Source organism: Paenibacillus sp. J5C2022, assembly GCF_025567625.1.
GTDB lineage: Bacteria > Bacillota > Bacilli > Paenibacillales > Paenibacillaceae > Pristimantibacillus.
On record NZ_JAOQJC010000017.1, the window covers coordinates 1 to 115,343 of the forward strand.

The following is a 115,343-nucleotide window of genomic DNA, read 5'->3' on the forward strand; positions in this document are numbered from 1 at the left end:
TCGCTCATTTTGCTCACATAGCTCCATTAAGCGTGCCTCGTACCGCCGAAAAGTAGGAGCTACCGCTCAAAATGGTCACATAGAAGCGGAAAAGTAGTGGGAATTGTGCGCTATCGCTCATTTTGCTCACATAGCCCCGCCAAGCTTGCCTCGTACCGAATGGACCTAAGTAGTAACAAAAAAACGCTCAAACTTGTTCAGGTTTGAGCGTTCCTTAATGTTTATGCTTTATTGGGATACGAGGTCCTTAAGAGATTTTCCGGGTTTGAACGCCGGCATCTTGCTGGCAGCAATATCAATCTCCTCACCTGTCTGAGGATTGCGGCCTTTGCGAGCTTGACGCTCGCGCACTTCGAAATTGCCGAAGCCGACAAGCTGCACTTTATCGCCGTTCTGTAGCGCTTCGGAGATCGCTTCGAATACAGCGTCAACTGCTTTCGTCGCATCTTTCTTCGGAAGCTCGGTAAGCTCTGTTACTTTTGCGATCAGATCTGCTTTGTTCATGATTTCACCTCCTTATAGTTTTGCGGAGCAAAACTGACTTCGTAAGCATCAGCTTAGTTTTGCGGAGCAAAACTGACTTCGTAAGCATCATACTCTTCATATTTCCTCTTATTCACCGAAAACTTGAAATATATACCTCATGATCGAACAAACATATATTAATACAGCCAAAAAGCAATTTCAAGAGAAAACCGAGCAAACCGGAATAAAAAAAGCGGCAATCGCCACGCTCCCCAAATCCGTTAGGCAAAATATCCTATTCCAACTTAAAACAGCCATCCGTCTATAGTTCGTTCGTCTCACCTCTTGTCATTTGCCTGTCTCCCCGGCGATGAAAAGCAGTCAGGCCGCTTCGCCAATAGCGAAACGGCCTGATTATTTTAATCTTAGTGCACGGCATCCTACAAAATGATAGCGATCAAGCCGCCGGAGCCTTCATTGATGATCCGTCCCAACGTTTCTTGCAGCTTGTAGCGCGCATTGTCAGGCATCATCGCGATTTTGCCCTGAATGCCTTCCCGGACGATAGAATGCAAGGAGCGGCCAAAAATGTCGGACTCCCATATTTTGATCGGATCGTTCTCGAAGTCCTGCATCAAGTATCTGACCAGTTCTTCGCTTTGCTTCTCCGTACCGATGATCGGAGCAAATTCCGACTCCACATCGACGCGAATCATATGGATGGATGGCGCAGTCGCCTTTAGCCGGACACCGAAGCGCGAGCCTTGGCGTATAAGCTCCGGCTCATCCAGCGCCATCTCGGCGAGCGATGGTGCCGCAATGCCGTAACCAGTCGTCTTCACCATCTCCAGCGCCTCTGCGAACCGGTCATATTCCCGCTTCGCATGGGAGAATTCCTGCATCAGCTGAAGCAAGTGATCCTTGCCCCGAATCTCGACGCCGACTACCTCCATCAAGATGCGATCATACAATTCGTCTGGAGCGTACAGATCGATCTCCGCAACGCCTTGCCCCATATCCATCCCGCTTAATCCTGCACGAGCGATGAAGTCGTATTCCATGAACTGGTTGACTACCCTGTCTACGTCTCTTAACCGGCGGATATCCTTCACAGTGTCGCGAACAGAATTTTCATAGTTGCTGCGCAGCCAGTGCTTGTCGTTCAGCACCATAACCCAGCTCGGCAGATTCACATTCACCTCGTGAACCGGGAATTCATAGAGCACTTCGCGCAGGACGGACATGACTTCCTCTTCTCCCATCGTGGCGGCACTCATCGCCATGACGGGGATGTCATATTTAGCTTGAAGCTCGCTGCGCAGCTGCTGTGTTTCATCGCTGCGCGGCCGAGTTGAGTTAATGATCAGGACGAACGGCTTGCCCACTTCCTTCAGTTCTTCGATGACCCGTTCCTCGGCCACGACGTAAGAGCTTCTCGGAATTTCGGCAATTGTGCCGTCTGTCGTTACGACGACCCCCAAAGTGGAATGCTCTTGAATCACTTTGCGCGTGCCGATCTCGGCAGCCTCCTGGAACGGAATCGGCTCATCGTACCAAGGCGTCGTAATCATGCGCGGACCGTTTTCGTCCTCGTAGCCCTTGGCTCCTTCAACCGCATATCCGACGCAATCCACCATTCTTACGTTCACTTCAAGCCCTTCGGCCACGCGCAGCTGAACAGCCTGGTTTGGCACGAATTTCGGCTCGGTTGTCATGATTGTTTTACCCGCGGCGCTTTGAGGGAGCTCATCAACGGCTCTTACGCGATCCGATTCATTGGCAATGTTGGGAAGTACGACCGTCTCCATAAATCGTTTAATAAATGTTGATTTCCCCGTCCGGACCGCCCCGACCACGCCGAGGTAAATATCCCCGCCGGTACGTTCGGCAATGTCCTTGAAAATGTCTACTTTCTCCACTGAATATCCCCTCCCAATTGATTTTCCGGTTCGCCGCCTTCCACCGGACAAGAGGGCAGGCCAGCGACGCAACTCGTACATACTTTTTGGACTAGTAACATCTTATTGTTCAGACTGTCCAATTATGCCGATCCCGTCTACGAAATCTTTTTTCCTCCCTATAAGACTGCCTTCCCTTCCAAGATTGAAATATATGAGCCTGCTGCCGCAAACATGACAAAAACCCTCTTGCAGGCAAAAAGATTGCAAGAGGGTTCTTCTGTCTGGGGCCAATCTGTTATGGCTGGACAGCTACCGGCTCGCCGTCGCGTAAGCGATATGCCGGAGCTTTCACCGGTACGAAAGGGGAGGCAGCGACCAGCAGATCGCGCAAGTCGTCTTCTTCTCCAATCAAAGTGGCGTCGCCGTTTTTTTGCAGCTGTTGCGTAATGTCAATCGCGTAATCCAAATATACCGCCCCGGACTCGTCCACGACAGCTCTTAATGTTTGTCCGGAGTAAACGCTCTTCAATACGGGAGCTGTTTTGCCCATAGTCTTATAATCAATTTCATAGAATCCAGGGTATACCGCTTCCAGCTTGGGCAGCTCGCCCGTATTCTGTATGTGTTGATACATCCAGATTTGAATATCGTTCACCTTCTGCATGGAGACGATGTCCATCAGCTTCACCTTGGGGTCCTTCTCCTCGTCAATGACGATAAAATAATAATTGCCGCCCTTCTCGAAAGCAACGGACGGTATCTCCCCGATCATTTCCTTCGCCTGCAGCTTGGCAAAATTGAGTTTAAATTTCTCGAACTTCGGAACATCGGGCGTACTGTTCTGAATCGGCAGCAGCCCTGTCACTTCCAAATATTGATCCACTGCAGCTTGTACATTGCGGACGGCTTCATTCGCCGCTCCTCTGTTCTGCTGCATATTCTCCTTCGGATACAGGCACCCTGCCAGCAAAACCGCCATGCCAGCCACACACGCTACAACAGCGGCATGTCTCAATCGGCCCATGCTATTTCTTTCCCTCATCTCTCCGCCCTCCACATGGCTACCAAAGCTCATCATCCTTGTTCTTATTGCGGGCCAGCTCAAGCTGCTTCTGCACAGCTGCGCGAAGCGGGTCCAATGGCACGTGCACTTCCACCTTCCCGGCCGCCCTCGCCTGACAGGCCAATCGGAATGCCTGGTCCTGCATGCCGGCCAGCTTGCGCCGCTCCGCTTCTCCTATCGGCAGAAGCTCGCTATCGCCGGTTACCTTGACTTTGCACATAAAGCATGCCGCTTTCCCGCCGCATCTGGTCGGTATGTGCACGCCTGCCCTTCTTGCTGCATCCAACAAGCTGGTCCCTCTGCGAACTTGAACGGTACGCCCAGAAGGAAGAAAGGTTACTTCTGCTTCCATAGCGGCACCTCCGCTTTCATGCCAAACATCATCTCGCGAATGTGGATTCTCATTGCATCGGGTATCGCATTATCCTTCTCCAGCGCTTCCAATGCGGGCAGGTGACGCTTAAGATCCCGTTCCATCATGGCCGCGATCGGGGTTACGCGATCCTGTCGCTCCCGCAGTACATTGAACAGCAGCTCATGGGCCAGCGGGACGACGTGTACGTACTCCGTTGCTTCCGGCAATTGCACAAGGTGCGCATACGGAATCAAAAGCTCCTTCACCTTGATGGAATAGGTGCAGCCCAATGCTGAGACTCGAAATCCGCCCACCAGTTCAATGAACACGCCATCTATCCGGTAATGAGCAAGCCGGGATCGATAGATTGCCGTTGTGCTGTGCTCCGGCTGGTCGACGGCATATTCCCTTAACGCGTGATGAAGAGATGCTACATCCTCATCGTCGCAATAAATGTCCACATCGTTCGGCGACAACGGCAATCCTCGCAACAATAAGCCTGCACTTCCGCCGACTACCCATTTCGAGCGCCCCGCCGCTTCGGCAATGGCAGCCAATGCCCGTTGCACCCGATTGACGTCGTTCATCCCGACATCCCTTTCCATGACCTAGAAATAGGTCTTATTAGCAGCTACGATTCGTCCAGCGCCTTCCCGCACGATAGCTTGGCAACCGAGTCTATAGCCTTCATCTAATTCTTCGGGCTCCAGCCGATCCCACTCTGCGTCCGTTACCTCTTCCAAAAATGCCATGCCTTCGGTCACGAGGCAGCGACAACGCGCGCATGTGCCACGCGTACAAGAGAAGCTCCAGTCGACTTCGTGTTTCATGGCAAGATCAAGCAAGCTCAGACCCGCTTCCGCTTCCACCTCGGCCGTTTTCGTTTTGCCTGTTAGAACAATCATCTTCTCATGCTCCTTTTCTGATCTCGTATGCTGTCGATTTATGTATGCCAATAAACTTTATATAATGGAGAAGAATCCATAAATAAAACCTAGCAGCAAACAAAAAAAGGCGACAATCGACAAAATGATTCGAACGAATCCTTTTGTCTTCAACCTTGCGAACGTAATGACGACAGCTGCAATCGCCATCAGGCCTATGCCCAAAAAAGAAACCCACATTTTTGTCATCGGATCCATAAGTCATTCTCCCACCTGTCACACTGAAAAGGACAAACGCCGGCAGACGAAGCGGATATCCCCTTCATCAAGTTGCCGGCATTTGTCGAAAGCATGATCACTTTTTTATCATCATTTTGATCAGGGATTCCATACTAGACGGACTCATGCCGCTTGCTTTTACCGCTTTGACAATATCGTTCATCGTGGAATCCGGTACTTTTATTTTCGCCATATCCGCAACCCGCTTAATTAGCTTGCGCAGCTCCGCTTCGTCGGAGAATGTGTTGGCATCTACTGTACCTGCCAATTTTTTGACGGCGTTTTCGGATATATTTTTGCCAGCTTTCTTATTGATAGCGCTCAATACGTCCTTAGGAATACCTTTCGACAAATTATCCACCCTCCTTAAGCCATATGAGTACTTAGCATCATATGAAGAGGGCAGTACATTGGTGTAGGCGGTTAGCCTATCACTTCCATTTCATGCGTCTTCAATCTTCCCATGAGGTGGGATACCGCCTCGCGGGGCTGCTTGCCCTGGAAGAGCACCTCGTGCAGTTGAGACGTGATCGGCATATCTACTTCGTACTGCTGCGCAAGCAGGTAAGCCGCCTTCGTCGTTCTCACGCCTTCGACGACCATGCCCATCTTATCCAACACCTCGCTGAGCGGCGTTCCGTCGGCCAGCATATAACCTGCGCGCCAATTGCGGCTATGCTTGCTCGTACAGGTGACGACAAGATCACCAACGCCAGCCAAGCCTGCGAACGTTAACGGATTGGCGCCCATAGCCGCTCCCAGCCTGCCGATCTCCGCCAACCCGCGAGTAATGAGCGCTGCCTTGGCATTGTCGCCGAACTGCAACCCGTCGGTGAGCCCCGCCCCCAACGCGATAATATTCTTAATGGCGCCTGCTACTTCCACTCCGACCAGATCCTTGTTCGTATAGACCCGGAAATCGCTATTCATGAACGCATCCTGCGCTTTCTCCGCCATGGCAATATCCTCGGATGCCACGACGACCGTTGTAGGCTGCCTGCGGATGACTTCCTCCGCATGACTCGGTCCTGACAATACGACGATGCTTGATCGGCTCCGGCCCAGTTCCTCGGAGAGCACCAGCGACATCGGCTTCAGACTCTCGCTCTCGAATCCCTTCGTCGCATGTATGCACAGCATATCCGGTTGAAGATGCGGCGCCGCCTGCCTGGCTACTTCCCTCATCGCCCCGGATGGCGCGACGAACAAGCACAGCTCCGCCCCGTCAAGCGCTGTCCGCATATCCGTTGTGGCCAGAATTCCGCCGGGAAGCTCGCATCCCGGCAAATACTTGTCGTTGCGGCGCCGCGAATTGATCTCTTCAGCTTGTACGGCGTTGCGCGTCCATAATGAGACCCGATAACCGTTCGCCGCAAGGACGGAGGCCAAAGCCGTACCCCAACTGCCTGCGACGAGCACAGCCGCCCGCTTAGCTTGTTGATGCTGTTCCACGCTGCGTCACGCTCCCTTCTTCACGCCCAGCTTATTCTCAGTCCCTTGCAGCAGCTTGCCGATATTGCTGCGATGACGAACGAATGCGAACAGGGTAATGATTAATGCACCTGCGAACAACGGCAGTGAGTACTGAAATAGGATAATAAAGATCGGTGTGAGCAAGGCGAACAACAGCGAACCGAGAGAGACATACCGGGTAATGGCGATCGAGATGATCGCCACGATGCCCGCGCACAGCGCCGGCCAGAAAGCAAGCGTCGCGATGACGCCTACCGTCGTTGCGATGCCCTTGCCGCCCTTAAAGCGGAAATAGATGGGCCAGTTGTGGCCGATGATTGCCGCGAGGCCGCACAATACAGGAACCCAGCCGTTGTTGCTGGCAGCGTGGCCGATCAAGACCGCTCCGATGCCCTTTACGATATCGAGGGCGAATACCATCAGGCCCGGTCCTTTCCCCAGTACGCGCAGCGTATTCGTGGCGCCCGCGTTGCCGCTTCCGTGCTGGCGGATGTCGATGCCCTTGACCCACTTGGCAATTACAATGCTGAATGATACCGAACCTATCAAGTAACTAAGCACTACGGCCAAAATTTCTAGCACCAAGCTTCTTCTCCCCTAGTCTTCGTCTGATTTCCGTCTCGTATAAATGCGCACCGGAGTTCCATCGAACTGGAATGCGGCGCGAATCTTGTTCTCCAGGTAACGTTCATAAGAGAAATGCATCAGCTCTGGATCATTGACGAAACATACAATGGTTGGCGGCTTCGTCGATACCTGCGTGACATAATTGATGCGCAGACGTTTCCCTTTGTCAGATGGCGGAGGATTGATTGCGACTGCATCCGATACGACATCGTTGAGCAGATGGGTCTGAATGCGCAACGCATGCTGCTCCGATACATAGTTGACGACGGGCAGCAGCTTATGCAGTCTGGACTTGGTAAGTGCAGACAGAAAGACGATCGGCGCATATTGCATGAACAGGAAATGGTCTCTCACCTTCGCCATGAATTGCTGCATGGTCTTGTCGTCCTTATCCACAACATCCCACTTATTGACGACGAATATGGACGCTTTGCCCGCTTCATGCGCGTAGCCGGCAATATGCTTGTCCTGCTCGATAATGCCTTCCTCGCCGTTAATAAGCACCAGCACGACATCTGCGCGTTCAATCGCTTTCATGGCGCGCATGACGCTGTACTTCTCCGTCGTCTCATACACTTTGCCCCGCTTGCGCATGCCTGCAGTATCGATCAGCACATACTTCTGGCCGTCGCGCTCGAACGGCGTATCGATCGCATCCCGAGTCGTTCCCGCCACATTGCTGACGATAACACGATCTTCGCCCAACAGCGCGTTCACAAGCGATGACTTTCCAACATTCGGCCTTCCGATCAAGGCGACGCGTATGACGTCGTCGTCATAGCCGTCGTCCTCCAGCTCAGGAATCAGGTCGGTTGCCGCATCCAGGAGGTCGCCAAGACCAAGCCCGTGCGAGCCGGATACGGGGACCGGCTGGCCGAAGCCCAGTCCGTAGAATTCGTACACTTCATCCATCCGGTGCTCGTTGTCCACTTTATTCACGGCTACGACAACCGGCTTGCGCGAACGGAACAATAGCTGTGCGACCTCGTCATCGGCATGCGTCAGCCCCGTTTTGGCATCCACCATGAATATGATGACATCCGCCTCTTCAATAGCCAACTCCGCTTGCATGCGGACAGACTTCAATATTTCATCCTCGCCGTCGATCTCAATGCCTCCGGTATCGATTATGCTGAATGGCTTTCCGTTCCATTCTCCTGTGCCGTATAGACGGTCACGCGTTACACCTGGCTTATCTTCTACAATTGCCAGCCGATCACCGATTACCCGATTGAATATGGTAGACTTGCCCACATTCGGTCGTCCGACGATGGCGATAACGGGTCTTGCCATAATTGGTTTTTCACTCCTTCAACAATTCTCACGTAAATCATCATAGCAAAAAAGTGCGAGCTTGGCTAACCTTTCGTCGCACAAGAGGGAATAATTTATTGATGGTCCACAATAATAATCGTGCCGTTCTTTAAATCGTGAGCGCTTGCGTCCATAATTTTCTCAAGGAGAAAAGCCACCTCCTGAAGCCCCTTCTCACTCTGCATGATGAATACGGGGGCTCCCCCTCCAGCTACGAAATCCCTGTTCATTGTAACAACGGCAACAATGTCAGCCATGCTCACCCGCTCCTTTCTGATTGACCGGTGATTCTGTCGGCATTCTTACTGCAGACTCCAGAATCGGCACGCGAAGGATAACTTCCGTCCCCTTCCAGGAGCTATGGTCTTGAGGGATGAAAAATACGGCCAGGCGGCCATCGTTCATATCCAGCTTCGCCATCGGGATAAGAGCCGGTTCCCCATCGTCGCGATATACTCCCATGATCGTTGCGAGATCGTAGAGTATCGCCTGGCGCTGCCCCAGATTGCTGAGGGTCGCTCTCGCGTTCGGATTGACAGGCGTCAGTACGTACCCCGCTCCGCGTTCGGTTATAATATCCTGATTCGTCTTCAATCCGACATTCATAATGTAGATATCATCGACGAACAAGTCCGGACCGTCGACCTTCACGATTCCTTGATGGACCTTGGCAATATGCGAGATGTTATGCCCGGACTTCAGCTTCATGACAATGAGCAGAGTAATGAGACCGGCGGCGAGCCCATACCATACCTGGAACATGATCGCGAACAAGCTGGTGACGAGCGCCGACATGATCACCAGATAATTGCGGCCTTCGAATACCATCGCAATTCCTTCAATATAAGTTGCCCCTCGGCTTACAAGCTCCAGACTGTCGATCTTCGTCAACGTTTCCCGCTCCATCTTCCTGACATCACGGAATTGCTGGGCAGCCAGCGTCAGGAACGTAATCGCCGTGTAATCCTTCTTGAACAAGGCAGGCACAGCGACCGCTCCAAGCGCGGCTGCAATGACGCCGAGAGAAATATGAATGATTCGTCCATGCGGATATGTCGGATATTGCCGATAATCCGTCTTGAGCAGCAGGATGCGAGCAATGACGCCAATAACAATCCCGCTCAGCACGCCCAGCAAGTATTTGTTCTCCTCCAAAAACAGCATCATCGCTATGACGACCCCCTATTCTTATAGAACAATGCCCCGTTAAGCCAAGAGAGAATTCGCTGCCATGCCTTGATGCCGGCTGTGCATACTATTCCTGCCGCGATCGCTGTGCATAACTCATCCCACCATTGCGCGGAGCCGATCAGCGCGCCGCTATACTGCTGCAGAGCGAGCAACAAGGAAGCAAGTGCGCATCCCCAGCTGAGCTGAGCGAATTGCTGCCTGTAAGAGGAGGCGAACACACTGCTCAGAAATCCGCATAGCAGCGGTGCATCCGCCTCGGGTGAAACCCAATGAAACATAGGATCATGCGCATAAAGCGAACGCAAGCTAGCCCATACGAGTGCCAGCATCAATACACATAACGCTTCGTAGCCAATCGCCGTCTCTCGCCTCCCCTTATACAAGCCGACCGAGCTTGCGACCAGCAGCATGACTACCGCTGCATGAATGATAGGTCCCTCATTAGCCGGGAACGGGTCAATCCATAGAGGAAGCTTGATTACAATTATGAATACTAGCAGCATCAGCCAAAATATATGCCTCCCGATACCCGGAAAGAAGTGGCTGCGCCAGCCCGTAGCGAGAAGAATGATGCCAATCATAAGAAAAAGAGTGCTTGCGTAACCTGCCACCATGGCAATCGGAACCACCTTTCGTTCCCCTATTATGCGCCAATACAAAAAGGCTATTCCCTAAAGCGGGAATAGCCTTGATTAGTATAAACGATTACTTCAACTTGCTAAGCTTGTCGCCAAAGCGCTCGCCGAGCGAGTAGCTCATGCTGGAGCTGTTCAAGCTGACATTAGGGTTGTTGATGTCCTCCACCTTAGGAGCACGTGGAGCACGCGGACCTCGCTCTGGTCTAGCGCTTGGAGCCAGATCTTCCGGAGCTTCTTCCGTTTCCTTGATGCTTAGGCTAACGCGCTTCTCAGCTGCGTTGAAATCAAGGACTTTAGCGGATACTTCTTGCCCTTCCTTCAACACTTCATAAGGAGTCGCAATGTGTTGATGTGCGATTTGAGAGATGTGAACAAGTCCCTCCACGCCCGGTGCAATCTCAACAAATGCGCCAAAGGAAACGATGCGGCGTACAGTACCTGTTACGATATCGCCTGTTTTGAATTGGTCAGCAGCCGTTTCCCAAGGTCCTGGCTGTGCCGCTTTCACGCTGAGGCTGATTTTGCCCGCTGCAGGGTCTACCTTCAATACCTTCACCTTAACGGACTGGCCTTCGGCTACGACATCCTTAGGATGCGCCACATGCTGCCAGGACAGCTCGGATACGTGAACAAGTCCGTCAACTCCGCCGATATCGACGAATGCTCCGAATGGCGTCAAGCGTTGTACAGTTCCTTCCAGCTCTTGACCTACTTCCAGCGAAGACATCACTTCTTGCTTCTTCTGCTCGAATTCCGCTTCCAGCACTTCCTTCGCGGACAAGATCACTTTATTGTTCTCGCGGTCAATTTCTTTCACTTTGACGCGAAGGGTACGGCCCTTGTAATCGCTGAAGTCTTCAACGAAATGGCGCTCAACCATGGAAGCAGGAATGAATCCGCGAACGCCAACGTCAACGACAAGACCGCCCTTGACAACGTCGGCTACGATTACTTCGAACACTTCACCGCTTTCGAAGCGTTGCTCCAGTTCATCCCAAGCTTTCTCGCCGTCGACAAGCTTCTTGGAAAGAATGAGGCTCTCTTTATTGTCGTCGATGCTGACAACCTTCACTTCAACCTCTTGGCCGATTTCCACTGCGTCCGTTGCATTCTCCAGTTGGACAGCGGACAGATCGCGAAGCTGAATGATACCGTCATATTTATATCCAAGGCTTACGTAAGCTTGGTTGTCTTCAATTTTGACGATTGTACCCTTCACTGTGTCGCCCTTCTTCAGCGTCACCATGTTGTCCATTGCGTCTTGCGTAACTTCCTCTGCAACGGATTCTTGCACATTGATTTCTTCTGACATTTGAAATAACCTCCTCAGTTCATACCCCAACTTTATTTAAATCCGCATAACATGATTTAGTATACGGCATTTAAAACGATTCGTTAACTGTTTGATGAAAGCTTTTTTATTGCGGCCATAATGACCTCTGTCGCTTGCTCGAGCTTATCGGTGGATGAAGCGTCAATGATAGCAGATAATGTAATCGGCTCGCCATAGCAAACGTACATCTTGCGGAAGGGCTTATATCCGCCCTTGATAGCTACGGGCACGACCTTCGCGTCGCTCCGCAATGCGATCATAGCGGCTCCCTTCTTGGCGGCGCCTGAAGCGCCCCTTGTTCCCTCCGGGAATATGCCCATCACCTTGCCGGAATCCAGCAGGGTAATAGCCGACTTGATGGCATCCTTGCTGACTCCTCCCCGCTTTACAGGGAATGCGCCGAAGGCTGTAATCAGCGGCCCGAATACGGGAACCTTGAACAATTCTTCCTTCGCCATGAAATGGACCTTGCGCTTCACATAGATGCCCACCGTTGGCGGATCGAAATTGCTGATGTGATTGGAAGCCAGAATAACGGCTCCCTCGTCGGGAATGTTCTCAAGCCCTTGCGCCTCCAGACGAAAAATGAGCTTATAAATGATGGCAAGCAGCCCGCGAAAAAAGACGTATAGCATAGTTTACTTCGCCTCCGCCAATTTGGTTCGGCATATGCGGATAATGTCGTCAACCACTTCGTCGATTGTCATCCCGCTGCTGTCCAGCACATAAGCGTCATCCGCTTGAATAAGCGGCGCAATCTCCCGCTTCGCATCCAGGGAATCCCGCTTCGCGATCTCCGCTTCCAGCTCTTCCAGGCTTATATCAGCATGGTCAAGCTCCTTGAAGCGCCGCTGTGCTCTCTCCTTCGCGGAAGCGGTCAAGAACACCTTCACTTCTGCATCCGGCAGCACATGCGTGCCGATATCCCTGCCGTCCATGACGACTCCCTTGCGGGCGGCCATCTCTCTCTGCAGTCCGGCCAGCACTTGTCTAACGGATGGTGACGCAGCGTAATAGGACACCTCACGGGTAACTTCCAAGGAACGGATATCTGTCGTGACATCCTCGGAGTTGACAAGGACGGATTGTCCCTCTGCGCCCCGTATTAACGCAATATCCAGCTTCTCCAGAAGCAAGGTCAGGGCTTCTTCCTGATCGGCGGCAATAGCCAAGCGCTGCGCGCTTAACGTAACGGCTCTATACATCGCGCCTGTGTCGATATATATATAACCCAGTTGCCCGGCGACAAGTCTTGCAACCGTGCTCTTGCCCGCGCCTGCCGGCCCGTCAATTGCGATATTGATGCGGTTGCAGTCACCAGTCTGTTGCGTCACTTACAGCCAACCCCCTTTAAGTTCAAGACGGCCTTCCCCATCAATCCGCTTAGTCAAACAAAAAGCAGGCATTGCCTGCGACGTGAAAATTATACCACAGATTGGATTGGGATGCAAAAGACGATCTCCCCCGTCAGCGTTCCTTTCTTACCTTGGCAACCGGATGCCTTCCCATTTCTCAACATTCGTTATCCAGTAACGGACAACGTCTATTTGCGTCACAGCCTGTGCGACAAGAAGCAGAATAAAGAAAATGAGAATGCCGTTCCCTATTAATCTGCAAATTCTGTCGATCAGCAGCACGGCGGAATCGCGTCTCCGATCCTCGCCCCTGCGGAATCTTGTCCACATGAAAAATGCCTCCCAAACCCGACTGTTGGTCGTTAGGATGCTTGTTTTTCTTGCAGACTATTCATCTATTCCGATACTCCAGCTGCTTTTCGAAGCAGAATCGAATAATTTTCTGACGTTCCGTATCGCTAATGGCGATAAACTTGATCATTACCTGCTTGCGTCCGGATTGAAGCAAATTAATGCGAACGACCTCGGCTTTGAACGGGACATGCTCCACCGAACCATTCTTGAACGGTACGAGCAGCCAGCATTCGATCTGCTGTTCTTGCTGGAACGACCACTTGTTATCGCATAGGAATGAGATGCCTCCGCCTCCTATATCGTCTGTATGGCACAAGAAGCGAATGTGATCGGAGAATTTCACGGCAAGCTCGAGTTCGGCAGGGACGCGCAAGAAGCTTCGCCTTTGTACTTTGGTCATACGTTCCGGGTCCGGCTTCATCAGCTTGACCAGCTTCAAACCTTCTTCTTCCTTGAACCCGATCACGTGGGAATCGAAAAAGTGCTTCACGCCATCTCCGGTCATGAAATAAACGGATAGCTCATCCCCCAGAAAAAGCCGTTTCATGCGCCCGCTGGATTCGCTGATAGGATATTCAATATGTAGTGCCTGATCTTCTTCGTCGGCAATACGGGACTTGTATACGACCGCAGCTTCCGCTTCATCGGATGAAGCGATCTGGAAATACAGCATCTGATTGACTTTAGGCAACAACTAGCTCCCCTCCCATACTACAGCATTATAGCATGTCATTGGGAAGGGAGCTATCATTGATTTATTGGGGCTGATTCCCGGCTTTTACGAAGCTGCCTGCACATCCTCGGCGGATATAATCTCCACGGATTCCTCTAATCCCGTTTCCGCATTAATATATACACGATACAAGGAGCCGTTGATGCCGCCTACAAATTCATAACAGAGAACCTCATCTCCGCTATCGCCTTTGATGAGCGCCAGACGCTCATCTTTCACTTTCAGCTCCGGATTAATTGACTTACGAGCTTCCGCCTTGGTCAGTACAGGTCCCGGCATATCCCTCTTCCGATGCTGGAACACATAATCGCTGGCTTGCAGTCCGACCGCTTCTCCGTTGTCCAGAGCAATCTTAACCGTTACTTTGTCGGGATAGACCAGCACGTCGTTCTGGGATTCGACGTAGGTGAATACGCCGTTTTGATGGTACTCGTCGTAGGTGACGGCTTGCATATTTTTGAATCCGTGCTTTTGCAGGAATTGATCTGCGGCTGCCTTCGCTTTTGGGAAATCAATGGACTTCTTATCGACAGCTCGCGTTCTCATATACGAGATTAACGCTCCGCCCCTTTGGGCAAAGTCCATCTGCACATTGCCGTTGCCATTGTCATCGCCTTTCACGACTGCAGAGAAAGAAGCATACTCTGTCCCTTTGCCATTCTCGCTGACCTCCACCATGGAGGGGTCCACCTGAACAAACGATGATGCACGCTTCCTGATTTCCTCGTTGTTCATCATATCGCCGCTCAGCATTTTCATGGAACGCTTCTCGTACATGCTCATGACGGACGGGCCCCAGTCCAGCTCAGGATATTCGCCCACCTTTTCATCGACGCCTCTCAGCCCTTGTACAACCATATTGTTTCCGTTTGCTTCCTCGGCGGCGATCGCAAGCTCCACGTCCATCCACCGCAAATTGTCCGAGAGGACGTCCTGCTGCATATGATGCAAATCTTTTGCGATTTCGTCCGATTTCTCGTACAGCGTTTTTAACGTTTTGAACTCCGCCTCCGACAGCGGCTTCTTCGTCAAGTCCCTCACAGCGGTCTTATAGGCGAAGTTGGAAATATGCGACAGGAAGTTTTCCGTCTCTGTAAAGGGCAAATAGCTTAGCGGCAGCTGGCTTATTTCATTTTGCGCTTCGCTTGTCAGCCGCCAGACGTTGACAAGCCCTTTCTGATGAAACCCTTTCGATGTGGAATTGACCGCCAGTGTATTGCCTAGCTGCTCATGAAGCTTCTCCACATGAGACGTCAAGTTATGAAATGCCCGCTGATACTGATTTTCCGCTTTTATTAACAGTTGACTTTTATCCTGCTGCATCTGATAGCCCCAATAGACAGATCCAATCAGCATTACAGTGACAATGGGGAACAGAACCGCGCTTATTTTTCTGTACATACGCAAAAACTCCTTTCTATTGCCAAACCTGGTGTTAGTTTGGTTTGCAGAAAGGAGCTTTATGCATGCGAGCTTCCACTATTCGGCCGTTAAGCATTACAATTACAGCGCATTGTATTCTTCAATATGCAGGTCTTCGCTGTTGCTGCAAATGCATTGCTTGAAGCCCGTATCGAATGAGCCTCTTTCCTTGCGGCCGCGAAGAACGAATTTCTCGCCGCATACATTGCAGCGTATTATTACCTTCACTCTATCCGTCTCCATCCATACCTCCAACTTTTTTATAGATTGGCGCCAAGCCCTGTCAGTTATTAGCAGTATGGACGAAGACGTTACAATTTAATCTCCTCTTCCCTGTGAATGAGCCGAAAGGGCGATCTGGAATTGGCGCGATTCATGCCGTACAATCCCCATATCCAGAGAATGATCATGAATGGAGCAATGAACCATAGCCAGCCCTCCTTGAATATGAGCAAGATCCAATCGTACAATCCGTGCAGCGCGAAAGGCAGCAGGAGCGATATTGCCAGAAACCACTTGCTGCTTCGGCCGCTTGCGAACTTGGCCTTCCCTACGTAATAGCCCATTAAGACGCCGAATAGCGCATGACCCGACACAGGCAGCAAAGCTCGCATAAGCAAGGAGCTGAACGATACCGGAGTAATTATCGCATACAGCACGTTCTCCATCGTAGCGAAACCAATCGAGATGGAGGCAGCATACAATATGCCGTCGTAATGCTCGTCAAATTCCGTATGGTTATAAATAAAATGATAGAGTACAAACCACTTCAAAAATTCCTCGACGCCGGCCGAGTGAACGAAGGCGGACAGAAATGGCGTCTCGCCCAGCCACAGCTGCAGCCCGCGTTGAATAACCATAACGGGAATAACGATAAGCACGCCGAGCAGAAACATTCTTAATACCATATGAATCGGCTCGGCGTTATATCTATCGCGCAAATATAAATAAATAAGAAGCGAAATGCCAGGAGCAATAGCCGCGGCAATAACTGAAACCAACAAATGACTTCCCTGCCTTCTTACACCCACCCGCGAAACCGGACCGCTTCGGCCATCTTGCGCACACCTGCCATATATGCGGCTAGCCGCATATCCACCTTGCGGGTTCGGTGTATCTCGTATACATTCTGAAATCCGCGTATCATCATAAATTGAAGCTTGTCGTCCACTTCCTGCTCGCTCCAGTAATAGCCTCCGTTGTTCTGCACCCACTCGAAATAGGAGACGATGACGCCGCCAGCGCTTGCCAGCACATCCGGTATAAGGAGTATTCCCCGATCCGTCAGCATGCGGGTCGCTTCCAGCGTCGTAGGTCCGTTGGCCGCCTCCACGATAATAGAGGCTTTAATGGCGTGAGCGTTATGTTCTGTAATCTGATTCTCAATCGCAGCCGGTACCAGCACATCGCATTCCAGCTCCAGCAGCTCCTTATTGGTCATGGAGCTGGAGAACAGATTGGTCACATTGCCGAAGGAATCCCTGCGGTCAAGCAGATAGGGAATATCAAGCCCATCTTTATTATACAATGCTCCGTGCACATCGGAAATAGCAATTACCCTGCAGCCCGCCTCATGCATGAATTTGGCTAAATAGCTGCCGGCATTGCCAAAGCCTTGTATAACGATCCGCGCATCCTTGAGCGGAATATTGCGAAGCCGCAAAGCCTCGTGAATCATAATGACAACGCCTCGGGCTGTCGCAGTCTCGCGTCCTTTCGAACCGCCCAGCACAATTGGCTTGCCCGTAATGAAGCCAGGCGAATCGAATTCGCGTATTCGACTGTACTCGTCCATCATCCAAGCCATGATCTGAGAGTTGGTCATCACATCCGGAGCGGGAATATCCTTGGTCGGCCCCACGATCTGACTCACTGCCCGCACGTACCCCCTGCTTAACCGCTCCAGCTCGCGGAACGACATATTGCGCGGATCGCAGATGACGCCTCCCTTCCCGCCTCCATAAGGAAGATCGGCGATGCCGCACTTCAAGCTCATCCAGATCGAGAGCGCCTTAACTTCCCGCTCCGTCACTGCGGGATGGAAGCGGACTCCGCCCTTCGTCGGCCCTACAGCGTCATTATGCTGCGACCTGAAGCCGGTGAACACTTTCGTCGACCCGTCGTCCATGCGTACGGGTATTCTGACCGTCAACATGCGAAGCGGTTCCTTCAACAGTTCAATCATATCCTTGCCGTATCCCAATCGTTCCAAAGCCTGCTCAATTACAAGCTGAGTCGCTTTCAGCACATCGTTCATTTCGTTATCCACCCTATCCACCGCCTTCATATATCTAATATGAGCCCTCGGTGCACTTCATATTCCAGTGAATAGCCGACCGAAGCGCGCGAAATAAAAAACATCCGCAGTGCAAGCGACTGCAGATGTTCGTTAGTGGAATCCGATAGGCTAGAAATTAAAATGATCGCAAATGGCCTTGACTGCATCCTCCGCCATAATCACCTTCCCGTACTCCTCCAGCATGGCATATGTGACGGATGTCGCTTCGCCATATTCGGCCAGCAGCGCAATAGCTGCGTTGTGGCGGGCGGAATCGATCTGGGATGGCTCCAGAGCCATAATCCACTTGTCATTGTAGGAATAGAGCTGACCGCCCTCCGTAATGCCTGCCGCCATCAATCCTGTCGATACAGAGATTACATCTTCGAAGTCACGGAAAGCGTACATGATGATATCGCTCAGTTCCATCGTCACTTCCATATCATATATGTCATCGTCAAGCTCGTCTTCGTCACGCAGCCCGTCTTCGACGCTTCCCTGCTTGCCTCTGGTTACGATTACTACCATGCCTTGCGCAGGCATAGCATATACTTCTACTGCAAGAGGACGCCCGCTTGCTTCAAAGCCGAGTTCGTTGTAAGCTTGCTCCATCATCTCCAGGAACAATTCATGAAGCTTCGGAGGCTCGCGCCACATATCTTCCTTCTGGATCCCACGTTCCAACAAATCGTCGAACGTTAGGAAAATCCTTATTCTGTCCCCACTAATCCGTTCGATTTTCATGACAGGATCCTCCTCTGCAGCAGCTGTCGTAATAGCGTATGATAATTTCAACCCAATGTGCCAAAAATATGTGCACACCCATACTTACAATTACTTTACCACTTCTGGTTCAGGAATGCACTATTATTGCTCAAAAAAAAGAACCGTTATAACGGAGTTTGCCCTTTACAAGCGACTCCCGCAAACGATTCTTGTTCAACAGCTGGTCAATGATCAATGGGTCATGCCGGACGATGCCGCCTTTATTTTATCTACTTCTTTCTTAACGGCCGGGTCGCTGCTAATGATGGCTTCAATTTGCTCCCAAGCGACGCCGGATCGTTCTGCGGTATCGTCTGCAGGCTTTGGGGCTTCGGCAGCCGCCTTCTTCATATCCGCATTCAGCCACATGGACATCGCCTTACCTGCAATTGCCGCTCCCGCATCCGTCATGGCCGTGCAGGCGCGGGCCATCAGCTCGGGACGCCTGCGCGCCGCAAACATCGCAGCCATTGCGCCAACCATGCCTCCAAGCACGAAGCTGCTCATTCTCAAGTGGGATCACCTCTTCCTTGTCTGCTCGTTACAGCATTATTGTTGCCCTGGCCAATTCGACTCATGCTTCTTACACTAAGGAAATGATTGACGTTGAAGACGTACCCCCATATGATACTTAAGTGAACAACCCATTCAGGCGCATTGCCCGAAATAAGACGGAGGGAATTTACGATGAGAAAACGTAACTGGTATTTAGTCCCGCTTCTGGCCTTCCTGCTTGCCGGATGCAGCGGCGGCGCAGGAGAGCAGGCGGCCGAACCGGCTGTGCAGCCGGATTCCGTCACCGCTGCGCCAGAGGCGTCAGCTTCTGGCAGCGCAGACGTCGACTTGACGCCGGAGTCCAGCCTCAAACCGGCCGAGACAGCCGCCGCTATTGAAGCTGTGCCCGACGTGGCGCCGGAACCATCGGCTGAGCCGGTCAAAGCAATGTACAGCATGAATAAAGTCTTCCGCTTCGTGCCCATCGAAGAGGACGCGCCCGAACGAGCCGTACTGCTCACCTTCGACGACGGACCGAAGGACGAGACGGTTCTGACCAGCATGCTGGATACACTTGATAAGCATGGAGCCAAGGCGATATTCTTCGTCAACGGATATCGGGTGAAGCAGAATCCGGATCTGCTGAAGTTAATTCATGAACGAGGACAGACGATAGGAAATCATTCCTATGACCATATCAATCTGAAGAATGAAGACGCGGACAATGTGGAGAGCCAGCTTGGAAAGGTGCAGGAGGATGTGGAAGCGCTGATTGGGGAAAGACCAAAGTTCTTCAGGCCACCGTTCGGAGCCGGCAGCGATATCGTCAGAGATACCGCCAAAAATCACGGAATGCTGTATATGACATGGTCCAACGGCTCTCTGGACTGGGATAAGACGGCCAAGGGAAAACCCGAAGTGGTCGTAGCCAATGTCATGGAGCAGCTCCACCCCGGAGCCAACATCCTGATGCACGAGCTGGAATGGACGGCCGAGGCGCTGGATGAGCTGCTGACCAAAATTGCCGGGGAAAGCTACGTGTTTATCGATCCCGCATCGATTGACGTCAGTCTTGATGACTGAACGTCGTCCCGTACCAGAACAAGAAGGCCACCAGACCAACAAATAGCACAAATAAAAGATTATAGTACCATTTGGACCATTTATTAGCGCTTGAAGGGAACTTTTTCCGTCTTGGCGGCAGGGCCTCATCCTCGGGAGATTGCAATCCCTCTCGAACGATGGCGCCCTGCTCTTTGGCATGACCGTTCAACTGTCCCTTCTGGCTTCGGCTGAACTTCTCTCTCCTGCTCATGACTCCCTCCTGAATCGGATAATTAGACCCATCACAAAGTCGATCACAAAATGTGCTATAATGGGAGCCCAAATGCTGCCGCTCTGTATATAAATCCAGCCCAAACCGTAGCTGATGCAGAATACCAATCCTGTAGGAATCCAGTGGCGCAAGTAGCGGACATGAATCGCTGCGAAGATGATGCTCGTCCAATAAGGACCTATTGCATGCTGTATCGCTCCTCTGAACAACATCTCTTCGCAAATCGCGACAACGAGCGAAAGGAGAGCGATATGCCAAATTGGCCGGTAGCCGAATATGCGCTGATTCACGCCGCCATCGTCTGCCGCCTCCTCTGGAACCCAGCGGGAAATGAGCAGATCGACGAGAATGACTACCCCTGCGAACAGCAGTCCCCAGGCGGCAAAATGAAACGTTGCGGGAAACGCAAACAGTTCCAACAAATTTTGATGCTGAAATAATACCCATATGAAACCGATAATAAAAGTAAGCGCCTGCGTGACATACAAATTGATCAGCAGCATCCGATCATTAATTTCATCAACATTCACCTTGCGGATGCGTATTTTCCGAATATCGAATTTCTTCATAAACAATTGTTTCCTCCTAATTGCTGAATGTGATGTCAACCTATATTTCATACATAGAAGGAGATTAACCATGGAAAAAAGATTTACAGCAACAGCATTGTTTTTTAGCGTAGGATTTCTATTCATGCTCATACTGGCTGTCGGCGCATTCTTCTACGGGGTTCAGATCGGCTCTGACCGCATCGAAGCGAAATATGCCGCTTTAATGGAAACCGACGAGCAGAAGGATGAGCCGGCTGTGCCATACCAGCAGCAAGATCTTGTATCTTTCTATCATACTGTATTTTCGCCCTATCGTGAATTTCAAAACGAATGGCTGAATACGATGAGCAAATTGTCGCGCAGCGAGCCTATCGAAGCCGAGGCCGCATTCAAAAATCTGGGCAAGCTGTCCAAACGGAAAGCCGAAGAGGCCAGCGCTTACGATATGGGAAAATCCTTGCTGCTGGAAGAAGCGCAAATCCAGTACATCCGCAGCATGCAGCTGTTCCAGGAAGCCGCGGAGAATGCAGAAAAAGCCGCAAAAACAAAAGACCAGGACGAGCTCTACGATTATATCATGAACGAAGAAACATACCTTAAAGCAGTCAAGCAATCGCTGGAGGCTCAGAACAGTTATTACCTCGCGATGCAAAAATGGGCCGCATCCGTCGATCCCGAAATTCCGGGTGAGTATAAAGCGCCGGATCTGCTTGCGCTTGACAAGTGGCAGGACAAGCCGCTAGTTGTGAAAAACAGCGTCGTATCGGGTTACCTGGCGGACGGCTCCAAACTGTATCCCTTCTATCCTCACGACTTGACGAGCAGAGTGGATCTGTTCATCGAGTCCGGCGGCGCGGCGAAGCTGAAGCTGCAGAGCTTCAATGCGGTGATGGATTTGCTTCTCAGTACGGACGCTGTACCGAGCGGCCACTTCATATCGTTCAAAAACAAGCTCTACAACAACGAGCTTCTGCCCCAACTTCCCTTCTTCCTGCCCGACATGAATTAAGGTCTGCAGGGGTCTGAATCTTTGTCGAATACGATCGAGGATGACAGAATCATAACGAAAAATTCATAAATGAGCAAGTTTGAGCATTGCAATAAGCCTTAATCATGCTATAAAATAGAGAAAGTCCGAACGATCGTTGATGGAACTCTCCACCCGCTTGACCAACATCGCGGGTAGAGGGTTTTTCTGTTCATAATACGGCGAAGCCAGCTATGGCTTCGTACAGTCTAGGAGGCCTGCAGTACATGTTCAAAGTGTTAGTATCCGATCCCATTAGCGATATGGGTATCCAACAGCTTGTTGATGCTTCAGATGTTTCAGTAGACAAGAAGACAGGGTTAAGCGAAGAAGAGATTATTGCTATTATCGGCGATTATGACGCCATGCTCGTGCGAAGCCAGACACGCGTTACCGCAAACATTATGAAAGCAGGTAAGAAACTGAAGGTCGTCGGACGAGCAGGTGTCGGCGTCGACAACATCGACCTGGAAGCCGCCACGCAGAACGGCATTATCGTCATCAACGCGCCGGACGGCAACACCATTACCACTTGCGAGCACACCTTCGCCATGATGATGGCGCTGGCCCGTCACATTCCGCAAGCCTACAAGAAGACGGTATCAGGCACTTGGGACCGCAAATCGTTCCTCGGTGTAGAGCTGCGCAACAAGACGCTGGGCGTCCTTGGTATGGGCCGCATCGGCAGCGAGGTAGCCAAGCGTGCCAAAGCGTTCGGAATGAACATTCTGGGCTACGATCCGTTCATGACGGAAGAGCGCGCGGAGAAGCTGGGCGTGAAGCTGGGCAGCGTCGACGACATTGTCAGAAATGCAGACTTCATCACCGTCCATACGCCGCTTACGCCCGAGACTCGCCACATGATCGGCAAGCCGCAATTCGAAGTCATGAAGCGCGGCATGAGAATCGTGAACTGTGCGCGGGGCGGCATTATCGATGAGCTGGCACTCGTCGAAGCCATCGATGAAGGCATCGTGGCAGGCGCTGCATTCGACGTATTCGAGAAGGAGCCACCGGCTGCGGACCATCCCTTCCTGGGCCATCCAAGCATTATCGTCACTCCGCATCTTGGCGCGTCGACAGTGGAAGCGCAGGAGAATGTCGCGATCGACGTATCGGAACAAGTGCTGCATATTCTGCGCAACGAACCGTTCATGAACGCCGTCAACATGCCGCCGATACCGGCCAATCTGCAGAGCAAGCTGCAGCCGTACTTCGAGCTAGGTGAGAAGCTGGGCAGCTTCATCGCTCAGTCATCCGAGGGAGCTGTTCAAGAAATTACCGTCCAGTATGCCGGCGAACTGGCAGAAGTGGATACGCAGCCGATTACGCGTTATATTATGCGCGGTGTCCTCTCCCACCATCTGGGATCGGAGCAGGTGAACATTGTGAATTCCATGCACCTGGCCAAGCAGCGTGACATTAACATTATCGTTCAGAAATCGCACAAATCGAAAGACTTCACCAATCTGGTTACCGTAAGCCTTCGCACAAAGAAGGAAGAGCGTTCCGTTGCGGGCACTCTATTGACAGGCTATGGCCCTCGCGTGGTGCAGATCGACAAGTACCCGGTTGATGTCACGCCGGAAGGCAATCTGATTCTGATCGCCCATAATGACAAGCCTGGCATCATCGGCAGCGTCGGTACGCTGCTGGGCAACAATAACGTCAACATTGCCACCATGCAGGTGGGACGCCAGCTGGAAGGCGGCTCAGCTATTATGGTGTTGCGCGTCGACAAGGGTACGCCGAAGGAAGTGCTGCTGCAGTTGACCGACATGTCCGGATTGAATACGGCGAAAGAAATTATTTTGCCTTAATAACCGCAATCGCAAGCCCTCCCGCATCGCAAGGTACGCGGGAGGGCTTTTTTGTTTCACGTACAACAAGATTAATCGGCTTGCTTCAACAAAAAGAGCGTCCCCGGCTGGGTACGCTCTCGCTTGTTTCCGCTTATTCAGACAGGAAGCGCATCATTATGAGCGCTTATTCATGCGCCTCGACAGGCAGCAGCAGTGTAAAGGTCGTACCTGCACCCGCTACGCTATCCACAACAATGCGTCCATAATGCAGATCGATCAAATTCTTCACGATGGCCAGGCCAAGGCCCGTGCCCCCGGATGTCCCCCGCTTCCTGGCCTTGTCCGCTTTATAGAACCGTTCGAAGATATAAGGAACGTCCTCTTGCGGTATGCCTTGCCCTTCATCCTTCACTTGAAGCTGAATGTACGGAGTGCCGTTCACTTGCAGATGCTCGCCTGTTATCGTAATGGAATTGCCCGCCGGCGTATGACGAAGTGCATTGTCCATCAAATTCGTCAGCACCTGCTCCAGTCGATCCTCGTCCGCCTGGCGCATCACAAGCGGTTCCTGCGGCATTTGCACTTGCAGCTCCACTTCTCGCTCCTTGGCATAAACGCCGAATTTGCGATGAACCCTTCTCAGTACATTCCTCAGATCGATCTCCTGGAAGTGCATATCGACATGCCCCGCTTCCATCCGCGCAATGTCCAGGAAGTCGTTCACCAGCCTGCCCATTCGAAGCGATTCATCATGAATAACCTGAACTAATTCCTTCCGGTCCTCCGGCGAAGCGACGATATCGTCCAGCAACGCTTCGCTATAGCCTTGCAGCATGGAGAGAGGCGTCCTGATCTCATGCGAGATATTGGCTACGAAGTCTCTGCGCAGCTTGTCAAGCTTATGCTCTTCCGTCACGTCCCGGATAACGGCTACCGCGCCGCGAACGACTCCACCAGATTGCAGGGGAGCCATCACCACCGACCAGACGCCGCTGTGCACATGTATCTTCTCCGTCAGATCTCTTCCCTGCTCCTTCACACTGCAGAATATTTCTCTAAGCGGAACAGGGACGCTCGTAGTGAGAGATGCTCCCACCTTCGGATCATCCCATGCCGACTCTAGCCCCGACCATTGATTGAGCAGCAGATGCCCGCTCGGATTCGTCAGCGTGACTTGCCCTTCCGCATCGAATGTAATGACGGAGTCGCCCATGCTTCTCAATATGCTGGCCAGATGATTGCGCCCGTCGTTAAGATCGTGAATCAGCTTGTCCAACTGCTCAGTCATATGATTGAACGTATTGGCCAGCTGGCCGATCTCGTCCGATGAGCGTATATTGACTCGCGTGCCATAATCGCCTTGCGAGACAGAATCGGCCGCATTTTTCAATTGGAGCAAAGGCTGCTGGATTTTGGCCGACAGGAAGAACGCGAAGAATGTCGATAGTAAAAAACCAATGATCGCCGTAATGACGAACAACACTTTAATGTCATGCGAATCCTTCTGGTCGAACCAGATATCGATGTATTGCAGCAGGAATACCCCTAGTATGAGCAGCACGACCGCAACGAGAAGCATAATCGTCGCCCACAGCTTGCCGACGACACTGTGCCATAGCAGCCGGGCGAGACGGTCCCACAGCTTCATGTTACTTCGGAACCTCCAGCTTGTAGCCGACGCCCCATACGGTCGTAATCATGCCCGCAGCTTCAGGCGACACCTTGTTCAGCTTCTCCCGCAGCCGCTTCACATGCGTATCCACCGTGCGCAAGTCGCCGAAGAACTCGTAATTCCATACATCCTTCAGCAGTTCTTCCCTGGAGAACACTTTGTCCGGGGACACGGCGAGATAATGCAGAAGCTCGTATTCCTTCGGCGTCAGGCTTACCTCCTGCCCGCCTGCCGTCACTCTATGCGCGTCATGCTCGATGACGAGATGCGGGAAGACGATATTGTTGCTCGTGTTCTTCTCCTTCGTCAGGAATGCTGTTGCCGAGGAACGGCGCAGAATCGCCTTGACGCGATAGATTACCTCGCGCGGGCTGAACGGCTTCACCACATAATCGTCCGCACCTACCTCGAAGCCCTGCACGCGGTTCATCTCTTCCCCCTTGGCCGTGAGCATAATGACGGGAGTAGCCTTCACCTGGCGGAGACGTGAACACACCTCCACCCCGTCTATGCCCGGAAGCATGACGTCCAGCAGAATAAGCGCATAGTCGCCACTCACCGCCATACGCAGCGCGGACTCCCCATCTTCCGCTTCATCGATTGCATAGCCTTCCTTCTCCAAGTACATCTTCAGCAGTCGTCTAATTCTCTCTTCATCGTCAACGACCAATATGCGATTGCCGTAATCTGGCATCATTGCAGCTCCTTCCCGCTACTTTCTTCTCCTCTATTATACACCTGCATACGAATGCAGTCCCGCGATGATCAGATTGACTCCGATCAGCGTGAATAATACGATGACGAAGCCGATAACCGCCAGCCATGCGGACGGACGGCCCTGCCAGCCGCGAGACAGCCGGAAGTGAAGATAAGCGCTGTAGAACAGCCATGTAATGAGGGCCCATACTTCCTTCGGGTCCCACCCCCAGAATCTGCCCCAGGCAATCTCTGCCCAGATCATCGCGAAGATCAGGCCGCCCAACGTAAAGATCGGGAAGCCGATCGCGATGGCGCGATAACTGATCTCGTCCAGATCGTCAGGATCAATGCCGTCCATGAAGGGATGAATAACCGCTCCGAGACGCTTCCTGAACGCCAAGCGCAGCAGTCCGTACAGAATCGTCCCTGCAATGATGGACCAAATGACCGTATTCAGCTTGCGTCCGGCGCTTACGCCGTTCATCCAGTCCGGCGCTTGGAATAGTGGCTGCTCCATACCGAGGAACGGCTGCATCGCGACAACTTCGCTATTGTATGGCTTCACGATCGGCGGCAGCGTATAATGCTCATCTTCCACAATCGTCTGGACAACTCCCTTGTCGTCCACCAGCGCCTTCTCTCTCGTAAAATCCGCTTCGTAGCCTGCTGCGCGGAACGCGAACACGACAATAATGAAGCCGATAATGACCGTAATGGCATAAAGCGTGAATTCTACCCAGAATTGCGCCTTCCTGGCACGCTTGCCCTTGTCGTTAAAGTCTGTAACGCGAAGCAAATACATCAAGCCCGCGGCAAATCCTACGGCGAAGAAGGCTTCACCGAGCGCTGCCGTCGTTACATGCACCTTCAGCCAGATAGAGCTCAGAGCCGGGATAAGCGGCTGAACCTCCTGCGGAAAGACGGATGCATACGCAATGATGATCACTGTAAGCGGAAGGGCGAACATGCCCAGAATCGGCTTGCGGTAAATCAGAAATACGATGGTATACGCGATCATAATCGCCATTCCGAGAAACGTCATGAACTCGTACATGTTGCTCGTCGGTATCTGCCCGCTGCCGATCCAGCGGGTGAAGAAGAAAGTGAGATGCGCCGCCAAGCCGAGGCTTGACACGAAAAAGGCGATTTTCCCCCACTTTTTCTCATGCTTCTGAGGATCGCGGTTGCTCCACTTTTTGCCTGCAATTGCGATCATATAAAACAGAAATGCGAAGCAATACAGAAAAAATGCCGCCAAAAATACGTCACTGCTGAAATCGAGTAAACTCACGCGTTTTTCCCTCCGTTATCCAGAGACTTGGGGTCGATATCGATCCCTGTCTTCTTCAATGCTGCCGCGACATCCTTACGCATGCCGAACCAGTTTTTATTCGTATGTGCGCCCAGCGCAAGCTCGCTGTCATCCACTCGCAGCCATATGCGGCGGTGCTGCCAGTATGAGCCCATTAACAAGCCGATCATGGAAAATGCCGCGCCAATCCAGATATAAGGGAGCGCACGATCCACACGGACATTCAAATACGTCGACGCTTCAGAGAACTCTACATTCTCCATGCCGTCCACCCTGATCTCAATCTTCTCCGACAGTTCCCGGTTGATCGTATCTTGCGAGAATCTGACCTTATCCTTCTGCATTGGAAAGTACATATACGGCTCTCCTTCCGGAAGCAGCCCCGGACCTTTCACTGTGAAGATGAAGGCAGGCGCGTTCGGCTCCCTGGAAAGTGTCGTTGGATCTCCATTGCTGTCCAGACCGAACTCCATAAAGTTCGCATACAATTCCAAAGTGAACGGACCAAGCTGATGCGTCGTCTCGGCGTCCTTCATGGGCAGATAGAATGGGCCGTATATGTCGCCCGTACGCTTGTCCTCCAACACCGGATGAACGGCATTGAGCCGGGGATTCAGATCGAAATCGAATTGATACAGCTTCAAGCCTTTGTATTTAAGCGGGTCATTCACAATGATGGAGTGCCGCTTCACTTCCTTCAGGACGGGCTCGTTCAGCGAATCCAAGCCGCAGTTTTCCACACATTCGTACAAGACGGCTTTCGTCTCGAAGTTTTTGGCGCGCATCGTGCCCTTCAGCTCTTCGGGAAGATCCTCCTCGGCATAATATTCCACGATGAACTTCTCGCTCTTGATATAGTACTGATCGTTCGTGCCGGGGACGGGCACCGTATCGCCATCCGTAATTTTCACATACTCGTCCATCTCCCAGCCAGGGATGCTTCTGGCCAGTGCCGCGAGCAGGAACAGGATAAGGCCGATATGATTAATATAAGGCCCCCATCGGCTGAAGCGGTTTTTCTCAGCGAGCAAAGCGGTGCCGTCCCGATGGACCTTGTAACCTTTGCGCTTCAGCGCATCGGCGAACTGTTCCGTCCATTCGTTGGCATCGCTTTCTAATTTCTCCTTGTAGACTGTCTTCTGCCTGAGAATGAATTGATGATGCTTGCGGATCTGCTGCTTCTTGAGTGCACGATACAGCGGAAGCACCCGGTCCAGGCTGCATATGATCAGAGATGCGCCGATCATGACGAGCAGCGTAATGAACCACCAGCTTTCATAGGTATGGGACAATCCAAGCAAGTAATAGATTTTCCCCGTCAGGCCGTATGTCTCCTCGTAGTGGGAAGCCGCGTCGAACGTTTTGCTTATGAATGTGCTCTCTTGGGGATAGACCGTGCCGAGCATCGCTCCAAGGAACGTAATAACAATTAAGTAGATGGCTATCTTCACCGAGGACAAGAAGTTCCATATCCGGTCTATCGGATTGGGGTTGCTCTTCTGCGACCTTCTGGCAACGCCGTCGTACCGCATCTCAAGCGGTGTTTCCGCTTGCAGCAGCTCTTGGTCCAGCGGCTTGCCGCAGGATTCGCACAGTACGGTTCCGACGGCGTTCTGGTGACCGCACTCGCATTTCGTATTTTCCGGTAGTAACAAGTGATGACCTCCTATGACTGCAGCAGACGTTCAACTCTGACGTCAATCTGTTCTTCGCTCATCCCCCCGACGACGACCTCCATCAGCTTGCCGTCCGGCTTCACGAAGAATGTCGTCGGATATTGGCGCAAGCCGTACTTACGCTCGGTCTTGCGGTTGACATCGCGCAGGATGGGATAGCTTAAGTTGAACCGCTTTACGAAGTTGTTGACCGAGAGCGTGTCCTCGCTCAGATTGATCGCAAGAATGACCAGCCCATCGTCCTTCCACTTCTCGTATTGCCGTTCGAATTCGGGCATCTCCTTCACACACGGCTCGCAGAACGTTCCCCAGAAGTTAATGATGACGGGCTGTCCCTCGTAATCGGACAGAGATTGCGGATTACCGCCAAGATCAGCCAGCGTGAATGCAGGCGGCTCCATTCCCACCTCGATCTGCCCCGTATCCTCTTTGCCGAACAACGTACTCCCGATGGCATATCCGCCGATGAGGAAGACGGCGATCAGAATAATAATTTGCACTTTCTTTCGGTTTTTTCCCATTATGTGTTCTCACCACCAATATGTCATGCACATTGACTTCATTATAACGAAAAGTCGACGGCAAATACTGCCGCCGCCGTTCACTATTTATGAACTTTATGTGTCTTGCGCGCTAGGTCCAGCAGCTCCTTCACCTCTTGTGGCGTCAAGTGTCTGAACTTGCCCCGACGCAGCGATTCGAGACCCAGCTCACCGAATCGGATGCGGCGAAGCCGTGTTACTTTGTGTCCGATCGCTTCGAACATCCGCCTGACTTGACGGTTGCGTCCTTCATGGATCGTAATGGACACAGTGGCCTTATTCCCATCCATATCCACATCCACATATTCCACTTCGGCGGGAGAAGTCATGCCGTCCTCCAGCTTAATGCCCTTCTGCAGCTGCTCCAGCGCAGTTCCGTGCGGGATGCCATTGACGCTCGCATGATACGTCTTCGGCACATGATGCTTGGGATGGGTAAGCAGGTTCGCGAACTCTCCGTCGTTCGTCAGCAGCAGAAGTCCTTCCGTATCGTAATCCAGTCGTCCAACTGGATAGACGCGTTCCTTAATGCCGGTCAGGAAATCCGTGACGACCTTCCGGCCCTTGGGATCGGTCGCGCTCGTAATGACGCCCTTGGGCTTGTTCAACATCAAGTAAAGCTTGTTCTCTCCGCGTATCGGCTTGCCGTTCACGGTAATGACGTCGGCTGCGGCATCTGCTTTGGCGCCGAGCGTAGTCACCTTCTCTCCGTTAACCTCTACGACACCGGATTGAATAAGCTCTTCGCATTTGCGGCGGGAAGCTACGCCCGCTTGCGCTAATATTTTCTGTAAACGTTCCAATTGTTTCACCTCACTCTCCATCATAACGATATCGAGTGCAAATCACAAGCGAGATTATCTGAATATGTACATGCAGATCATAATGGCCGCGACGAATCCGACCATGTCGGAGAACAAGCCTACCTTCAATGCATAGCGCGTACGTCTCACGGCGACAGCTCCGAAGTATACGGTCAACACATACAAAGTCGTATCCGTACTTCCTTGTATCGTAGAAGCGATTCGGCCGATCATGGAATCCGGTCCGTAAGTGCCGATCAGATCTGCGGTAAAAGCAAGCGAACCCGCGCCGGTCAGCGGCCGCAGCAAGCCAAGCGGAAGCACTTCGCTCGGTATGCCGAGCCAGTCGAACAGCGGACGTACAGCAGACAGCATCAGCTCCATCGCCCCGGATGCACGGAACATGCTGATGGCCACCATCATGCCGACCAGATGGGGAATGATGCTAATGGCCGTTCCGAAGCCGTCCTTCGCTCCCTCCACGAATGTCTCGTATACGGGCAGCTTCCTTCTCATAGCTGCATATAAGGGAATGAATACGATAATGGCCGGGATCATCCAGGAGGATATCGTGGAGAACCAATTATACAACCTCGCCACCTCCCGAGGCAGGAACATGGCTGCTTGTCTTGTTGTGGTTGCCTGCAGCAGGGGTTCTAGGCGGGGATTGCGCTCTGCTGCGGTACCACCGATCTGCGGCAATCGCGGCAAAGGTGGCGATGAATGTCGCTGCCAGCGTTGTACCGATAATTTCCGCAGGATTGGCGGAGCCGTAATTCATCCGAATGGCGATCAAGGTGGTAGGTACGAGGGTTATGCTGGACGTATTGAGAGCCAGTAAAGTGCACATCGCCGGCGTCGCCGTCTCTTTGTCCGGATTCAGCTTCTGCAGCTCCTGCATCGCCCGGATGCCCATCGGAGTTGCCGCGTTGCCTAGACCGAACAGATTCGCACTAAGATTGCTCATAATATAGCCTATCGCAGGATGGTCCTTCGGAACATCGGGGAACAGCCAGCGAACGATCGGTCCCAGCATGACCGCCAGCTTCTTCAGCAATCCAGCGTCTTCGGCTATTCGCATCATGCCGAGCCAGAACACCATAATGCTGATCAGCCCAAAGCTGACCGTCACTCCCGATTTTGCCCCATCGAAGGCGGCTGCCGTCACCGTGTCCATCTTGCCGGTGAATGCGGCTACTACTACGCTGGCGGCAATAAAGAACAGCCATATCCAATTCACCATAGTTACGCCTCCCCTCCCATTCTCCCTATCGGCTTGCGCCAATCGCTCTCTTCCATTTATCCTTAATGGAGTCCCCATATTTGCTCGCTTTGCGGAATTGCTTCAACGACTGTTCCGAACGCTTCACATGTGCACGCGTCTTCAGCTTGGCGCTGCCCGACTCGTACAACGGTACGGCGCCGATCCGCTCTCCGTTCAACCGCCAGCTCATTATGCCTCTGTCGCCGAGAGCGTAGGCTTCACTAGCCTGATCCGTCCAACTGATCTGTCTCGTGAGGACGGATTGCTCGTCGTCTTCCAGCGGGTAACGGAAGCTCTGTCCCAGCACAATCGTCGTTCCATCAACGCTCTCCCCTTTGGATGCGATCTGTTGCAAAGGGTAATGCTGAAAGCCCCAATCCAGCAAGTCTCGATGATCCGCCCAGTCATCGCCATCGTTAATGGTTACTGCTGCAAGCTGCTGTCCGTTCCGGGTAGCCGAGCTGACGAGACAGCGGAACGATTTTTTCGTGTAACCGGTTTTCACGCCATCCGCCCCATCGTACATCGTCAGCATTTTATTTTTGTTCCTCCAGCTGTAATCCCACGAATCGTTGGGATTAGGCGCTTTCTTCTGCTTTGTTGCCACGATTTCCGCGAATACATCGTTATGCAGAGCATAGGCGGTAAGCTTGGCCAGATCGTTGGCAGAGGAATAGTGTCCATCCGCATCCAGTCCGTGCGGATTGCGGAACTGAGTATGTGCGAGTCCGAGGAACGCCGCTTTCTCATTCATCAGATGAACGAAGCCTTCTTCTGTTCCCCCCACATGTTCGGCGATAGCGGTAGCCGCATCATTGCCGGATCGAAGCATCAGTCCGAATAGCATGTTCGACAGACTCATCTCCTCGTCGAGCTGCAAGTAGATGGACGATCCTTCTTTGCCGACCGCTCGCTTGGATACTTTCACGGTATCGCGGACATCGCCATGCTCGATCGCAACGATCGCCGTCATAATTTTGGTCAAGCTCGCAATGCGAAGCTCTTCATCTCCATTGTAGCTGTATAGCAATCTGCCTGAGGCTACGTCAATTAATGCGGCTGCTTTGGCATTCGTTTCAATTTCATCAGGTACGGCAGAGACGACTGGCGTCATCCATAATCCGGCTATAAGCACAGCCGTTAAAGCGATCATGACGGATCGATTGCTTTTGGATTTGGTGTTGTAGCTCATGATGTTCGTTGACTCCTCTCGTTGACTTTGCAATGTAGAGTTCTGCTTTAGCGTTCCATCGTTAAGGATAGTATATGCTTGTACATGATGGTGTAGACGAATAGTGGGGTGTAAAAAATGAAAAACTGCCCTTGCGGGCAGTTCAGGGCGCGATGATTGCTCATCTTGCTTATTGTAGCGAATCGTCATCAATAATGGCTGCAGTTTCAACGTAGTCCGTACCGCTGCCGTTAGCCGTTTTTTTGAACATGGTCTGAAGCTTATCCACAACGCCAGGGGCGGATTCGATAATACGCTCATACAGATGCGTTTGATTGTCCAGCGGTACGATTTTCACACCATGCGCTCCTACTACGAGGAATGCGATTGGCGTAATGGATACGCCGCCTCCGCTGCCGCCACCGAACGGCATATGCACGGATGCTTTATGAGCATCGGACCCGCCTCCGCTCCCGCCGTTGCCGTGATGCCTCTCCGCCTCGCCCATCTTGAATTCGCTGCCGCCTGCCACGAAGCCGAAGCCAACTTTGGATATCGGCATAATGACGCTGCCATCCGGCGTTTGGACGGGATCGCCGACGATCGTATTGACATCGACCATTTCCTTGATATTTTCCATTGCGGTTTGCATTAGGCCTTGAATAGGATGTTCTGCCATGCTTTGACGCCTCCTTTCCATTTCTTCATGCGAACCAATAGCTGTAGCCCGGCAAGGATAGCATAACCGAAGGGTATTTTCGCTATGCACGACCATTCCGTTGAAAATGCAGGGCGCGCAAAATCGGGATTGACGCTCATGACCGGTTGGGCTTTCAATTGCACCAGTTGGGACAGCAAGCCGATAATCGACGACTTCACCGACCAGACCAAGCCTGTTGCCATCGCCGTCCACATGGCATCGCCTGTTCCGACCGAGGTTGACCATCTCCACTCCACCAATTTCACTCTGGCAAGCGTTCTCTTTGCCCACACCTTCAAGTTCCGGGTCAGATGGAGCACATCCTTGAATCTCTCTATCCCGCTCGCTACCTTCTCCGCGTCGATATCCTCTTCATCGTGCTTCCAGGAGCCGATGCCGGCTCCGGCCTTCCCTCTTTCTTCTACTACCTTCAGCGCATCGCCCTGCCATTTCATTACCGGCACTTTCATCTTATAGGCGAGAAGACCGAACAGCCCCCTCACCCTAAGCTCTATCTCATCATTTTTCCCTTGCTTGGCAAATTGCGCCGTTATTACGATTGGCGACAACATCGCGATGAAAAGCAGCATAAAAAAACCGCAGGCTACTATCCAACCGTACAGGGTAGCGAGCATCGTTATCCTCCCCGATTCCCCAATTATGGTTAAATATAGTATGGCCATGCGGTCAATTCTCATTCTTTAATTTCATCAATTGTGATTTGACGGCCTTCCAGCCGTTCGAACAGCATCTGCGTGCCGTCATCCAGCTCATCCAGATCGATATCGCGCGGTTCGGGCAATTCCTTCAAAGAAGGAAGCCCGAAGTAGTCCAGGAAAGCTTTCGTCGTGCCGTACAGAATCGGTCTGCCAATCGCTTCTGCACGTCCAACCTCTTCGATCAAATCCTTGGAGACGAGCGTATGTATGGCCCGGTCCGACTTCACGCCGCGAATTTCTTCAATATCGATTCGTGTAATCGGTTGTCTATACGCCACAATCGACAGCGTCTCCAGAGCCGCCTGAGACAGCTGTGCACGGGTCGGCGTATAAGCCATTCGTTCAAAGTAGGGAGCATGCTCCGCATTGGTCGTCAAGCGGAATGCGGCAGCTACCTCCGCAATCTGGACGCCTCTTCGTTCACGCTCCAGATCGCGCTGCAGATCGTAGACCAGGTCCACTGCGAATTCCGGATCGATCTCCATAATATCGGCTAGCTGCCGCTTCGTCAGCCCTTCGTCTCCGGCCATAAACAGCAAGCCCTCAATAATCGATTTCAAGTTCTGATAATCCATCCGGACTGACTTCCCCCCTCCACTGGATGACGATATCGTCGAACAATCCATGCTGGTAGCAGCTAATATTCTTCATCTTCATCAGCTCCAGAATGGCAAGGAATGTAACGACGATCTCATGCCTGTCCAAATTCTCGCGAATCAGCTTGGAGAACCGGACGGTTTCATGCTGCCTCAATATATCGACGATATCGACAATCCGGTCCTTGACGGAGATCTCATCCCGTTGAACCGTCGCAATTATGTTGCGTCTCGCCGCTCTGCGCAGCGCCTTCTGAAATGCAGCAATGAGATCGCTCACATGCAGACCTTCCACGGGATTGACGAAGCGCTCCTTCAGAAACGGCGTCATATCTTCCGGTTCTCGCGAATATACGAGACTGCGTTGCAGCTCCTTCTCTTGCAACTGCTCCGCGATCACCTTGAACTTCCGATATTCCACCAGTTTATGAATGAGCTCGTCCCGAAGATCCAGTCCGTCGTCTTGCCAGTCCTCATAGATTTCATCCTCGAATACAGGAGGCTTCGGCAGCAGCTGCTTGCTCTTGATCGCCAGCAGCGTAGCCGCCATGACCAGGAATTCGCTTGTCACTTCAAGCTCCAATTCCTTCATGGCGTCCAAGTATTCCATATATTGAATGGTGATTTCGCTTATCGATATTTCGTGAATATCTATCTCGGCCTTATCAATAAGATGTAGCAGGAGATCAAGCGGGCCTTCGAATGATTCCAGCTTATACAGCACAGACAAGTTGCTTTCCTCCCGAAATTACCTTCTTTCCTACTATTATATAATAGTAGATTTCGCTTCGGGAAGCTACTCTTATGCTTAGCCCTGGAGCTGCTTGGTCAAATTAGCCATCTCAATCGCGGTAACTGCCGCCTCGTAGCCTTTGTTGCCGGCCTTCGTACCTGCACGCTCTATCGCTTGCTCGATGGAATCGACGGTCAGCACGCCGAAGATCGTAGGCACGCCGGTTTTCAGATTGACGGCGGCCACGCCTTTGGCCGCTTCGTTGCACACATAATCAAAGTGAGGCGTGGAACCTCTAATGACCGCTCCAAGCGTAATGACTGCATCGTACTTGCCGCTCTCCGCCATCTTCTGTGCGATAAGCGGAATTTCGAAGGCGCCGGGCACCCATGCTACGTCAACTTCATTATCTACGGCGCCATGGCGCTTGAACGCATCCAATGCTCCACCCAGCAGCTTGCTGGAAATAAATTCATTGAACCTGCCAACCACTACCCCATATTTCAATCCGCTGGAAATTAGATTTCCTTCAAATACGTTTGCCATCTTATTCGCTTCCCTTCATCTCTAATTGATCTAACTGGAGCAGGTGACCCAGCTTGGATTGCTTCGTCCTCAAGTAGTTCCGATTGTTGTCATTGGCTTCCATCTGTATGGGCACACGTTCCGACACTTCCAGTCCATAGCCCTCCAGCCCTTTAATTTTCCGCGGATTGTTCGTCATCAGGCTCATCTTCCTAACGCCCAGATCCCGCAATATTTGCGCGCCGATGCCGTATTCGCGAAGATCGGCGCCGAAGCCGAGCTTTACATTGGCTTCCACTGTATCCAGCCCTTGCTCTTGCAGCGCGTATGCCTTCAGCTTGTTGATTAACCCGATGCCGCGTCCTTCTTGTCTCATATATAGCAGCACGCCGCTTCCCGCTTCGTCGATCTGACGGAGCGCAGCAGCTAGCTGAGGCCCGCAATCGCAACGATGCGAATGGAATACATCGCCGGTCAGGCACTCCGAATGGACGCGTACGAGCACCGGCTTGTCGGGGCTGATCTCTCCCTTGACGAGTGCAACATGCTCCTTGTTGTCCACATGATTGCTGTAAGCTACAGCCCGGAATTCACCGAAGTCCGTCGGCATCTTCACTTCGACGACCCGCTCCACCAGCTTCTCCTTCGCATTGCGGTAGCGGATAAGGTCCTCAATCGTAATGAGCTTCAAGCCGTGCTTCTCGCGGAATTGCGCCAGATCGGGCAATCGGGCCATCGATCCGTCATCCTTAATAATCTCGCAGATTACTCCTGCAGGCTCGGCGCCGCTAAGATAAGCCAGATCGATGGCCGCTTCCGTATGGCCGGCTCGGCGCAATACGCCACCGGGCTTCGCAATAAGCGGGAAGATATGGCCGGGACGTCTCAGATCGTCCGGCGATGTGGCAGGGTCAATCATCGCTTGCACGCTTCGCGCCCGCTCGTGGGCAGATATGCCCGTCGTCGTTGACACATGATCCACGGATACGGTGAAAGCCGTGCCATGATAGTCTGTATTCTGCTTCACCATCGGAGGCAGGTTCAGTTGCTCGGCCCGCTCCTCTGTTATAGGGGCGCATACAAGACCTCTGGCCTCTGTAATCATGAAGTTAATAACCTCCGGCGTCGCTTTCTCCGCCAATGCGATCAGATCGCCTTCATTCTCGCGATCCTCGTCATCCACCACGATGACGGGGCGCCCTTGCTTCAAATCCTCGACAGCCGCTTCAATCGTATCGAATACAATCTCTTGCTGATGCTCCATGATGTCTCTTTCCTCCTCCAACTATTATATAAAACCGTGCTCGGCCAAATATTGCTCTGTAAGCGCGGACTTCGGCGCCGATGCGGCAGCTTCGTCGTTCCTTCCTTTAAAATGGAGAAGATGATCTACATACTTGCCGATAATATCGCATTCGATATTGACGCTGTCGCCGGTCTGCCGACGCTGCAGCGCCGTCTCGGCCAGCGTATGCGGAATGATCGATACGGAAAATCCCGTATCCGTCGTCCCGACTACCGTCAAGCTGATGCCGTCCACCGTGATGGAGCCTTTCGGTAAAATATGGCGAAGCTGCTCACGGTCGTCCAGCTCGATCGTGAATACGACAGCGTTGGCATCCCTCGATCGTCCAGCGATACGTCCCGTTCCGTCGACATGCCCTTGCACGATATGTCCGCCGAATCTCCCGCCGGCTTGCATCGCCCTCTCCAAGTTGACGGTGTCGCCTTGATTCAAGGCATGCAGAGTTGAAAGGCGATACGTCTCCGGCATGACGTCGACGCTGAACGAGCGGCTGTCGAAGGAGATGACCGTCAGGCATACCCCGTTAACGGAAATGCTGTCGCCAAGCTGCACCCCTTCCAGCACCTTGGCTGCGTGAATGGTCAGCACCATCGCTTCGCCTTGCCGTCTGATACTGCGCAGCTCGCCTACTTCTTCCACGAGTCCTGTGAACATGACCTTCCTCCTCTCATCGGGAGGGATAGACGGGATAGCCGATTACGCGAATATCTTCTCCCGCCATCTCCACTTCCACATCTCTCAATCTGACTGCATCCGACATCCGGTCCATACCTGGAAACGTAAATGCGCCAATTGGTCCTCCGACAATTTTGGCTGCGTAATACAAGATGACCTTATCGATTAGACCATCTTGCAGCATAGCGCCGTTCAGCGTACCGCCACCCTCCAGCAGAATGGAGCCGATCTCCAGCCGTCCCAGCTGCTTCAAAGCCACCGTCAAGTCGATATGAGGACCGCTGCCGCACGCCAGCACCTCTACTTCCGCTTCTTCCAGCTGGGCTCGCTTGGCGGCATTCCCGTTGTCGGTCGTCAATATAACTGTTCTGGCCGTCCGGTCCGACACGACCTTCGCCGTCAAGGGCACTCGCAGCTTGGAATCCGCTACGATCCGGACAGGTTGAAGCCCCGGCGCTGCCGTCCGGGTCGTTAAGGAAGGATCGTCGGCTATGACGGTCTCGATGCCGACCATAATGCCCTGATGCTGGTGGCGCAGCGTGTGCACCTGTTCCCTGGCCACCGGACCTGTCACCCACTTGCTGTCGCCGGTTCTGGCCGCAATCTTGCCGTCCAGCGTGCTCGCCGTCTTTAATGTCACATATGGCATTCCCGTCGTAATGTATTTATTGAATTTCTCGTTCAACCGCTCGGCTTGCTCCTGCAACACGCCGGACACGACCACGATGCCGTTGTCGAACAAGCGCTGCAAGCCTCTTCCCGACACTTGCGGATTGGGATCGGTAGCCGCTACGACCACCTTCGCCACCCCGGCTTCGATAAGCCGGTTCGCACATGGCGGAGTTTTGCCATGGTGGCTGCACGGTTCCAGCGTAACATACGCGGTGGCGCCTCGCGCTTTCTCGCCCGCCATGGCGAGCGCATGGACCTCCGCATGACCTTCGCCCCGCTTCAGGTGTGCCCCCATGCCGACGATGCTGCCGTCCTTAACAATAACGCAACCGACGACCGGATTAATGCCGGTCTGCCCCTCGGCACAAGCAGCCAGCTCAAGCGCCAGCTGCATGTAATACTTATCGTTCAGCACTTTCATAGATGCGCAAAAACCCCCTAACGGCTAGCTTGCCGACGGGGGGAGTCATTCAGGATAATTCGACAATAGGAAACAAGCCTGCTCATTACAGATACAAAGTGTAAAATGAGCCAGCCAAATACAACATGCTCACGATGCATGCATACCTCAAATAGAGCCACCCATATCGGGCGACCAATCAGGGATAGGTGGTGAAAAAATGCACAATGTAGCAGTTGCAATGCAGAACCTTATCGCCGAAGTTCCTTCTTCTCCCATCCAGACTATACTGTCGGTCCCGGAGTTGCACCAGGTCCACCGCCCGGCGACACTCTGCAACATGCAGCGAGACGCTGGGACGGGTCACGGACTGACGGGCTGGAACAGCTGATGGCTTGCGCCGACAAGCTCTTACGCCCGATCACCGCCGGTTGGGAATTTCACCCTACCCCGAAGAAGCAAACTTTCATTTTTATAGTATGCATCGTACCATTATTCTGCAAAAACATCAACTGCATTATTTCGTATTAATTCGCGTTCCGTCCATTCCCCTGCCTGTGCAAAAATTCGCGAAGACTATCGTTGCCGGCCACTTGGAAGGCTGTTGCCCAACGATCCTCTCCTCTCACCCTCCACTCCAAACGATAATGAATCCGATGACCGTACGGTATAATAGCATGGCATCTGACGATCACATCGCCCCCATACCCATGTCCTCTCAATATATCGCCGATCTGTATAAGCGGCGTCTCCATCTCTTTTACTGAACACCTCTTTGCATCGCTTTCCCGCAAATATACAGCCTTGCAAAGCGGACATCCATACAATCATGCCACCTCACCTTATTTTAGAAAATAGAACTCTTGTTCTCTTTTTATTCTATTAGATTTTTCCATGGAAGTCAATGAAATCGATAATATAAGAACATGTGTTTGCTTAATTGCGGGGTCTATGATACGATATTTTTACTCACGATCCCAAGCTTTACCATTAGAAAGGAGTCGATTCGATGCAAATGACCATAAAATTAAAGGAGAAGAATGCCTATGAAAGCATGCAAACAAACTGCGTCGATCCGAACTTGGCAAGACAAGTATTATGACGGCGATATCGACATCGACGAGCTATATGACGAGGATACCGGAGAAGTGATCCCCCTCTATGCTGTGCTAGGTTTAACTGCCATGACCGTGCCAGGAGAAGATGACCGATGAGCTTGAACCGGCAAGTCCAAATCTACTCGATTGATACGAGCGCTTTTTATAACGACATAGAACAACGCATACATCGCTTGATGAGAAAAGGTTACACATACAGGGCCAAGCTGACTCATTCAAGCAATTACGGATGCAGCTTGGAGAAGAAGAAGGCTCGGCTTGCATCCATAAACAAACGCTTGAAGCAATTAAAAGAGCATCTTCGGCAAACGTTCTCGCTGCATCAGGGCGTACGCCAATTAAGAGAGGAATCGTTGACAGCAAGCCGCGTTGTTTCTTTATTCGAATCGGCGCTTACCCGAACGCTCGACATAGCAGAAGATCAGTTGTCCGAGGATATTATTATTGTTCAAACGTATTTCTTCAATATACTGGAAGACCTTATTTCCTTCGGCTTCTACCATCGGGGAGAAAAATACATATGCTTTACAGCGAGTGCCGGACAAATCCGAACCAAAAAAACGATGTTCATGAAGGAAACAGTGTTTCAACGGCACGAGCGCTCGCTTATGTGCGGATTGACCTTGGATGGCATTAACCGGAACGGAGGAGTCAACATCAATAAGTTCCTTGCTTATCTTGCCTTGTGCAATACGGCAACTGAGCAATGGAAGGACTTCGACATTGAGCGTGTCGTTGTCGTAGACGATATGGAGACGCCGTTGCGAACGAAGGTAGATTATATTGACGATCAATCCTATGATATCAAGCGGATGGAGATGGACTTATCCATCACTCATACCGACGGCTGCGGCATGATCCTGCCTAAGCTGAGCAAGAAGAGCTTTATGCTGCGAATGCCCTGGGTGAAAGGCTTGCTCGTCCCTTTTCCCTTCGACAAATATATTCGCGAGCTCAATCTGAGAACCGGCATGCAATGGGGGACGGTTCGCGACATATATGGCAGAGAAGTAGATCTGCTCAAAGACAAGATTGCCATCATCTTGACCAGAAGCCAATTCAAAATGTGGAGCTTCTATTCATCATGGGAAGCGTACAAGCAAGCCTTCACCTCCAATGCGTGCCAAGCGGGCATATGCAATGAAGAAGACGACAACGTAGATGACGCCAAACTAAATTATCAAATGCTGCAAACGTTGACCGATATGACAGATGACGAACTGTTGGAGCTTAGCCGAAGATCCCGGGAAACCATTGCCAATATCGGGTCCGACAGGGATACGATGCTGAGAATATTGGGCGTGAGCAGCAAACGACGACATAAAAATTACTATCAGCAGGCACTCGCCCTTTACCCTGAGTTGCTAAACGATACGTACAGCAAGCAAATTTTGAAGCAAGTAAAGAAAAAGCTTGTAAAGGAAGCTCGCTCGGGGAAAGTACTGATTGACGGGAAGTATACTTATATATGTCCCGATCTGTACGCATTCTGTGAGTATCTGATTGCGGGGAAGAAGCGGCCGACGGGCTTGCTTGCAGACGGTGAAGTGTCCTGCAGCTTGTATTCGCATAACAATCGGCTGGATTGCCTGCGAAGTCCCCATCTCTATAGAGAGCACGCTGTTCGAAGCAATGTCGTAACGAAGGAAACGAAAAGATGGTTTATTACAAACGGTCTGTATACAAGCTGTCACGACCCCATCAGCAAACTGCTCATGTTCGACCATGATGGCGATAAAAGCCTGGTCTGCGCCGATCCGACACTTGTTCATGCCGCTGAGCAGCATATGGCGGATATCGTTCCGCTCTATTACGATATGGCCAAGGCCGAAGCCCGAAAGCTCTCCTCGGACACCATCTACGGCGGATTGAAGGCAGCCTATACAGGCGGCAATATCGGAACGATCAGCAATGACATTACAAAGATCTGGAACAGTGCCAGCATTAATCTGGACGTGATCAAATGGTTATGCATGGAGAACAACTTCACAATCGATTACGCCAAAACGTTATACAAGTTAAGCAGACCGCAAGACAAGCATTCCGTCATCTCCGGATATACAACGACGAAGCCGCCCAGCTTCTTTCAGTATGCGAAGGATGTTCCGAAGGAAAAAGTAGCTCCGCAAAATGACAGTGTCATGAATCGGTTGGCAGGTCTCATTCAAAATCCTCGTCTCAACTTTAGAGCGGCCAATCTCGGCCAGTTCGACTACCGCATGCTCATGAAGGATTGGCGGGTAGAATTAAATCAAGCCATTATAGAAAAATATAATGAGGTTGATATCGGAAAGCGCTACATGGAGATTGTGACGCCAGAAGATGGATATACAGGCGATGACGTCCTGGTCTATCGGCATATTAGAGAGCAATTCCAGGAATTGTTCGAAAATTGCGACTATGTTGCCGATGTGCTTGTAGAATACTTATATCGTTATAAGGCAAGCAGCTACAAAACAACGTTATGGTCCAGCTTTGGCGATCTGCTTCTGGGAAATCTGGAACAAAACTTATCCGACCGCAGCATGACTCATCAGCGATTGTGCGAAGCATGCGGCTGTAGAATGGAGATGGCCTCAAACCGCCAGAAGTACTGCAACGTGTGTCGACAAGAAAAGGACAAAATTAAAAAAAGAGAATGGAAACAAACGCAGCGCTCCTTGGTAGACCGTTAGAATCATTTCATAATACTTGAAAAATGAATCAAATAGACGAACAGAATACAAGAATCGTTCGACTCAAACCATTTACGGCATGCGATTTTCTTTGAAATATCAACTTTTTTATCTCTCGCATGCCGATTTTCATAATCGCATTTAAGGGAACACACGTTCTTGTTTTATGGCAACAATATTGGGGGATGAGAAATGAACAAAACGCTATTGGTCCATAAAGTAGCTGAACAGAACAGGATGCAGAAGACGGAGGCGGAAAAAATTATCGCATCCCTCTTCCATATCATTAGCGACACCTTGGCTTCCGGAGAAGCCGTACACATTGTCGGCTTCGGAAAGCTGGAGACGAAGCCCACGAAAGCAAAGCTCGCAAGAAACCTGCATACGGGACAACCCCTGCAGCTTCCGCCATCAAAGAAAATCTCCTTCAAACCGGCAAAAATGTTAAAAGACCGTATCAAGCATTCGGAATGAAAACAAAAGCAGGCAGCCCGTCGCGAACCGGGCTGTCTGCTTTTGTTTTCATGATTAGTAAGCAATTCCTGCCGGAGTTGTTACCGGGCGGCCCTCCCTCCGCTCAACTAATCTGAAAGCAGCATTAACTACATGCCTGGATGCGTAAAGGATGGTGATGCGTCATGAACACAAAGTAAACAAATGAATAAAAGGATCGTGAGTGAAAGTCTATGAACAATCAGCCAGCAACATTTGATCGACTCTCTGCATTTTTGGGACAGCCTGTTCGGTTCCAAGACTTCCTTCTCTACTCCCCGCAGTTGAATGAAATCGCCGAAATAGGAGAGATGCAATATTATGTGCATTATCTGCTCTCCACCTTCGATAAAGAAAAAATACTGCTGGACTTGTTCGGTATGGACGAGCAAGCTTTCAGCACTCTATCCTCCGCTGACGATTACGAAGTATTGACGGAAAGTCCCCGAATCGCTTCCTTATTGTCGGAAGGCATTTCATTCTTCACGAAACAAGAGGTCCGTTACCAACCTTCGCAGCGCAGCTTCTATATCGGGGACAGCTTGTTCATATCGTGCAACAACTATACAGCCTTCGCGCAGTTGATCAAGCAGCTTAACGGCGCTCCGGAGTTGCAGGAGAAGCGGCCGGCAGCGTTCAAAAACGAAAAAGCAAAGCAGCTGTTTCAGAAGCTGAGAAAGATGCGAAAAGCCGCTTCGGAAAAAAATGAGGCACTGGAGCTCAAGGACATCTCGTCCATTCTATGCAGCTCGGAAGGCAATGGCATTCACATTCATAACGTTGGTTGTTTGACAGTTTATCAAATATACGAACAGTTCGAGAGAATGAGTCTGAAGCATAAACGAGATACAATACTTCCAGTATGGGCTAATGGGTATTTAAAAGAGGGAGAAAGCTTGCCTGACATCATGTCAAAAACCAATTTGTAATATAACATAACTTAATTTATTGGAGGAACTTACATATGACACTAGATCTAGGACGTTACGGAACCCGCGAAATTCTAAACTTGCAAGTATTCGATTATGTCAGCAAAAATCCGCTCATGTACTTCGATTATGCCAATACCGCTACATTCGAGACCGGCTCCACCCGTGTCCACGCTTGGGGCGCAGGCTCGCGCCGCCTCTCGTGGGATGGCGAGAAGCAGCTGACGCTGACGGTTGAGACACAGATCTTCTCCATGGAGCATCTGGCGATGCTGTCCGGTGAAGAAATCATCAGCGGCGCGAAGGACATCTATAAGGTGGAGACGGTGGCTGTAGGTGCCGGCGGAGCCATTGCTCTGAAGAACTCCCCGATCGGCGGCGTTGACGGAGTGGCGGTCTTCCCATTCATCCGCGGCGTGATCGACAAGCAAGCGCCACAGCCGATCGAATCGGTTACAAGCAATACCGTGACGCTGGCAACCGGCGCCGCTGTCGCAGAAGGCGATGAAGTGCAAGTGTTCTATCAATTCTCATCCGCAAGCGCGCATACCATCTCGTTCACGGCCAAGGGCTTCCCGCAATACGTCAAGCTGGTCGGTGATACGCTCTATATGGACGAGGTTGCCGGCACGGCTGTCGATGCGCAGATGGTGTTCTACAAAGCGAAAGTGCAGCCAAACGTCACAATCGGCATGAGTTCGCAAGGCGACCCGACTTCCATCTCGCTTGTGTTCGACTTGTATCCGGTACAGGTGAACGGAACAGATACGATCGCGGATATTACCGTATTCGAATAAAGCTTGCCCAGGGGAGAGATCACGGCGGCGCAGTCGCCCCCTCCCCCCTTTCATTTCTCTTTCATGAAGAGGACCTCCACCGTCTTCTTCGTGAAAGAGCAGTTGAAATCTTTGTGTATAAAAGGAGAAATGAACGATGAACGATACGATGATTAACAGGCCGATCACACTGAACGATCTGAAAAAGGACGCTCAACTGTATGACAGCAGGCACAAAGTAACGTTGCGCAATGGCATGTTCACCTATGTAACCCGGCAATTCTCCAATGCCAGCATCGACGAGATGCTGAACGAATTCGGCCATTTCGCCGCTGCATATTACGACACCACAGGTCACCTTGAAGACGACAAGTCTCTCGGATATTTGAACCTGCATATTCTGCTTCACTTCACGACGATTGCGGAACAGAAGAACATGGCCTTCGCGGACAAAGTTGAATTGTTCGACACCTTGCTCAAGCTCGACTATGTGGAAGAACTGTTCGATGCCTTCTTGCCCGAGGACCTCGCTAAAGTCTACACGCGGCTCGGACAGTTGATGGACCGCTACAAGCAGCTGCTAGATAGCGATGAACATCTGGCCAATGACCTGAAGGCGCGAATCGTGCAAGCCCCCCTGCAAAATAAAGAAGAGATTATGAATGTGATGTTCGGCGATGAAACAAAAACACGGAAGGAGACAGTATTGTAATGAAAATATATATCCATGAACTTGAATATGCGATTTCTTTCTTATATCGGCTCAATCTGAAAGACTACAGCTCCAGAATGCGCACAAGAGTGCTTAAGCTCTTGTCTGAGCGGTATCAGCAATATAAGGATGAATACGTTCAATTAGTGAAGGAACATGCGAGGCTGGATGAACAAGGCGAGCCTGTGATCATTGCAGGTGAAACTGGACAACGCTATGCGATTGACGATCCGGAGGAATTTTCCAGAACACTCGAACCTTTGCTTTATGAACAATTCGTCATCGAAGCGAACGAGAATAACAAGGCAATGATGCAGAGCGTTGCACAATCTGTCCTGCATTGCGATTTGTCATTCGAAGGCGATGAACAATTTCAATATGATCGGTTGGCTGAAATCTTCGAAGCTATCCCCGATCACTAAGAGGTGAGACTGCCATGTCTGAAGAGATAAAGCTTGACTTCAGCTTCAATGCTTCCAAATCTACGATTCGAAAATTGAATCAGATTATAACCAGAATTGAAGAAAATCCCGCTTTAAAAAACATTAATGTTGGAACAAGTCTCGACTCCGACAGTCAACAATTGTTCAACCTGTTCAACAAGGAAATTGAGAAATCCGGCACTGAGATGCAGAAAGCTGGCGCAAAGACAGCCTTCCTGGATACAAAATTCGGGAAGCTGCTTAACACTGTATCTACTGTATTTGGTTCAAAAATATTGGCACTTCCCCAGCTCTTGTTCAGTGCCACGACGGCTACGATTCTCGAAGTTGACAAGCAATTCAATCAATTGAAACAAACGATGAGTGCAGACACCGACTTCAAACGAATGCTGGAAGGAAGTATTGAACTCTCAAAGGAACTTGGGCGTTCCTTGGCCGATGTGAATAAATCAATCATCGAGGTCGCAAAAAAAGGTTATAACGGCGAGCAAACGCTGGAGCTGGCCCGAACGATGACGGTTACCCAAAATGTAACCGATATCGGCTCCGACCAATCGTATGCGACTATAACCACTGCCATGAACGCTTTCAATATACAAGCGTATCAGTCCATGAGCATCATTGACCAGTTGAATAGCCTGAATAACGCATTCGGTGTGTCGAACAACGAATTGGCCGCCTCACTTCAGCAAACGGCGAATGCTGCCGCCTCAATTGGCGTCAGTATGGCTGAACTGTTGGGAGACAGCACTGCGCTAATGCAAGTTACGCGAGAGTCTGGAGCTGTAACTTCGAATGCCCTGCAAACCATCTATGCCAATCTGACTTCATCGCAGCCCGCAATCGAAGCTTTGTCGGGAATCGGCATTTCTATTGAAGGCGCCAACGGACAGTTAAAGTCGGCGACACAGCTATTGGATGAAGCAGCGCTGTCTTGGAGGTCGCTTACGAAGCAAGAGCAGCTTCACAACGCCCAGTCCATTGCTGGCGAGAAGCATGCCGCCCGCTTCATGGCGCTTATGGACAACCGCCATTCTGCGCATGAAGCTACTACTGTTGCACTGCATTCCGAAGGATCGGCCATGCAGGACAACGCTGCCTATATGGAATCTTATGAAGCAAGAGTCAACCGACTTCGGGCGGCTTGGCAGCAATTCAGCCTTTCCGTGGGGAATGCAGTAGTTAACGATGCACTTACTGGTCTCCTTCAAATCGGCACTTCGTTAATCACCGTATTGAATAGTGTGATTAACAAAGTAGGCTTCCTCCCTGTTCTGTTCGGGGCAACCGGTATTGCGGTCTACGCCCTTAACGGTAAGGTGAAGGAGTTGGCCAACAACTTTGCCAATAAGACAATTGCGTTAATTAAAATGCCTGCTATATTAAAGTCGGTAAACACGAGCTCAAAAGCTCTGGCTTTCACCTTCAGAGTACTAGGCACTTCAATTCGAACGCTTCTGGCTGCATCCGGGGTAGGTCTTATATTGACGGCGGTCGGATTCGCAGCCGAATTTCTGTTCAACAAGATCTCCAAGACGAAAGAAGCGATCGATGATACCTCGGATTCACTGGAGGCATTGAAGACGAAATCAACGGAAGCCGGTCGCTTAGAGGAACTATCTACGCAGTATAATGATCTGGCCAATAAGCCGTCATTATCTGCAGAAGACAAAATGAGCCTGTCCAATATCGAGCAGGAGCTTGAACAAAACTATCAGCTGTCGCTTAGCCCATTGGACGAAGAAAGAACGGCACTAGCACTCAATAATGATCTTATTGAGCAAAAACTCGGCTTGCTGCGAGAAGAAATTGCCTTGAAGCGCGAAGAAGCCTCCCTTGCCTTCCGTAGCAACGAATCGCAAATTAGAGAAGATATCTCTTCGCAAAAACAGGCAGCCGAAGAAGCAAGAGAAAAGCTGCAGAATAGAAAGAATGTCTACGATGAGTTCAGACGTCGCCGGGATGCCGGCGAGACCATTACGAATTCCGATGAGTTTTTCTTCCATAAAGAATTGAACTTCATGGAGCTGAATTCTCAGAACGACTATCACGCCAATGATATTGAGGACCTCGGCGAGATATTGGCGAAAGAAATTGCCGATGCCGAGAGGAAAGTTAGCGAGGCCAATGAAAGCTATAGCCAGTCCATTCAAAAAGCGACGAGCGGCTTGCAAGGCGAATTCAGAAATTACCTGGATATGCTGGAAATTAGCGGTGAGGAGCTTAAGCCTGCAACTAGGGTCGTATTCGACGCCCTGGCCGGGCTTGATGCCGAATTCGGACTCAATCTGGACACGAACGATCTGGACAGCTTCTTTCAACAGCTGAATGCAATCGACGTCACCTCCATTGAACAAATCGAAGAATTATTCAAAGAGAGGTTCCCTGAATCCTCTCAGCAATTCAGCAAGGCTTTAAAGCAAATCGAAACCGATCTTGCCAGAATGAACTTTTCCAAAAGCAACCGCGCTATTGAGAATGGTGCGGATCAAGTATCGGACTCTCTCACCGCTCAACAGGAGAAATTCAGATCCACATCCAATGAAGTGAAGCAATTCAATCAGCTGCTTCATGATATGAATAATGAGCAATATCTAAATTCGGAAGCGGCGCTCGACCTGATCTTAAAGTACCCCGAGCTGGCTTCAAACATTGAGCAGACGAGTAAAGGCTGGAAGCTGTCCACTACGGCATTGGAGAACTTAAGAAAAACAAAAGTACTGGAAGCGCAAAGCGCGGTAACTGCTCAAATCCAGTCCACAAAAGCTACGCTGAATAATACGCTTAGCCGAGTTAATGCATACGGGCTCGAACTGGATGCGATCAAAAACTTGAAGTCAGCTCACGAAGAAGTCGGGAAGCTTGGTTTTATTAGGCAATATGGCGAAGATGCTTTTGAGACAATCACATTCGACGACGAGAACAATCGGATTTACACTGGAACAGGAAAAAAAGGTTTTACCGAATGGAAAGATGAACAACAATACAATCGGATTAAACAAGACTTCATGGAACAAAAAAGTTCTCGTGATTCCATTATCAAATTAGGTGAACTTCAAGAACAACAAGAAGTATACGAGAAATTGCTCAACGATCCAAACTATGGAGTACCAACGCGAGATGGCGGTTCATCTTCTGGCCCTAAAGATGAGCCCAGAAAAAAGGATTCGTTGGACGCCTATATTAATGGCATCAACACCGAAGCCGAGAAAGTACGAAAAGCTAATGAAGAGCTTGAAAGCAGCATGTCGGAGGACGATCCCTATTCGGTTCGAATTGACAATACGAGCAAGCTGCTGGAAGGCAAGCATAAGGAAATCGATGAGCTGAAGAAAGCGAATAGCATATTTCTTGACGAGATGGCCAATCTTCAAGCTGGACAGAAATCCGAAAACCTCTCCGATTGGTTCGACAGCAATGGTGAAGCGACAGAATACTATATCAATCTATTCAATTCCTTATCGACAGGCAAGGCACAGGATCAACTAGAAAAACTATTCAACAAATATAAGGCCTATCGTGAGGTCCTTGAAGACAATGAATCGCGAATAGCTTCGCTGACATCCAATAACAAGTCTCTGCTCCAATCGCTAGACGATCTGAAGCTTGCCTATACGGAAAATTACTTGGAGCAACGTACGAAAGCACTCGAAGAATACGACAACAAGATGAAGAAGTCCCAGCAAATTCAATCCACTTATGAAGAGCATACGACATTATGGAATAAAGAAGCAAAAAAACAGCTAAATATCCTGTATGAAAAAAAACATGCCCTTAATCGTGAGAACGATTCGATACGTAAAAAACTGAAGCAAAACGAGAAGGCGCAACAATCGGAGAGACTGACAGCTGAGCAAATCGCCGCTTTGAACGCGCAATTGAAAGCCAATTCCGATGCTTGGTACGATACTGTCAACGCTATTCAGTCCACGATGGAAGCTTTAGAAGATTACCGAAAGAGCCAGGTCGATCAGATTATCGGCAAATATAAGGACATGCTCAAGCAGCAAAAAGATCTGGAGCTTAAGGCCATCGACGAACGAATTAAAAATGAAGATGAGCTGCATGAAAAAATTATGGACAACTATGGTGAGCAGCTTGATCAAATCAAAAAAACGATCGATGCTCAGAAGCATGCTCTGGATCGAAAATACGCCGAAGAAGATCATGAACGGGATATGGACAAGCTGCTTCAGGAGGAATCTGTCATCCAGCAAAAGCTCCATACGATCCGATTGGACGATTCCTATGAAGGCAAAGCGCGGAGGAATGAACTGGATCAAGAGCTGGCTGACATTAGGAAGCAAATACAAGAAAAACAGCTGGAGCGCGGACGTGAGCTGGAAAAAGAGGCGCTTGACGACCGTATGCAGGATGCCGAGAAGCACTACGGCGAATTAGAGGATATCGAAAATAAACGACATGAGAAGGAACGACAGAATCTCGCATTAGACAAAGAACTGAGACAGCAGCATTGGGACTCTATTCTTGAGAATGAACAGTACTTCAGTGAGCTTAAATCGCAGCTTCTAAGCAATGATGTCGCAATCGTACAGACTGCTCTTGGACAGATGAAAGAGGAGTATCAAACCTTCTTCTCTTACCTGCGAACAAACGCTGAATCCTTGGGAAGCATGTTCGATACGTTATTTACGAATCTTAAACCGGACTATAGCCAATTGGAGGAATTTCCGATAACTTCTCTGGCAGACGAATTCAACGCCATGCTGCAGAAGGACTGGGAAGAGTACTTACACAATAAATTCAAGGCAGAATCCATTAAAGACCCAAAAAATGAGCAATTTCAACAATTGCATGCAAGGAATACGGAATTGAGGGACAAGTGGGGGTTCAAGGACGGAAGCTATAATGAACTAAAAAACATTCAAATCGTTTACAATCCTTCATTAAAACAAACGAAGGAGACTGTAAATTGGAAGTCAGAAATGCAATCGTTTGTCCCCTCAGTCATGCAATCTGCCAAAAATGACTTGTTAGAGAATACACCTTCTAAAGGAATCAGCAATCTGGCAATCCAGACATTTAATGGAATCACCCAACTCTTTGAGAAAACGCCCCCTCCCTCAAGCTCGACCGGTACGCTCATAGAGAACATTGCAGTATCTCTTCAAGGTAATGTACTGGACGGTGCCGACTTTGCAGAGAAATTCATGGGCGGATTAACACGAAAAGGGATACGAATCGGCCGCTAGCAGTGGAGTTTATAACCACTCTAACAATTATTTGGAGGTGATAACAGTGCCTATTCACGATTCGTTGTATTTTACATACAACCATAAACGATCCAAAGATTTGCGTATGCTTCAAATTTCACTGGATGGGGGTATGCAGGAAGAGTACTTTGCAGCTTCTCAATCGATTGTGGAAGATAGAGCGCGCGGCCGACAGAAGCCCTACTTTCAAAGACTGGAGAAATCTCCGCTTGAACTTGCAGTCCAAATCGCGTTCCAGGAGGAATGGACGGACGGTGATCTGAGAGCTTTGCGCAGATGGCTCACGGAACCGCATTATTATGCGCCTCTCATCTTCTCTAGCGATCCTGAGAAAATCTACTATGCACTCTACGTCGATGAACCGCGATTGATTCACAATGCACGGAACGAGGGATACATCACACTTCGGTTTCGGTGTAATGACGGCTATGCCTATTCCCCGCTCATGATGTCTGAGCAATACGATTGGGAAGACAATCCGACCCACATTGGACTCATGCAATTTACGGCCGGAATCCATATCGGGACAGTAACGAATGAATGGCAACAACTGACTCTCGCTGCCGAACGCCGCAGATGGTCTGATCTCCCCCCTGATTCTAGTTGGGAAAATCTATGAAAGGAGCATGTACCATGACTCTAACAACACTTGTATTGAACTTGAAAAAACCTGAAATTACTGATCATATTCATCAAACAGTCATCGATCTTCATGACAACTTCCAAAAGCTCGATGACGCAGCAGAAGTTTATATTGATGCCACTCCCACATCCGGCAGCTGGACCAAAAATAAAAAGCTGTATTATACACAGCCGCAAAATGGAGGTTACGTTGGCATTATTAATCTCCGTGAAGGCAAAGCGGCTCCCCGATGGGGTTCCATAACTCCGTATGCTATTGGCGATGAGGTTATTCCTGCTGAAGATAATGGTCATTATTATTCATGCATCCAATCGGGCTACAGTTCACCATTCGAGCCGGTATGGTCAACTTCCGATTCGTCCGTAACTGAAGATACGTTCAACAAGGAAGTTTGGCAGCCCTCGAAATCATATAGTTTGCATGACATTGTCTTATCCTCCATTACCAATGACCGCTTCTATGTATGCATAACACCAGGAACCTCGGGGGTCAATGAACCTCAATGGGCCACCTCCAATGGTGTATCCACGACTGACAATGAAGTCGTATGGATGACCTATCGCATTGTGAAATGGCAGGAAGTGGGAAGCGCTGCACACTTCAGACCATTCGGCAAGATAGAGTAGGTGTTCTTATGACGACATGGCTGCAATTATCCGGTTTGCAAGGCTATTATGAATCTGAAGCTGTTACCTTGTCCAATCAGGGCGATGGCGTGTGGTCAGTTCTGGAATGGGACGCCGATCTCCCCCTACCCGAATCCCTCGTCATTGCCACATCACTGTCCTTCAACAACGGTTTCGATTGGACGGACTGGCGGGAAGCCGTTAATGGCGGAAGCATTCCCGATCTGGAACCTACAAAGCTATTCGACCAGGTCATGTTCAAGTTCAGAGCTTATCTCACGGCGTCGGGGCCGGAGAATGTCCCCGTTATGACACAGTTGAGCCTGAGCGTTGAGCCTGTTGTCATCCTGGACAACAAAGGCGATGCCGAGTGCCGACCCGAGATATGGTTAACAAAAAAAGGAACCGGTGATTTTGAGCTGCGAAATACAAGCAATGGGGATGAATCGTTCCGCTTCACGGAAATATTGGATGGCGAGAAGCTCTATGTCCATAATGAACGGGAATATATCGAATCGGATTTGCCCGCAGTCTACCGTTACAACAACTTTAATGACAATTACCTTCGTCTACCTGTCGGAAACAATATTTTTCGAGTAACGGGAAGTGCGTCATTCCAGTTCCGTTACAGCTTCAAATTGATATAGAAAGGAGGATTGCTATGTGTGGAGACGTTGACCTTCATGCCAAGCCTATTACACCGAAGCTATACTTGGCCAGACCCAATCGCGAAATTATTGCCAAGCTGTCGGAAGCGTATCAGATCCAGCGCCAAATCTCTCTCAGTGAGCTATACTCCCTCTCCTTCACCATTCCGTTCAAGCTGGAAGAAAATCATGAACTAGTCCGGAATCGGAACGCATCACTATTAAAGGAAAGATATCAAATAAAGGTGGAAATCGGCTCCAATACAGAATGGTACATCATTACCAAGGTTCGGGATGCCATGAGCGACCGTGGCGATACGAAATTCGTCGAATGCGTATATTTGTCACAAGAGTTGAATGATAAGCTGATTGGCGGCTACACTGCAGAGTCCAAGAATGCGCGACAAGTATTAGAAGATGTGCTTGGGCTGACCGCTTCATGGTCGATTGGTTATATGGACCCCGACTTCGAATTGTCCTATCGTTCATGGGAGTTCTCCAACAATACGTTGCTTGATGCTGTCTACCAGATCATGACACGTTACAATGCCATCGCAGAATGGGATTCGGTCAATAGGCAATTGAACATGATCAAACCCGAACTGCATGGTGTGAACCGACTCGGAACGCTCTCACACCATCGGTACATGAAATCCATTGACAAGGAATCGAACGCTGAGATAGTCGTGACAAGACTCAGACCGGTTGGCAAAGACGGGATGGGCATTCAGAGGCACAATGTAAACGGAAGCCCTTATCTTGAAGACTTCTCATACTGGTTGTACCCATTCCAGCGTGACGACCAAGGCCATACACTCGTTCATAGCCAGTTCATGAGCGAAGCATTATGCCATGCCCTGCTGGATTACCAAGCGCTTCAGCACGAGCATGAAGGACAATTCAAGCAATACGTAGAGCAATTGGATCAGTTATCGACCACATTGTCCGAACAGAAAACGGATGTCGAAGCCCTTAGAAATGAGTTGGCTGCTATTACACAGCTACAGCTTGCTCAACAATATGACGAGGTCATGTTCTTTCATCGTTCCACCTACAATGGCGGCGGAGAATCGTTCGCATTCGATATAAATGACGCCCTTTATTATGCCGTTCTGGTGAAAATGGACGACCCTTCCGGAAAGACCTTGACGATTAATGGTCTCCCCTCTCCCCTCTCTGAAGAACAGTGGGTCATGGCAGGCAAGTTAAGCACAGGAACCAATCGTATTCAAATGTCATTATCCGGAGCCGGAGCTACTTCAGTTTTTATTCAAATTGCCAACATTAGTGATGAAGAGTTCCATTCTATGAATAACAGCGAAGCTATCATTAACCGTTATAACTATGAACATAAAGAAATGGAAATTGCTTCTGGAGAACTGCTCATACAGCAAACGGAAGCACAAATTGAGGCCATCAATACGAACATAGCGGCTATCCACGAGTTGCTTTCCGTATCGAATAACTTCACGCCCGAACAGCTCCGAGAGCTGGATCAGTTCATATTCGAACAGAAATTCGAAGACGACACCCTTATTGACGAGATGGATTTGCTGGAAGAGGCCAAGAAACGATTAAAGGAGTATCAGGTCCCCCAGCTTGCACTAAAGGTAGATATCGTCAACTTCCTGGAATGCCTGGAAGAGCAGGCCGTATGGGATAAATTACATTTGGGAGATCGTGTCACGATTCATTATGACGTCTTTCAATTAAAGGTCGAAGCTAAAATCGTTGCGATCGGCTTCGACTATGAGAGCTCTTCCATTGAGCTTACGATTGCGAGCTTCAAAGATCTGACTACGGCATACCGACAATTAGAAAACTATATCTATCAATCCAATAAAACGTCCGGGATCGTGAACGACGGCAAGAGCAAGTGGAATCAGGCCATTGTCGATACAAGTGAAATCAGCAAGCTGTTCGAGCGCTTCTGGGACAAGGTGACGAATCAAATTCATATGGCTGTCAATCAGACGGTCACGATTAATGACAAAGGCATAACAATAACCGACCATCACGATCCAGACCGCTTCCTGCGATTAACCAATGGCGCGATTGGCTTGACCCGTTCCGGCGGTCTTCGCTTCGAGACGGCAATATCAGCAGACGGAGTTATTGCGGAAATGGTGCTTGGCAAGCTTATACTGGGTCAGCGGGTGACGATTGGGGATGAAGACGGCATCTGGCTCACCGAAGGACCTAGAACGACCATTACCGACCGTTGTGGACGGGTTGCCATGCAATTAGGTCTCTATGATGAGTCTCCGGATCTATACGGCCTCGTCATTCATCGTTACGATCACACGACCAATTGCTCGACCGATCTCATCAATAAAATCGTAGCCAACTCGGAAGAAGGATTCAAAATTCAGCAATGGAATGGCGCTCAATTCGTCGACAAATTCTATGCGGATAGCAATGGACTGCTTTATGCGGAAGATATGACGACAAAACGATTGAAGATTATGAGCCATACGAACGAACTACTGCTGGACAGCTTCACCAAGTTTATGGATATCGGGAAATTCGAAGCGATCATCACGGATGGCAAGCTAACCTCTATTGAAAAGCTTCAGATTATGGGAGAACGATCCAGAATTCAGGCGGAATATGCCAAGTTGCTCCAACAAGCCAATACGTATAAAACAACAACTCGCGATACGTCCATACGTATTGACATAACCCCCTTCACAGCAGCCTATGAGCAACTGCTGGCCTATCTCGAACCGTTGCTTGCCGATATGGAAACGACATCGATAATCGATCGAAACGAATTCGTCGCGAAATTCGACCAGTATTATGACGAGACCGTCGGGATGGTCAACGCCATTAACAATTCCATCAAATATTCATCAGTTCAGTTCGGAGCATATTTCAACAACGTAATTATTGATTATGTCAATGGCATTGTTGCTACTAGGGACGATCATGCCTTCCGCTCCACCATGTCTGCTACAAAGGGCTTTTCAATCGAGAAGAATATGGGATCAGAGCAGAATCCGGATTGGAAGAATGTATTCTGGGCCGATACAGATGGCATTGTTCGGGCGAAAGGTATTGAAATCAAAGACTCCTTCGTGCTGGACTCCAAGATCGTGCTTGGCACTCATCCTAATATGATTACATTAGACCCCTATGGAGGAGGCTTCTATGCGGGTAGTCAGAATGGACAAGCGGCACCTGCTCATATCGCCATGGACGGTACGGCTTCCTTCCGGAAGCTGCTTGTAACGGACGGCAATGATGGCGTCATGCTGGATTCTGCTCAGCGAATATTGGATCTCAACAAATGGAACGTGCTCGGCGCCGGCCGCATTGAAGGAGATTCTATCGTCGTCAACACGGTTATATCCGGCATGGGGATTATCAGTAATCTCGCTGTGAATAAACTGATCACATTCGGCAAATCGGATACAATCGGAACAGTGTTGGATTACTTCCATGTCCAAGATAACAAGTTGTTCTTGAAAACAGGCGAGATTACTGGAAGACAGCAGATGGAAGTAAACGAGAATCTTCTCTACTGGACGGATGCCAGCAAAACCACTGCTACTACGGAAGTTACTGCTCACCCCGTCTGGGATTTAACCATAGATGACCGGGTGAAATTTCTGCTGGATCATAAAGGCTCCGGACCTGAAGCTTATCCTCGTACCGCATGGGGACAAGGAGACGGCGTCGTACAGGATTCAACGGTAGATGACGACATCAGGAATAACAAATCTTCCAGAGGATTTATCGAGAAACCTCGCGGCAGCTTCGACTTTCTCTACTATTCAAGCAACTACGCGAAAGAACGCAGTATGCGTCTCCGCAACGAAGGCATTGTATTAATAGCTGAAGACAGTGATACGGTAATCAACACAAAAAATATACAGTTCAATATGTCCGCTGCTGGCAGCTTGGTCATTCAACATGCTAGCGGCACTACACTAGAAATAACATCAAACGGGAAAATTGTCCTTCAGTCTGATAGCGGCATTGAATTCAACGCCCCGTCATACGTCTTTCAATAGACCCACCACTCCATTCAGGCGGGTTACTTGTGTAGTTGGAACTTTGTATAGGAGGTGATAGATATGGCGGGAGTTGCAGTGGATGGTTCATCGATCATAGAAGTCTCCCAACCTAATTATGTAACATATGATATTTACTATTATGAACCGCCGGGAGAAAATACGTCAGGAGGATGGTATTATGGTGGATCTGGTAGCACAAATGCAAAAATATCAGGATATGTAACAACCTCTTTACCCAAATTGAAAATACAAGGCAGTACCATTGCAAAAATTGGTGATAGCACATCCGAGACTTGGGTAGCCGACCCACCTGTTCCAAGCAGCAGTGCTTATATAACGTACACAAATATCCAACCAGCAACGTCGGGAAGCGGACAAGGAACTATTACTAGAGGGAGTGATAAAGGCTCTTTATCCAGCTCCGCAATTGCCCTTATCGGCTCCGAAGTAACCACCCATTTAGGCGTAAAGACAACCATCGCCGAAGGCAACACAAAAATGGACTTTACCAGTTAGGAGGTGATCAATTGCCAGATTTGCAAACGTATCTAGATTATCAGGACAAAAATATAATCATATGGCGTAAAGGGACCGCACAAGATCCATTCAAGCCAAAGGCGGACTCCCTCCCCATCATCAACGGAATCATGACACTGCTGGAAGTTCCATCCGAAAGTCATGGTGTACATATACCCGGATTTATAGAAGTACCCTTTGATAAATTCAAACGAAAAACCACACTTGCACAGCAAGAATTCGTCGTCGATTATTCATCAGGAATTGTACAATTCCACACCTCTCATGAAGCAAAATCCTTCATCGTCAGCTATATGGGTAAAGGTCATATCCTCTACCCCGCCTCCCGTATTTACGCCATGGTTCAGAGAAATCCGGACATCGTTATCACTCTTCAAGACTACATTGATGAACTGAAATCCCTGACCAACGACTTGGACTTAAAACTGATTGAAATGGATGAAGCGCTATTAAACGTAGGTCATGCTACTCAACAGGCCAATACAGCAACCGACAATGCAAATCTAGCTGCAGATAATGCGAATGTGGCTGCAGAGCAAGCTCAACATGCCGCTGATTCAACCGTTGTCATTAGAAAACCCCCTGTAGATTCATATGAAGATATTTCATCCACCTACCCTTCCCCAGAAAACGGATGGCAAACAACAATCAATACTACTGGTGATATTTATCGTTACAATGGTTTTTCTGGATTGTGGGAACTCGTCGGTAGTTATTTGGGTGGTTCAATACCATATGCCTCCGAAGATACAGATGGACTAATGCGACGAGAAGATTATCAGAAATTAGGTCACTTAACCGAGGAATTGTCAGATCGTGTAATCACTTTTCTTATCCCTTCATATCTAAGTGTCGGTGTGCAAGGAGTGCTTGCGAGATTCCCTTTCGATGGCATAATTGTTGAGATTAACGCAATATGCAGTACTACTGGCGTTCAAGACTTGGTTCTTGATATCGAAAAGTCCAGCGACGTTGTGAATTGGACTTCTATTCTTACGAATGATGTGAAGATCGCTGCTGGCAGTCTCTTTGACGATTCCACACATTTCATTTCAGATTCATCGGTTGTAGCAGGTGACATTTTCAGAATAAATATTGCACAAAATGGCGATGGCGCAAAAGATTTAACGGTAGAGGTTCGAATAAAACTAAACTAACTTTAAGGAGTTGCTTACAATGGCACAACCTATTATATCTTGGTATGATGCAACAGACAGTGAAATTACTGGTGTTTATGATTTTCAAACGATTGATGCAGGAACATCCTCAGTGAATCATGAGTTTACTATTTTCAACAATAGAAATGGTTCGGAGGATGTTTCTAAAATGGAAGACGTAGAAATCACTACTGTTGACATGAATGGTGGTGATGGAGATCAGGCCGGAAACATTGTTGAAGCTGTAAAGGACAAGTGGTTTTGGGTAAAAGTAGATACCCTCAACGAAGTTTCTTTCACCCAAATTGGTGGTAGCACTGCAAAAAAAGCATTGGGCACGTTAGGTTCAACCAAGAATCCAAATGCAGTCTCTGCTCCTACATGGGCAGTATCAACTGCGTATCTTGTGGGCGATTATGTAAAACCGACATCAGGAACTACTTATATTTATAAATGTGTCACCGCAGGAACTTCAGGCGGTTCAGAGCCTACTTGGCCTACGATTGATGGCGATCCCGTAACAGACGGTTCTGTAGAGTGGGAAACAATACTTGTTCAAAAACAACCGCAAGCACAAGAAATTCTTGGTTTAGCTAACGATGGGACAGAAACCAATAGCGGCGGTAACTTTGCAAAGGTAAGTATGTATGCTGATATTCCACTTTCTGCAAGCGCTGGTCGTAATAATTTCAAGATACGGGTTAGTTACAGATACGTTTAAAAGTAAAGCATACTATTTTATTTTAAGAGTGAAGACTATCTCGATGAGACTTCACTCTTTTTTATTTCCACAATACAATGGGGGCAGAGGATATGAATTTTCAATCACATAATGGCTATTCGCACGTAAAACAAGATTTTATTTGGCTTTCTGAACATATTGATGGAACGTTTTTGTGTGAATTTTCTGATGACGGTAAAATATCTAATTCTTTTTATGATATTGACACAGATAAGCTAATCCGATTCGGATTAATTGGTAGAGGGATGAAACTTTACCATGAGGTTAAGGGTGGAATGTTCAATTTAAATGGACAGCATATTATGATCTCATACATAGACGAAGAAAACAAAGAAGAATACTTTTTAACGGGTCACAACAATAGATATGATGACATCATTTCCTATAAAAATGCCTTTACAGATGGAGGAATAACCAAAAACGGTTCTGCTGTGTTTACTCACCCTAAGATAAGAAAATTCAACTTCGGCTACAAGAAAAAAATCGCAATGAACGACATCCTTTTTCATTTTCAACCGATTTTTTGTTTACCATATAATACTTCTGCCTATCTGGATATCAAATTAGTATCCAGCAAAGATATGGAAGGCAAGCTTCGTTTCTACAGAAGTGGTCATATTGTTGATGAAATCGAAGCGCCTCTTAAAGAAGGTTTTTCAGGAAATGTCCATTGGAATGTTAAGTGAGTGAGGTGATTTGAGATGGCTGACATAACGAATATAGGGATTCCAATAGATATATCCAAAGGTGTTTTTAATAACGTAGAATTACTCGATGGGAAAATCGTTTTATCTGTACAAGATGTATTTAATAGCAAATCTGTCTTTTATAATTCCGGATTTTGGGAGTCTGAAGCTATCGATTTGGTTGGAGCATATAAGGACTTTGATAAAATTGTTCTTAGTAAAGTACATCAGACAATTGACAGTATTGCGGTTTATTTCAGAACCTCCAATGATGGATTTAATTGGAGTTCATATGCAGAAGTTGGGACAGATGGTTCCATACCATCCCCTATTGGCAGGTATGTTCAAGTTAAAGTGTCTTTTACGGCTGGACTGACGAATGAAACTGTGACTGCTGTAGACTTCAATAGTGATGAGAAGGCTAACTTTCAACAGAATGATTTCATTGAGATGGATGGAAGTCTGAAATTAAAGAAAAACTACTCAGATAAAATGACAATCGATCAATCTTGGAACGAAGAAGGAAGTTTGCTGAGAAGGACGGTTAGGAAATCGGATTTCAAACGGATTGATTCGTTGAAAATTACATAGGGGTGATATTATTGGGGGTTCCTGCCACTACAGGAAAGCTTGCTACTTCGTTGAGCGGCATGAAAGTAGGAGATTACGTCGTCTGTCATTATCAAGCATCAAGCGGTATCGTTGGAACATTTAGCAATTTAGGGAGTGCTGTCGGAACAGAGATTCCAGTGAGCAGCACCAATGCGCCTAATGGCATATTTTACTATATTAAAGTTGATAAAGGTTTGTTGATTGCAGATAGAGTGATTCAGCATTCGATCAGTTGGGATACATTAAATTCTGGCAAGTATATTCAAGGAAAGTCACAAACATTTGGTTCTCTTATTGGCAAGATACGCTTATTAACAGGAGGAGTCGCGTATGCAGATGAAAATGGTAATATTTCAGTAACTGATTTAGGTTTTGGTGCATGGCCTACTAACAATGAGTGGGATAAATATATTGTTAGATTTCCTTCTAATTTAATGCAAAGTGGAAGTACATTGGATGATATATTTCATTCTTCTTCTGTAATTCAAACATGGACGCAGGATACTCCTAGCGTAAGTATATTCCCATCATCCAACAGAGTTAGAAGAGGATACAGGGATGACAATAGTTACAACGGAAATGGCGCAAGTAATACAAATGTAACATCATCAGGATTCCGTCCAGCATTCGAATATAAGGAGGTGTAATCATTGGCTCTCACACTTAATAATAGCTTGTTATCATTAAAGGTTGGAGATTATGTTTGGTGTAAATATACGGCTTCATCAGGAGCAGTAGGAGTTTTTTCTGACTTAGGAAGCAAAACCGATAGCGATGTAGCTGGTTTAGAAATACCTGTCGCTTCTAGCGCTACCCCTGATGGGTACTTTAGATATATTTGCGTTGATTTTGACTATTGTGATCGGGCAATGCTGATTGCTGATCGTAATATACAACATAGCATTAGTTGGGACACTTTAAACACCAGTGGTATCGCAAGCGGAAGTGGGCTTCCTGTTAGTTTTGAATCATATTCCGAAGGATTTAATTTTACTATTCGTCTGCTAACAGGAGGTGTCTCTTCTTCTGATACTGACAATGAGTGGGATAAATATATTGTTAGCTCTACGTTGAGCGAAACGATTGTAGCTGGGGACAATAATGTTTGGAATTGGAATCAAATCAACAGAACTTGGACTTCTACTACTGGCACTACTTCCTCATCAAATAGAGTATGTAGAGGAAATAATGCAGGAGGAATACACTATTACGGCAACATTGCAACCTCTGGAGCCACTAATGTTGGATTTCGCCCTGTTCTACTAATAGAAAACTTAGCAGTAAATAAATCGTTTATTTTAATTAATAGTGAGTATAAAAAATGGGATGAGGGAAATGAGTATATTCCCCCAATAGCAGGCGATAACTTAATCCCTATAATGACAAGTGACACCACTCCTAGTGGTATTGCAAGCGTAAGTTCAACATTCAGTTCAAGTTATTTAGCATGGCGACTTTTCGATAAAGATAATTCTTCCCATTGGCTCTCTAATTCAACATTAAACCAGTGGATGAAATATGAATTTCCATCAGCAGTCACAGCGCACTCATATAAACTTACTAGTAGTGCTACAACTGGCAGCCCAAACGATATGATAAGAGAATGGGTTCTCGAAGGAAGTAATGATGATTCTGTGTGGGGAGAATTGGATACTCGAAACAACCAGACTAATTGGGGGCTTCCTGAAACGAGAGAATACTCAATTGGCACTCCTTTATTGTATAAGTACTATCGCATTAGAATAATAACTAACAATGGTACGTCAACTTATCACCGAGTATCTGGATGGGAATTAATAGGTACTGAGACTCCGGCAACTCCCGAAACCCCACCTTCATGGCAAACAATATCTACCACACTACCTTCAGCCGAAACATTCAAAAATGAAGGTATGGAGGATTTGTCTATTATGGATAGAAAAGAAACTTCCATAGTACAGACAATGATAGATAACGGTGCTTTGGGAGCTGGGAAGGTGTTTAGTTCGACGGTTGATTTGAAAAAGTATTTTGATATTAGAAACATGAATATTAAATAAATGCACATGAAAGAGATGCTTTATGGAGTAAGGAAGGTGTAAAAAATGAATGAGATAACATGGTATGAGCCAAAAATGACATCAAATACTAGTCCAACACCTTATGTTGCAACGGGGAGTAGTGAAGCCAGTGATTCAAATGCAATTTGGGAGGTCTTTGCTAATGGGTTCGTATCAAGTGGTTCGTCTAGATGGCAAGCCAGTGATAATACGAGTCCACAATGGCTTCAAATTGATTTTAGTGAAAAAAGGTTAGTTAATCATGTATTGCTTTCTCCAAATATTACAAATTTAGACCGCAACCCAAAGAATTTTCAAATCTTAGGTTCAGACGATGAAGTTAATTTTACTGAGTTGAAAACATATATAAAAAGTGATGAATGGGTAGATTCCACTTATGACATTATAGATACAGTCAACTATTTTAATTTTCGTTTTTATAGAGTAGTCTTCTTGGAAAACCCAACCACTTATAATATGATAATGGGCAGAATTAAATTTGGATATACGGAACCAACGAATAAAATCTTGATTTCATCTAGTGAGAGTAGTTTTGAAAGTGTAGTACCTGCAATAAATGAAATTAGTCCTTTTGGTATGACAAATTATACAAAAGATGAAATAACAGTTTCATCAAAGTGGGAATCCTCCCCAGTGTATAACTTGTTTGATGGAGATACTACAACTGTTTATGCGACTGGTTCTAATACTAGGTACTATACTTGGATAATGATTGACTATGGAATTTCTACATACATTGACTCATATATAATTATTGGTAGAAGCTCTTCGTTAAATGATAATCCTAAAGAATGGAATCTCCTAGCTAGTAAATCTGGTCTTTTTGAAGGCGAAGAAATAATTCTTGACCAGCAAACAAATCAAGTGTCATGGACTGATTTACAAAGAAGAGAATTTTCAATCTCAAGCCCGCAAAATTACAGATACTATAAATTAGATGTATTGATGAATGTTAATGGTGAAGGAAGACCGCTTGTATTTAGCGGTTTAGAGATGAACGTTGTACATAATGGAATTTTAAAGGTAATACCTTCTTCTACTGAACAAAACTTTATAAATTATGGAATGGATAGTGTAAGCGAGAAGGCCTTTTCATCTAAAATAACACAAAGAACACTCATCGATCAATCTCCAACCGAATTAGGTAGCGGAAAAGTGTTTAAGCAAACCATTAACACAACCCAAACACCAATCAAAAAAGCATCAATTGAATAAACATTATTAACGAAATGATTGTTTTATACAGTTAGAAAGGAGAGTGGACTATGGCAGTTATAGGCGATGTATTAACATCACCTGAATCTGGGTGGGCAAGATATAATGATAATGATGTAAATATCAGCTATATTGATGGCAATAGCGAATGGAAATATGGTAATGATTCATCTGGCACAGCAGGATATTGGCAAAACGATATTCACACTTATACGGGTTCAACTTCAGACAAAGGCAGTATGAAGTTTAATTTTACAGGTACAAAAATCAGATTAATTTGCAGAGTGACGACAAGTTATGCCGCAGATAACAGTATTTCGATAGATGGAGTAGTAGAAAACTTCTCAACAAATAATAATCAAAATGTGTCTAGAGTTTTAGTTTACGAGAAGATTGGATTAGAAGACAAAGAGCATTATGTTGAAGTTAAAAATGGCGATGGTCAGATTGTACTCGATGCAATTGATATAGAAACAGAAAAGACGCTATATCCGTACAAGGTTATCAACAATAATAAAACGCTAATTTTTAAAAATGACGAGTATATTACTTATGTTAATGATAATTGGTCGCTTGTTAATACAAGCCTCCCTACTGAGACTCAATTTATTGATTCAGGCATAAACGATTTATCAATCATTCCTGAGTCTGCGTGGTCTCAACTAACAGGGGATATTGAGATTTGTTACTATTCCGACGATCCTAACAAAAACGAAGTGGCCTTCAATATCGAAACAGAGCCGTTCACATTATATGATGAGTTTGGTGATAGTATGGATATTCTATATTATACAGATGATCCCACAGTTACTGAACCAAAACTTGAAATCACGGCTAACTACTCTCCTATTGATGAGTTGGATGGAGATTTTGAGGTTGTTACATGGACAAATGGGCAACCTGAAGAAGTTAACGAGCCTGTTGAGAGTGTGTACAAAGAAGCCTCTGTTGATGGCGACCTTTATAGAACAACTATTGATTTAAGTAAAGGAACAAAGAGAGTCGAGGGTGTTTAATCGATTCTCTTTGTTCCTTTCGAACGATTTGCAATACAATGCAAAGGAGATGATATTATGGCAATAGTCGGGCAACAGTTACTAGAACCAGAAGAGGGTTGGAGACGATATGACGACAGAGATTCGTTATTAAGGTATTTTGGCACTTGGAAAACTATTACAGGCTCCACACATTATAATTCAACACTGCTTTATGCAGACGGCTCCTCTGGTGATTTGAATTACATTTATTTCTCTTTTGAAGGGAAGGCACTTCGGGTTATAGGTTTGCAACAAAACACAGATAGCACTTTGGTTGATAATAATATAGTAATAGAAATAAATGGGAGTATATTTTCATTTACTGCATTGCGGGGAAATTATGTTGTATCGCAATGTTTATTATTCGAAACTGATATTTTACCATATGGAGTTCACTCGGTAAAAATATACCCAAAAACGATTGGAAAACGCTTCTTTATTGATGCAATAGATATCTATGGGGATATAAACAAAAAATTTATTTTTTCTCCGATAGGATATCAAAAATGGGACTCAGCATGGCAAACAATATCCACTTCAGCACCAACAAAACAAGACTTTGAGACGTATGGCATGGATGATGTTTCAATTATCCCCGAATCCGCATGGGTAGAATTAGCACAATCCTCACCCACTGTCGAGATAGTTTCATATGTCCCTACTGGCAATAACCCTACATCGTTTCAGAGTATTTACACTGAATTAGTAAGAAATGTTGAAATGAATGCTTTGCCATTAGGACAAACAGTAATACCCGTTTCTGATATTAAAACATATGGATTGCAATCCATTACAGCGAACATTGTTGAAAACTCTCAATTACAAAAAGGTATTATTCGATTCACACTATCCTTCGATGAAGGTTCTACATGGAAATCCCATAATGGTACAGATTGGATTCCTATTAATATCAATGATAAGAACGATTTTTTAACGAATGGACTAACAAAAGAAAGTATTAATTCACTTGCTGCTTCAGATTTTGGTTCACAAGTGAATAACGGTAACATTAGAGTCGCTTACTATCTCGAGGAGCACATTAGAGACACAGACATTGCACAAGTTGAATCGCTTCAAACAGACAATCTAACACCAACAGAAACAACAGAGATAAGCGATATGGCACTTTATATTCTAAATACAGAGTCGACAATTAATGTCACCTTTGAAGGTAATACAGTTCAAGGTCAAATAACAGACGAGGATGCAGGTCGAGTTCAATACAGAGTGATTCTAAATGGCGCTCCTTATTACCCGAATGACGGTTCGTTTACACAACTACAGCCATCCCCAATCAATATTGAATTCAAGTTAAGAAACAATGAAATTGTCGTGGGTCAGAACAACACCTTACGAATTGAGTTTAAGGACTACTGGGGAAACACAGACTACTGGGAAGCAAATTTCATTGGAACATACGCCGGAATAATGTTTTCTGATCCTAGTGGCGACTATTATACAACCGATTTAGGTGAGCTTTTAAAATATCTTGACTTTGGGATTATGATTGCGGGTCAGACTTCATTGCAAAATGAGATTACCTTAACTAATAAATATGGATATACTGTGCAAAATCTTAATGTAAAAGCCTTGAATACAATGATAGGTAATGGCATTAAATTGGAACTTAGTAAGACAGATACACCTTTCGTAGCGGAAGATACGCTTACTTACGACCAACTGATCAATCATGAGGAGATGGTAAAATTCTATGTTCGATTAGGGACTCAAATTACTGCAACACCTGCTTCTGGAGCAGTCTTAGAGATTAGAGCGAATGCAGATGAGGCGTAATATCTCAATACAATGAGATGGGAAGTGTAATGTATGTTTGAAGATAATAACGATATTGCTGGGAAAATATCGATCTCTCCCAATAATCGCATGTATGTCAAATACACGGTTTATGGCATAAATGAAGATGATTTTTTTGCAACAATAAACACCTCCATATTAGATGACTCAGACAAAGAGTTTTCTATTGTAGTAAAAAGAGAAGAAACCGAAGAGTTATCATCTACTCTTGATGTGAAATATGGAGGGTACGATGATGTTTATGCAACGCTACAGCCTGTAGCAAGCAGTTACATGGATTGTATCATTGATGTTCGTCCACATAACTCAATGTTTGTGCTTGCAGAAATTCTTGAGCCGCCATTATTAGAAAAAGAACTAACATCGATTAAAGATGCAACTGCTAGAAGTGGTCTTGACTATCAAACCTTAAACTATGGTACAGAACCTTCAATGATGAGTGGATACAAAAGTGGAGAAGAATTTACTTCGTATATTGCTTTTGGTGATATAGATATCCCTCAATTTTCAATCATTGAAAATGCTACATTGAAGTTGCATTTCTCAGGAAACCTAAAAGAAGGACTATCTATAAAACTATATCATGTTGACAATGATTGGTCAGAGTATTCTATAACATATAGAAACAAGCCAAGTAAGACAAGTTTAGTTTCTGACAGTTATCTTGTTGATTATGATGATAGAAGCATTGCATTCGACTTTACAGATGAAGTAAAAGATATTTACTCTGGAAATAATAGTGGATATGGATATGCTATTGTTGTTGAACACGAGTTCTCTAATGATAACAATATATCCTTCTACACCAAAGAAAGTTCTGCCTTAACAAAACCTAAATTGGTCATAAGTTATTATGACACTAGGGTTTTCAGCGCTGGCAGAGGTCAGATTGATGCGACCATTTTTGTATATGGCGCTGATAGTAGCGACACTAATGCAACATTGAATGTGCATAGTGATTGGGGAAAAGAAGAACTTTCATCTACTTTATATGTCCATCGTTATGACACCCCAGTTTCAGAGGATATTACTACAGACATCATTGTCTCTAGACCAGTTTTAGATAGTTCATTAATTGTTGCTCGTAGGGAATATGATGAATTTTCATCTGTACTATCAGTAGCGGAAAGAAAAGTTCATCACCAAGATTCATTCATCTCCATCACAAGAGAAGAGATGCTCTCTGAATTATATGTAAAATATTCGAGCAGACTGAGTGCTTCCATTGAAGTCCAAAGATATGAGGTTGAAGAATTACCTTCCTTCATTTCGATTACGAGAGATAATCTCTATGGTTCAATTATTGTTAGGGAAAGAGAAAATTTAAATGCAGTTATCACCATACAAAGAAATCATGAGAATTTTATACCATCATGGATAACTGTAACAAGAGAAGAGTTGTCTTCTAGCATACTTGTTAGAGAGAGAGAGCATCTTGATTCAGTAATTACCGTACAAAAACATGTCTATGATTTTATTGAGTCAATATTGACTGCAACGAGAGACAAACTCTCCTCGACTATTTTAGTCAAAGAAAGAGCAAAACTTGTCGCAAAAATAGAAATTAGACAGTTGGATAGTGAAGTAATTGAATCTAAACTCACTAGTACTAGAGATGCATTAACTTCGTCGATGACGGTTAAAGAGCGCGAATATCTTTATGCAACAATTGAAATTAGAAGATCCGACGAGGATTCTTTGCAGTCTTATCTATCATCAACAAGAGAAAGTATCCACTCGACAATTGTGATCAGAGAAAGAGAATATCTCGATTCAACCATTTTTGTTTTTCAGGTGGGTAATAGTGAATTATCTTCTATTCTACATGTAACGAGAGACGAGATTCATGTAACGATTGATGTGATAACCCCTAGCTATCAGGACAGCACACTCGTTGCAAGTAAACCAGATGTAGGCGCAATTATATGGGCAAGAGTATATGGGCAAGATGAACTCGAATCTTTACTCGAAGTTAAAGCAAAAGATGCTGACGATCTAATGTGTTGGATTGCAGTTCATCGAGATTCCAATGGTGCTTATTATTTCATATTGTAACCTTAATTAAAGAGCGTCCTTAGCGGCGCTCTATTTATTTGTAAAGGAGTGAACTGACATGACATTTCTAACCGCTAAAGAATTTGGATTTTATAGCATTATTGCCGGTTCCATCGGACATTTGTTCGGTGGGTGGACTGGCTTACTAGAAATCTTCTTCTGTGCAATTATTATCGATTGGTTTACTGGTGTAGCTGCTTCATTGAAGGAAAAACAGGGATTGAGCAGTAAGGTGAATTTCTGGGGTGGATTCAAAAAGTTTCTTATGATCCTGACAGTTATTTTTGCGCATAGAATTGACTTAATGCTCGGACTTGATTGGGTAATGGCAGGCTGCATTTACTTCTGGTTAGTGAATGAGCTCATCTCGATCTCCGAGAACTATGCCCGTCTTGGCCTCCCCTTCCCTACTCCGTTACGCAGACTGCTTAGCATCTTGAAAGAAAGGCCTGAGCATAAAGGGAATATCTTAAATAAACAAAGCGGTAAATAATACATGCTAGACAGGAGAGCTTATATGAACTTTACTTATACCTGCGATCATATTCCCAACTTATCCCCCTTCCACCGCCGCCCCGCCCTTTCCATGTCACCAGTGACGATTACGATACACAATACCGGTAACCCCAGAAGCACGGCGAGGAATGAACGCAATTGGCTGTCCAATCCCGCGAACGACCGAACAGCGTCTTATCATATCGTTATCGACGATAAAGAAGCGATAGAATGCATCCCCCTTGATGAAGTCGCCTGGCATGCAGGAGACGGTACAGGAGCTTCGAGCGGCAATCGCACGAGCATTGCAATCGAATTGTGCGAAAGCGGCGATTATGCGAGAACGCTAGTGAACGCGGTCAAACTTGTTTCACAAATGCTTTACGAGCGAGGATGGCATGTAAACCGTCTGCGCAGACACTTTGATTGGTCCGGCAAGATCTGTCCTCGCCTGATGTACGGGAACGGGAATTGGGATGGTTGGCATGCATTCATGCGTAGTGTACAAGCCGAGCTAACTGCACTGAAGCAAGATGATCCGTCTCACCAGCCGCAACCGAACGAACAATGGGAGCCGGAGCTAGCCATACTGAGAAGAATGATCGAAGATCAAACTAAAATGATGGAGTCTCTCCACCAAAGTGTGAAAAAGCTGAATGAGCTGCATAAGATGGAAGTGCCCGATTGGGCAAAGGAAGCAGTTGAAGCAGCCTTGAGGGTGAAACTGATCGATTCGCCAACCGGTGGCTCGCATGACTTTTATCGACTAGTTACGATATTATGGCGACTGGGACTGGTATAAGCTTCGGGAAGGCAACACAGTTCGGACAACCATACAAAAATCGCCCTCATCCGAAGATGAGGGCGAATCAATTCCTAATTACGCTTCCGTTACTTCCACCTTGTCCATCTTGGAGCCGCCTTTAAGCGCGTCGACAAACTCCATGCCTTTCGTCACTTTGCCGAATACGGTGTGCATGCCGTCCAGATGCGGCTGCGGCTGGTAGCAGATGTAGAACTGGCTGCCACCCGTATTGCGTCCTGCATGAGCCATCGCGAGCGTGCCGCGCTCATGCTTGTTCGGGTTGATCTCGCAATTGATGGTGTAGCCCGGGCCTCCTGTGCCATTGCCCACCGGACAACCGCCCTGCGCGACGAATCCCGGAATGACGCGATGGAATGTAAGACCATTGTAGAAGCCTTCACTCGCCAGCTTCTCGAAGTTGGCTACAGTGTTCGGAGCATCCTGATCGAACAGCTCCAGAATGATTTCTTCACCTGTTGCCAACGAAATTTTTGCTTGTTTTGCCATGCTAATATTACCCTCTTTCTATAGTCCGAATAAGACTACGTTACCAATTCTGTCCCTATTTCGCAAGGGGGGATTTTTGAAGTCTCGCCGGAATGACGTCGTTGCACACAATATTCTCCAACGATTCGCGCTTGACGGCGAGATCCGCTTCTCCATCCTTCACGAAGACGACCGCCGGACGGCGAATCCGGTTGTAGTTGCTTGCCATCGCATAATTGTATGCGCCTGTGCAGAATACGGCCAGCAGATCGCCGCTCTCCGATACCGGCAGCTCCAGATCCCAGATGAGCATGTCGCCGCTCTCGCAGCACTTGCCAGCTACGGATACCGTCTCCTCCAGCGGAGCGTTCGCGCGATTGGCGAGTATCGCTTCATATTGGGACTGGTACAGCGCCGGACGAGGGTTGTCCGTCATGCCGCCGTCAACGGCAATATATTTGCGCACGCCAGGAATGTTCTTGCTTGTCCCGATCGAGTACAGTGTCGTACCGGCGTCGCCTACCATGCTGCGGCCCGGCTCCACCCAGATCTCCGGCAGCGGATAGTTCGCCTCACTGAAGTTGGACTTGATTGCGCCTGTAATCGCCTCAACATATTGGTGAATCGGAAGCGGCGTCTCCCCTTCCACATAACGGATGCCGAAGCCGCCGCCTAGATTGACCACCTTGAACGTCAGATCCAATTCTTCGCGGATGGATACCGCGAACTGAGCGACCTTGTCGACAGCCATGCGGAAGCCTTCCACCTCGAAGATTTGCGATCCGATATGGGAATGAACTCCCAGCACAGCCAGATTCGGCAGCGCCAAAGCCTTGCCGATCGCATCTCTTGCAGCGCCGTTGCCCAGGTCGAAGCCGAACTTGGAATCCTGCTGTCCCGTGGAAATGTAATCATGCGTATGGGCCTCCACACCCGGCGTAATTCGAAGCAGAATGTTGACCTTCTTGCCCTTGTCGCCGGCCAGCGCGTTCAGCAGCTCCAGCTCCAGGAAGTTGTCCACGACGAAACAGCCGATGCCTGCGTCGAGCGCCATATTGATCTCGTCAGGCGTCTTGTTGTTGCCGTGGAAGTGAATGCGCTCCACAGGGAATCCCGCCTGCAGCGCCGTGTGCAGCTCGCCGTCCGATACGACGTCCAGCGACAGCCCTTCCTGTTCCGCAATCGCGCACATCGCCATGACGCTGAACGCTTTGCTCGCGTAAGCGACCTGGAATTGCAAGCCGGACGCCTTGAACGCCTCAACGTACTCTCTCGCACGCTGGCGGACAAGCGCTTCGTCCACGATATATAACGGCGTGCCGAATTTGGCAGCCAGATCAGTTACGTCGCATCCGCCAATCTCAAGATGACCTTTGTCGTTAATATTGCTAGTTCCATGCAGATACATTGCTTCCCCTCGACTTTCCCTATCCTTCTATGGATAGAACGGTTTAATTATTTGCATCTATAGGAACAGTATAGCGCAATCGACAACGATCCGAAATGGATAATTTCGCATTTCATTTGTATTTTTAGCGATGCAAGACGCACCCTCAATTCGTCTTCGGCATCTTGTCCCGCTGCTGAGGACGCAGAATATTGGGCCGCTTCCGGTTATAGAGCACAGGCTGGCGCACAATGATGTTCCAGATCCCCCTGGCGTCGAACGGGATAATCGGCCACATATACGGCCGGTTCAGTGAACGCTCCTTCACCAGCAAGATGAAGATAACCGTCGTCGCTACGACGAGACCCGGTACGCTGAAGGCGGCTACTGCCATCAGCAGCGCCAGCCTGATCAGCCGGTTGGCCAGTCCCAGCTCGTAGCTGGGCGTCGCGAACATGCCGATCGCCGCAATCGCCATGTACAAGATGACTTCGTTCACGAATACCCCTGTCTTGACAGCAATATCGCCAATGAGAATCGCCGCCACAAGTGACATGGCGGCCGCCAGCGAGGTAGGCGTATGGACCGACGCCATGCGCAGCAGGTCTATTCCGATCTCGGCCAGCAGGAACTGAACGAATAACGGAATTTTCCCAGTCTCATTAGGACCGATGAAGTCCATAATCGGCGGCTTGTATTCCGGATGCACGACGAACAGCAGCCATAACGGCAGCATGAACAGCGACATCAGAATACCGATGAACCGCACCCATCTCAAGTAGGTTCCGATCGTCGGCGTCTGGCGGTTCTCCTCGGCATGCTGCATCAGGTCGGTGTATGTGGTCGGCAGCGTCATGACGCTGGGCGACGTGTCCACGAAGAGAGCGACTGAACCTTCCAGCAGATGTGCAGCTACCGTATCGGGACGTTCCGAGTAGCGAACGAGCGGGAACGGGCTCCAGCCCCGTTTGATCGTCGCTTCTTCCAGCTGCTTGTCGGCCAATGGCAGACCATCCAGCTTTACCATCCCGATTTTCTCCTTGATCGACTTCACCAGCTCTTGGTCAACGATATCGTCGATATAGGCAACGCATACGTCGGTCTTCGTCCGCTCGCCCACTTGCATAAGCTCGTAGCGTAGCTTCGGATCGCGCAGCCTCCGACGAACGAGCGACACATTGACGAGCATCGTCTCGTTGAACCCGTCGCGCGCACCGCGCACCACTCTCTCTGTCGAAGGCTCCTCCAGCCCTCTTGCCGGGTAATTCTTGACATCCACCATAAGCGCATTGGACTCGCCATCAATGAACAATGCCGTAGCGCCTGACATGACGAGCGTCATCAGCTTGTCCCAGTCGTCGTGCTTATTCACCTGCGCAGCCGGCACATAGAGATCCAGGAACGCTTGCAGCGCATCGCTGTCAATATCTTCGGCCTGCAAGTAAGTGAGCCGCTTGATGATCTCCGTCAGCAGCTCGTCCTTCACAAGCCCGTTCATGCAGAACAACGCCGTCCGCCGATTGCCGAACGTCATCTCCCGGATGACAAGGTCGAAGCTGACCCCCAGGCCCATCTCCTTCTCCAGCTTCTTCAACACTTGATCAATCTCGGCCGGAATCGGCACCTTCTTCTCGCCTTGTCCTCCCTTGCCTGATTCCCCTTCAGATGACTTCTTCCAGCCGCCCAGTTCCACCCCGCCTCCGTCTTCCTGAGGCTCCATGCCGGGGACCATTTCTTCCGGCAGCGGCAATTCCCGTTCAAGCGACTCCCGTTGTTCATCTTCCCGATTCCACTCAGACATGTCCTATCACCTCGTCGCTAAGTTAATTCCATTGAAAGATCAGCCAGTCGAACAGAGACCCGATCGTCTTGCCCAGCACCATCGCCATGACGAACGCTATCATATAATGCGACAGCCTCAGACGCTTCGCCAGTATCGGCAATACGTTCATCACCTCCGTCAGCGCAGCAGCCAGCATGCCGATGAACATGCCGTCCAGCAGTCCGATGCCGCTCAGGAACAAGGACGAAGGCAGACGAAGCTTCCAGTCCAGGAAGTCGGCGAAAGTCCAGTATAGCGCACCGCTTACGATGGCGCTCTCGAACCAGGCGGACATGCGGAACGCTCTCGTCAGCTGCGCCAGACGCGGCACCAGATCGAAGACGATCAGGAGCGCGACCAGACCGCTTCCTACTGCAAGCCCGCCCGCTATACCCAGCACAGCGATGAACAAGCGCGACATCCACTCACTCATATCCGCCTCCGCGCGTCTTCTCGGATTCGGCACGCTTCCTTATTTCATCTGCTATAACGTACTGGTTCAGGTTTTCCTGATACATATACAGTTCGACTTCCAGAGGATTGGGCTCCTCGTTGAACCGCTTGCGGAATATATGATTGAAGAACAGCGCCATGCCGAGACCGAGCCCCAGCGAGTAAGGAATCTGCAGCCATAACGGATGCTCGTCGCGTTCGCCCGTGACAAGCTCGGCAATCCGAATATGAACCTCCTTCATGCTGACATCGGTATGGAAATTCATGATCGCAAGCCCAGCCCCGAAGAACAAGAGCAGCCAGCTGATGCACAGCAAGACGTAACGGGGTTTCATCGGTTTCTCCGCCACCATGAGCAGCACTTGAGGATCGCCGAACGTTTCCACGGTTATGCCAGGTACTGCTTGGCGCACGGCTTTCACAATTTGAAGCACATCGATGACGACACGATTGCCGTCCGACTTCTTATGCTCGTACAGCGGCAGCTCCGCAAGAGCGGAATGTAGCTCCTTGTCCTCCAGGAGCAGCCTGGCCACCTGGCCAAGCGTGACGGTATGCTGCGGCTTGATGTCTATTCTTTTTTTGAGCCGAAGATAGAGGACTTGGCTGGCAGCGCCCATCCGCCATCATCCCTTCTGCCAATAGTATGGCTCGTGATTCCTGATTAGTATGAGATAAGGATGCTCAGGATAGTCATGCATGCCGATGTAAAAAAAGGAAAGACCAAATCGCTTATTGCGCGATTTGGTCCCGAATGGACTGCAATATTTTCTTCTCCAGCCTGGATACTTGCACTTGCGAGATGCCGAGTCTGCTGGCCACCTCGGACTGCGTCTTGTCCCGGTAATACCGCAAAAATACGATGAGCCGCTCGCGCTCGTTCAAGCCTTCGATCGCTTCCACCAGCGCCAGCTTGTCGAACCAACGTTCGCCGGAATCGTCCGCGATCTGATCCATTAGCGTGATGGGATCGCCGTCATTCTCGAATACGGTCTCGTGAATCGACGTTGGCGGCTTGTTGGCTTCCTGCGCGAATACGACATCCTCCGGCGTTATGCCGAGACGCTCCGCTACCTCGCTGACCGTCGGCAGCCTTCCGAGCGTCTTGGACAGCTCATCTTTCATCTTGCGAACCTTGTTCGCCGTCTCCTTCAGCGATCGGCTCACCTTGAGTGTGCCGTCATCGCGAAGGAATCGCTGAATCTCTCCAATGATCATCGGCACCGCATAAGTAGAGAATTTCACGTCATAGGACAGATCGAACTTGTCTACCGACTTCAACAATCCGATACAGCCGATCTGGAACAGATCCTCCGGCTCGTAGCCCCTGTTCATGAAGCGCTGAACGACGGACCATACAAGACGGATATTGCATCCTACCAGCGTATCCCTCGCCACCGTATCGCCGGATTGGCTCAGTGCGATTAGCCGCTTCACTTCCGCATCATCCAAGTACGGCTGGGCTGTTTGCTTCAAATCGACATCCATGAGGCTCAACCCCTATGCCCTAATTGTAGAGCGCTTTTTTTGACTCGATACGTTTCATCATCGCTACCCTTGTTCCCCCGCCGACTGAGCTGCTTACCTCGAATTGGTCCATGAAATTCTCCATAATCGTAAAGCCCATGCCGGAGCGCTCCAGTTCGGGTCTCGACGTATAGAGCGGCTGCCTGGCCAGCTCCAGATCCTCGATTCCGCCGCCTTCGTCCGAGACGATAATCGTCACTCTGTCGCGGTCGATCACGCCCTCGATGCACACTTGACGCTCGCCGTCATTGTCATAGCCATGGATAATGGCGTTTGTCACAGCTTCGGATACCGCTGTCTTCAGATCGTTCAGCTCTTCCATCGTCGGATCAAGCTGTGAGACGAATGCCGCAACCGCGACCCTGGCGAAGGCTTCATTCTCCGATCGGGCGCTAAACAAAAGCTTCATCTCGTTAGTCCCTTTCATGACACCACCTCCAGACTGGTAATCGCGCTGCGTTCGCTGTCATGCTCTTCAATAATCTTGAACAGTCCCGACAGCTCGAACAACCGCCGCACATTGGGGTTCACATCGCAGACGACCATTCGCCCGCCCTTGCCTTTCACTTGCTTGTACCTGCCAAGGATGACACCAAGCCCGGAGCTGTCCATAAATTGCAGATGCTTCAGGCTCAGGATGACATGATGTGCGTTATGGCGGACAAGCGCTTCTTCCATCTTGAATCGGACGATATTCGCCGTATGATGGTCCAGCTCGCCATGCAAACGCACGATCAGCATATTGCGGTAATGCTCCAGTTCGGTTCGCAGATTCATGTCGCACTCTCCCTCAAGGTATTGGATTCTCCTCGCGGATAGATTTAGCAATTCTCTATTGCCGTGCCACATTCCTTCTCGCCGACAAAACTAGAAGTATACCGCTACGACCTGACAAAATCGAACAAGCCTTTATTGAAACAATCCGGCCGCGGAGCGCTTGAGCAGTCTCCACCATGTCGCCTTCTTGACGGATGCCGGCGCTGTCAGCTCATATTCCTTCAACATTTCGTCGCCTTGATAGACGATTAGCTTGCCGATCGACTGGCCTTCCTTCACAGGAGCCTTCAGCGCGCCGTCCATGACCAGCTCATGCCGGATATCTTCCGCACTGCCGCCCTTCCTCAGCAATACGCTGTAAGGACGATCGGCAATCAGCTTCAGTTCGGCATCCATCCCTTTCTCGATGCGAAGCGAGCCAAGCTCGTCGCCTTGCTTGACTATGGGATAGTTCATATACTGGGAGAAGGTGTAATCGAGCATGGCCGACACCTCGTTATTGCGCTGCTTCGTTGTAGGCTCCCCCATCACTACCGCTATGACGCGCAAGCCGTCGCGTTTTGCCGTTGCAGACAAGCAATACTTCGCTTCGCTCGTATAGCCCGTTTTCAAGCCATCCGCCCCGGTGTAGAATCTTACAAGCTTATTGGTATTAACCAGCCAGAACGGCTTGTCGGATGTTTTGCGCAAGTAATCCTGATATTGCCCTGTGTATTTGGTTACATCGGCGAACTTCAACAGCTCTCTGGACATGATTGCGATGTCGTGCGCCGAGGAGAAGTGGTTCTCGACAGGCAAGCCGTTCGCATTGGCGAAGCGGGTATCCTTCATGCCGAGCTCCGCTGCCCGCGCATTCATCATCGTTACGAAATTTTGCTCCGTTCCCGCCAGCTTCTCGGCCATTGCGACCGAAGCGTCATTGCCGGATGCCAGCGCTATTCCCTTCAGCATATCCTCAACGCTCATTTCTTCGCCTTGCTCCAGGAATATTTGCGATCCCCCCATGGAAGCCGCATACTCGCTCGTACGCACCATATCCGTCAGCTTGATTTTGCCATCCTCCAGCGCTTCCATGATGAGCAGCATCGTCATAATCTTCGTAATGCTTGCCGGCGGCAGCTTGTCGTGGCTATTCCGCTCGAAAATAACCGTTCCGCTGTCCGCATCCATCAATATAGCCGAACGTGCGGACGGAGCCAGATCGGGAACGGCTGCCGCATTTCCTTCGCTAACGGTAGCCGTCTCCTCTGCCCAGGCCGCTGCAGGCAGCGCCAACGTGCAAGCGAGCGCAAGCGCCATTAGCGAGAGTAATCGTTTTTTCAAAGAATGTCCCTCCTGAACTAGCGGTTATATTTTCCTTTTTTAGTGTTAACATCCTGCATGGAAAATATTCTATTTTCAATTTACAAGTTCCGCCTAAGTGCAGATGTCATCGAGAAAAAGGACCTCATTTTCCACTTGGAAGTGGAAAAGGGGTCCTTTCGTGTGTGCTATGTGATGTTCCTCAGTCATGCGAACACTTCAAAAAATTGCGTATACGATGAAGAGAGCCTCTGCAAACAGTCCTCTATTCCGCTAAACGGTCAATTCCTGCCGCTGTGACGATGGACAGCAGCAGCGGCCTCTGCTGCGGCTTCTCCTGCTGAAGCGTATAGGCGTCTCGAACCTGGGCAACCCGTTCCTCCAGCGCTTCGCTTCCGGCCTGAGCATGCAGCACGGCCAACGTCTCTCCGGCTTCCACGGAATCGCCGACCTTCTTGCGAAGCGTAATGCCGACGGCATAATCGATTGCATCGTCCTTCGTTGCCCGGCCCGCTCCTAGCCTCATGGCAGCCAGTCCGAGCTGCTCCGCCTCGATAGCCTGCACATAGCCCACTTCGGTCGCCTTCACTTCGATTAATCGTTCCGCCCGAGGCAGCAGCTCCGGATTCTCCACGATGCAGACGTCTCCGCCTTGCGCCGACACGAGCTCGCGGAACTTGCCAAGCGCCTCGCCGCTCCTCAGCTTGTCCTCAAGCAGCTTGCGCGCTTCCTTCAAGCCGTCCGCCTTCCCGCCAAGCACAACCATATGCGAACTCAGCATTAAGCACAGCTCCGTCAAATCATCGGGACCGTTGCCCTGCAGCGTCTGAATCGCTTCGGCCACTTCAAGCGCATTGCCGATCGCGAAGCCTAGCGGCTGATCCATGTCGCTGATAATCGCCGACGTACTGCGGCCGACTCGGCTTCCGATCTCTACCATCGCGACGGCAAGCTCTTCCGCCGCATCCAGCGTCTTCATGAACGCTCCGCTGCCCATCTTCACATCAAGCACGATCGCATCGGCACCGGCGGCAATCTTCTTGCTCATAATGGAACTGGCGATAAGCGGCATGGATTCCACCGTGCCCGTCACATCACGAAGCGCATACAGCTTCTTGTCCGCGGGCGCCAGATTGCCGCTTTGGCCGATGACAGCCATTCCAATCTCGTTCACCTGGCTCAAGAATCGCTCCCGCGTCATCTCGATCTGAAAGCCTGTAATGGATTCCAGCTTATCGATCGTACCGCCGGTATGTCCCAGACCTCTGCCCGACATTTTGGCGACGGGCACGCCGGCAGCAGCGACAAGGGGCGCGATAATGAGCGTCGTCTTATCCCCTACTCCCCCTGTGCTGTGCTTGTCCACTTTAACGCCTTGGATGCCGTTCAGGTTCACCTGGTCGCCCGACTGTGCCATAGCCAGCGTCAACGAGGCGGTCTCCTCAGCGGTCATGCCGCGGAAGAATACGGCCATCGCCCATGCCGCCATCTGATAATCCGGCACATCGCCGCTGACGTATCCTCTCACCAGATGTTGCATTTCCTCCGATGACAGCTCTCCGCCATCCCGCTTCTTGCCGATCAGCTCCACGAATCGCATGCGGTCTCCTCCTGTCGCTACATTCTCTAGTTGGCCCGCCGCTCAGGGCGTCTCTCCCACTGTATCTGAACGATGAGCTTGTCCAGCGACTGGCTCAGAATAAGCACATCGCGATGCAGCAAATCCTTCTCGATCAATGCCGTCTCCACCATCTCATTGCGCAGCTCCTCAAGCTGCAGCAGCAATTGATTGTCCATGATTCGTCCTCTCCACCATCTTTCTTAGATCATGGACATTATACGACGAGCAGGTCGCAAAACACTGTCACAATGAGTCGAGCCAATTGTTACAATTGTGTTACAATGCCGTTAGATTCTGCCGATTAATGACGTTACGAGTCCTAAAAACTGGGACTTCACCCGCTCCGTCGTCTCCATAACCTCCAAATGCGACAACGGCTGGTCCAAAATGCCTGAGGCCATATTGCTGATGCACGAAATGCCTACGACTTCCAGTCCAGCATGTCTGGCTGCGATAACCTCAGCCACTGTGGACATTCCGACAGCATCCGCCCCCAGCGTACGCAGCATCCGAATTTCCGCAGGCGTCTCGTAGGAAGGCCCCAGCAATCCGACATATACACCTTCCTGGAGCGATATATCCCCTTCTTTCGCCACCTCCATCGCCAGCTGGCGGAGGCGCTTGCTGTATGCTTCCGACATATCCGGGAATCTTGGACCGAACGCTTCTTCGTTAGGTCCGATCAACGGACTCTTGCCGGTAAGATTAATATGGTCGGAGATAAGCATCAGGTTGCCTGATGCAAAATTAAGGTTGATGCCGCCAGCCGCATTCGTTACGAGCAAGCAGGAGACGCCAAGCGCCTTCATTACCCGAACGGGAAATGCCGTCAGCTCCGGCCCGTAGCCTTCATACATATGGAATCTGCCGCGCATGAGCACGACCGGCTTGCCGGATAACATGCCGATCATCAGCTCGCCCGCATGACCTTCGACAGTGGAGATCGGGAAATGCGGTATCTGTTCGTACGGGATAACGACAGCATCCTCCAAGTGATCGCCCAGTACGCCTAATCCTGAGCCCATTATAAGACCGATTTGCGGTTGTACGGAGATCCGCTCCATTATGTACTGTGCCGCTTCATTAACGCCTTGCGCAGTAACTGCTTGCATCATGTCAGTATCCTCCTTCAAGTCATCGCTTTATTATACTGTTAATTGCGGCAGAAAGCTCTTGCCGTTCGGTGGCGGAGCAATGCCGAAGTTATCCGCAATGGTAGCGCCGAGATCCGCGAACGTATCTCGGGTCGGCAAGCTGCCGGGGTCTCCGAACGCCGGGCTGTAGAGCATAATGGGAACGTATTCGCGGGTATGATCCGTGCCGGGGTGCGTAGGATCGTTCCCGTGGTCAGCCGTCACGACCAGCAGATCCCGATGTCCGATGCAGCTCGCCAGCTCCGGCAGGGAAGCGTCGAATTCCTCCAGCGCCCGCGCATAGCCTTCGGCGTCCCGTCTGTGGCCGTACAAGGAGTCGAAGTCGACGAGATTCGTGAACAGCAGCCCGCGGAACGGTTCCTTAAGCTGCTGCAGCGTGCGGGCTATTCCGTCCGAGTTGCTCTTCGTAGGCGTTGTGGCGGTTATGCCCTCTCCATCGAAAATATCATTAATCTTGCCGACCGCAATAACATCGAAGCCGTTATCATTCAGCCCGTTCAGCACCGTCGGCTGCGGCGGCTTCAGAGCGTAGTCATGCCTGTTCGGCGTGCGCTTGAAAGCGCCCACCTCGCCAATATAAGGCCTTGCGATTACTCTGCCTACAGTGAACCTGGGGTCTCTCGTCAGCTCCCTGGCCGTCTCGCAAGCTTTATACAGCTCCTCAAGCGGAATGATATCCTCGTGCGCGGCAATCTGGAATACGCTGTCCGCCGACGTATAGACGATCCATGCCCCGCTCTCCATCTGCTCGGCGCCAAGCTCGTCCAATATGGCCGTGCCGCTGGCGGGCTTGTTGCCGATAACTCGTCGGCCCGTCAGCTCCTCGAAGCGCGTAATCAGCTCCTCCGGAAATCCATCCGGGAATGTCTGGAACGGAACCGTTATGTTCAGCCCCATCAGCTCCCAATGTCCCGTCATCGTATCCTTTCCCACCGAGCTCTCCGCCATCTTTCCATAGTAAGCTTCTGGCTTGCCGGCCGAAGGCTTCCAGTCGGAAATATCCGCAATCCGGTCCAATCCCCAGCTTCTCATATGAGGCAGCTTCAGCTGCGGCACTTTCTGGGCAATATGGCCCAGCGTGTGCGAGCCGGCATCGCCGAAGGCATGCGCATCCGGCAATTCGCCAATTCCTACACTGTCCAGCACAATAACGGCTATTCGATCGAATTTCATGATGACAATCCCTTTCCTCTTATATCGCTAGGCACGCGGGTGCGCCCCCGTATATACTTCCTTCAGACGGGCTTTATTGCCTTGCAAATACTTCAGTGTCGTCGCAATGTCGGCATGCCCCATCAGCTCCTGGACGGCTCTTGCATCCGCGCCATGGTCCAGCAGATGAGCGGCTACGGAATGGCGCATCGTATGGGGAGTGATCTCCTCGCCGATGTCGGCTTCCCTCGCATACTTCTTCAGCATCTTCCAGAAGCCCTGTCTTGTCATCCGAGTGCCCAGATGGTTAAGGAACAGAGCGGAATCGCAGGAACGTCCTTTCAGCAAGCCGTCTCTTCCTTCATTCAGATAAACTTCTACCGCGGCCGCAGCGTGACGGCCGAACGGAACGATTCGCTCCTTCATGCCGGAGGTGCATTGAATATAACCGAGCGTCATATGCATATGCTCCAGATTCAGCGATACGAGCTCCGATACGCGAATGCCGGTAGCGTACAACAGCTCCAGCATTGCCTTGTCCCGCTTGCCTGCGGGACTTCTGGGGTCCGGCGCTTCCAGCAGCGCATTCGTTTCCGCTTCCGTCAGTACGGCAGGCGGCTTCTTCTCCCATCGCGGAGCTTCCAGATAGATGGAGGGATCCCCGCTAAGATGGCCGCCCGTCAGCATGTATTGGAAAAAAGCGCGAATGGAGACGATATGGCGCGAGATGGTTGCGGCCTTCCGTCCCTGTTCCTTCAGGCTATGAATGAACCTCGACAGGTGATGCCGCTGCACCGCATCCCAGCACTCGACTCCCTGTGCCTCCAGATACAGCGACAGCGCATGCAAATCCCGCTCATAAGACAAGATGGAGCTTTCGGACAGACGCCCCCGATCCGCCTGAAATGCAATGTACTGCTTTAATTCAGCCTTCATGTTAATATCCCTCTCGTTTATCCATTCAACGGCAGTTGACATTTCTCCCAAGAAAGATTCAACACTCGACACCGCAATTCCTGCCTGCTTATTCGCCATACCAATAAAACCATCTCAATCGGTCGGCTGCATTGCCTCCTTCGGGAAATTCAGGGTCAACGTCGAACACCTTCATCGCGTGTCCCTGCGGCTTCTTGTAAGGATGAACGGGCGACACGGCTTCGACAAGCCATCTGTAGCCTCCGGCAACAATGATGAGCAGTACGGAAAACAGGAGCAGAAACAACATTCTACCGATCCACTTGCGAATCGATACGATCATGCATCCATCACCATCCCCATAAAGGTTGTCCCTACCACCATATGTCGGGACGGATGCAATTAGTCCTGAGTCCTGCGTCTGTCTAGTGCGGAATTGTACCTAGCCACTGCTCAGGCGGCGTATACGCATGCCCTGTCGCAAGCGCCACGCCTTCATTCGTTACCTGACCGCCAATCGTATTGACGCCTCGCTGAAGAGGCGCATACTTCCGGACGGCGGCTGCCCCCTCATTCGCCAGCTGAAGCGCGTAAGGCATCGTCACATTCGTCAGAGCGAAAGTGGATGTGCGTGGAACGGCTCCGGGTATATTCGCAACGGCATAATGGATAACGCCGTGTTTCACATAGATAGGGTCCTTGTGTGTCGTCGGACGATCGACGGTGGCGATCGATCCGCCTTGGTCGACGGCAACGTCAACGATAACGGCTCCCTTCTTCATCCGCATGACCATCTCTTCAGTGACCAGATGCGGAGCTCTCGAGCCCGGTATCAATACGGCTCCGATGACGAGATCCGCTGCGCTGACCGCTTCGGCGATATGATAGGGGCTGGACATTAACGTGCGTATGCGCCCATCGAATACATCGTCCAGGTAGCGCATGCGGTCCGGACTCTTCTCCAGGATGACGACATTCGCTCCCATGCCAAGCGCGATACGCGCCGCATTCGTGCCGACGATGCCGCCACCGATGACGACGACCTCGGCCGGCGGCACGCCAGGCACGCCGCCAAGCAATACGCCTCTGCCTCCGTTGAAGGCTTCCAGGAATTGAGCGCCGACTTGAACAGCCATCCGCCCGGCTACCTCGCTCATCGGCGTAAGCAGCGGCAAGCTGCCGTTATCGTGCTGAATCGTCTCATACGCGATGCCGGTAACGCCGGAATCGATAAGTGCTGTCGTCAGCTCGGGAGCTGCAGCCAGATGAAGATAGGTGAACAGAAGCAGACCGTTGCGGAAGTGGCGGAACTCCTCCTGGAGAGGCTCCTTCACCTTCATCACCATCTGGGCCCGCGCCCACACCTCCGCCGCTTCTTCTATGATGACCGCGCCTTCCCGCACATAATCTTCATCCAGAAATCCGCTGCCCTCTCCCGCACCTCGCTCCACGAGCACTTCATGCCCTGCCGCTCGCAGCATCGTTACTCCGGCAGGCGTAAGCGCCACGCGGTATTCGCTTTGCTTGATTTCCTTCGGAACGCCAACAATCATTTCATCGCCTCCTTCGAATGCTTCTAAGCGATACCATCTCCAGCTAATAGCTATATTATGTAATGGAGGCCGAAGGAGCGATGAAAAAGCAAAAACGATTACGCTTCCTCCAAAATTCAGGGGAAAGCATAACCGTTCCTAATGGGAATCCGATTCGTCGTTATTCTTCCGGCAATGGCGGCATATGCCTTGAAAGTCCAGTCTGTGATCCGAGACAAAAAAATGAAATTCCTTCTCCAGACGCTCCTCCAAAGGCAGCAGCCAGTCGTCCTTGATCTCTTCCATAGAACCGCATTGCACGCAAATCAAATGATGATGGTGATGCTTGCTGCTGTCCGTACGCAGATCGTACCTTGCGACTCCGTCGCCGAAGTTCATCTTCTCGACAACGCTCATCTCGCTCAACAGCTCCAGCGTCCGATAGACGGTGGCAAGGCCAATCTCCGGCGCCTTCTCCTTCACCAGCATGAACACATCCTCGGCGCTCAGGTGGTCCTCTTCGTTCTCCAGCAATACGCGAACCGTTGCCTCTCGCTGCGGAGTCAGCTTGTAGCCTTTGGACTGCAGCTGTCCTTTAATACTCTCAATACGGGACTCCATGACTTCCCCCCTACGGTCCATAACCCAATAAGCACACTATCTTATAATTATATGAGCTGCAGCGGGAAAAAGTCAAACGATTGCTGTCAAATTATGCCGTCTGAAGACGTCAGGAAACCGGATGCCCACTGGATGAGCGAAGGCGCCATATAGGCCTCGAATAGCGCAGCACCAGCGAACAGCAGCAGCATTAATACCGCTGTCGAGGAATAGCTTCCCAACTGCGGCAGCAACGCACCCTCCTGGCGAAGCAGCCGGTTCTTCACGAGAAACATGGCGAAGCTGATTGCTGCTGCGCTGACGACGATCATAGCCGGAATAAGGATGATATTGTGGGGCATGACGGCTACAAGCGAGAAGAACAGCCCTTGCCATGCATACTGCAGGACGAAGGTGCCGATCGTAAACCCGACCACAACGCCTTTCAGAAAGTTCAATGCCAGCACGCCCGGTATGCCAATGACTGTAATGCCCAGCATGTAAACCAATACAAGCCATTTCAGGTGAAAAAGCAGTCTGCTCCAGAAATAATCGGATTGCTCAAGGTCAAGACCATTACCGCCGTCCAATAGCTGTATGTAACGGCTGATCTCCCCGGCCAGATCCTGCTGCTGCTCCAGCGTCAACAAATGTACGACCAGCACGCCGAATATGGCCCCTGCCAGAAAGAGGACAGTGACAAACACGTACAAGTTATAATGATATTTCACGGCCATTCCTGCTCCTCTCCGTCTGCCTTAGCCTGTACAGAGCTCTTCCTCTAATCGATGTCACACGTTAGCGCATGGAGAGCTCGTCTATATAGCTTATGAGAGGAGCAGTGCGTGTATGTCATTCCCTTCACTAACCGAAGATGCGGTCAGAAGGAGCCGGTTGACGCATACAGCTTCCAGGCATACACCGACAGAATCGTCTTGGCATCGCTAATCCGGCCTTCCGCCATGTACGACTCGGCTTGCTCCAGCGTAATGGCTTCCACCAGCAGATCCTCATCCTCATCCGGATTAGCCTCTCCCGCTTCAAGCTCCGTGGCCACATAAAGATACAGCTTCTCATCGGCAAAACCCGGCGATGTGTAGAATGCGCTCAGCAGCTTCAGCGATTTCGCACGGTATCCCGTCTCTTCTTCGAGCTCTCTTGCCGCCGCTTCCATGGGATCTTCATCGGCATCCAGCTTGCCGGCCGGAATCTCGATCTGATTCCGCTCCAGCGGCTTGCGGAACTGCTCCACCACCAGCAGCTTGCCGTCCAGCAGCGCCATAACGGCAGCGGCGCCGGGGTGCTTCACCAGTTCGCGCTTCGCGCTCTTCCCATCCGGAAGCGCCACAGTATCCACCTGCAACGAGATGATATGACCCTGAAAGATTTGTTCCGACCCTATGGTCTTCTCTTGCCAGATTTCCCGCTTCTTGTCCATTCCACTCTCTCCCTTGTCGTTATTCGAAGCACCAGCACATAACTTGTCCCCCTTGCGCATACCTATGAACAAAACGGTACAAGGGGGATTAGAAATGAAACAATATGTAACCGACAAGCACATTCGTCTCATCGGCAAAGGCTGGGAAGTTCGCCGGCAGCTGGCCGCCTATATGGACAGTGCCGGCAACGATACGCTGCTCCGGTTCACTTGTCTGAGAACGCCGGTCGTCGCTGCGATAGGCCGTCCGGCAGATAAGCGCATCGGGAACAATTGACGCCCGGACAGCCAATGTCTTATGTCTTAAGAGCGCTCAGCCGCCAGCTTCACGATTTCTACGACCAGCCGACTCGCTTTCACCAGATCGTCCACCTTGATCTGTTCCTTCGTTGTATGAATATGCTCATAGCCAACGGCAAGATTGACGGTCGGGATGCCGAATCCGTTGAAAATGTTGGCGTCGCTGCCGCCTCCGGAGTGAAACGTGCTTGGTGTAAGTCCCATCGCCCGTATCGCTTCCTGTGCAAGCCCCACAACATCATCGCTCTCCTCGTACTTGAATGCGGGGTAAATCACGTCGCTATGGAACTTGGCCTTCGCTCCGCACTCGCTGGCGGCGCTTTCCACCGCTTCACGCATCGCTTCCACCTGCCGCTTCAGCTTCTCGTCATCGATACTTCGCGCTTCGGCGTCCAGCTTCACATAATCGCATACGATATTCGTGGCTCCTCCACCCTGGAATTTGCCAATGTTGGCCGTCGTCTCCTCGTCAATTCTGCCTAGCGGCATTTTGGAGATCGCCTTCGCCGCTACCTGGATCGCGCTAATGCCGTCTTCCGGATTAACGCCTGCGTGAGCCGATTTGCCATACATCTCGATCGTAACCTTCGCTTGTGTCGGAGCAGCGACGGCAATATCGCCGATATTGCCGTTGGAATCCAGCGCATAGCCGAATTTGGCGTTCATAAGCGATGCATCAAGCGATCTTGCTCCCAGCAATCCCGATTCTTCCCCTACCGTAATGACGAACTGGACGGGACCGTGCTTGATGTCTTGCTCCTTCAGCACCTTGATCGCTTCCAGAAGCGCAGCGATGCCCGCCTTGTCGTCCGCACCCAATATCGTAGTGCCGTCGCTCCGGATGTACCCGTCTTCGTCCAGCTGGGGCTTAATGCCGACGCCTGGCGTCACGGTATCCATATGGCATGTGAAATAAATAGGGGGCGCATCCGAGGCTTCAGACGTCGCTTCCAGGCTGGCGAACAGGTTGTTCGCACCGTGTCCGGCCTTCTCCGCCGCATCGTCTTCTTCCAGCGACAAGCCCAGGGAGGAGAACTTGTCCTTCAGCACTCCGCTGATTTCCCCTTCGTTCCCCGTCTCGCTGTCCACCCTTACAAGCTCCATGAATTCCTCGACCAACCGGTCTCTTTCGATCATGACAGTTTCCTCCGTTCGTATATTCGTTTACAATAGGACATATATCGTCGAGCTTAATCGCTCTTATGGAAGGAGATCTGCCCCGTGCGTCAACAGAAGCTGATTCGGCTCATCGCCATAATTGTCGCCGCCGCGCTGCTTATTACAACTCTGCTGGCAGGTGTAAGCTCATTCTTCGTCTTCTAGCAGCTTGCAGCGGAACTGTCCGGCGAAGTGGGGAAGCAGCCCTTCGGCAGCTTCCTCTACCGTCAGCGACAAGCCTGTCAAGGCGTTAAAGGACGTGACGCCATATTGCTGTATGCCGCAAGGAACGATGCCGGTGAACCCTTCGGAAGCGATGCCTTCGGCAATGTTCAGCGCGAACCCGTGGCTCGTAATGAATCCCCTTCTTTGCCGGGCTCTGTTGAACTTCACCCCGATCGCTGCAATCTTCTCGTCTCCGACCCATACTCCTGTATATTCCGGCTTTCTCCCCGCTTTTATACCGTATTCCGCCAGCCAGTCAATAATGGTCTGCTCCAGACTCCGCAAGTACGCATGCAGATCCAGTCCGGCCGCATCCAGATAGAGCAGCGGATAGCCTACCAGTTGGCCGGGGCCGTGATAAGTAATGTCGCCTCCGCGATCAATCTGGAACAACGAGATCCCCTTCTCTTTCAGTTGCTCTTCGCTTAGCAGCAAGTGCTCGGGATGGCGGTCGGTTCCCATCGTATAAGTTGGCGAATGCTGAAGAAGGAGCAGCGTCTCCGCGCGCTCCCCCTGATCGATTTGCTTCACATACCGCTTCTGAAGCTCCCAGCCTTCGGCATAATCCATCATTCCGATATAGCTTGCCTCCAGCACTCTCGCTTGCCCGCCATGACAAGTCTTCTCCATCATGGATGTCACCCTTCTCCGGTTGTATTAATAGAGCTTGCTGTTCATATCGTAGCTCTCCAGATTGTCCTTCACCCGCTGCAGGAAGCGTCCGCAGATAACGCCATCCAGAATGCGGTGATCCAGCGACAGGCACAGGTTCGCCATAGACCGGACCGCAATCATGTCATCGATGACGACCGGCCGCTTCACGATAGACTCGAATGTCAGAATCGCGGCCTGCGGATAATTGATAATGGGGTATGACAAGATGGAGCCGAACGATCCCGTATTGTTCACTGTGAACGTTCCGCCTTGCATATCGGACAGCGTCAGCTTGCCTTCACGCGTCTTGCGCGCCAGCTCGTCGATTTCCTTCGCAATGCCCGCTACATTTTTAAGATCGGCATTCTTGATGACCGGCGTAAGCACGGAATCTTCGGTACCGACCGCCAGCGATATGTTAATGTCCCGCTTGACGATGATCTTATCGACCGCCCAAGTGGAATTCATAATGGGATAATCCTTGATCGCATTGACGACAGCCTTGATCAGGAAGGCCAGATAGGTCAGATTGATGCCTTCCCGCTTCATGAATTCGTCCTTCAGCTTGTTGCGAAGCATGACGATATTGGTGACGTCCACTTCAATCATCGTCCATGCATGCGGGATTTCACTGACGCTCTGACGCATATTGCGAGCAATATTGTTGCGGATCGGCGTAACGTCGATGAATGTCTCTCCCCGGCCAGGCGTGCCGCCTCTCTCCAGCTCGATCTTCGGAATGCGAGGCGTCTCCGACAGATGAATGCCGGATGACCGTACCTGCACGCCCCGCTCGCGCTCTTGCGCAGGGAAAGCCGACTTGTGCGCGCCGGAAGCGACGTAGGCCAGAATATCCTTGCGCGTGATCCGTCCGCCGAGTCCCGTACCGGTGACGTCTGTCAATCGAACGCCATTCTCCGCCGCCAGCTTCTGAACTGCGGGCGAATACCGGTTTCTCATCGAACCGCTCTCCTCTTCCACGACCGCTGCAGGAGCGGCATGGCCGGCATTAGCCGATTGCTGCGCCCCGCTTGCCTCCTCCTCTGCAATTGCATCGGCGGATGCGTCCGTCTCGATCAAGGCGATCGCCGTTCCGACGTCCACGGTCTCTCCGTTCCCGACCAGTATTTTCTGCAGCGTCCCCGATACGGTCGACGGCAGCTCCGCATTCACCTTATCCGTCAATACTTCACACACCGGCTCGTACATCTCCACTCTATCTCCGGGCTGCTTCAGCCATTTGTCGATTGTGGCCGACACCTGCGATTCAGCCAGCTGCGGCAACAGAATTTCGATTATTTTACTCATACCATTCAGCTCCCATCCGGTTCAAGCGAATCCATCCTTGCATTAATACATCGCCAATTGTCGCATTGCTTCCTTCACCTTGTCCTGATTCAGCAAGAAGAACTTCTCGCCCGGCGGATTAATCGGCATGGCCGGAACGTCAGGTCCGCACAGACGCATAATGGGCGCATCCAGCTCGTACAGCAGTTCCTCGGCAATAATTGCCGCCACTTCCGCGCCTACGCCCCCTGTCTTGTTGTCTTCATGCACGATCAGCACCTTGCCGGTCTTCCTTACCGCCTCCAGGATCGCTTCCTTATCCAGCGGCTGCAGTGTGCGCAGATCAAGTATATGAGTGCTGATGCCCTCTCGGGCCAGTTCTTCGGCGGCTCCTTCGACGAAGCGTAGCGGCAGGCTGTAGCCGATTACGGTAATATCGTCTCCTTCGCGCAGCAGATTCGCTTCGCCGATCGGCACAATGTAATCATCCTCAGGCACTTCACCGTTCACCAGCTTATAGCTTTTCTTATTCTCAAAGTAAATGACGGGATCTGCATCGCGAATCGCCGCCTTCAGCAGCCCCTTCGCATCGTATGGACGGTAAGGCGCTACAATCTTCAAGCCGGGCGTGCCGAAGAAGACGGATTCCGGACATTGCGAATGGTACAATCCGCCGAATACGCCGCCCCCGATTGGCGCTCTGATTACGACCGGACAGGTCCAATCGTTATTGGAGCGATAACGGATCTTGGCGGCCTCGCTAATGATCTGATTCGTAGCGGGGAACATGAAGTCGGAATATTGCATCTCCGCGATCGGCTTCATCCCATACATCGCCGCACCGATCGCCACACCTGCGATCGCCGACTCCGCAAGCGGCGTATCCATCGCACGCATCTCGCCGAACTGCTCGAACAAGCCCTTCGTCGTGGTGAAGACGCCGCCTTTCACGCCGACGTCTTCTCCCAGTACGAACACATCCTCGTCCCGCTCCATCTCTTCCTTCATCGCCAGGCGGATCGCATCAATATAATCCATCTTCGCCATTATGATTGCCTCCCTGCATTGACATCGTCACCGTATACATGCAGCAAGACCGATTCCGGTGCCGGGAACAGAGCTTTCTCCCCGTATACCGTCGCTTCATCAAGCTGCTTTCGAATGCCGGCTCTCAGCTGCGCTTCCTTCTCATCGTCCCATAGGCCGCAATCGACCAGATAGCGTTGGAAGAGAGGAATGCCGTCTTTCGCCCGGTTCTCGTCCACCTCTTCCTTCGTCCGGTATACCAGATCGTTGTCCGAAGTGGAATGCGGCGACAGGCGATACATCATCGCCTCGATCAAGGTGGGTCCTTCTCCTGCTATGGCGCGCTCGCGCGCCTCCTTAACGACGCGGAACACCTCCAGAGCATCGTTGCCGTCCACCTGCTCGCCATGGAAGCCATAACCAAGCGCACGATCCGCCACCTTGCCGGCAATTTGCTTATGCACCGGTACGGAGATCGCATATTGATTGTTCTCGCACATCAATATAACCGGCAGCTTATGTACACCCGCGAAGTTGCAGCCTTCATGGAAATCGCCCTGATTGCTGGAGCCTTCCCCGAACGTCACGAACGACACATGCTGCTTCCCTTTCATCCTGGCGGCCAGCGCGATGCCTACCGCATGCGGCACCTGCGTTGTAACCGGGCTTGAGCCCGTTACAATGCGAAGCCGCTTGCAGCCGAAGTGTCCCGGCATTTGGCGTCCGCCGCTGTTGGGGTCCTCCTCCTTGGCGAAAGCCGACAGGAACAGCTCCTTTAGCGTCATCCCGACGGACAGGACGAAGCCATAGTCGCGGTAATAGGGCAGATAGTAATCCTGATCGCGATCAAGCGCGAATGCCGCAGCTACCTGCGCGACCTCCTGACCGATACCGGATACGTGAAAGTTTATTTTGCCTGCGCGCTGAAGAAGCAGCAATCGCTCATCGAACATACGCGCCGTTACCATCCATGTATACATTTCGACAACCTGATCATCAGTAAGCCCAAGCTCCGGATGACGAACATGCTGCCGCTCGGAAGACAATAGAGACATGTGGCATTCCTCCTTATATTGTCTGGAATTGTAACCTGGTACTAATACCACGTCATCCTATATTATAACCGCTACGCCGCAAAAAGAAAATGTTCCTTTAATAGCTGATGGACTTTCCGTCCACCGCAAGCATCGCCTCGCCGATCGCCTCCGACAAGGTGGGATGCGGATGAATCATGGAGCCGACCTCCCACGGCGTCGCATTCAGCCAGCTGGAGAGCGCCGCCTCCGAGATCAGGTCGGTCGCATGCGCTCCGATAATGTGGGCGCCCAGAATATCGCCGCTTGTCCGGTCGGCAATGACCTTCACGAAGCCCTCTGACTCTCCCAGCACGATCGCTTTCCCGATCGCCTGGAAAGGAACCTTGCCGATGCGGACATCGTGTCCCGCTCTCCTGGCCGCTTCCTCTGTCAACCCGTAGGATGCGATCTCGGGACTGCTGTATATGCAGCGCGGGATAAGATGATCGGGAACAAGTACAGGCTCCTCTCCGCACAAGTGATCCACAGCCACGATGCCCGCATGAGCGGCTGCATGTGCCAGCTGTACGCCTCCCGTGACGTCGCCAATGGCATAAATATGCGGCTCGTTCGTCTGGCCGAACGCATTGACGACGATGGCTCCTTTGTCGGTGCGAACGTCCGTATTCTCCAATCCGATTCCTTCACCGTTCGGCTGCCGCCCGACGGACAACAGCAGCTTGTCCCCTGCCAGGACGACATCGCCATCCGGTGTGCTCGCAGCAATCGATATGCCCTCCTCGCCGACCGCATAAGTCTCCGCCTTCAGTTGAACGCTCGTCAGGACGCGAACGCCTCGGCGACGCAGCGCCCTGGCAATCTCGGTCGAAATCTCGGCGTCCTCGCCGGGAAGCAGTCTTGCTCCCGCTTCCGCGAGTGTCACGGCTACGCCGAAGTCCTGCAGCATGGAGGCCCACTCCACACCGATCACGCCTCCGCCGACAATAAGGATAGACTTCGGCAGCTGCTCCATAGCCAACGCATGATCGCTGTTCAGTATGTAACGTCCGTCCGCCTCCAGCCCTGGGAGCGAGCGGGGAGTGGAGCCTGTTGCGATGATCAGATTGTCGCACACGACGGATTCCATCTCGCCGTCAGCCAGCTCCACGGCGAGCGAGCCGCTCTTCGGCGAGAAGATGGAAGGACCGATGACTCGTCCCGCGCCATGGATCAACTGAATGCCATGCCGCTTCATCAAGCCCTGCAATCCGCGATGCAGACTGCCGACCGCTTGCTCCTTGCGGGACTGCACCTTGTCGAACGCCAGGCTGAATGCGCCCTCCTGAACCGAGACGCCGTAATCCTCCGCCTGGAGCAGCGTTCTGTATACCTCCGCGCTGCGCAGCAGCGACTTGCTGGGAATGCAACCTTTGTGAAGACAAGTCCCGCCCAGCTTTTCCTTCTCCACGATCGCTACCGTCTTGCCCGCTTGCGCCGCGCGTATCGCCGCCGTATATCCGCCGGGTCCTCCGCCCAACACTGCTATATCTACATGAATTGCCATCGCTGTCGCCTCCGTTATCTTTCCATACAATATATGCCTGTCCGTCATATACATACATGTCCGTATACTCTAGCTATGTATTGTGTTGCCTCCTGGGAGACCACTCTTTCATTGTACCTGTTTTTCCTATCGATTTCACTTCCGTCATGCAAAATGATGACACTTCCTTCAGGAAAGGTTATGATAGTAAAAGTGCCACCATCGCAACAAGGAGCTCATGTCATGAAATTAATGATTGCACGATTCATCGCCATATTGTTTTTGGTCATTCCCGGTCTGCTTGCCTGCTTCGGGTTTTTGAAAATGAAAGATTCACTGTTCGTTTACTTCTCCGAGTTCGGCAATGACGCCGTGCAGCCGCAATTTGACTGGCTGACGTTTCTGCTCGGTCTTGTCATGTTTGCCGCCGGAGCGGGCTTTATAGGCGGCTGGATTTTTTTCCGCGACCGCAAGCGGAACTACGTCGCTCCAAGATTCAAAAAGAAGCGCCCTCGTCCGCCTAAGCCTCAGGCCTAGCGTCGATGGCGCTTCTTCTTCTCCTGGAAAGATCAGTCCTTCCCTTCCTTCTCCCGCTTCTCCAGCTCAGCTAGTTTCGCGCGAAGACGCTCCATCTCCCGTTCCACCTCTTCGCTGGTGACATTCGACCGCGGAGACTCGTCCAGCTCCGGAACCATCTCTCCCAGAGTGTACGTCTTCCCTCCCGTCTCATGCGTTGGCTGCTGCGCTTCATGCTCATTAGGCACGGTTTCTACCGAAGGCTCACTCTCCTCTTCAGGCTGCTCAGGGAGCTTGGATCGCGGGGCTGCGGATGCTTCCCCAACGGTCGAACGAACGGCATCCGCCTCCTCCCTCTCAGCCAGCAAGGCGGATGCAATCGCAGACGGCTGCTCCGACTCGTCTTCCAGTCCGTCTTCGACTGACGGTTCCACGTTATGATCCGCTTCTTTCCGTGCGTCTCTCTCGCCCACCGTTACGACATTGCGGGTACCGCTAAGCCGTTCATAGAAGAGCAGCTTGTCCCCTTTCACCATACTGATAATCGCATGTACGAATAACCCCAGCATCAGCAGGAACTGCAGGAACAAGATGCCGATCGACGCCTCCATCGTAATTTCGCCGAATTTGGCAATCATGTTCATCACATCCAGCAAGCCGAATACGCCGAAATACAGCAAGCCATAGCGCTTCAGCAGACCTCTCCATGTGATAAACTTCGCATCGCTCCGTCTGGCGTCTTCCACAACGTGAATACGCGTGATCCATTTGCCCAGCGTTCGTCCGCCGCACACTGCGGGAATAAGAACGAAGTACAAGAGCACAGCAAGCCCGGCGGACAAAAGCCGAGATGCGGATGCGTCCAAGGTGCCGCTTGTCAGCTGGTACGTAATCAATGTCGCACCCGATAACAGCAGGCTCATTACTGCACTGACGATAGTCAATACGAACAGATCGATTGCGAATGCAATGCTCCTTCTAATAAAACCGACTTTAAGCTCAGATAGATTAACCTTGTCGTCCAGCTTCTCCGAGCGAGGCAGAAAGGTATAGACAATCGGCGCGATGAGAAAGCCGATGATGCCGCCTGTCGTATTCAGCATCAGATCATCGACATCGAACAAGCGGTAAGGGCATGTGTAGATGCCGTATAGACCTGTCACTTGCGTCAATTCGAAGAACAGAGATACGCCGAGCGATAAGAACAACGCGCCTTTAAAGCTGCAGCGGAAATAATAACGCAAATAGATGCCAAGCGGAATAGTCAGCACCACATTAAAGAGAACTTGGAGGAACGAACGTTCCTTCAGCAATTGGATGTAAGAGGAGAAGCTATTCCAGGCAAAGCTGGTTTCCCTGCCAATATCGCTCACGAAAGTGAAGGGCCGCCACTGCACGTACGACCAGAAGGAGCCGTAGGCCGCGCAATTGTCCAGCAGCTTGGGCAAGGGCAGAATCACCAGGTAATAAGCTGTGATGGCATAAAGCAGCAGCGAGTAAAGAATCGTCGACCTGAGCTTGTTCACATAGCCGTATTTGCGGTATTGCACGATAAGAAACGGGACGGTCAACGCCAGAGCAAGGATTGGAAATGTAATGATGGCTTGTTTAATCGGAAACAGATAGGCGTTCATTCTCTATGTTCAACCTCTCCTATGGATTGCGCTCAGAAAAGTATACCACAATTCGACACCTCGTCATGTGACAATGATGTAAGGATTACCCAACTGGCGCAAAAAAAGAGCAGCCCGCATCGGGCTGCTCTCCGACTTGCCTTATAGCGTAATCGTCTGCAGCGCCGCTTCCACTTCCGCCGCAGCGTCAGCGCCGCATCTCCACTCCCTTACATAACCTAGACAAGTATTCATGCATTCCGTCCTGCCGATCATCATTCGCTTGCGATAATGCACATGTCCCGAGACGGCATAGCGCACTGAATCGGCATACGCCTTGATCAGCTCGCCGTACTTCGAGCTGCCCAGAAAGGCGTTGAAATAACGCCATTCCTCATTCGGCAGCGGCACTGTGAATTCGCGATGTGCCAGCGTATGCGTTACGACAATCACTTGACGATTCTTGAGCGACTCCAGCTGCGCTTTCAATCTGTCATAGAAGAAGTCGCTGACCTCGCAATCGCTGCGTCCCCAGCGAACGTACAATTTATCCTTCCATACTCTCTCGCCTTTCGTCCGTTCCCGGAATTGCTCTTCGGAGAAGGATGAATCGCCGAAGGAATAGTCATACCAGCCGGCATCGCCGACGACTGCCCAGTCCGAGCCGATCAAGTACGGACCGTTGCCCAGATTATGGGAGTAGGCGAGTAATTCCTTGTAAGGATCTGGATCAGTCATGGAATCTGATGAATCTGTGCCGGAGTCAGTATCTTCCCCTTCCTTCTGCCACAGATCATGATTGCCTGGAACGAACAGGCACGGGATGCCGCTGTCCCGCTCCAACCGCGTCAATGTATCCAGCGTGCTGGTATAATGATTGGACACATCGCCTGCGATAATCATCAGCTCCAGCTTCCGCTTCCTGATCGCGCTGCACAGCGCATCTTCGACTGAAGGCGAGCACTGGCCGTTATTCAAGTCAACATGCAGATCGGATAGAACGCCAATGTTCAACCTCAATCACTCTCCCTTGTAATGCTATGCTGTCAAAAAGTTCATGTACGCTTCATGCTTGACCTTGATGAACGTTGACGGCAATTAGGTCAGGAAGCAGCTCACTAGCCGTCCTTCGCCAGCCTCGCGGAGCGCCGGCGCCTGCTCCTTGCACCCAGCCGTCGCATGGCGGCAGCGCGTATGGAACGCGCAGCCGGATGGCGGATGAATCGGGCTTGGCACCTCGCCGTCCAGCACGATGCGTTCCCGCTTCTGAGACGGCATATCGGCGGGGATCGCCGACAGCAGAGCCTGCGTATAGGGATGCAGCGGCTGGCGGAACAGCTCAGCGGCTGGTGCAATCTCAACGATCCGTCCCAGATACATGACGGCAATACGATCGCTAATGAGCTGTACGACATTCATATCGTGCGATACGAACAAAGTCGTCAGCGAGAAGCGCTTCTGCATATCCTGCAGCAAATTGACGATCTGTGCCTGCACCGATACGTCCAGTGCGGATACCGGCTCGTCTGCAACGATGAAGCGAGGCTTCAGCATCAAGGCGCGAGCTATCCCGATCCGCTGCCTCTGTCCGCCGCTCAATTCGTTGGGATAACGGGCGGCATAGCTGTCATCCAGACCAACGAATTCCAGCATCTCCCGGGCCGCTCGCAGCCTCTCCTCAGCAGATCCTTCTCGATGAATACGGAGCGGCTCCTGCAGGATGCTGCCGATCCGATGACGCGGATTCAAGGAGGAATAGGGGTCCTGGAAGACAACGCCTATCTCCTTGCGCAGCTGCTGCGCCGACTTGCGGGCTTGCTTGTGAATACTCATACCGTTGTAGACAATCTCTCCAGCTGAAGGAGCAATCAGATTGGCCAGCATGCCGCCTGTCGTAGACTTGCCGCATCCGCTCTCTCCGACTAGCCCGAGCGTCTCTCCCGGATAGATACGGAAGGATACATCGTTCACGGCATGGACGTGTTGGCTTGCGCCCCACTTCCCGCTGCCGGATGGGTAACGCTTCGTCAGTCCTCTCACTTCAATCAGGGGATCACGCGTAGGCAACCTGCAGCTCCTCCCTTCTGCCTTCCGCCAGAAGGCAGCGCACTTCATGTCCCTCGCCTGCCGGCAGGAGCAGCGATTCTCTGCTGGCGCATGCCGATGCAGCGAATGCGCAGCGGTCGCGGAATGAGCAGCCGCTATCGCGTTCACCGGGTGCGGGCACCTTGCCGGGAATCGTTGCAAGCGGGATTCCTTTGCGGTCGGGCCGCGGCCGGGCGTTCATCAGCGCGACTGTATAGGGATGGCGCGGAGCGGAGAATAGCTGTTCCACCGTTCCGATCTCCACGATTTCGCCCGCATACATGACAACGACGCGATCGCACATCTCGGCAATGACACCCAGATCGTGCGAGATAAGGATCATTGCAGTTCCTTCCGTCTCATTCAGCCGCTTCATTAACTCCAATATTTGTGCCTGTACCGTCACATCAAGCGCAGTTGTCGGCTCATCGGCGATGAGCAGCATCGGCGAGCAGGCAAGCGCCATGGCGATCATGACGCGCTGCCTCATGCCGCCTGACAAGCGATGCGGATATTCGTCAAGCAGTTGCCCGGCTCGCGCCATGCCAACCTTCTGAAGCATAACCGAGGCATGCGCTCTGGCCTCACGGCGCGACAGCCCCAGATGAAGCCTGATGCCTTCGGTCAATTGCTCTCCAATAGTCATCACAGGATTAAGCGAAGATAACGGGTCCTGGAAGATCATGGCCATCTCACGGCCGCGAACGGATTCCCATCCCTCCTCTTTCATCGCCGTCAATTCCTTGCCGCCGAAGGAGATGGAGCCGCTGCTAATGGCAGTGCCCCGGGGAAGCAGTCCCATTATGGACAGGGCCGTCATGCTCTTCCCGCAGCCGGACTCCCCGACGATGCCGAGCTTCTCGCCTTGACGGAGGGACAAGCTGATATTCTCCAGCACCCGGCGAGCCCCTCCTCCTCTTCTGTCTCCGATATCTACATTCAATTGATTAATCTCCAGCAACGATGCATGTCTTGTAATCATCTCTATTCCTCCCTCGTGCCCTTATCCTCTCGGGTCCCGCTTGTCGCGCATGCCGTCGGCAAACAGATTGAAGCCGAGCACCGTCATCGTAATCATGATTCCTGGCGCCAACGTGTACCACGGCGCTCTGGACATATGACTTTGCGCTTCATTCAGCATGCGGCCCCAGCTGGGATCGGGCGGTTGAATGCCCAGACCGAGGTAGCTCAGACCTGCTTCCGCCAATATCGCTCCGGAGAAGCTGAGCGAAGCCGCTACAATTACCGGCGACATGATATTGGGGAAGATATGCCTGAACATAATCGACAGATGGCTTGCGCCAATGGAGCGGGCCGCCTTGACATACGGCAGCTCCCGGCATTGCACGAAGCCGCTTCGCACGATGCGGGACATACCGGGTATTGCCATCACCCCAATCGCGATGATCGTATTGGTCAGGTTAGGCTGGAAGACGGCAATCAGCATGAGCGCGAGCAGGATGCCAGGCAACGCCATCATCGCATCCATAATCCGCATCAGCGCTTCATCTGCCCAGCCGCCCATGTAACCTGCTGCAGCGCCTATGACAATTCCTCCGGACAAACCGATGCCTACGGCAAGAAATCCGACATAGAACGCCGTTCGGGAGCCTTGCAGTATTCGGCTCAATATATCTCTTCCGAAGTTGTCCGTTCCCAGGAGATGGCTCCAGCTTGGCGACAGGAATTTATCCTTCGCATTCATCGCGTTGGGATCATAAGGTGTATAAAACAGGCTGACAATTGCCATCACAAGCATGATGACTACAATTGTTATGCCTAATGTCAGAGTTACGCGATCAGCTCGAATCAACAGGGACACCTACTTTAATGAAATTCTTGGGTCAAGCAGTCGATACAATAGATCCACGGTGAAGTTGATCACAATGACAATAAGCGCTGTGAACAATACAAGCCCTTGCACAAGCGGAAAGTCACGTGCGCCAATGGACGAGACGAGCAGCCTGCCCATACCGGGCAAAGCATAAATCTGCTCAACGATCAGACTGCCGCCAAGCACATCTGCAAAAAGCAGCCCCATCACGGTAATGACGGGGATAAGCGCATTTTTCAGCACATGCTTGTAAATGACGATCGACTTCCGCAACCCTTTGCTGTAGCCCGTACGTACATAATCCAGTTCCAACTGCTCAATCACAGTCGTACGCAAGTATCGAACCACGACCGCTATTTGCGGAATCGATACGGCTAGTGCGGGCAAAAACAAGGAACGCAGCGCACCAAGGGGATCTTCCGACCACGGTACATACCCGCTGGTAGGGAACAGCTTCAGGATCAGTCCGAACAACAAAACGAGCAGAATGCCCATCCAGAATGATGGAACGGCCATGCTTAGCTGCGTGAGCGACGAGATGACCAAATCCAGCAGCTTGCCCCTTGCCCTCGCGGCCGCTATACCGAGCGGTACGGCAATCACTGCCGTCATCAGCATGGAAAGCACGGCAATCGATAATGTAACCGGCAGCCGATCCCATATCAGCTCGCTGACAGGTTGGGCGAATTTCAACGATTCGCCCAGATTTCCTGTCGCCGCTCCTTTCATCCATTCTGTGAACTGCTCCAGCAGCGGCTTATCCGTGCCCAGCTTCGCTTCAAGCGCGGCAATCTGATGCTCGTCCGCATCCATACCGAGAATTGTTAACGCCGGATTCCCCGGAATGATGCGGAAGACGATGAACGTCAGCATCATCACAAGCAGCAAGGTAACGATAAGGGACACTGAGCGTCTCCATAAGTAATGCATTGGCAATCTCCTGTCCTTACTTCAAATAATGAATGGACGACATATCCTGTACATACAGCGGATACAGCTTGTAGCCGTCAAGCGCTTTGTCCATTGCAATCGTAAAGTTAGGGTCCATAATATAGACGGCTACCGCATCCTGTGTCAATATTTTTTGGGCTTCCTTGTAGAGCTCGACACGCTTGCTGTCGTCCAGCTCCACCTTGGCGTCATTGATCAGCTTGTCGTACGCTGGATTCACATAGTTGTAGAAATTGGCCTTGTAATCGGAGACGTAACGGACGAGCACTTCATGCGGATCAAGCTTGCCCGTCAAGCCGATAATGGTCATATCGTAATCGCGCCCCTTGTATATACGCTCCAGCCATACCGCCCATTCCACCATTTCGATTTCCGCTTTTATGCCCACCTGGCTAAGCTGATCGGCGATCACTTGGGCAGTATCCACGTGAAATTTGTAGTTGGATGGTACGGAGATCGTCGTCGTGAAGCCATCTTCGTAACCGGCTTCCTTAAGCAGTTCCTTCGCCTTCTCGATATTCACGTTGTACGTGTTCTCCAGATCTTCCTGGAAGTACTTGTCCATAACAGGGCTCATATTGGAGCCGAGCTTCGTTCCCTTGCCGTTCGCGATCAATTCAATGATGCTGTCGACGTCTACCGCATAGTTGATCGCTTGACGCACCTTCACGTCATCGAATGGCTTGCGGGCAATGTTCATCGTCATCAGCTGAACCATGTTCTGCATGCCATCCACATACCGGAATTCATCGCCCAGCTCGGCAATCCGCTCATCGCCGATACGCGGATAGATGTCCACATCGCCAGCTTTCAGCGCCAGCAGTGAGGATTCGCCATCCGGCATAATGCGGAATTCCACCTTATCCAGGTACGGTACGCCTTCCACGTAATAGTCCTCGTTCTTGGCGATAACGACGCGCTGATTTGGGGAATATTCCACGAATTTGAACGGCCCGGTGCCGATTGGCGCTTCATTATGCTTGTCGTATCCGGCAGGCAGGATGGCGTTCGTCATAAAGCTGAGGAAGGAGACATCATTCTGCTTCAGCTTCAGCTCAACCGTATGCGCATCGATAATCGTGACGGATTCCACATTATCGAATGCCGTCTTCAGTGGTTGCCCTGTGTCCTTGCCCATGAGCCGTTCAATGGAATACTGAACATCCTCAGCCGTGACGTCATTGCCGTTATGGAATTTTACGCCTTCACGCAGCTTGAACGTGTAAGTTAAGCCATCTTCGGATATGTCGTAAGAAGAGGCGACAGCCGGTTGAAGCTCGCCCTTCTCATTGGATTTCAGCAAGCCTTCGAATACATTGAACATCATCTCCAGCGTACCAGAAGCGGCTGACATATGAGGGTCCAGATAATCGGGGTCCTGCGGCACGACCATGACTACCTCGCCACCGTAAGACGGCTTCTTCTCGTCACTGCCTTTGTCTTCTTTGCCATCGGTTGAATTATCCTCTGGCTTCTGTGTCGCTGTATTTCCAGCTCCGCTGTTTCCACCGCTCTCGCTGCCGCCATTGCCACTCGATCCGCATGCGCTCATCAATATGAGTACGATCACGCTAATTAGAAGCAGTACATGTTTCAATGCAGGTTTTTGCATGTTCACAATCCCTCGTTTTCGTAAGTAGTATGAAGCTACACCAACATTCCTGATGACTGACTGTCCTTCTTCGCCTCTACTTGTGCGGGAACCTCGGCTACTGAGAAGATGATCTCCGCATCGCTCACTTCTTCGATGCCGAAGCGGCCGAAGCGGTTAATGAGCAGACAGTCCATCATAACCGCTCGCGCACCTATGACATCATCGTAATAATTGTCTCCGACATACAGACACTCGCTTGCGCTCACCCCGGCAAGCTGCATCGCATGGTGGAAGATGCGCGGGTCCGGCTTCTCGTAACCCGTCTCACTGGAAATAACGATCCTATCGAAATAATCGGTCAAGCCATTCTCCTCCAGTACTTGCCTGGCGCTGTTGTCCCAGTTGGAAATGAGGCCAATCCCAACCGATTGTTCCATCAGCCGCTCAAGTGTACTGTGGGTGCAAGGGAAAGCTTGCCAATGCGTTTTGTTGTTCTTCATCTGTTCCCGTATGGCTGATGCCAGCCGGTACAGATCGAGTTGAATGTTCATCCGATAATTGACGACACCCAGATACCATGGGACAAATGATGCTGCGGCTCCCCCGAGAACGCCGGGATATTCGCGCATGAACAGCTTATCCGCATAATGGTACGCCCGTTCAATTTCGTTCAACTCCTTGTTCAATCCGAACTGCTTCAATGCGGTTTGATAAGTGGATTCCCTTTCCTGATACACAAGGGTGTATCCCAAATCAAACCAAACAAATGACTTGCGCATGTCGAGCCTCCACTCCATGTCTTCATCTTCATGTCAGTTGTCCGACATCACTTCCTAACGTTACAGGAGTTCTGTCATACGATTGTTAGGTGGAGATTGAGTTATTATGAAGATTGGCTGTAAATGACAAAAAAGCTCTGCACTTCTCCCTTGGGGATCAGTACAGAGCTTTTCATGAAATTGCTTCTATTTCGTTCAGCTCACCTTATGCTCAATCCGCAGCTTGTCGGCGACCATCGCGATGAACTCGCTATTGGTCGGCTTCGACTTGCTGATGTTGATGGTGTAGCCGAACAGGTGGCTGATGCTGTCGATGTTGCCGCGCGTCCAAGCGACTTCGATCGCATGGCGGATGGCGCGTTCGACGCGGGATGGCGTCGTTTTGAATTTCTCGGCAATTGCCGGGTAGAGGGTCTTCGTTATAGCGCCAAGAATCTCGATATTGTTGTATACCATCGTGATAGCTTCACGCAAATATTGATACCCCTTAATGTGAGCGGGCACTCCGATTTCGTGAATGATGCTCGTAATGTTGGCATCCAGATTTTTGCCCTTCGCCATCGGCACGACATTGGACTTCATGGCCGACGAGCCGCCGCTGTAATTGGCGGAAGTGGAATACGACTGCGAATTGCCGACCAGCTGGCGAATTCGGCTGGCCAGAATGTCCATATCGAATGGCTTCAGGATGTAGTAAGATGCTCCAAGTTGAACAGCCTTCTGCGTAATATTTTCTTGGCCGAAAGCTGTAAGCATAATAATTTTTGGCATTGGAGACAAGTTCATGTCTTTCAGACGCTCCAGCACGCCAAGACCGTCAAGGTGAGGCATAATAATATCAAGGATCAGCACATCTGGAACGGTGCGTGACTGCTCCAAGTGCCGAATCACCTCTTCCCCATTGTATGCTACACCGCTTACATTCATATCGCTTTGATCGGAAATGTATTCCGATAACAGGTTAGTAAATTCTCTGTTGTCATCAGCTAACAGTACTTCGATCATGTGCAACGTGCTCCTCCCTTAATCTATGTAATTTTTGCCTCGTTCTTTTGCTGTCTGCATTAGGTTTTCGACACCCGAGATGGAATTCCTTCTGTCGAATTATTTTTTTCTTTATTTTTTTTCTGGAGTTCGATATAATAGATAATTTGTTTCATATATCGTTCTTTTTCGGAATGCTTCGACAAGAACGTGTCGAATGATACGCATATCACAAACAGAAGGAACGTTATCCGCAAAGTGCAGAAACGTTCCATAAGGCTAAGCAGCGCTTTGACTTTCTCGAGAGGATTCGGATGGATGAAGCACGCCTGCGTCCTGGAGCATCCATTCGATAAAGCATCCGTATCCGGATGTCGGATCGTTCACGAATACATGCGTGACTGCACCTACGATCTTTCCATCCTGAATGATTGGACTTCCTGACATCCCTTGCACGATACCACCTGTTTTATTGATTAGCCGTTTGTCGGTAATTTTAATTACCATGCCTTTCGTGGCTGGTCCAGTCTGCTTGGTAACATGCACAATTTCAATGTCGAATTGCTCCACCCTCTGGCCATTGACAACTGTTAATATATGTGCCGGTCCTTCTTTTACATCTTCAGCTAAGGCAACCGGCAATGCTTTGTCGCTAAAGCTATGATCCGGAAGCTCCTTCATTTTGCCGAATATGCCGAATGGCGTATTGCGCACAATATTGCCCAATATTTTTCCCTCTTTAACGAACTGGGCCCTTTTCTCGCCCGGGTCGCCATTTTGACTTTTATTGATGGAAGTTACATTGGACTGCAGGATTTGGCCGTCGCCAACCTCAATAGGCGTACCTGTATCCATATCCGTAATAATGTGTCCCAGTGCGCCGTATACCCCTTGTTCAGGAGCGAAGAAAGTCAATGTACCTACGCCGGCTGCAGAGTCCCGGATATATAAGCCCAGCCGCCAAGCCCGATCTTCGGAATCATACATCGGATTAAGCTGCGTCTGATACAACTTGCCGCTTCGTTTGTATGTCACCGATAATGGCTTGCCTTCACGCCCATACTGCTCGCATATCTCTCCAACCTTCCGCACTTCTTTAATCGGCACTTCATTAATTGTGGTAATGAGATCACCGAGCTTTAATCCTGCCGCTTCGCCAGGCGATTCCTTCATGCCGTCGGCATTCCTTACCTGATGATGACCGACGACAAGAATACCTGCTGACTTGACCTTTACACCAATCGTCTGTCCTCCGGGAATGACCCGTAAATCTGGCATTACATTGACTTTCACCGTCTTGAAAGGAATCTTACCGAATAATTTCACTTTCATGTTCGTCTGACCGCTTTGATGAGGTTGCAATGATAGCGGTTCGTTCAAATTAACGGTCTGTGAGCCATTCGCTGAGCCGTTAATCTGAAGCATGTTGGGGTCGACCGTAACCTCGGCATGAACGGGAACACCGTACTGCAGCCGTTTCATCTGTCCGGAAAATAAGCGGAGCTCATTCGGGAAAGCGGCAAAGTGTTGAATTGGGGTGGAGAACCCGATCATGCCAACGAAACAAACGAGGATTAGGCCAAACCATCGTTTCCGTTCGTTGGAATTCAATGATTTCACGCTCCCTGTCATTCCATCGCATGACGAAAAAGGATTTATCGCCATTGGCGTACCTTTAAGTTACCCCGCACCCCAGCTTTTATGACCGAAAAAACATTCCCAAAATGCCTTCCATTACGCCCCCTTCAGTCCATGAGCCAGATCAAGCATTTCTTGTGCATGGTGCTTAGTTTTTTCCGTTACTTCCACGCCGCCAAGCATTCGCGCAAGCTCATTGATTCTTCCCTCTGCCTGCAATTCCATGACTGATGTGGAAGTTCTGTTGGCGATGACGGCTTTCTTGATTTCGTAATGGTGATCGGACATGCAAGCGACCTGCGGCAAGTGCGTAATGGAGAATACTTGACATCTGCCGGCAAGCCTGGACAGCTTCTCGGCGATTGCTTGCGCCGCTCTTCCGCTGACGCCCGTATCCACCTCATCAAATATGAGCACCGGTATTTGGTCAATCTCCGCGAATATGCTCTTCAAGGCCAGCATGATGCGCGACATCTCCCCGCCTGATGCAATCTTGTTCAGCGGCTTCAACGGTTCCCCCGGATTCGTCGTCAGCATGAATACCGCTTCATCGGTACCCGTACTGTGCAATTGAATGCGCTCTCCCGTCTTGTCCCAGCCGCTGGACAATTCCACCTGGAATTCTGCGGACGGCATCTCCAGCCCTCTAAGCTCACTCACCACAGCCTCCGACAACTGTTTGGATGCGTGTCTGCGAAGTGCGGAGAGCTCCTTCGCCAATTTCGAAGCCTGCCTATACACCTTGTCCTCTCGAACGCGAAGCTGATCCAGCCATTCATCCTTGTTCTCGATTTTGTCTCGTTCTAATGTGGTTTTCTCCAAGTACGCCAATATGTCAGGAATAGTCTCTCCGTATTTGCGCTTCAATCCATTGATCATATCCAAGCGATCGTCTACATGAGCAAGTCGTTCCGGATTCGATTCAATACCGTCCCTGTAATCGCGCAGTTGGTATGCCGCATCCTCCGCTTGATAGAATGCCGACTGAAGCTGCTCCAGAATGGGTCCCAGCCCTTCCTCGTCGTATTGAATCGTATCGGTAAGCTTGGCGACGGCCGTTCTGACGGCATCCAACCCGCCTCCTTCATTCAGCAAGCTGTAGGATTCCGACAGGGCGTGCATTCGTTTGTCTGCGTACAGAAGCAGCTTGCGTTCTTCCGCCAGCTCCTCATCCTCCCCCGGCTTCAGAGCCGCTGCCTGAATCTCTTCTACCTGGAAGCGGTAGAGATCCAGCATCTGCTCATTCCGCCTCGTGTGCTCACTCAATTCCTGCAGGGAACGGCGTACCTCCTGCAGCTCCTTATAGATTGCCCCGTATTGTCCCTTCCGTTCCAGAAGCAAGTCGCCGCCGTAGGCGTCCAGCCATTCCAGATGACGCTCGGTCCGCAGCAGGGACTGATGCTCGTGCTGGCCGTGAATATTCACCAGACATTCTCCAATCTCACGAAGCATCGTCATCGTCACCAGTTGCCCGTTCACTCGGCTGCTGCTCTTGCCTTGCCGCGTCAGCTCCCTGCGAATGATGAGCATCTCCTCCCGGCTATGACTGACACCCAGCCGCTCAAGCACGCCCCACACCGGATGGTCCGCACTCATATCGAACATGCCTTCCATCTCCGCCTTATCACAGCCGTACCTAACCATATCTGCGGAGCCGCGCCCCCCGACAATCAAGCTTAAAGCATCAATAAGAATGGATTTCCCCGCACCCGTCTCGCCGGTTAGCACATGAAATCCGTTATGAAACGATACATTGACTTCCTCCAAAACAGCAAGATTGCGTATGGACAACTCACGCAGCATGGTTATACCTCCTATATATAATAAACATTGTGTATCATCAATTCAGCATTTCCAGCAGCCGCTCCACGACTTCTCCGCTTAGCTTCTTGCTGCGGCATATAATCAATATCGTATCGTCGCCGCAGATCGTCCCCATCACTTCCTGCCATTCCATACTGTCGATTAGCGCGCCAATCGCATTGGCCGTACCCGGCAAGCACTTCATCACGACGAGATTGTCGCTGTAATCAATATGGGCGAAGTGATCCAGAAGCGCCCGCTTCAGCTTGTGGACAGGATTCATGCGATGTACATCCATCGGAATGGAATACTTGTAGCGCCCTTCCGCAGCCGGCACCTTGATGAGCATTAATTCCTTCATGTCGCGCGATACGGTAGCTTGTGTCACTTGCATGCCCGAAGTTCTGAGCGCTTCTACAAGCTCTTCTTGCGTCTCGATCTCCTGACTGGCTATAATTTCCCTAATCTTGAATTGTCTAAGCGCCTTCATGGGCTCTCCTCCATTGATCCATTCATTCGTTCGGCAGCCGGAACGATACCTTCCTCAAGATGCCGTCCTTGGCATCAACATACAGAACGCCGCTGCAGTCCGGCAGCAGCAGGGAGTAGACAAGTAATCTGTCTCTTACTCCGCTCGCCGTCCAATCCATCGGCAGCCTCTCTCTTGCCGTCTTCACAACGAACATCTCTTCGTCCTTCTCCGCTATGTAATCAATATAGAGTCTGGAACCCTGACCAAGTGGAGCCCCATCCATCTCAATATCCACCGGAACGGCGTGCTTGCCGGAGACAACCTCGTAGCCCGAGCGCTGCAACAGCTGCACGTTGGCATCTTCGGAGTCGATCTTGCCGCCCTTCCCCAGCTTGATCCGATTCACGCTGACTGGTTCATGAAGCCATCGGTAGAACGACCTGTAAGCCCATATCAATAGCAGACTGCCCGCAAGCAGCATGATGAACCAATCGCCATACGTCCCCATCAATCCGACACTCCATTCTTCATGAACGCCATGAAGCGAACGTTTGTTCCATTGATTACAGTGTAGCAAACAGAAGGTGTTCCTGTAAAGAGAAAAGATGCCTAATCAGTATCAAACTGTTGGCATCCCTCATGCATTTAGTTATTCCTTGTTAGTGGTGAAAGTTCCTCTTGCTTCGTGCACGAGGTTATGGATACGCGCCTCATCCGGCACGTCGGTGTTCGGCTCGCCCTTCCATATCCAATAAGCCAAAAACTCGATATTGCCTTCGCCGCCCGTTATTGGCGAGAATGTCAAGTTCTGCAGCAAGTAGCCGAGCTGTGCGGCCGCTTGCGTGACGGTTGCGATAACTTCCTTATGAACGGCAGGCTCCCTGACGACTCCCGACTTTCCGACCTTCTCGCGCCCCGCTTCGAATTGCGGCTTGATAAGCGCGACGACTCCCGATTCCCTCTCCAGCAGACCGGACAGAGCCGGCAAGATCAGCTTGAGCGATATGAAAGAGACGTCGATGCTGGCGAAGGTAGGCTTCGGCCCTTGCAGCATATCGGGCTCCATGTAACGGAAGTTCGTACGCTCCATTACAGTAACTCTGTCGTCTTGTCTAAGCGACCAGTCCAGCTGATTGTAGCCGACGTCGATCGCATACACATGAGCGGCGCCATGCTGCAGAGCGCAATCGGTGAATCCGCCAGTGGAGGCTCCGATATCGAGCATGGTCACACCCGTCAGCTCGATGCCGAACGACTTGACCGCTTTCTCCAGCTTGAGGCCGCCTCTGCTCACATAGGGATGAAGGGCGCCCTTGACTTTAATATGAGCGTCCCGCGGCACCTTCATTCCGCTTTTGTCTACCGGCTCTTCATTGACAAGCACCAGTCCCGCCATCAGCGCCTTCTTGGCTTTCTCCCGGCTATCGAAGTAACCGCGCTCAACGAGCAGTACATCTATTCGTTCCTTAACAACTGTTGTCATCCTTGATACTCCCCGGTACACTCCGCATGAAGTTATGCGGATATCCCATTGCAATTTATGATTGTCCCGTTACCCGCTTGATCACCTTGGGCTGCATCCGGCGTATTTCATCCGCCAGCCGCTCAGCGGTAAGGCCCGCTTCGCGACGCTGTTCCTTAATGGAACCATGCTCCACGAACAGATCGGGAACGCCTATCGGGCGTACGATCATGTCATCCAGCCCGCTTGAAGCGTAGAACTCCAATACGGCGCTGCCCAGTCCTCCAAGCTCGCAAGCTTCTTCGATCACGACAAGCCGCTTCCCTAGATGCGCAAGGGATTGAAGCTTCGCTTCATCCAGTGGCTTGATGAATCTGGCGTTGATCACTTCGACATTGATGCCTTCGCGCTTCAGCATGTCCGCCGCTTCCTCCGCTACGCCCAGCATCGGGCCAAGCGCAGCGATCGCATAAGAGGAGTCGCCTTCTCTGACAGTCTCCCACGAGCCGATTGGAATAAGAAGCGGATCTTGCTCCAGCTGTACGCCCAATCCGTTAATCCGGGGATAGCGTAAGGCGATGGGACCTTCATCGTATGCCAACGCCGTCTTCAGCATGCTCCTCAGCTCATTCTCATCCTTCGGCATCATAATGACAAGGTTCGGAATATGTCTGAGGAAGGCGATATCGTACACGCCTTGATGCGTCTCGCCGTCCGGGCCTACGAAGCCTGCGCGGTCAATGGCGAACACTACATTCAGGTTTTGACGGCATATGTCATGCACGACCTGGTCGTATGCACGCTGCAGGAAGGTGGAGTACACCGCGTATACCGGCTTCATGCCCTCCATTGCCAGCGCAGCGGACATCGTGGCTGCATGCTGCTCCGCAATGCCGACATCGATCATCCGGCCGGGAAAGCGTTCGGCAAATTCGATCAGACCGGAGCCGCTCGGCATGGCAGGCGTGACGGCTACAATTCGCTCGTCTTGCTCGGCCAGTTGTATCAGCATGTCGCCGAATACTTTCGTATACATCGGCGGACCGACCGCTTTCACCATCTGTCCCGATTCAATCTTGTACGGAGAAGCGCCGTGCCACTTGTGCGAGTCCGCTTCAGCAGGTGAGTAGCCCTTCCCTTTCACCGTCAGTACGTGTACAAGCACCGGACCCGGAATGGAATCCGCCTGCTTCATAATGTCCAGCAATTGACTTGTATCATGTCCGTCAACCGGTCCAAGATAAGTAAGACCGAATTGCTCGAACAGGATGCCGCTGACAAGCAAATACTTCAGACTTCCCTTGAAGCGCTCCGCTGTCTTGGCCAGCTTGCCGCCAATGGCAGGAATCTTGTTCAGCAGATGATGAAGCTCTTCCTTCGCTTTCTGGTAATGACGGTCAGAGCGGATTTTGCCCAAGTAATGATGAAGCGCACCTACGTTCGGAGCGATCGACATCTCGTTGTCGTTCAAGACGACGATCATGTTGCTCTTCTCATGGCCGATGTGATTCAGCGCTTCCAGCGCCATGCCGCCCGTAAGCGCGCCGTCGCCGATGACAGCTACGACGCGATTGTTCTCTCCACGCAGATCGCGTGCCAGCGCCATACCCATCGCCGCGGACAGGGAAGTGCTGCTGTGACCGGCTTCCCACACGTCATGCTCGCTTTCGGAACGCTTGACGAATCCGCACAACCCTTTATATTGCCGTAGCGAGTCGAATTTGTCCTTGCGGCCCGTCAATATTTTGTGCACATACGATTGATGACCTACGTCGAATATGAATTTGTCCCGAGGACTATCGAATAAATAATGCATGACCAATGTCAGCTCTACCACACCAAGATTGGGTGCCAGATGACCGCCGGTTACCGACAGCTTCTCAATAAGAAATTGCCTGATCTCCTCGGCAAGTTCATCCAGCTGCGCCGGCTTCAACGTCTTCAAATCTTGTGGTCCCGTTATTCCATCAAGCAGCACAGTGCTTACCTCGCTTTCACAGAGAGTCTCGATTTCCAGTTCTCCCCTTTAAACGTCTACATTTTACCCATTATAGCATATACGTTACAATGCCACCAAAGTTGCACCGAACTCTCAAGCGGGAATTAATGATCGCGGCGCAACAAATAATCGGCAATCTGCAGCAGTCGGTCCGGCTCGGCAAGCCTTGCGCTGGCTATGGCTGATTTCGCTTCCTGGGTCAGCGACGCCACCTTGGCCTTGCTCTCCTCAAGGCCGATCAAATAGGGATAAGTCACTTTATTCTGCTCGACATCGCCTTGCGTCTTCTTCCCAAGCTTACCTTCGTCTCCAATCACATCCAGAATGTCGTCTTGAATCTGGAAGGCAAGTCCCAGATTGCGACCGTACAGCGCGAGACAGTCAAGCTGCTGCTTGTCCGCCCCTCCTATTCGACCCCCTGCCGTGACGGAGAATCGGATCAGGTCGCTTGTCTTGTGCAAGTGAATATATTCCAGCTCTTCGATTGAGGTTACGCCTTGCTCGCCGAGCATGTCGGCGGCTTGACCTCCGACCATTCCTGCTGCTCCGGACAGCAGCGATAATTCTTCAACGACGGCAAGGAGCACATCCGGAGCGACGCTGCCGCAGCGGGCAGCTCCGGCTACGAGGCCGAACGCATGCGTCAGCAGCGCATCGCCGGCCAGTATGGCCATCGCCTCGCCATATACTTTATGATTCGTCGGCTTGCCGCGGCGGTAATCGTCGTCGTCCATCGCCGGCAAGTCATCGTGGATAAGCGAATACGTATGTATGAATTCAACGGCGCAGGCGACAGGCATCGCTTGCGCCGCGTCGCCGGAATCGCCTTTGACAGCGGCGGCCGCCGTCATAACAAGGGCGGGACGAATCCGTTTCCCGCCGGCTTGAAGCGAATACAGCATCGCCTCCCGCAGACGGTTCGGTATATGTCCCCAGCCGTCAAGTGCACTCGTCAGCGCTTCCTCGACCTCCGCAGCGCGCCGCATCAAATAATCGTTAATTGACATGCTCGTTTCCAAGCCTATTCCCCTTTATCTTCATTTGCGATCGCAAACGTTTTTTTCTGAAAGCCTTCGCCCGACTGAATCAGCGTTTCTATCTTGCTCTCCACCAGTTCCAGCTTGCCTCCGCAAAGCTGCGACAGAGCCATTCCCTCCTGGAACAATCCGATGGCCGTCTCCAGAGGTACATCCCCGTTCTCCAGCTTCGTTACGATTGCTTCAAGGCGTTCCATCGCTTCCTCGAAGCTGAGCTCGTTCATCTCTTTATTGTCCACCGTTATCGCTCTCCCTTCAACGACTGTACTTGACAAAGCATATAACCGTCGGACAATCTTACATTCACTTCATCGCCGACGCTTGCATCTTGAATGGATGTGATCAGACGTTCTTCCTTGGCATCGTACGCCAGACTGTAGCCTCTAGCCATCACCTTAAGCGGACTAAGCGCATCCAATTGGCGAACGGCGCTGCCGACTCTCCCTTTCTGCTCCTTCACGAGCGCGCTCATGGCGCTCTCCAGCGAGCGGGAAGACGCTTGCAAGCGCTTCGCGGCGTAACGCACGCTCTCACCCGGATGATGTGCAGCCAAGGAGGCGTTCAGCCGCTGCAGCCTGGATTCCTCACGATCCACCAGCCGCAAGGCGCGCTGCTGCAGCAGCTCCTTCATGCGGTCAAGCTGTTGAGCCTGTTCCAGCAGATAGCGGCGCGGATGAAGGAAGAACGGCGATCGCCGAATACGCAGCAATCGCTCCTTCTCCATGCCGACTCTGCCCGTGAGCGCCGATGCGAGCCGCTGCCGCAGGCGAGACAGCTGCTGCTCCAGCTCGACCAGATGCGGTACGGCCAGCTCTGCCGCGGCCGTAGGCGTCGCCGCCCTCACATCGGCTGCGAAGTCGGCAATCGTATAATCCGTCTCGTGGCCAACCGCGCTGATGACCGGAATCGAAGAGGACGCGATCGCCCTTGCCACAGCCTCCTCATTGAATGCCCACAGCTCCTCAAGCGATCCGCCTCCTCTCCCGACGATCAGCACATCGCATTGCCCGAATCTGTTCATGGCTTGGATCGCCGCCGCAATATCGGGAGCGGCGGCTTTCCCCTGTACGAGCACGGGATAGATATAGATCGGGATAACAGGGTATCTGCGCTGAAGTGTCGTTATGATATCTCGTACAGCTGCGCCCGTAGGCGATGTGATGATTCCGATCCCGGAAGGGTAGCGAGGCAGCGGGCGCTTGCGCGCGGCCGAGAATAGACCTTCCGCTTCCAGCCTGCCCTTCAGCTGTTCGTAAGCCAGATACAGACTCCCGATTCCGTCCGGCTGCATGGCATGTACATAGAATTGATAATTGCCGTCCCGTTCGAACACCGATATGTTGCCGCGTGCGATCACTCCGGCGCCTTCCTTCGGCAAGAAGGGCAGCCTTGCATTATGGGATGCGAACATGACGCATTTGATGCGGCTGTCCCGGTCCTTCAGCGTGAAGTACATATGTCCGCTGGAATGGTGCGTGAAGTTGGATATCTCTCCGCGCAGCCACACATCGCCGAGCACAATATCGTTATCCAGCTTCACCCGAATATATTTGTTGATTTCCTTAATGGAATAAATGCGCGGCGTCTCCTTCATAGAGGGAGTCACTCCTTCACGCTATTCGCTTTTTTGGCTGCCTTCACCGTATTGCTCATCAGCATCGTAATTGTCATAGGGCCTACTCCGCCTGGAACAGGCGTGATGTAACCGGCAGCTGCGGCACAATCGTCGTAGTCCACATCCCCGGCAAGCTTCCCGTTAGCCAGACGGTTGATGCCCACATCAATGACGACTGCGCCCGGCTTGACGTAGCGGCTGTCGATCGCTTTCGCCTTGCCGATCGCGACGACCAGAATGTCGGCGCTTCTAGCCAGCTCTTCCATATTGGCCGTGCGGGAGTGGCACATCGTAACCGTCGCGTTCTCACGCAGCAGCAGCATCGCGACAGGCTTGCCTACGATGTTGCTTCTCCCGATGACAACCGCATGCTTGCCTGCAATGTCAGTTCCGCTCCGCTTAATAAGCTCTATTACTCCCGCAGGGGTGCAGGGCAGAAGACTGTCATCGCCGATTACGAGATTGCCTACGCTAACGGGGTGGAAGCCGTCCACATCCTTCTCCGGCGCAATCGCGTCGATGACCGCCTTCTCGTTAATATGCGACGGAAGCGGAAGTTGAACCAGTATGCCGTTAATGGAGGCTTGTCCATTCAGCTTGTCAATAAGCGCAAGCAGCTCTTCTTCGCTTGTGTTATCAGCCAGCCGGTGCACTTCGGAATAGATGCCCATGCTATGGCAAGCTTTCTCCTTGGAGCCGACATACACCTTGGAAGCGGGATCTTCTCCGACCAGCACCACAGCCAGTCCGGGAACGATGCCCTGATCCTTCAGCTTGGCAACTTCTGCCGTCAGGTCTTCCCTAATTTCCTCTGCGATCTTTTTGCCTTCTATTCTCTGTGCGCTCATGAACGATCGTTTCCCCTTTGCAAGATGAATTTGACGTTTACTTGTTTCCCTTCAGCTGTTCCAGCTCTTTCAGCAGCTTCCCAAGCACGCCATTGACGAATT

121 protein-coding genes and 1 riboswitch (1 of these 122 running past the window's edge) are annotated in these 115,343 nt (G+C 50.6%); of the genes, 31 read left to right on the forward strand and 90 right to left on the reverse strand.

The window, feature by feature from the left end; all coding sequences use genetic code 11:
• Window positions 1-228 precede the first annotated feature (228 nt).
• From M6D81_RS14990 to M6D81_RS15110, 25 genes are all read right to left on the reverse strand, one after another.
• The gene (locus tag M6D81_RS14990) at window positions 229-504 is read right to left on the reverse strand and encodes an HU family DNA-binding protein (RefSeq protein ID WP_262677720.1); all 276 of its coding nucleotides are present in this window, start codon (window positions 502-504) and stop codon (window positions 229-231) included.
• A gap of 401 nt (window positions 505-905) precedes the next feature.
• Entirely contained in the window at window positions 906-2,384 is a 1,479-nt protein-coding gene (spoIVA, locus tag M6D81_RS14995) for a stage IV sporulation protein A (protein WP_262677721.1), read from the reverse strand.
• A 277-nt stretch (window positions 2,385-2,661) separates the two neighbouring features.
• Window positions 2,662-3,408, reverse strand: a complete 747-nt coding sequence (locus M6D81_RS15000; RefSeq protein WP_262677722.1) for a hypothetical protein — start codon at window positions 3,406-3,408, stop codon at window positions 2,662-2,664.
• 19 nt (window positions 3,409-3,427) lie between these two features.
• Window positions 3,428-3,781 (reverse strand): 2Fe-2S iron-sulfur cluster-binding protein, encoded by a 354-nt coding sequence (locus M6D81_RS15005; protein WP_262677723.1) that lies wholly within the window; start codon window positions 3,779-3,781, stop codon window positions 3,428-3,430.
• Window positions 3,766-4,371 carry a nucleotidyltransferase family protein gene (locus M6D81_RS15010; protein ID WP_262677724.1) on the reverse strand — a complete coding sequence of 202 codons (606 nt, stop codon included), beginning with the start codon at window positions 4,369-4,371 and terminating at the stop codon, window positions 3,766-3,768. Before M6D81_RS15010 ends, M6D81_RS15005 begins: the two co-directional genes overlap by 16 nt.
• A 21-nt stretch (window positions 4,372-4,392) precedes the next feature.
• Window positions 4,393-4,689, reverse strand: coding sequence for a 2Fe-2S iron-sulfur cluster-binding protein (locus tag M6D81_RS15015; protein ID WP_262677725.1), 297 nt, complete (start codon window positions 4,687-4,689; stop codon window positions 4,393-4,395).
• A 57-nt stretch (window positions 4,690-4,746) separates the two neighbouring features.
• The gene (locus M6D81_RS15020) at window positions 4,747-4,926 is read right to left on the reverse strand and encodes a DUF2768 domain-containing protein (RefSeq protein WP_262677726.1); all 180 of its coding nucleotides are present in this window, start codon (window positions 4,924-4,926) and stop codon (window positions 4,747-4,749) included.
• A gap of 97 nt (window positions 4,927-5,023) precedes the next feature.
• Complete coding sequence (locus M6D81_RS15025; protein WP_262677727.1) at window positions 5,024-5,299, reverse strand: stage VI sporulation protein F; 276 nt, start codon at window positions 5,297-5,299, stop codon at window positions 5,024-5,026.
• A 71-nt stretch (window positions 5,300-5,370) separates the two neighbouring features.
• Window positions 5,371-6,399 carry an NAD(P)H-dependent glycerol-3-phosphate dehydrogenase gene (locus M6D81_RS15030; protein WP_262677728.1) on the reverse strand — a complete coding sequence of 343 codons (1,029 nt, stop codon included), beginning with the start codon at window positions 6,397-6,399 and terminating at the stop codon, window positions 5,371-5,373.
• Window positions 6,400-6,405: 6 nt separating this feature from the next.
• Window positions 6,406-7,005, reverse strand: a complete 600-nt coding sequence (gene plsY, locus M6D81_RS15035; RefSeq protein WP_262677729.1) for a glycerol-3-phosphate 1-O-acyltransferase PlsY — start codon at window positions 7,003-7,005, stop codon at window positions 6,406-6,408.
• Window positions 7,006-7,017: 12 nt separating this feature from the next.
• Complete coding sequence (gene der / locus M6D81_RS15040) at window positions 7,018-8,340, reverse strand: ribosome biogenesis GTPase Der (RefSeq protein WP_262677730.1); 1,323 nt, start codon at window positions 8,338-8,340, stop codon at window positions 7,018-7,020.
• A 95-nt stretch (window positions 8,341-8,435) separates the two neighbouring features.
• Entirely contained in the window at window positions 8,436-8,618 is a 183-nt protein-coding gene (locus M6D81_RS15045) for a capping complex subunit for YIEGIA (protein WP_262677731.1), read from the reverse strand.
• Window positions 8,611-9,528: a YIEGIA family protein gene (locus M6D81_RS15050; protein WP_262677732.1), complete on the reverse strand. Its 918-nt coding sequence runs from the start codon at window positions 9,526-9,528 to the stop codon at window positions 8,611-8,613. Before M6D81_RS15050 ends, M6D81_RS15045 begins: the two co-directional genes overlap by 8 nt.
• Window positions 9,529-9,530: 2 nt before the next feature.
• A complete protein-coding gene (locus tag M6D81_RS15055; RefSeq protein ID WP_262677733.1) occupies window positions 9,531-10,181 on the reverse strand; it encodes a YphA family membrane protein in 651 nt (216 codons plus the stop codon).
• A 76-nt stretch (window positions 10,182-10,257) separates the two neighbouring features.
• Window positions 10,258-11,502 (reverse strand): 30S ribosomal protein S1, encoded by a 1,245-nt coding sequence (gene rpsA / locus M6D81_RS15060; protein ID WP_262677734.1) that lies wholly within the window; start codon window positions 11,500-11,502, stop codon window positions 10,258-10,260.
• Window positions 11,503-11,585: 83 nt separating this feature from the next.
• Entirely contained in the window at window positions 11,586-12,158 is a 573-nt protein-coding gene (locus M6D81_RS15065; protein WP_262677735.1) for a lysophospholipid acyltransferase family protein, read from the reverse strand.
• 3 nt (window positions 12,159-12,161) lie between these two features.
• A complete protein-coding gene (gene cmk, locus M6D81_RS15070; RefSeq protein ID WP_262677736.1) occupies window positions 12,162-12,857 on the reverse strand; it encodes a (d)CMP kinase in 696 nt (231 codons plus the stop codon).
• 147 nt (window positions 12,858-13,004) lie between these two features.
• Window positions 13,005-13,208, reverse strand: a complete 204-nt coding sequence (locus tag M6D81_RS15075; RefSeq protein ID WP_262677737.1) for a hypothetical protein — start codon at window positions 13,206-13,208, stop codon at window positions 13,005-13,007.
• 61 nt (window positions 13,209-13,269) lie between these two features.
• The gene (locus M6D81_RS15080) at window positions 13,270-13,926 is read right to left on the reverse strand and encodes a flagellar brake protein (protein ID WP_262677738.1); all 657 of its coding nucleotides are present in this window, start codon (window positions 13,924-13,926) and stop codon (window positions 13,270-13,272) included.
• 84 nt (window positions 13,927-14,010) lie between these two features.
• Window positions 14,011-15,366 carry a germination protein YpeB gene (ypeB, locus tag M6D81_RS15085; RefSeq protein WP_262677739.1) on the reverse strand — a complete coding sequence of 452 codons (1,356 nt, stop codon included), beginning with the start codon at window positions 15,364-15,366 and terminating at the stop codon, window positions 14,011-14,013.
• 102 nt (window positions 15,367-15,468) lie between these two features.
• Entirely contained in the window at window positions 15,469-15,630 is a 162-nt protein-coding gene (locus M6D81_RS15090) for a hypothetical protein (protein WP_262677740.1), read from the reverse strand.
• A gap of 68 nt (window positions 15,631-15,698) precedes the next feature.
• A complete protein-coding gene (gene prsW / locus M6D81_RS15095; RefSeq protein WP_262677741.1) occupies window positions 15,699-16,391 on the reverse strand; it encodes a glutamic-type intramembrane protease PrsW in 693 nt (230 codons plus the stop codon).
• 17 nt (window positions 16,392-16,408) lie between these two features.
• A complete protein-coding gene (locus M6D81_RS15100) occupies window positions 16,409-17,644 on the reverse strand; it encodes a Glu/Leu/Phe/Val family dehydrogenase (RefSeq protein ID WP_262677861.1) in 1,236 nt (411 codons plus the stop codon).
• A 150-nt stretch (window positions 17,645-17,794) separates the two neighbouring features.
• A complete protein-coding gene (locus M6D81_RS15105) occupies window positions 17,795-18,409 on the reverse strand; it encodes a genetic competence negative regulator (protein WP_262677742.1) in 615 nt (204 codons plus the stop codon).
• Window positions 18,410-18,622: 213 nt separating this feature from the next.
• Window positions 18,623-18,943: a hypothetical protein gene (locus M6D81_RS15110; RefSeq protein WP_262677743.1), complete on the reverse strand. Its 321-nt coding sequence runs from the start codon at window positions 18,941-18,943 to the stop codon at window positions 18,623-18,625.
• Window positions 18,944-19,117: 174 nt separating this feature from the next.
• Here M6D81_RS15110 and M6D81_RS15115 point away from each other — a divergent pair, with 174 nt between their 5' ends.
• Complete coding sequence (locus tag M6D81_RS15115; protein WP_262677744.1) at window positions 19,118-20,008, forward strand: polysaccharide deacetylase family protein; 891 nt, start codon at window positions 19,118-19,120, stop codon at window positions 20,006-20,008.
• On the opposite strand, the gene M6D81_RS15120 is transcribed toward M6D81_RS15115, so the two are convergent.
• Both M6D81_RS15120 and M6D81_RS15125 read right to left on the reverse strand, forming a co-directional pair.
• Window positions 19,992-20,240, reverse strand: a complete 249-nt coding sequence (locus M6D81_RS15120) for a hypothetical protein (protein ID WP_262677745.1) — start codon at window positions 20,238-20,240, stop codon at window positions 19,992-19,994. The genes M6D81_RS15115 and M6D81_RS15120 overlap by 17 nt on opposite strands.
• Window positions 20,237-20,830, reverse strand: coding sequence for a CPBP family intramembrane glutamic endopeptidase (locus M6D81_RS15125; RefSeq protein ID WP_262677746.1), 594 nt, complete (start codon window positions 20,828-20,830; stop codon window positions 20,237-20,239). Before M6D81_RS15125 ends, M6D81_RS15120 begins: the two co-directional genes overlap by 4 nt.
• A gap of 70 nt (window positions 20,831-20,900) precedes the next feature.
• On the opposite strand from M6D81_RS15125, the gene M6D81_RS15130 reads away from it, so the two are divergent.
• Window positions 20,901-21,821, forward strand: a complete 921-nt coding sequence (locus tag M6D81_RS15130) for a hypothetical protein (RefSeq protein WP_262677747.1) — start codon at window positions 20,901-20,903, stop codon at window positions 21,819-21,821.
• A gap of 245 nt (window positions 21,822-22,066) precedes the next feature.
• Window positions 22,067-23,659, forward strand: a complete 1,593-nt coding sequence (gene serA, locus M6D81_RS15135; protein ID WP_262677748.1) for a phosphoglycerate dehydrogenase — start codon at window positions 22,067-22,069, stop codon at window positions 23,657-23,659.
• A gap of 166 nt (window positions 23,660-23,825) precedes the next feature.
• On the opposite strand, the gene M6D81_RS15140 is transcribed toward serA, so the two are convergent.
• The 18 genes from M6D81_RS15140 to M6D81_RS15225 all read right to left on the reverse strand — a co-directional run bounded on the left by M6D81_RS15140 (window position 23,826) and on the right by M6D81_RS15225 (window position 39,861).
• Window positions 23,826-25,289, reverse strand: a complete 1,464-nt coding sequence (locus tag M6D81_RS15140) for a cell wall metabolism sensor histidine kinase WalK (RefSeq protein ID WP_262677749.1) — start codon at window positions 25,287-25,289, stop codon at window positions 23,826-23,828.
• 1 nt (window position 25,290) lies between these two features.
• Window positions 25,291-26,007, reverse strand: coding sequence for a response regulator transcription factor (locus M6D81_RS15145; RefSeq protein ID WP_262677862.1), 717 nt, complete (start codon window positions 26,005-26,007; stop codon window positions 25,291-25,293).
• 36 nt (window positions 26,008-26,043) lie between these two features.
• A complete protein-coding gene (gene ccsA, locus M6D81_RS15150) occupies window positions 26,044-27,303 on the reverse strand; it encodes a cytochrome c biogenesis protein CcsA (protein ID WP_262677750.1) in 1,260 nt (419 codons plus the stop codon).
• Complete coding sequence (resB, locus tag M6D81_RS15155; protein WP_262677751.1) at window positions 27,300-28,979, reverse strand: cytochrome c biogenesis protein ResB; 1,680 nt, start codon at window positions 28,977-28,979, stop codon at window positions 27,300-27,302. The genes ccsA and resB overlap by 4 nt, the downstream gene beginning before the upstream one ends.
• An 11-nt stretch (window positions 28,980-28,990) precedes the next feature.
• Window positions 28,991-29,521, reverse strand: a complete 531-nt coding sequence (locus tag M6D81_RS15160) for a redoxin domain-containing protein (protein ID WP_262677752.1) — start codon at window positions 29,519-29,521, stop codon at window positions 28,991-28,993.
• A gap of 83 nt (window positions 29,522-29,604) precedes the next feature.
• Window positions 29,605-30,345, reverse strand: a complete 741-nt coding sequence (locus tag M6D81_RS15165) for a pseudouridine synthase (RefSeq protein WP_262677753.1) — start codon at window positions 30,343-30,345, stop codon at window positions 29,605-29,607.
• 54 nt (window positions 30,346-30,399) lie between these two features.
• Window positions 30,400-30,936, reverse strand: a complete 537-nt coding sequence (locus M6D81_RS15170; protein ID WP_317259130.1) for a spore maturation protein — start codon at window positions 30,934-30,936, stop codon at window positions 30,400-30,402.
• On the reverse strand, window positions 30,929-31,588 hold the full coding sequence (locus M6D81_RS15175; RefSeq protein ID WP_262677754.1) for a nucleoside recognition domain-containing protein: 660 nt from the start codon (window positions 31,586-31,588) through the stop codon (window positions 30,929-30,931). The genes M6D81_RS15170 and M6D81_RS15175 overlap by 8 nt, the downstream gene beginning before the upstream one ends.
• Before the next feature lie 25 nt (window positions 31,589-31,613).
• A complete protein-coding gene (locus M6D81_RS15180; RefSeq protein ID WP_410795739.1) occupies window positions 31,614-32,801 on the reverse strand; it encodes a D-alanyl-D-alanine carboxypeptidase family protein in 1,188 nt (395 codons plus the stop codon).
• A gap of 169 nt (window positions 32,802-32,970) precedes the next feature.
• On the reverse strand, window positions 32,971-33,459 hold the full coding sequence (gene ytfJ / locus M6D81_RS15185) for a GerW family sporulation protein (protein WP_262677755.1): 489 nt from the start codon (window positions 33,457-33,459) through the stop codon (window positions 32,971-32,973).
• A complete protein-coding gene (locus M6D81_RS15190; protein WP_262677756.1) occupies window positions 33,432-34,115 on the reverse strand; it encodes a DUF2953 domain-containing protein in 684 nt (227 codons plus the stop codon). The genes ytfJ and M6D81_RS15190 overlap by 28 nt, the downstream gene beginning before the upstream one ends.
• A 59-nt stretch (window positions 34,116-34,174) precedes the next feature.
• A complete protein-coding gene (gene scpB, locus M6D81_RS15195) occupies window positions 34,175-34,774 on the reverse strand; it encodes an SMC-Scp complex subunit ScpB (RefSeq protein ID WP_262677757.1) in 600 nt (199 codons plus the stop codon).
• Window positions 34,743-35,525, reverse strand: coding sequence for a segregation and condensation protein A (locus tag M6D81_RS15200; RefSeq protein WP_262677758.1), 783 nt, complete (start codon window positions 35,523-35,525; stop codon window positions 34,743-34,745). Before M6D81_RS15200 ends, scpB begins: the two co-directional genes overlap by 32 nt.
• 78 nt (window positions 35,526-35,603) lie before the next feature.
• Complete coding sequence (gene ribH / locus M6D81_RS15205) at window positions 35,604-36,074, reverse strand: 6,7-dimethyl-8-ribityllumazine synthase (RefSeq protein WP_262677759.1); 471 nt, start codon at window positions 36,072-36,074, stop codon at window positions 35,604-35,606.
• A gap of 1 nt (window position 36,075) precedes the next feature.
• Window positions 36,076-37,317, reverse strand: a complete 1,242-nt coding sequence (locus M6D81_RS15210) for a bifunctional 3,4-dihydroxy-2-butanone-4-phosphate synthase/GTP cyclohydrolase II (protein WP_262677760.1) — start codon at window positions 37,315-37,317, stop codon at window positions 36,076-36,078.
• A 24-nt stretch (window positions 37,318-37,341) separates the two neighbouring features.
• Complete coding sequence (gene ribE / locus M6D81_RS15215; RefSeq protein ID WP_262677761.1) at window positions 37,342-38,013, reverse strand: riboflavin synthase; 672 nt, start codon at window positions 38,011-38,013, stop codon at window positions 37,342-37,344.
• A 13-nt stretch (window positions 38,014-38,026) separates the two neighbouring features.
• Window positions 38,027-39,127, reverse strand: coding sequence for a bifunctional diaminohydroxyphosphoribosylaminopyrimidine deaminase/5-amino-6-(5-phosphoribosylamino)uracil reductase RibD (ribD, locus tag M6D81_RS15220; protein ID WP_262677762.1), 1,101 nt, complete (start codon window positions 39,125-39,127; stop codon window positions 38,027-38,029).
• Window positions 39,128-39,369: 242 nt separating this feature from the next.
• Window positions 39,370-39,568: riboswitch (FMN riboswitch) on the reverse strand.
• A 65-nt stretch (window positions 39,569-39,633) separates the two neighbouring features.
• A complete protein-coding gene (locus M6D81_RS15225; protein WP_262677763.1) occupies window positions 39,634-39,861 on the reverse strand; it encodes a hypothetical protein in 228 nt (75 codons plus the stop codon).
• Window positions 39,862-40,152: 291 nt separating this feature from the next.
• Here M6D81_RS15225 and M6D81_RS15230 point away from each other — a divergent pair, with 291 nt between their 5' ends.
• From M6D81_RS15230 to M6D81_RS15350, 25 genes are all read left to right on the forward strand, one after another.
• Window positions 40,153-40,320, forward strand: coding sequence for a hypothetical protein (locus M6D81_RS15230; RefSeq protein ID WP_262677764.1), 168 nt, complete (start codon window positions 40,153-40,155; stop codon window positions 40,318-40,320).
• Window positions 40,317-42,899, forward strand: a complete 2,583-nt coding sequence (locus M6D81_RS15235; protein ID WP_262677765.1) for an RNA dependent RNA polymerase — start codon at window positions 40,317-40,319, stop codon at window positions 42,897-42,899. The genes M6D81_RS15230 and M6D81_RS15235 overlap by 4 nt, the downstream gene beginning before the upstream one ends.
• A 192-nt stretch (window positions 42,900-43,091) precedes the next feature.
• Complete coding sequence (locus tag M6D81_RS15240) at window positions 43,092-43,373, forward strand: HU family DNA-binding protein (RefSeq protein WP_262677766.1); 282 nt, start codon at window positions 43,092-43,094, stop codon at window positions 43,371-43,373.
• Between the two features lie 212 nt (window positions 43,374-43,585).
• Window positions 43,586-44,320, forward strand: a complete 735-nt coding sequence (locus M6D81_RS15245) for a hypothetical protein (RefSeq protein ID WP_262677767.1) — start codon at window positions 43,586-43,588, stop codon at window positions 44,318-44,320.
• Window positions 44,321-44,355: 35 nt separating this feature from the next.
• Window positions 44,356-45,117, forward strand: coding sequence for a hypothetical protein (locus tag M6D81_RS15250; protein WP_262677768.1), 762 nt, complete (start codon window positions 44,356-44,358; stop codon window positions 45,115-45,117).
• A gap of 136 nt (window positions 45,118-45,253) precedes the next feature.
• A complete protein-coding gene (locus M6D81_RS15255) occupies window positions 45,254-45,808 on the forward strand; it encodes a hypothetical protein (RefSeq protein WP_262677769.1) in 555 nt (184 codons plus the stop codon).
• A complete protein-coding gene (locus M6D81_RS15260; RefSeq protein ID WP_262677770.1) occupies window positions 45,808-46,230 on the forward strand; it encodes a hypothetical protein in 423 nt (140 codons plus the stop codon). The genes M6D81_RS15255 and M6D81_RS15260 overlap by 1 nt, the downstream gene beginning before the upstream one ends.
• Before the next feature lie 14 nt (window positions 46,231-46,244).
• Window positions 46,245-51,464, forward strand: a complete 5,220-nt coding sequence (locus M6D81_RS15265; RefSeq protein ID WP_262677771.1) for a phage tail tape measure protein — start codon at window positions 46,245-46,247, stop codon at window positions 51,462-51,464.
• Between the two features lie 46 nt (window positions 51,465-51,510).
• Complete coding sequence (locus M6D81_RS15270; protein WP_262677772.1) at window positions 51,511-52,104, forward strand: distal tail protein Dit; 594 nt, start codon at window positions 51,511-51,513, stop codon at window positions 52,102-52,104.
• Between the two features lie 14 nt (window positions 52,105-52,118).
• Window positions 52,119-52,754 carry a hypothetical protein gene (locus tag M6D81_RS15275; RefSeq protein ID WP_262677773.1) on the forward strand — a complete coding sequence of 212 codons (636 nt, stop codon included), beginning with the start codon at window positions 52,119-52,121 and terminating at the stop codon, window positions 52,752-52,754.
• Between the two features lie 8 nt (window positions 52,755-52,762).
• Entirely contained in the window at window positions 52,763-53,401 is a 639-nt protein-coding gene (locus M6D81_RS15280) for a phage tail family protein (protein ID WP_262677774.1), read from the forward strand.
• 14 nt (window positions 53,402-53,415) lie between these two features.
• Window positions 53,416-57,417 carry a phage tail protein gene (locus M6D81_RS15285; protein WP_262677775.1) on the forward strand — a complete coding sequence of 1,334 codons (4,002 nt, stop codon included), beginning with the start codon at window positions 53,416-53,418 and terminating at the stop codon, window positions 57,415-57,417.
• Window positions 57,418-57,480: 63 nt separating this feature from the next.
• A complete protein-coding gene (locus M6D81_RS15290) occupies window positions 57,481-57,936 on the forward strand; it encodes a hypothetical protein (RefSeq protein ID WP_262677776.1) in 456 nt (151 codons plus the stop codon).
• Between the two features lie 11 nt (window positions 57,937-57,947).
• A complete protein-coding gene (locus tag M6D81_RS15295; RefSeq protein ID WP_262677777.1) occupies window positions 57,948-59,114 on the forward strand; it encodes a hypothetical protein in 1,167 nt (388 codons plus the stop codon).
• A gap of 19 nt (window positions 59,115-59,133) precedes the next feature.
• Window positions 59,134-59,835 carry a hypothetical protein gene (locus tag M6D81_RS15300; RefSeq protein WP_262677778.1) on the forward strand — a complete coding sequence of 234 codons (702 nt, stop codon included), beginning with the start codon at window positions 59,134-59,136 and terminating at the stop codon, window positions 59,833-59,835.
• A 92-nt stretch (window positions 59,836-59,927) separates the two neighbouring features.
• Window positions 59,928-60,542 (forward strand): hypothetical protein, encoded by a 615-nt coding sequence (locus M6D81_RS15305; protein WP_262677779.1) that lies wholly within the window; start codon window positions 59,928-59,930, stop codon window positions 60,540-60,542.
• A gap of 15 nt (window positions 60,543-60,557) precedes the next feature.
• Window positions 60,558-61,133: a hypothetical protein gene (locus tag M6D81_RS15310; protein WP_262677780.1), complete on the forward strand. Its 576-nt coding sequence runs from the start codon at window positions 60,558-60,560 to the stop codon at window positions 61,131-61,133.
• Between the two features lie 11 nt (window positions 61,134-61,144).
• Window positions 61,145-61,801, forward strand: a complete 657-nt coding sequence (locus M6D81_RS15315; protein ID WP_262677781.1) for a hypothetical protein — start codon at window positions 61,145-61,147, stop codon at window positions 61,799-61,801.
• Between the two features lie 3 nt (window positions 61,802-61,804).
• Window positions 61,805-63,193 (forward strand): discoidin domain-containing protein, encoded by a 1,389-nt coding sequence (locus M6D81_RS15320; protein ID WP_262677782.1) that lies wholly within the window; start codon window positions 61,805-61,807, stop codon window positions 63,191-63,193.
• Between the two features lie 45 nt (window positions 63,194-63,238).
• On the forward strand, window positions 63,239-64,429 hold the full coding sequence (locus tag M6D81_RS15325) for a discoidin domain-containing protein (protein ID WP_262677783.1): 1,191 nt from the start codon (window positions 63,239-63,241) through the stop codon (window positions 64,427-64,429).
• A gap of 50 nt (window positions 64,430-64,479) precedes the next feature.
• Window positions 64,480-65,445 carry a hypothetical protein gene (locus M6D81_RS15330; RefSeq protein WP_262677784.1) on the forward strand — a complete coding sequence of 322 codons (966 nt, stop codon included), beginning with the start codon at window positions 64,480-64,482 and terminating at the stop codon, window positions 65,443-65,445.
• Window positions 65,446-65,502: 57 nt separating this feature from the next.
• Window positions 65,503-67,260: a hypothetical protein gene (locus M6D81_RS15335; protein WP_262677785.1), complete on the forward strand. Its 1,758-nt coding sequence runs from the start codon at window positions 65,503-65,505 to the stop codon at window positions 67,258-67,260.
• A gap of 33 nt (window positions 67,261-67,293) precedes the next feature.
• Window positions 67,294-69,336 (forward strand): DNRLRE domain-containing protein, encoded by a 2,043-nt coding sequence (locus M6D81_RS15340; protein ID WP_262677786.1) that lies wholly within the window; start codon window positions 67,294-67,296, stop codon window positions 69,334-69,336.
• Between the two features lie 58 nt (window positions 69,337-69,394).
• On the forward strand, window positions 69,395-69,829 hold the full coding sequence (locus M6D81_RS15345) for a phage holin family protein (RefSeq protein ID WP_262677787.1): 435 nt from the start codon (window positions 69,395-69,397) through the stop codon (window positions 69,827-69,829).
• Window positions 69,830-69,853: 24 nt separating this feature from the next.
• A complete protein-coding gene (locus tag M6D81_RS15350; RefSeq protein WP_262677788.1) occupies window positions 69,854-70,633 on the forward strand; it encodes a peptidoglycan recognition protein family protein in 780 nt (259 codons plus the stop codon).
• A gap of 78 nt (window positions 70,634-70,711) precedes the next feature.
• On the opposite strand, the gene M6D81_RS15355 is transcribed toward M6D81_RS15350, so the two are convergent.
• From M6D81_RS15355 to M6D81_RS15445, 19 genes are all read right to left on the reverse strand, one after another.
• Window positions 70,712-71,143, reverse strand: a complete 432-nt coding sequence (locus tag M6D81_RS15355) for a peptidylprolyl isomerase (RefSeq protein ID WP_262677789.1) — start codon at window positions 71,141-71,143, stop codon at window positions 70,712-70,714.
• A 55-nt stretch (window positions 71,144-71,198) separates the two neighbouring features.
• Window positions 71,199-72,530 carry a diaminopimelate decarboxylase gene (gene lysA, locus M6D81_RS15360; protein WP_262677790.1) on the reverse strand — a complete coding sequence of 444 codons (1,332 nt, stop codon included), beginning with the start codon at window positions 72,528-72,530 and terminating at the stop codon, window positions 71,199-71,201.
• 145 nt (window positions 72,531-72,675) lie between these two features.
• Complete coding sequence (locus tag M6D81_RS15365) at window positions 72,676-74,241, reverse strand: spore germination protein (protein ID WP_410795743.1); 1,566 nt, start codon at window positions 74,239-74,241, stop codon at window positions 72,676-72,678.
• Window positions 74,242-74,332: 91 nt separating this feature from the next.
• Complete coding sequence (locus M6D81_RS15370) at window positions 74,333-74,764, reverse strand: stage V sporulation protein AB (protein ID WP_262677792.1); 432 nt, start codon at window positions 74,762-74,764, stop codon at window positions 74,333-74,335.
• On the reverse strand, window positions 74,757-75,404 hold the full coding sequence (locus M6D81_RS15375; protein WP_262677793.1) for a stage V sporulation protein AA: 648 nt from the start codon (window positions 75,402-75,404) through the stop codon (window positions 74,757-74,759). Before M6D81_RS15375 ends, M6D81_RS15370 begins: the two co-directional genes overlap by 8 nt.
• 112 nt (window positions 75,405-75,516) lie before the next feature.
• Window positions 75,517-76,272 carry an RNA polymerase sporulation sigma factor SigF gene (sigF, locus tag M6D81_RS15380; protein ID WP_262677794.1) on the reverse strand — a complete coding sequence of 252 codons (756 nt, stop codon included), beginning with the start codon at window positions 76,270-76,272 and terminating at the stop codon, window positions 75,517-75,519.
• Window positions 76,273-76,291: 19 nt separating this feature from the next.
• Window positions 76,292-76,738: an anti-sigma F factor gene (spoIIAB, locus tag M6D81_RS15385; RefSeq protein ID WP_262677795.1), complete on the reverse strand. Its 447-nt coding sequence runs from the start codon at window positions 76,736-76,738 to the stop codon at window positions 76,292-76,294.
• Window positions 76,735-77,088 carry an anti-sigma F factor antagonist gene (spoIIAA, locus tag M6D81_RS15390; RefSeq protein WP_262677796.1) on the reverse strand — a complete coding sequence of 118 codons (354 nt, stop codon included), beginning with the start codon at window positions 77,086-77,088 and terminating at the stop codon, window positions 76,735-76,737. The genes spoIIAB and spoIIAA overlap by 4 nt, the downstream gene beginning before the upstream one ends.
• Before the next feature lie 132 nt (window positions 77,089-77,220).
• The gene (locus M6D81_RS15395) at window positions 77,221-78,411 is read right to left on the reverse strand and encodes a D-alanyl-D-alanine carboxypeptidase family protein (protein WP_262677797.1); all 1,191 of its coding nucleotides are present in this window, start codon (window positions 78,409-78,411) and stop codon (window positions 77,221-77,223) included.
• Between the two features lie 244 nt (window positions 78,412-78,655).
• Complete coding sequence (locus M6D81_RS15400; protein ID WP_262677798.1) at window positions 78,656-79,990, reverse strand: pyrimidine-nucleoside phosphorylase; 1,335 nt, start codon at window positions 79,988-79,990, stop codon at window positions 78,656-78,658.
• A 26-nt stretch (window positions 79,991-80,016) separates the two neighbouring features.
• On the reverse strand, window positions 80,017-80,187 hold the full coding sequence (locus M6D81_RS15405; RefSeq protein ID WP_262677799.1) for an aspartyl-phosphate phosphatase Spo0E family protein: 171 nt from the start codon (window positions 80,185-80,187) through the stop codon (window positions 80,017-80,019).
• Window positions 80,188-80,298: 111 nt separating this feature from the next.
• Window positions 80,299-81,126, reverse strand: coding sequence for a purine-nucleoside phosphorylase (locus tag M6D81_RS15410; RefSeq protein WP_262677800.1), 828 nt, complete (start codon window positions 81,124-81,126; stop codon window positions 80,299-80,301).
• Between the two features lie 30 nt (window positions 81,127-81,156).
• Window positions 81,157-82,338 (reverse strand): phosphopentomutase, encoded by a 1,182-nt coding sequence (deoB, locus tag M6D81_RS15415; protein ID WP_262677801.1) that lies wholly within the window; start codon window positions 82,336-82,338, stop codon window positions 81,157-81,159.
• A 27-nt stretch (window positions 82,339-82,365) separates the two neighbouring features.
• Window positions 82,366-83,253: a site-specific tyrosine recombinase gene (locus M6D81_RS15420; protein ID WP_262677802.1), complete on the reverse strand. Its 888-nt coding sequence runs from the start codon at window positions 83,251-83,253 to the stop codon at window positions 82,366-82,368.
• 88 nt (window positions 83,254-83,341) lie between these two features.
• Window positions 83,342-83,575 carry a YqzK family protein gene (locus tag M6D81_RS15425; protein ID WP_262677803.1) on the reverse strand — a complete coding sequence of 78 codons (234 nt, stop codon included), beginning with the start codon at window positions 83,573-83,575 and terminating at the stop codon, window positions 83,342-83,344.
• Window positions 83,576-83,657: 82 nt separating this feature from the next.
• Window positions 83,658-84,785, reverse strand: a complete 1,128-nt coding sequence (gene ald / locus M6D81_RS15430; protein ID WP_262677804.1) for an alanine dehydrogenase — start codon at window positions 84,783-84,785, stop codon at window positions 83,658-83,660.
• A 138-nt stretch (window positions 84,786-84,923) separates the two neighbouring features.
• On the reverse strand, window positions 84,924-85,385 hold the full coding sequence (fur, locus tag M6D81_RS15435) for a ferric iron uptake transcriptional regulator (protein WP_262677805.1): 462 nt from the start codon (window positions 85,383-85,385) through the stop codon (window positions 84,924-84,926).
• A gap of 86 nt (window positions 85,386-85,471) precedes the next feature.
• Window positions 85,472-86,101: a stage II sporulation protein M gene (gene spoIIM / locus M6D81_RS15440; RefSeq protein ID WP_410795740.1), complete on the reverse strand. Its 630-nt coding sequence runs from the start codon at window positions 86,099-86,101 to the stop codon at window positions 85,472-85,474.
• Between the two features lie 143 nt (window positions 86,102-86,244).
• Complete coding sequence (locus M6D81_RS15445) at window positions 86,245-86,802, reverse strand: NUDIX domain-containing protein (protein WP_262677807.1); 558 nt, start codon at window positions 86,800-86,802, stop codon at window positions 86,245-86,247.
• Between the two features lie 94 nt (window positions 86,803-86,896).
• On the opposite strand from M6D81_RS15445, the gene mciZ reads away from it, so the two are divergent.
• A complete protein-coding gene (gene mciZ, locus M6D81_RS15450) occupies window positions 86,897-87,079 on the forward strand; it encodes a Z-ring formation inhibitor MciZ (RefSeq protein ID WP_262677808.1) in 183 nt (60 codons plus the stop codon).
• Window positions 87,080-87,105: 26 nt separating this feature from the next.
• On the opposite strand, the gene M6D81_RS15455 is transcribed toward mciZ, so the two are convergent.
• Window positions 87,106-88,239 (reverse strand): M20/M25/M40 family metallo-hydrolase, encoded by a 1,134-nt coding sequence (locus M6D81_RS15455; RefSeq protein WP_262677809.1) that lies wholly within the window; start codon window positions 88,237-88,239, stop codon window positions 87,106-87,108.
• Between the two features lie 84 nt (window positions 88,240-88,323).
• Between M6D81_RS15455 and prli42 the strand changes: the two genes are divergently transcribed.
• Window positions 88,324-88,425: a stressosome-associated protein Prli42 gene (gene prli42 / locus M6D81_RS15460; protein ID WP_262677810.1), complete on the forward strand. Its 102-nt coding sequence runs from the start codon at window positions 88,324-88,326 to the stop codon at window positions 88,423-88,425.
• On the opposite strand, the gene lipB is transcribed toward prli42, so the two are convergent.
• The 5 genes from lipB to lpdA form a co-directional block, all read right to left on the reverse strand.
• Window positions 88,408-89,118 (reverse strand): lipoyl(octanoyl) transferase LipB, encoded by a 711-nt coding sequence (gene lipB, locus M6D81_RS15465; RefSeq protein WP_410795741.1) that lies wholly within the window; start codon window positions 89,116-89,118, stop codon window positions 88,408-88,410. The two genes, prli42 and lipB, sit on opposite strands and share 18 nt — an antisense overlap.
• 24 nt (window positions 89,119-89,142) lie before the next feature.
• The gene (locus tag M6D81_RS15470) at window positions 89,143-90,456 is read right to left on the reverse strand and encodes a dihydrolipoamide acetyltransferase family protein (RefSeq protein WP_317259131.1); all 1,314 of its coding nucleotides are present in this window, start codon (window positions 90,454-90,456) and stop codon (window positions 89,143-89,145) included.
• A 33-nt stretch (window positions 90,457-90,489) separates the two neighbouring features.
• Window positions 90,490-91,473, reverse strand: a complete 984-nt coding sequence (locus M6D81_RS15475; RefSeq protein WP_262677812.1) for an alpha-ketoacid dehydrogenase subunit beta — start codon at window positions 91,471-91,473, stop codon at window positions 90,490-90,492.
• A complete protein-coding gene (locus M6D81_RS15480) occupies window positions 91,473-92,507 on the reverse strand; it encodes a thiamine pyrophosphate-dependent dehydrogenase E1 component subunit alpha (protein ID WP_262677813.1) in 1,035 nt (344 codons plus the stop codon). Before M6D81_RS15480 ends, M6D81_RS15475 begins: the two co-directional genes overlap by 1 nt.
• Before the next feature lie 97 nt (window positions 92,508-92,604).
• A complete protein-coding gene (gene lpdA, locus M6D81_RS15485) occupies window positions 92,605-94,032 on the reverse strand; it encodes a dihydrolipoyl dehydrogenase (protein ID WP_262677814.1) in 1,428 nt (475 codons plus the stop codon).
• A 222-nt stretch (window positions 94,033-94,254) separates the two neighbouring features.
• Here lpdA and M6D81_RS15490 point away from each other — a divergent pair, with 222 nt between their 5' ends.
• Window positions 94,255-94,548, forward strand: coding sequence for a DUF2627 domain-containing protein (locus M6D81_RS15490; RefSeq protein WP_262677815.1), 294 nt, complete (start codon window positions 94,255-94,257; stop codon window positions 94,546-94,548).
• A gap of 32 nt (window positions 94,549-94,580) precedes the next feature.
• Here the strand turns inward: M6D81_RS15490 and M6D81_RS15495 are convergent, their stop codons facing one another.
• From M6D81_RS15495 to nusB, 20 genes are all read right to left on the reverse strand, one after another.
• A complete protein-coding gene (locus M6D81_RS15495; RefSeq protein WP_262677816.1) occupies window positions 94,581-96,161 on the reverse strand; it encodes a VanZ family protein in 1,581 nt (526 codons plus the stop codon).
• A gap of 141 nt (window positions 96,162-96,302) precedes the next feature.
• Complete coding sequence (locus M6D81_RS15500) at window positions 96,303-97,154, reverse strand: metallophosphoesterase (RefSeq protein WP_262677817.1); 852 nt, start codon at window positions 97,152-97,154, stop codon at window positions 96,303-96,305.
• An 84-nt stretch (window positions 97,155-97,238) separates the two neighbouring features.
• Window positions 97,239-98,207 carry an ABC transporter ATP-binding protein gene (locus tag M6D81_RS15505; RefSeq protein ID WP_262677818.1) on the reverse strand — a complete coding sequence of 323 codons (969 nt, stop codon included), beginning with the start codon at window positions 98,205-98,207 and terminating at the stop codon, window positions 97,239-97,241.
• On the reverse strand, window positions 98,194-99,207 hold the full coding sequence (locus tag M6D81_RS15510; RefSeq protein ID WP_262677819.1) for an ABC transporter ATP-binding protein: 1,014 nt from the start codon (window positions 99,205-99,207) through the stop codon (window positions 98,194-98,196). Before M6D81_RS15510 ends, M6D81_RS15505 begins: the two co-directional genes overlap by 14 nt.
• Window positions 99,208-99,228: 21 nt before the next feature.
• On the reverse strand, window positions 99,229-100,038 hold the full coding sequence (locus M6D81_RS15515) for an ABC transporter permease (protein ID WP_410795742.1): 810 nt from the start codon (window positions 100,036-100,038) through the stop codon (window positions 99,229-99,231).
• 9 nt (window positions 100,039-100,047) lie between these two features.
• On the reverse strand, window positions 100,048-100,989 hold the full coding sequence (locus tag M6D81_RS15520) for an ABC transporter permease (protein ID WP_262677820.1): 942 nt from the start codon (window positions 100,987-100,989) through the stop codon (window positions 100,048-100,050).
• Window positions 100,990-101,005: 16 nt separating this feature from the next.
• Window positions 101,006-102,622 carry an ABC transporter substrate-binding protein gene (locus M6D81_RS15525; protein WP_262677821.1) on the reverse strand — a complete coding sequence of 539 codons (1,617 nt, stop codon included), beginning with the start codon at window positions 102,620-102,622 and terminating at the stop codon, window positions 101,006-101,008.
• A 35-nt stretch (window positions 102,623-102,657) separates the two neighbouring features.
• Window positions 102,658-103,383, reverse strand: coding sequence for an HAD family hydrolase (locus tag M6D81_RS15530; protein ID WP_262677822.1), 726 nt, complete (start codon window positions 103,381-103,383; stop codon window positions 102,658-102,660).
• A gap of 195 nt (window positions 103,384-103,578) precedes the next feature.
• Entirely contained in the window at window positions 103,579-104,394 is an 816-nt protein-coding gene (gene spo0A / locus M6D81_RS15535; RefSeq protein ID WP_262677823.1) for a sporulation transcription factor Spo0A, read from the reverse strand.
• A gap of 252 nt (window positions 104,395-104,646) precedes the next feature.
• Window positions 104,647-105,978, reverse strand: a complete 1,332-nt coding sequence (gene spoIVB / locus M6D81_RS15540) for a SpoIVB peptidase (protein ID WP_262677824.1) — start codon at window positions 105,976-105,978, stop codon at window positions 104,647-104,649.
• Window positions 105,979-106,101: 123 nt separating this feature from the next.
• Window positions 106,102-107,808: a DNA repair protein RecN gene (gene recN / locus M6D81_RS15545; RefSeq protein ID WP_262677825.1), complete on the reverse strand. Its 1,707-nt coding sequence runs from the start codon at window positions 107,806-107,808 to the stop codon at window positions 106,102-106,104.
• A 37-nt stretch (window positions 107,809-107,845) separates the two neighbouring features.
• Window positions 107,846-108,298 (reverse strand): transcriptional regulator AhrC/ArgR, encoded by a 453-nt coding sequence (ahrC, locus tag M6D81_RS15550; protein ID WP_262677826.1) that lies wholly within the window; start codon window positions 108,296-108,298, stop codon window positions 107,846-107,848.
• A 22-nt stretch (window positions 108,299-108,320) separates the two neighbouring features.
• Window positions 108,321-108,788, reverse strand: a complete 468-nt coding sequence (locus tag M6D81_RS15555) for a hypothetical protein (protein ID WP_262677867.1) — start codon at window positions 108,786-108,788, stop codon at window positions 108,321-108,323.
• Between the two features lie 141 nt (window positions 108,789-108,929).
• On the reverse strand, window positions 108,930-109,763 hold the full coding sequence (locus M6D81_RS15560; protein ID WP_262677827.1) for a TlyA family RNA methyltransferase: 834 nt from the start codon (window positions 109,761-109,763) through the stop codon (window positions 108,930-108,932).
• 55 nt (window positions 109,764-109,818) lie between these two features.
• Window positions 109,819-111,720 (reverse strand): 1-deoxy-D-xylulose-5-phosphate synthase, encoded by a 1,902-nt coding sequence (dxs, locus tag M6D81_RS15565; RefSeq protein ID WP_262677828.1) that lies wholly within the window; start codon window positions 111,718-111,720, stop codon window positions 109,819-109,821.
• Between the two features lie 125 nt (window positions 111,721-111,845).
• Window positions 111,846-112,748, reverse strand: coding sequence for a polyprenyl synthetase family protein (locus tag M6D81_RS15570; protein WP_410795744.1), 903 nt, complete (start codon window positions 112,746-112,748; stop codon window positions 111,846-111,848).
• A 14-nt stretch (window positions 112,749-112,762) separates the two neighbouring features.
• Window positions 112,763-113,002, reverse strand: coding sequence for an exodeoxyribonuclease VII small subunit (xseB, locus tag M6D81_RS15575; RefSeq protein WP_262677869.1), 240 nt, complete (start codon window positions 113,000-113,002; stop codon window positions 112,763-112,765).
• Between the two features lie 17 nt (window positions 113,003-113,019).
• Window positions 113,020-114,372: an exodeoxyribonuclease VII large subunit gene (gene xseA, locus M6D81_RS15580; protein WP_262677829.1), complete on the reverse strand. Its 1,353-nt coding sequence runs from the start codon at window positions 114,370-114,372 to the stop codon at window positions 113,020-113,022.
• Between the two features lie 8 nt (window positions 114,373-114,380).
• A complete protein-coding gene (gene folD, locus M6D81_RS15585; RefSeq protein WP_262677830.1) occupies window positions 114,381-115,241 on the reverse strand; it encodes a bifunctional methylenetetrahydrofolate dehydrogenase/methenyltetrahydrofolate cyclohydrolase FolD in 861 nt (286 codons plus the stop codon).
• A gap of 37 nt (window positions 115,242-115,278) precedes the next feature.
• Window positions 115,279-115,343 carry the 3' end of a transcription antitermination factor NusB gene (gene nusB / locus M6D81_RS15590; RefSeq protein ID WP_262677831.1) on the reverse strand. Its footprint extends 382 nt past the window's final position, so 65 of the gene's 447 nt are visible here — the last part of the coding sequence; its start codon lies off the right edge, out of view; it ends in the stop codon at window positions 115,279-115,281.

What these genes read in the sequence shown, in the direction of transcription:
- M6D81_RS14990 (WP_262677720.1), bottom strand. Translation starts at nt 504, where the DNA reads ATGAACAAAGCAGATCTGATCGCAAAAGTAACAGAGCTTACCGAGCTT.
- M6D81_RS15000 (WP_262677722.1), bottom strand. Translation starts at nt 3,408, where the DNA reads ATGAGGGAAAGAAATAGCATGGGCCGATTGAGACATGCCGCTGTTGTA.
- M6D81_RS15005 (WP_262677723.1), bottom strand. Translation starts at nt 3,781, where the DNA reads ATGGAAGCAGAAGTAACCTTTCTTCCTTCTGGGCGTACCGTTCAAGTT.
- M6D81_RS15010 (WP_262677724.1), bottom strand. Translation starts at nt 4,371, where the DNA reads ATGAACGACGTCAATCGGGTGCAACGGGCATTGGCTGCCATTGCCGAA.
- M6D81_RS15015 (WP_262677725.1), bottom strand. Translation starts at nt 4,689, where the DNA reads ATGATTGTTCTAACAGGCAAAACGAAAACGGCCGAGGTGGAAGCGGAA.
- M6D81_RS15020 (WP_262677726.1), bottom strand. Translation starts at nt 4,926, where the DNA reads ATGGATCCGATGACAAAAATGTGGGTTTCTTTTTTGGGCATAGGCCTG.
- der (WP_262677730.1), bottom strand. Translation starts at nt 8,340, where the DNA reads ATGGCAAGACCCGTTATCGCCATCGTCGGACGACCGAATGTGGGCAAG.
- M6D81_RS15045 (WP_262677731.1), bottom strand. Translation starts at nt 8,618, where the DNA reads ATGGCTGACATTGTTGCCGTTGTTACAATGAACAGGGATTTCGTAGCT.
- M6D81_RS15050 (WP_262677732.1), bottom strand. Translation starts at nt 9,528, where the DNA reads ATGATGCTGTTTTTGGAGGAGAACAAATACTTGCTGGGCGTGCTGAGC.
- rpsA (WP_262677734.1), bottom strand. Translation starts at nt 11,502, where the DNA reads ATGTCAGAAGAAATCAATGTGCAAGAATCCGTTGCAGAGGAAGTTACG.
- M6D81_RS15065 (WP_262677735.1), bottom strand. Translation starts at nt 12,158, where the DNA reads ATGCTATACGTCTTTTTTCGCGGGCTGCTTGCCATCATTTATAAGCTC.
- M6D81_RS15075 (WP_262677737.1), bottom strand. Translation starts at nt 13,208, where the DNA reads ATGTGGACAAGATTCCGCAGGGGCGAGGATCGGAGACGCGATTCCGCC.
- ypeB (WP_262677739.1), bottom strand. Translation starts at nt 15,366, where the DNA reads ATGTACAGAAAAATAAGCGCGGTTCTGTTCCCCATTGTCACTGTAATG.
- M6D81_RS15090 (WP_262677740.1), bottom strand. Translation starts at nt 15,630, where the DNA reads ATGGAGACGGATAGAGTGAAGGTAATAATACGCTGCAATGTATGCGGC.
- M6D81_RS15100 (WP_262677861.1), bottom strand. Translation starts at nt 17,644, where the DNA reads ATGAACGATGTGCTGAAAGCGACTCAGCTTGTAATTGAGCAGGCTTTG.
- M6D81_RS15105 (WP_262677742.1), bottom strand. Translation starts at nt 18,409, where the DNA reads ATGAAAATCGAACGGATTAGTGGGGACAGAATAAGGATTTTCCTAACG.
- M6D81_RS15115 (WP_262677744.1), top strand. Translation starts at nt 19,118, where the DNA reads ATGAGAAAACGTAACTGGTATTTAGTCCCGCTTCTGGCCTTCCTGCTT.
- M6D81_RS15120 (WP_262677745.1), bottom strand. Translation starts at nt 20,240, where the DNA reads ATGAGCAGGAGAGAGAAGTTCAGCCGAAGCCAGAAGGGACAGTTGAAC.
- M6D81_RS15125 (WP_262677746.1), bottom strand. Translation starts at nt 20,830, where the DNA reads ATGAAGAAATTCGATATTCGGAAAATACGCATCCGCAAGGTGAATGTT.
- M6D81_RS15130 (WP_262677747.1), top strand. Translation starts at nt 20,901, where the DNA reads ATGGAAAAAAGATTTACAGCAACAGCATTGTTTTTTAGCGTAGGATTT.
- serA (WP_262677748.1), top strand. Translation starts at nt 22,067, where the DNA reads ATGTTCAAAGTGTTAGTATCCGATCCCATTAGCGATATGGGTATCCAA.
- M6D81_RS15140 (WP_262677749.1), bottom strand. Translation starts at nt 25,289, where the DNA reads ATGAAGCTGTGGGACCGTCTCGCCCGGCTGCTATGGCACAGTGTCGTC.
- M6D81_RS15145 (WP_262677862.1), bottom strand. Translation starts at nt 26,007, where the DNA reads ATGCCAGATTACGGCAATCGCATATTGGTCGTTGACGATGAAGAGAGA.
- M6D81_RS15160 (WP_262677752.1), bottom strand. Translation starts at nt 29,521, where the DNA reads ATGGGAAAAAACCGAAAGAAAGTGCAAATTATTATTCTGATCGCCGTC.
- M6D81_RS15175 (WP_262677754.1), bottom strand. Translation starts at nt 31,588, where the DNA reads ATGGTGAATTGGATATGGCTGTTCTTTATTGCCGCCAGCGTAGTAGTA.
- M6D81_RS15180 (WP_410795739.1), bottom strand. Translation starts at nt 32,801, where the DNA reads ATGAGCTACAACACCAAATCCAAAAGCAATCGATCCGTCATGATCGCT.
- ytfJ (WP_262677755.1), bottom strand. Translation starts at nt 33,459, where the DNA reads ATGGCAGAACATCCTATTCAAGGCCTAATGCAAACCGCAATGGAAAAT.
- M6D81_RS15190 (WP_262677756.1), bottom strand. Translation starts at nt 34,115, where the DNA reads ATGCTCGCTACCCTGTACGGTTGGATAGTAGCCTGCGGTTTTTTTATG.
- scpB (WP_262677757.1), bottom strand. Translation starts at nt 34,774, where the DNA reads ATGGATTATCAGAACTTGAAATCGATTATTGAGGGCTTGCTGTTTATG.
- ribH (WP_262677759.1), bottom strand. Translation starts at nt 36,074, where the DNA reads ATGGCAAACGTATTTGAAGGAAATCTAATTTCCAGCGGATTGAAATAT.
- M6D81_RS15210 (WP_262677760.1), bottom strand. Translation starts at nt 37,317, where the DNA reads ATGGAGCATCAGCAAGAGATTGTATTCGATACGATTGAAGCGGCTGTC.
- ribE (WP_262677761.1), bottom strand. Translation starts at nt 38,013, where the DNA reads ATGTTCACAGGACTCGTGGAAGAAGTAGGCGAGCTGCGCAGTATCAGA.
- ribD (WP_262677762.1), bottom strand. Translation starts at nt 39,127, where the DNA reads ATGAAAGTGCTGAACGATAAGTATTACATGCAGCTGGCGCTTGAGCTG.
- M6D81_RS15225 (WP_262677763.1), bottom strand. Translation starts at nt 39,861, where the DNA reads ATGGAGACGCCGCTTATACAGATCGGCGATATATTGAGAGGACATGGG.
- M6D81_RS15230 (WP_262677764.1), top strand. Translation starts at nt 40,153, where the DNA reads ATGAAAGCATGCAAACAAACTGCGTCGATCCGAACTTGGCAAGACAAG.
- M6D81_RS15235 (WP_262677765.1), top strand. Translation starts at nt 40,317, where the DNA reads ATGAGCTTGAACCGGCAAGTCCAAATCTACTCGATTGATACGAGCGCT.
- M6D81_RS15240 (WP_262677766.1), top strand. Translation starts at nt 43,092, where the DNA reads ATGAACAAAACGCTATTGGTCCATAAAGTAGCTGAACAGAACAGGATG.
- M6D81_RS15245 (WP_262677767.1), top strand. Translation starts at nt 43,586, where the DNA reads ATGAACAATCAGCCAGCAACATTTGATCGACTCTCTGCATTTTTGGGA.
- M6D81_RS15250 (WP_262677768.1), top strand. Translation starts at nt 44,356, where the DNA reads ATGACACTAGATCTAGGACGTTACGGAACCCGCGAAATTCTAAACTTG.
- M6D81_RS15255 (WP_262677769.1), top strand. Translation starts at nt 45,254, where the DNA reads ATGAACGATACGATGATTAACAGGCCGATCACACTGAACGATCTGAAA.
- M6D81_RS15260 (WP_262677770.1), top strand. Translation starts at nt 45,808, where the DNA reads ATGAAAATATATATCCATGAACTTGAATATGCGATTTCTTTCTTATAT.
- M6D81_RS15265 (WP_262677771.1), top strand. Translation starts at nt 46,245, where the DNA reads ATGTCTGAAGAGATAAAGCTTGACTTCAGCTTCAATGCTTCCAAATCT.
- M6D81_RS15275 (WP_262677773.1), top strand. Translation starts at nt 52,119, where the DNA reads ATGACTCTAACAACACTTGTATTGAACTTGAAAAAACCTGAAATTACT.
- M6D81_RS15280 (WP_262677774.1), top strand. Translation starts at nt 52,763, where the DNA reads ATGACGACATGGCTGCAATTATCCGGTTTGCAAGGCTATTATGAATCT.
- M6D81_RS15285 (WP_262677775.1), top strand. Translation starts at nt 53,416, where the DNA reads ATGTGTGGAGACGTTGACCTTCATGCCAAGCCTATTACACCGAAGCTA.
- M6D81_RS15290 (WP_262677776.1), top strand. Translation starts at nt 57,481, where the DNA reads ATGGCGGGAGTTGCAGTGGATGGTTCATCGATCATAGAAGTCTCCCAA.
- M6D81_RS15300 (WP_262677778.1), top strand. Translation starts at nt 59,134, where the DNA reads ATGGCACAACCTATTATATCTTGGTATGATGCAACAGACAGTGAAATT.
- M6D81_RS15305 (WP_262677779.1), top strand. Translation starts at nt 59,928, where the DNA reads ATGAATTTTCAATCACATAATGGCTATTCGCACGTAAAACAAGATTTT.
- M6D81_RS15310 (WP_262677780.1), top strand. Translation starts at nt 60,558, where the DNA reads ATGGCTGACATAACGAATATAGGGATTCCAATAGATATATCCAAAGGT.
- M6D81_RS15325 (WP_262677783.1), top strand. Translation starts at nt 63,239, where the DNA reads ATGAATGAGATAACATGGTATGAGCCAAAAATGACATCAAATACTAGT.
- M6D81_RS15330 (WP_262677784.1), top strand. Translation starts at nt 64,480, where the DNA reads ATGGCAGTTATAGGCGATGTATTAACATCACCTGAATCTGGGTGGGCA.
- M6D81_RS15335 (WP_262677785.1), top strand. Translation starts at nt 65,503, where the DNA reads ATGGCAATAGTCGGGCAACAGTTACTAGAACCAGAAGAGGGTTGGAGA.
- M6D81_RS15340 (WP_262677786.1), top strand. Translation starts at nt 67,294, where the DNA reads ATGTTTGAAGATAATAACGATATTGCTGGGAAAATATCGATCTCTCCC.
- M6D81_RS15345 (WP_262677787.1), top strand. Translation starts at nt 69,395, where the DNA reads ATGACATTTCTAACCGCTAAAGAATTTGGATTTTATAGCATTATTGCC.
- M6D81_RS15350 (WP_262677788.1), top strand. Translation starts at nt 69,854, where the DNA reads ATGAACTTTACTTATACCTGCGATCATATTCCCAACTTATCCCCCTTC.
- M6D81_RS15355 (WP_262677789.1), bottom strand. Translation starts at nt 71,143, where the DNA reads ATGGCAAAACAAGCAAAAATTTCGTTGGCAACAGGTGAAGAAATCATT.
- lysA (WP_262677790.1), bottom strand. Translation starts at nt 72,530, where the DNA reads ATGTATCTGCATGGAACTAGCAATATTAACGACAAAGGTCATCTTGAG.
- M6D81_RS15365 (WP_410795743.1), bottom strand. Translation starts at nt 74,241, where the DNA reads ATGGTCCCCGGCATGGAGCCTCAGGAAGACGGAGGCGGGGTGGAACTG.
- M6D81_RS15370 (WP_262677792.1), bottom strand. Translation starts at nt 74,764, where the DNA reads ATGAGTGAGTGGATGTCGCGCTTGTTCATCGCTGTGCTGGGTATAGCG.
- M6D81_RS15375 (WP_262677793.1), bottom strand. Translation starts at nt 75,404, where the DNA reads ATGGGCGCTGCCAGCCAAGTCCTCTATCTTCGGCTCAAAAAAAGAATA.
- sigF (WP_262677794.1), bottom strand. Translation starts at nt 76,272, where the DNA reads ATGGATGTCGATTTGAAGCAAACAGCCCAGCCGTACTTGGATGATGCG.
- spoIIAB (WP_262677795.1), bottom strand. Translation starts at nt 76,738, where the DNA reads ATGAAAGGGACTAACGAGATGAAGCTTTTGTTTAGCGCCCGATCGGAG.
- spoIIAA (WP_262677796.1), bottom strand. Translation starts at nt 77,088, where the DNA reads ATGAATCTGCGAACCGAACTGGAGCATTACCGCAATATGCTGATCGTG.
- M6D81_RS15400 (WP_262677798.1), bottom strand. Translation starts at nt 79,990, where the DNA reads ATGCGATTCGTGGAGCTGATCGGCAAGAAGCGGGATGGCGGAGAGCTG.
- M6D81_RS15405 (WP_262677799.1), bottom strand. Translation starts at nt 80,187, where the DNA reads ATGGACAATCAATTGCTGCTGCAGCTTGAGGAGCTGCGCAATGAGATG.
- M6D81_RS15410 (WP_262677800.1), bottom strand. Translation starts at nt 81,126, where the DNA reads ATGATGCAAGCAGTTACTGCGCAAGGCGTTAATGAAGCGGCACAGTAC.
- deoB (WP_262677801.1), bottom strand. Translation starts at nt 82,338, where the DNA reads ATGAAATTCGATCGAATAGCCGTTATTGTGCTGGACAGTGTAGGAATT.
- M6D81_RS15420 (WP_262677802.1), bottom strand. Translation starts at nt 83,253, where the DNA reads ATGAAGGCTGAATTAAAGCAGTACATTGCATTTCAGGCGGATCGGGGG.
- M6D81_RS15425 (WP_262677803.1), bottom strand. Translation starts at nt 83,575, where the DNA reads ATGATCGTATCGATTCGCAAGTGGATCGGTAGAATGTTGTTTCTGCTC.
- ald (WP_262677804.1), bottom strand. Translation starts at nt 84,785, where the DNA reads ATGATTGTTGGCGTTCCGAAGGAAATCAAGCAAAGCGAATACCGCGTG.
- fur (WP_262677805.1), bottom strand. Translation starts at nt 85,385, where the DNA reads ATGGAGTCCCGTATTGAGAGTATTAAAGGACAGCTGCAGTCCAAAGGC.
- spoIIM (WP_410795740.1), bottom strand. Translation starts at nt 86,101, where the DNA reads ATGGCCGTGAAATATCATTATAACTTGTACGTGTTTGTCACTGTCCTC.
- M6D81_RS15445 (WP_262677807.1), bottom strand. Translation starts at nt 86,802, where the DNA reads ATGGACAAGAAGCGGGAAATCTGGCAAGAGAAGACCATAGGGTCGGAA.
- mciZ (WP_262677808.1), top strand. Translation starts at nt 86,897, where the DNA reads ATGAAACAATATGTAACCGACAAGCACATTCGTCTCATCGGCAAAGGC.
- M6D81_RS15455 (WP_262677809.1), bottom strand. Translation starts at nt 88,239, where the DNA reads ATGATCGAAAGAGACCGGTTGGTCGAGGAATTCATGGAGCTTGTAAGG.
- lipB (WP_410795741.1), bottom strand. Translation starts at nt 89,118, where the DNA reads ATGATGGAGAAGACTTGTCATGGCGGGCAAGCGAGAGTGCTGGAGGCA.
- M6D81_RS15475 (WP_262677812.1), bottom strand. Translation starts at nt 91,473, where the DNA reads ATGGCGAAGATGGATTATATTGATGCGATCCGCCTGGCGATGAAGGAA.
- M6D81_RS15480 (WP_262677813.1), bottom strand. Translation starts at nt 92,507, where the DNA reads ATGTCTCTATTGTCTTCCGAGCGGCAGCATGTTCGTCATCCGGAGCTT.
- lpdA (WP_262677814.1), bottom strand. Translation starts at nt 94,032, where the DNA reads ATGGCAATTCATGTAGATATAGCAGTGTTGGGCGGAGGACCCGGCGGA.
- M6D81_RS15490 (WP_262677815.1), top strand. Translation starts at nt 94,255, where the DNA reads ATGAAATTAATGATTGCACGATTCATCGCCATATTGTTTTTGGTCATT.
- M6D81_RS15495 (WP_262677816.1), bottom strand. Translation starts at nt 96,161, where the DNA reads ATGAACGCCTATCTGTTTCCGATTAAACAAGCCATCATTACATTTCCA.
- M6D81_RS15510 (WP_262677819.1), bottom strand. Translation starts at nt 99,207, where the DNA reads ATGATTACAAGACATGCATCGTTGCTGGAGATTAATCAATTGAATGTA.
- M6D81_RS15520 (WP_262677820.1), bottom strand. Translation starts at nt 100,989, where the DNA reads ATGCATTACTTATGGAGACGCTCAGTGTCCCTTATCGTTACCTTGCTG.
- M6D81_RS15525 (WP_262677821.1), bottom strand. Translation starts at nt 102,622, where the DNA reads ATGCAAAAACCTGCATTGAAACATGTACTGCTTCTAATTAGCGTGATC.
- M6D81_RS15530 (WP_262677822.1), bottom strand. Translation starts at nt 103,383, where the DNA reads ATGCGCAAGTCATTTGTTTGGTTTGATTTGGGATACACCCTTGTGTAT.
- recN (WP_262677825.1), bottom strand. Translation starts at nt 107,808, where the DNA reads ATGCTGCGTGAGTTGTCCATACGCAATCTTGCTGTTTTGGAGGAAGTC.
- ahrC (WP_262677826.1), bottom strand. Translation starts at nt 108,298, where the DNA reads ATGAAGGCGCTTAGACAATTCAAGATTAGGGAAATTATAGCCAGTCAG.
- M6D81_RS15555 (WP_262677867.1), bottom strand. Translation starts at nt 108,788, where the DNA reads ATGGGGACGTATGGCGATTGGTTCATCATGCTGCTTGCGGGCAGTCTG.
- M6D81_RS15560 (WP_262677827.1), bottom strand. Translation starts at nt 109,763, where the DNA reads ATGACAACAGTTGTTAAGGAACGAATAGATGTACTGCTCGTTGAGCGC.
- M6D81_RS15570 (WP_410795744.1), bottom strand. Translation starts at nt 112,748, where the DNA reads ATGTCAATTAACGATTATTTGATGCGGCGCGCTGCGGAGGTCGAGGAA.
- xseB (WP_262677869.1), bottom strand. Translation starts at nt 113,002, where the DNA reads ATGAACGAGCTCAGCTTCGAGGAAGCGATGGAACGCCTTGAAGCAATC.
- xseA (WP_262677829.1), bottom strand. Translation starts at nt 114,372, where the DNA reads ATGAAGGAGACGCCGCGCATTTATTCCATTAAGGAAATCAACAAATAT.
- folD (WP_262677830.1), bottom strand. Translation starts at nt 115,241, where the DNA reads ATGAGCGCACAGAGAATAGAAGGCAAAAAGATCGCAGAGGAAATTAGG.